The sequence below is a fragment of the Streptomyces puniciscabiei genome (assembly GCF_006715785.1).
Classification (GTDB): domain Bacteria; phylum Actinomycetota; class Actinomycetes; order Streptomycetales; family Streptomycetaceae; genus Streptomyces; species Streptomyces puniciscabiei.
On the sequence record NZ_VFNX01000001.1, the window covers coordinates 1,250,172 to 1,365,183 of the forward strand.

The 115,012-nt window shown below is 70.6% G+C and carries 99 protein-coding genes and 2 pseudogenes (2 of these 101 only partly in view); 26 read left to right on the forward strand and 75 right to left on the reverse strand.

All coding sequences use genetic code 11. The features are described from left to right. The 8 genes from FB563_RS05530 to FB563_RS05565 form a co-directional block, all read right to left on the reverse strand. A protein-coding gene (locus tag FB563_RS05530; RefSeq protein WP_055709269.1) for a proline--tRNA ligase crosses the window boundary here: on the reverse strand, positions 1 to 1,401 show its 5' portion. It extends 303 nt beyond the left edge of the window; the window shows 1,401 of its 1,704 coding nt (coding positions 1-1,401); it begins with the start codon at positions 1,399 to 1,401; its stop codon lies off the left edge, out of view. Positions 1,402 to 1,476: 75 nt separating this feature from the next. Beyond that, positions 1,477 to 2,007 (reverse strand): GNAT family N-acetyltransferase, encoded by a 531-nt coding sequence (locus FB563_RS45165; protein ID WP_055709270.1) that lies wholly within the window; start codon positions 2,005 to 2,007, stop codon positions 1,477 to 1,479. 21 nt (positions 2,008 to 2,028) lie between these two features. Then, positions 2,029 to 2,877 (reverse strand): GNAT family N-acetyltransferase, encoded by an 849-nt coding sequence (locus FB563_RS05540; RefSeq protein WP_142218512.1) that lies wholly within the window; start codon positions 2,875 to 2,877, stop codon positions 2,029 to 2,031. 959 nt (positions 2,878 to 3,836) lie between these two features. Further along, the gene (locus FB563_RS05545) at positions 3,837 to 4,301 is read right to left on the reverse strand and encodes a barstar family protein (protein WP_055705332.1); all 465 of its coding nucleotides are present in this window, start codon (positions 4,299 to 4,301) and stop codon (positions 3,837 to 3,839) included. Continuing rightward, the gene (locus FB563_RS05550; protein ID WP_234357665.1) at positions 4,298 to 8,638 is read right to left on the reverse strand and encodes a DUF6531 domain-containing protein; all 4,341 of its coding nucleotides are present in this window, start codon (positions 8,636 to 8,638) and stop codon (positions 4,298 to 4,300) included. Before FB563_RS05550 ends, FB563_RS05545 begins: the two co-directional genes overlap by 4 nt. Further along, the gene (locus tag FB563_RS05555) at positions 8,635 to 9,012 is read right to left on the reverse strand and encodes a WXG100 family type VII secretion target (RefSeq protein WP_055705331.1); all 378 of its coding nucleotides are present in this window, start codon (positions 9,010 to 9,012) and stop codon (positions 8,635 to 8,637) included. Before FB563_RS05555 ends, FB563_RS05550 begins: the two co-directional genes overlap by 4 nt. A gap of 103 nt (positions 9,013 to 9,115) precedes the next feature. Beyond that, positions 9,116 to 9,313, reverse strand: a complete 198-nt coding sequence (locus FB563_RS05560) for a DUF397 domain-containing protein (protein WP_142218513.1) — start codon at positions 9,311 to 9,313, stop codon at positions 9,116 to 9,118. Beyond that, the gene (locus tag FB563_RS05565; protein ID WP_055705330.1) at positions 9,310 to 10,164 is read right to left on the reverse strand and encodes a helix-turn-helix domain-containing protein; all 855 of its coding nucleotides are present in this window, start codon (positions 10,162 to 10,164) and stop codon (positions 9,310 to 9,312) included. The genes FB563_RS05560 and FB563_RS05565 overlap by 4 nt, the downstream gene beginning before the upstream one ends. Before the next feature lie 274 nt (positions 10,165 to 10,438). On the opposite strand from FB563_RS05565, the gene FB563_RS45420 reads away from it, so the two are divergent. Then, a complete protein-coding gene (locus FB563_RS45420; protein ID WP_425281740.1) occupies positions 10,439 to 10,822 on the forward strand; it encodes an ATP-binding protein in 384 nt (127 codons plus the stop codon). On the opposite strand, the gene ispG is transcribed toward FB563_RS45420, so the two are convergent. The 4 genes from ispG to dxr all read right to left on the reverse strand — a co-directional run bounded on the left by ispG (position 10,737) and on the right by dxr (position 16,775). Next, positions 10,737 to 11,894, reverse strand: a complete 1,158-nt coding sequence (gene ispG / locus FB563_RS05575) for a flavodoxin-dependent (E)-4-hydroxy-3-methylbut-2-enyl-diphosphate synthase (protein WP_055705329.1) — start codon at positions 11,892 to 11,894, stop codon at positions 10,737 to 10,739. The two genes, FB563_RS45420 and ispG, sit on opposite strands and share 86 nt — an antisense overlap. Before the next feature lie 170 nt (positions 11,895 to 12,064). Continuing rightward, positions 12,065 to 14,080: a recombinase family protein gene (locus FB563_RS05580; protein WP_142218514.1), complete on the reverse strand. Its 2,016-nt coding sequence runs from the start codon at positions 14,078 to 14,080 to the stop codon at positions 12,065 to 12,067. 122 nt (positions 14,081 to 14,202) lie between these two features. Beyond that, a complete protein-coding gene (locus FB563_RS05585; RefSeq protein ID WP_055705327.1) occupies positions 14,203 to 15,507 on the reverse strand; it encodes a M50 family metallopeptidase in 1,305 nt (434 codons plus the stop codon). Then, on the reverse strand, positions 15,504 to 16,775 hold the full coding sequence (gene dxr, locus FB563_RS05590) for a 1-deoxy-D-xylulose-5-phosphate reductoisomerase (protein WP_055705326.1): 1,272 nt from the start codon (positions 16,773 to 16,775) through the stop codon (positions 15,504 to 15,506). The genes FB563_RS05585 and dxr overlap by 4 nt, the downstream gene beginning before the upstream one ends. Positions 16,776 to 16,997: 222 nt before the next feature. Here dxr and FB563_RS05595 point away from each other — a divergent pair, with 222 nt between their 5' ends. Next, on the forward strand, positions 16,998 to 17,462 hold the full coding sequence (locus FB563_RS05595) for a hypothetical protein (protein ID WP_234357663.1): 465 nt from the start codon (positions 16,998 to 17,000) through the stop codon (positions 17,460 to 17,462). Positions 17,463 to 17,496: 34 nt separating this feature from the next. Here the strand turns inward: FB563_RS05595 and FB563_RS05600 are convergent, their stop codons facing one another. After that, positions 17,497 to 19,434, reverse strand: a complete 1,938-nt coding sequence (locus FB563_RS05600) for an acyl-CoA dehydrogenase family protein (RefSeq protein ID WP_055705324.1) — start codon at positions 19,432 to 19,434, stop codon at positions 17,497 to 17,499. A gap of 344 nt (positions 19,435 to 19,778) precedes the next feature. On the opposite strand from FB563_RS05600, the gene FB563_RS05605 reads away from it, so the two are divergent. The 3 genes from FB563_RS05605 to FB563_RS05615 all read left to right on the forward strand — a co-directional run bounded on the left by FB563_RS05605 (position 19,779) and on the right by FB563_RS05615 (position 23,193). Beyond that, positions 19,779 to 20,792, forward strand: a complete 1,014-nt coding sequence (locus FB563_RS05605; protein WP_055705323.1) for a LacI family DNA-binding transcriptional regulator — start codon at positions 19,779 to 19,781, stop codon at positions 20,790 to 20,792. Positions 20,793 to 20,874: 82 nt separating this feature from the next. After that, on the forward strand, positions 20,875 to 22,914 hold the full coding sequence (locus FB563_RS05610; protein WP_055705322.1) for a glycoside hydrolase family 31 protein: 2,040 nt from the start codon (positions 20,875 to 20,877) through the stop codon (positions 22,912 to 22,914). Positions 22,915 to 23,004: 90 nt separating this feature from the next. Next, complete coding sequence (locus FB563_RS05615; RefSeq protein ID WP_055705321.1) at positions 23,005 to 23,193, forward strand: hypothetical protein; 189 nt, start codon at positions 23,005 to 23,007, stop codon at positions 23,191 to 23,193. A gap of 45 nt (positions 23,194 to 23,238) precedes the next feature. Here the strand turns inward: FB563_RS05615 and FB563_RS05620 are convergent, their stop codons facing one another. The 7 genes from FB563_RS05620 to FB563_RS05655 all read right to left on the reverse strand — a co-directional run bounded on the left by FB563_RS05620 (position 23,239) and on the right by FB563_RS05655 (position 33,008). After that, positions 23,239 to 23,880 carry a chorismate mutase gene (locus FB563_RS05620; RefSeq protein ID WP_055705320.1) on the reverse strand — a complete coding sequence of 214 codons (642 nt, stop codon included), beginning with the start codon at positions 23,878 to 23,880 and terminating at the stop codon, positions 23,239 to 23,241. A 29-nt stretch (positions 23,881 to 23,909) separates the two neighbouring features. Continuing rightward, positions 23,910 to 24,623: a glycoside hydrolase family 12 protein gene (locus FB563_RS05625; RefSeq protein ID WP_055705319.1), complete on the reverse strand. Its 714-nt coding sequence runs from the start codon at positions 24,621 to 24,623 to the stop codon at positions 23,910 to 23,912. Positions 24,624 to 24,825: 202 nt separating this feature from the next. Continuing rightward, a complete protein-coding gene (locus tag FB563_RS05635; protein ID WP_055705318.1) occupies positions 24,826 to 26,796 on the reverse strand; it encodes a beta-galactosidase in 1,971 nt (656 codons plus the stop codon). After that, positions 26,793 to 28,967, reverse strand: a complete 2,175-nt coding sequence (locus FB563_RS05640) for a WD40/YVTN/BNR-like repeat-containing protein (protein ID WP_142218515.1) — start codon at positions 28,965 to 28,967, stop codon at positions 26,793 to 26,795. The genes FB563_RS05635 and FB563_RS05640 overlap by 4 nt, the downstream gene beginning before the upstream one ends. A 328-nt stretch (positions 28,968 to 29,295) precedes the next feature. After that, positions 29,296 to 30,240, reverse strand: a complete 945-nt coding sequence (locus FB563_RS05645) for a carbohydrate ABC transporter permease (RefSeq protein WP_055707003.1) — start codon at positions 30,238 to 30,240, stop codon at positions 29,296 to 29,298. Next, positions 30,237 to 31,268 (reverse strand): ABC transporter permease, encoded by a 1,032-nt coding sequence (locus tag FB563_RS05650; protein WP_055707002.1) that lies wholly within the window; start codon positions 31,266 to 31,268, stop codon positions 30,237 to 30,239. The genes FB563_RS05645 and FB563_RS05650 overlap by 4 nt, the downstream gene beginning before the upstream one ends. A gap of 27 nt (positions 31,269 to 31,295) precedes the next feature. Continuing rightward, positions 31,296 to 33,008 carry an extracellular solute-binding protein gene (locus FB563_RS05655; RefSeq protein ID WP_055707001.1) on the reverse strand — a complete coding sequence of 571 codons (1,713 nt, stop codon included), beginning with the start codon at positions 33,006 to 33,008 and terminating at the stop codon, positions 31,296 to 31,298. A 356-nt stretch (positions 33,009 to 33,364) separates the two neighbouring features. Between FB563_RS05655 and FB563_RS05665 the strand changes: the two genes are divergently transcribed. Beyond that, the gene (locus tag FB563_RS05665; protein WP_055707000.1) at positions 33,365 to 36,208 is read left to right on the forward strand and encodes a glycoside hydrolase family 3 protein; all 2,844 of its coding nucleotides are present in this window, start codon (positions 33,365 to 33,367) and stop codon (positions 36,206 to 36,208) included. A gap of 134 nt (positions 36,209 to 36,342) precedes the next feature. Here the strand turns inward: FB563_RS05665 and FB563_RS05670 are convergent, their stop codons facing one another. The 4 genes from FB563_RS05670 to FB563_RS05685 form a co-directional block, all read right to left on the reverse strand. Beyond that, positions 36,343 to 37,704, reverse strand: coding sequence for a S53 family peptidase (locus tag FB563_RS05670; protein WP_055706999.1), 1,362 nt, complete (start codon positions 37,702 to 37,704; stop codon positions 36,343 to 36,345). A gap of 224 nt (positions 37,705 to 37,928) precedes the next feature. Beyond that, positions 37,929 to 39,374: an aldehyde dehydrogenase family protein gene (locus tag FB563_RS05675; protein WP_055706998.1), complete on the reverse strand. Its 1,446-nt coding sequence runs from the start codon at positions 39,372 to 39,374 to the stop codon at positions 37,929 to 37,931. A gap of 165 nt (positions 39,375 to 39,539) precedes the next feature. Then, positions 39,540 to 41,195, reverse strand: coding sequence for a PucR family transcriptional regulator (locus FB563_RS05680; protein ID WP_142218516.1), 1,656 nt, complete (start codon positions 41,193 to 41,195; stop codon positions 39,540 to 39,542). A gap of 129 nt (positions 41,196 to 41,324) precedes the next feature. Then, entirely contained in the window at positions 41,325 to 43,451 is a 2,127-nt protein-coding gene (locus tag FB563_RS05685) for a type IV secretory system conjugative DNA transfer family protein (RefSeq protein WP_055707103.1), read from the reverse strand. Between the two features lie 300 nt (positions 43,452 to 43,751). Here FB563_RS05685 and gabT point away from each other — a divergent pair, with 300 nt between their 5' ends. The 3 genes and pseudogenes from gabT (at position 43,752) to FB563_RS05700 (ending at position 46,240) form a co-directional block, all read left to right on the forward strand. Next, positions 43,752 to 45,086, forward strand: coding sequence for a 4-aminobutyrate--2-oxoglutarate transaminase (gabT, locus tag FB563_RS05690; RefSeq protein ID WP_055707104.1), 1,335 nt, complete (start codon positions 43,752 to 43,754; stop codon positions 45,084 to 45,086). A gap of 112 nt (positions 45,087 to 45,198) precedes the next feature. Further along, positions 45,199 to 45,430 (forward strand): annotated as a pseudogene (locus FB563_RS43915) (phosphatase PAP2 family protein); the annotation flags it as partial. A gap of 120 nt (positions 45,431 to 45,550) precedes the next feature. After that, positions 45,551 to 46,240 (forward strand): phosphatase PAP2 family protein, encoded by a 690-nt coding sequence (locus tag FB563_RS05700; protein ID WP_199832864.1) that lies wholly within the window; start codon positions 45,551 to 45,553, stop codon positions 46,238 to 46,240. A 40-nt stretch (positions 46,241 to 46,280) separates the two neighbouring features. On the opposite strand, the gene FB563_RS05705 is transcribed toward FB563_RS05700, so the two are convergent. The 8 genes from FB563_RS05705 to FB563_RS05740 form a co-directional block, all read right to left on the reverse strand. Beyond that, positions 46,281 to 46,739 (reverse strand): hypothetical protein, encoded by a 459-nt coding sequence (locus FB563_RS05705; protein WP_055707105.1) that lies wholly within the window; start codon positions 46,737 to 46,739, stop codon positions 46,281 to 46,283. 135 nt (positions 46,740 to 46,874) lie between these two features. Further along, a complete protein-coding gene (locus FB563_RS42775; protein WP_159045541.1) occupies positions 46,875 to 47,159 on the reverse strand; it encodes a hypothetical protein in 285 nt (94 codons plus the stop codon). Positions 47,160 to 47,362: 203 nt separating this feature from the next. Continuing rightward, positions 47,363 to 48,793, reverse strand: a complete 1,431-nt coding sequence (locus FB563_RS05715; protein WP_142218517.1) for an NAD(P)/FAD-dependent oxidoreductase — start codon at positions 48,791 to 48,793, stop codon at positions 47,363 to 47,365. 36 nt (positions 48,794 to 48,829) lie between these two features. Then, positions 48,830 to 49,630, reverse strand: coding sequence for an ABC transporter permease (locus tag FB563_RS05720; protein ID WP_055709932.1), 801 nt, complete (start codon positions 49,628 to 49,630; stop codon positions 48,830 to 48,832). Then, positions 49,631 to 50,566: an ABC transporter permease gene (locus FB563_RS05725; protein WP_055709933.1), complete on the reverse strand. Its 936-nt coding sequence runs from the start codon at positions 50,564 to 50,566 to the stop codon at positions 49,631 to 49,633. After that, positions 50,566 to 51,726 (reverse strand): ABC transporter ATP-binding protein, encoded by a 1,161-nt coding sequence (locus FB563_RS05730; protein WP_055709934.1) that lies wholly within the window; start codon positions 51,724 to 51,726, stop codon positions 50,566 to 50,568. The genes FB563_RS05725 and FB563_RS05730 overlap by 1 nt, the downstream gene beginning before the upstream one ends. Further along, complete coding sequence (locus tag FB563_RS05735; RefSeq protein WP_055709935.1) at positions 51,723 to 52,970, reverse strand: ABC transporter substrate-binding protein; 1,248 nt, start codon at positions 52,968 to 52,970, stop codon at positions 51,723 to 51,725. The genes FB563_RS05730 and FB563_RS05735 overlap by 4 nt, the downstream gene beginning before the upstream one ends. A 96-nt stretch (positions 52,971 to 53,066) precedes the next feature. After that, entirely contained in the window at positions 53,067 to 54,602 is a 1,536-nt protein-coding gene (locus FB563_RS05740; protein WP_055709936.1) for a gamma-aminobutyraldehyde dehydrogenase, read from the reverse strand. 208 nt (positions 54,603 to 54,810) lie between these two features. On the opposite strand from FB563_RS05740, the gene FB563_RS05745 reads away from it, so the two are divergent. Next, a complete protein-coding gene (locus FB563_RS05745) occupies positions 54,811 to 55,374 on the forward strand; it encodes an NADAR family protein (RefSeq protein ID WP_055709937.1) in 564 nt (187 codons plus the stop codon). Between the two features lie 103 nt (positions 55,375 to 55,477). Here the strand turns inward: FB563_RS05745 and FB563_RS05750 are convergent, their stop codons facing one another. Together FB563_RS05750 and FB563_RS05755 are read right to left on the reverse strand one after the other, a co-directional pair. Then, positions 55,478 to 55,930, reverse strand: coding sequence for a DUF4190 domain-containing protein (locus FB563_RS05750; RefSeq protein ID WP_055709938.1), 453 nt, complete (start codon positions 55,928 to 55,930; stop codon positions 55,478 to 55,480). A gap of 107 nt (positions 55,931 to 56,037) precedes the next feature. Continuing rightward, positions 56,038 to 56,760: a DUF4190 domain-containing protein gene (locus tag FB563_RS05755; protein WP_055709944.1), complete on the reverse strand. Its 723-nt coding sequence runs from the start codon at positions 56,758 to 56,760 to the stop codon at positions 56,038 to 56,040. Positions 56,761 to 56,940: 180 nt separating this feature from the next. Between FB563_RS05755 and FB563_RS05760 the strand changes: the two are divergent. Both FB563_RS05760 and FB563_RS05765 read left to right on the forward strand, forming a co-directional pair. Next, positions 56,941 to 58,066: pseudogene (locus FB563_RS05760) on the forward strand (adenosine deaminase). A gap of 36 nt (positions 58,067 to 58,102) precedes the next feature. Continuing rightward, entirely contained in the window at positions 58,103 to 58,804 is a 702-nt protein-coding gene (locus FB563_RS05765; RefSeq protein ID WP_055709940.1) for a glycerophosphodiester phosphodiesterase, read from the forward strand. Between the two features lie 9 nt (positions 58,805 to 58,813). Here FB563_RS05765 and FB563_RS45425 read toward each other — a convergent pair whose 3' ends face one another. The 3 genes from FB563_RS45425 to FB563_RS05780 all read right to left on the reverse strand — a co-directional run bounded on the left by FB563_RS45425 (position 58,814) and on the right by FB563_RS05780 (position 65,724). Further along, on the reverse strand, positions 58,814 to 59,050 hold the full coding sequence (locus FB563_RS45425; RefSeq protein WP_055709941.1) for a hypothetical protein: 237 nt from the start codon (positions 59,048 to 59,050) through the stop codon (positions 58,814 to 58,816). Between the two features lie 286 nt (positions 59,051 to 59,336). After that, positions 59,337 to 59,834 carry a hypothetical protein gene (locus FB563_RS05775; protein WP_055709942.1) on the reverse strand — a complete coding sequence of 166 codons (498 nt, stop codon included), beginning with the start codon at positions 59,832 to 59,834 and terminating at the stop codon, positions 59,337 to 59,339. Positions 59,835 to 59,895: 61 nt separating this feature from the next. Continuing rightward, complete coding sequence (locus FB563_RS05780) at positions 59,896 to 65,724, reverse strand: WD40 domain-containing protein (protein WP_055709943.1); 5,829 nt, start codon at positions 65,722 to 65,724, stop codon at positions 59,896 to 59,898. Positions 65,725 to 65,825: 101 nt separating this feature from the next. Between FB563_RS05780 and FB563_RS05785 the strand changes: the two genes are divergently transcribed. Then, positions 65,826 to 67,109 (forward strand): ArsB/NhaD family transporter, encoded by a 1,284-nt coding sequence (locus tag FB563_RS05785; RefSeq protein ID WP_244329008.1) that lies wholly within the window; start codon positions 65,826 to 65,828, stop codon positions 67,107 to 67,109. On the opposite strand, the gene FB563_RS05790 is transcribed toward FB563_RS05785, so the two are convergent. The 6 genes from FB563_RS05790 to FB563_RS05815 form a co-directional block, all read right to left on the reverse strand. Continuing rightward, the gene (locus tag FB563_RS05790; RefSeq protein ID WP_142218519.1) at positions 67,106 to 67,441 is read right to left on the reverse strand and encodes a DUF397 domain-containing protein; all 336 of its coding nucleotides are present in this window, start codon (positions 67,439 to 67,441) and stop codon (positions 67,106 to 67,108) included. The two genes, FB563_RS05785 and FB563_RS05790, sit on opposite strands and share 4 nt — an antisense overlap. After that, positions 67,413 to 68,252, reverse strand: coding sequence for a helix-turn-helix domain-containing protein (locus tag FB563_RS05795; RefSeq protein ID WP_055705728.1), 840 nt, complete (start codon positions 68,250 to 68,252; stop codon positions 67,413 to 67,415). The genes FB563_RS05790 and FB563_RS05795 overlap by 29 nt, the downstream gene beginning before the upstream one ends. A 149-nt stretch (positions 68,253 to 68,401) precedes the next feature. Next, positions 68,402 to 69,376, reverse strand: coding sequence for an inositol monophosphatase family protein (locus tag FB563_RS05800; RefSeq protein WP_063797065.1), 975 nt, complete (start codon positions 69,374 to 69,376; stop codon positions 68,402 to 68,404). Next, a complete protein-coding gene (locus tag FB563_RS05805) occupies positions 69,360 to 70,016 on the reverse strand; it encodes a hypothetical protein (protein ID WP_055705729.1) in 657 nt (218 codons plus the stop codon). The genes FB563_RS05800 and FB563_RS05805 overlap by 17 nt, the downstream gene beginning before the upstream one ends. 43 nt (positions 70,017 to 70,059) lie before the next feature. Next, on the reverse strand, positions 70,060 to 71,016 hold the full coding sequence (locus FB563_RS05810; RefSeq protein WP_234357706.1) for a hypothetical protein: 957 nt from the start codon (positions 71,014 to 71,016) through the stop codon (positions 70,060 to 70,062). Between the two features lie 101 nt (positions 71,017 to 71,117). Next, positions 71,118 to 71,564 (reverse strand): hypothetical protein, encoded by a 447-nt coding sequence (locus FB563_RS05815; RefSeq protein ID WP_055705743.1) that lies wholly within the window; start codon positions 71,562 to 71,564, stop codon positions 71,118 to 71,120. A gap of 149 nt (positions 71,565 to 71,713) precedes the next feature. Here FB563_RS05815 and FB563_RS05820 point away from each other — a divergent pair, with 149 nt between their 5' ends. The 3 genes from FB563_RS05820 to FB563_RS05830 all read left to right on the forward strand — a co-directional run bounded on the left by FB563_RS05820 (position 71,714) and on the right by FB563_RS05830 (position 74,965). Next, complete coding sequence (locus tag FB563_RS05820; protein ID WP_055705730.1) at positions 71,714 to 72,757, forward strand: effector-associated domain 2-containing protein; 1,044 nt, start codon at positions 71,714 to 71,716, stop codon at positions 72,755 to 72,757. A gap of 147 nt (positions 72,758 to 72,904) precedes the next feature. Beyond that, complete coding sequence (gene fxsA / locus FB563_RS45430) at positions 72,905 to 73,057, forward strand: FxSxx-COOH cyclophane-containing RiPP peptide (RefSeq protein ID WP_411573179.1); 153 nt, start codon at positions 72,905 to 72,907, stop codon at positions 73,055 to 73,057. A 39-nt stretch (positions 73,058 to 73,096) separates the two neighbouring features. Beyond that, on the forward strand, positions 73,097 to 74,965 hold the full coding sequence (locus FB563_RS05830; protein WP_159045496.1) for an HEXXH motif domain-containing protein: 1,869 nt from the start codon (positions 73,097 to 73,099) through the stop codon (positions 74,963 to 74,965). A gap of 47 nt (positions 74,966 to 75,012) precedes the next feature. On the opposite strand, the gene fxsT is transcribed toward FB563_RS05830, so the two are convergent. From fxsT to FB563_RS05865, 5 genes are all read right to left on the reverse strand, one after another. Further along, positions 75,013 to 78,924: an FxSxx-COOH system tetratricopeptide repeat protein gene (gene fxsT, locus FB563_RS42780; protein WP_159045497.1), complete on the reverse strand. Its 3,912-nt coding sequence runs from the start codon at positions 78,922 to 78,924 to the stop codon at positions 75,013 to 75,015. Between the two features lie 184 nt (positions 78,925 to 79,108). After that, complete coding sequence (locus tag FB563_RS05850; protein ID WP_142218521.1) at positions 79,109 to 80,617, reverse strand: VMAP-C domain-containing protein; 1,509 nt, start codon at positions 80,615 to 80,617, stop codon at positions 79,109 to 79,111. Positions 80,618 to 80,696: 79 nt separating this feature from the next. Beyond that, positions 80,697 to 81,005: a trypco2 family protein gene (locus FB563_RS05855; protein ID WP_055705734.1), complete on the reverse strand. Its 309-nt coding sequence runs from the start codon at positions 81,003 to 81,005 to the stop codon at positions 80,697 to 80,699. Positions 81,006 to 81,075: 70 nt separating this feature from the next. Then, on the reverse strand, positions 81,076 to 82,269 hold the full coding sequence (locus tag FB563_RS05860; RefSeq protein WP_055705744.1) for an extracellular solute-binding protein: 1,194 nt from the start codon (positions 82,267 to 82,269) through the stop codon (positions 81,076 to 81,078). A gap of 92 nt (positions 82,270 to 82,361) precedes the next feature. Continuing rightward, positions 82,362 to 82,589, reverse strand: coding sequence for an MmyB family transcriptional regulator (locus FB563_RS05865; RefSeq protein WP_142218522.1), 228 nt, complete (start codon positions 82,587 to 82,589; stop codon positions 82,362 to 82,364). Between the two features lie 420 nt (positions 82,590 to 83,009). On the opposite strand from FB563_RS05865, the gene FB563_RS05870 reads away from it, so the two are divergent. After that, positions 83,010 to 83,204 carry an aldo-keto reductase family protein gene (locus tag FB563_RS05870; protein WP_055705737.1) on the forward strand — a complete coding sequence of 65 codons (195 nt, stop codon included), beginning with the start codon at positions 83,010 to 83,012 and terminating at the stop codon, positions 83,202 to 83,204. A gap of 64 nt (positions 83,205 to 83,268) precedes the next feature. Here FB563_RS05870 and FB563_RS05875 read toward each other — a convergent pair whose 3' ends face one another. Continuing rightward, entirely contained in the window at positions 83,269 to 84,708 is a 1,440-nt protein-coding gene (locus FB563_RS05875; protein ID WP_055705738.1) for a gamma-aminobutyraldehyde dehydrogenase, read from the reverse strand. Positions 84,709 to 84,877: 169 nt separating this feature from the next. On the opposite strand from FB563_RS05875, the gene FB563_RS05880 reads away from it, so the two are divergent. The 6 genes from FB563_RS05880 to FB563_RS05905 all read left to right on the forward strand — a co-directional run bounded on the left by FB563_RS05880 (position 84,878) and on the right by FB563_RS05905 (position 90,730). Next, positions 84,878 to 85,399 carry an Lrp/AsnC family transcriptional regulator gene (locus tag FB563_RS05880; RefSeq protein ID WP_055705739.1) on the forward strand — a complete coding sequence of 174 codons (522 nt, stop codon included), beginning with the start codon at positions 84,878 to 84,880 and terminating at the stop codon, positions 85,397 to 85,399. Beyond that, the gene (locus FB563_RS05885) at positions 85,384 to 86,766 is read left to right on the forward strand and encodes an aspartate aminotransferase family protein (RefSeq protein ID WP_079048722.1); all 1,383 of its coding nucleotides are present in this window, start codon (positions 85,384 to 85,386) and stop codon (positions 86,764 to 86,766) included. Before FB563_RS05880 ends, FB563_RS05885 begins: the two co-directional genes overlap by 16 nt. Before the next feature lie 216 nt (positions 86,767 to 86,982). Next, the gene (locus tag FB563_RS05890; protein ID WP_055705741.1) at positions 86,983 to 87,723 is read left to right on the forward strand and encodes an ABC transporter ATP-binding protein; all 741 of its coding nucleotides are present in this window, start codon (positions 86,983 to 86,985) and stop codon (positions 87,721 to 87,723) included. Continuing rightward, on the forward strand, positions 87,705 to 89,327 hold the full coding sequence (locus tag FB563_RS05895; RefSeq protein WP_142218523.1) for a hypothetical protein: 1,623 nt from the start codon (positions 87,705 to 87,707) through the stop codon (positions 89,325 to 89,327). Before FB563_RS05890 ends, FB563_RS05895 begins: the two co-directional genes overlap by 19 nt. A 103-nt stretch (positions 89,328 to 89,430) precedes the next feature. Beyond that, positions 89,431 to 89,838: a VOC family protein gene (locus tag FB563_RS05900; protein WP_055710513.1), complete on the forward strand. Its 408-nt coding sequence runs from the start codon at positions 89,431 to 89,433 to the stop codon at positions 89,836 to 89,838. Positions 89,839 to 90,073: 235 nt separating this feature from the next. Continuing rightward, a complete protein-coding gene (locus tag FB563_RS05905; protein ID WP_142218524.1) occupies positions 90,074 to 90,730 on the forward strand; it encodes an LAETG motif-containing sortase-dependent surface protein in 657 nt (218 codons plus the stop codon). Positions 90,731 to 90,817: 87 nt separating this feature from the next. On the opposite strand, the gene FB563_RS05910 is transcribed toward FB563_RS05905, so the two are convergent. The 5 genes from FB563_RS05910 to rlmN form a co-directional block, all read right to left on the reverse strand. Further along, positions 90,818 to 91,612 carry a maleylpyruvate isomerase family mycothiol-dependent enzyme gene (locus FB563_RS05910; protein WP_055706837.1) on the reverse strand — a complete coding sequence of 265 codons (795 nt, stop codon included), beginning with the start codon at positions 91,610 to 91,612 and terminating at the stop codon, positions 90,818 to 90,820. Positions 91,613 to 91,636: 24 nt separating this feature from the next. Beyond that, positions 91,637 to 92,656 (reverse strand): ABC transporter ATP-binding protein, encoded by a 1,020-nt coding sequence (locus FB563_RS05915; protein WP_055706838.1) that lies wholly within the window; start codon positions 92,654 to 92,656, stop codon positions 91,637 to 91,639. Between the two features lie 49 nt (positions 92,657 to 92,705). Continuing rightward, the gene (locus tag FB563_RS05920; RefSeq protein WP_055706851.1) at positions 92,706 to 94,307 is read right to left on the reverse strand and encodes an ABC transporter permease; all 1,602 of its coding nucleotides are present in this window, start codon (positions 94,305 to 94,307) and stop codon (positions 92,706 to 92,708) included. A gap of 47 nt (positions 94,308 to 94,354) precedes the next feature. Further along, positions 94,355 to 95,431, reverse strand: a complete 1,077-nt coding sequence (locus FB563_RS05925; protein WP_055706839.1) for a thiamine ABC transporter substrate-binding protein — start codon at positions 95,429 to 95,431, stop codon at positions 94,355 to 94,357. 215 nt (positions 95,432 to 95,646) lie between these two features. Further along, on the reverse strand, positions 95,647 to 96,753 hold the full coding sequence (rlmN, locus tag FB563_RS05930; RefSeq protein WP_055706840.1) for a dual-specificity RNA methyltransferase RlmN: 1,107 nt from the start codon (positions 96,751 to 96,753) through the stop codon (positions 95,647 to 95,649). A 207-nt stretch (positions 96,754 to 96,960) separates the two neighbouring features. Here rlmN and FB563_RS42785 point away from each other — a divergent pair, with 207 nt between their 5' ends. Beyond that, complete coding sequence (locus tag FB563_RS42785) at positions 96,961 to 97,134, forward strand: hypothetical protein (protein ID WP_167528466.1); 174 nt, start codon at positions 96,961 to 96,963, stop codon at positions 97,132 to 97,134. 30 nt (positions 97,135 to 97,164) lie between these two features. On the opposite strand, the gene FB563_RS42790 is transcribed toward FB563_RS42785, so the two are convergent. The 3 genes from FB563_RS42790 to FB563_RS05940 form a co-directional block, all read right to left on the reverse strand. Then, complete coding sequence (locus FB563_RS42790; protein WP_167528467.1) at positions 97,165 to 97,335, reverse strand: hypothetical protein; 171 nt, start codon at positions 97,333 to 97,335, stop codon at positions 97,165 to 97,167. A 28-nt stretch (positions 97,336 to 97,363) separates the two neighbouring features. Beyond that, entirely contained in the window at positions 97,364 to 97,714 is a 351-nt protein-coding gene (locus FB563_RS05935; RefSeq protein WP_055706841.1) for a PRC-barrel domain-containing protein, read from the reverse strand. Between the two features lie 307 nt (positions 97,715 to 98,021). Further along, the gene (locus FB563_RS05940) at positions 98,022 to 98,228 is read right to left on the reverse strand and encodes a hypothetical protein (RefSeq protein ID WP_055706842.1); all 207 of its coding nucleotides are present in this window, start codon (positions 98,226 to 98,228) and stop codon (positions 98,022 to 98,024) included. Between the two features lie 272 nt (positions 98,229 to 98,500). On the opposite strand from FB563_RS05940, the gene FB563_RS05945 reads away from it, so the two are divergent. Continuing rightward, entirely contained in the window at positions 98,501 to 99,151 is a 651-nt protein-coding gene (locus FB563_RS05945; protein WP_055706843.1) for a YceI family protein, read from the forward strand. A gap of 13 nt (positions 99,152 to 99,164) precedes the next feature. Here FB563_RS05945 and FB563_RS05950 read toward each other — a convergent pair whose 3' ends face one another. The 6 genes from FB563_RS05950 to rpsB all read right to left on the reverse strand — a co-directional run bounded on the left by FB563_RS05950 (position 99,165) and on the right by rpsB (position 104,537). Further along, positions 99,165 to 99,611 carry an SRPBCC family protein gene (locus FB563_RS05950; RefSeq protein WP_055706844.1) on the reverse strand — a complete coding sequence of 149 codons (447 nt, stop codon included), beginning with the start codon at positions 99,609 to 99,611 and terminating at the stop codon, positions 99,165 to 99,167. A 185-nt stretch (positions 99,612 to 99,796) separates the two neighbouring features. Further along, on the reverse strand, positions 99,797 to 100,960 hold the full coding sequence (locus FB563_RS05955; RefSeq protein WP_079048823.1) for a phosphatidate cytidylyltransferase: 1,164 nt from the start codon (positions 100,958 to 100,960) through the stop codon (positions 99,797 to 99,799). After that, positions 100,960 to 101,517, reverse strand: coding sequence for a ribosome recycling factor (gene frr / locus FB563_RS05960; RefSeq protein ID WP_055706853.1), 558 nt, complete (start codon positions 101,515 to 101,517; stop codon positions 100,960 to 100,962). The genes FB563_RS05955 and frr overlap by 1 nt, the downstream gene beginning before the upstream one ends. Positions 101,518 to 101,692: 175 nt before the next feature. Then, a complete protein-coding gene (gene pyrH / locus FB563_RS05965; RefSeq protein WP_055706845.1) occupies positions 101,693 to 102,451 on the reverse strand; it encodes a UMP kinase in 759 nt (252 codons plus the stop codon). 204 nt (positions 102,452 to 102,655) lie between these two features. Next, positions 102,656 to 103,492, reverse strand: coding sequence for a translation elongation factor Ts (gene tsf / locus FB563_RS05970; protein WP_055706846.1), 837 nt, complete (start codon positions 103,490 to 103,492; stop codon positions 102,656 to 102,658). A 175-nt stretch (positions 103,493 to 103,667) separates the two neighbouring features. Then, positions 103,668 to 104,537, reverse strand: coding sequence for a 30S ribosomal protein S2 (rpsB, locus tag FB563_RS05975; protein ID WP_055706847.1), 870 nt, complete (start codon positions 104,535 to 104,537; stop codon positions 103,668 to 103,670). 273 nt (positions 104,538 to 104,810) lie between these two features. On the opposite strand from rpsB, the gene FB563_RS05980 reads away from it, so the two are divergent. Beyond that, positions 104,811 to 105,398 (forward strand): M23 family metallopeptidase, encoded by a 588-nt coding sequence (locus FB563_RS05980; protein ID WP_055706848.1) that lies wholly within the window; start codon positions 104,811 to 104,813, stop codon positions 105,396 to 105,398. 91 nt (positions 105,399 to 105,489) lie between these two features. On the opposite strand, the gene FB563_RS05985 is transcribed toward FB563_RS05980, so the two are convergent. The 12 genes from FB563_RS05985 to rplS form a co-directional block, all read right to left on the reverse strand. Then, positions 105,490 to 106,047 carry a TetR/AcrR family transcriptional regulator gene (locus FB563_RS05985; RefSeq protein ID WP_055706849.1) on the reverse strand — a complete coding sequence of 186 codons (558 nt, stop codon included), beginning with the start codon at positions 106,045 to 106,047 and terminating at the stop codon, positions 105,490 to 105,492. A gap of 127 nt (positions 106,048 to 106,174) precedes the next feature. Beyond that, positions 106,175 to 107,017 (reverse strand): RNA polymerase sigma factor WhiG, encoded by an 843-nt coding sequence (gene whiG, locus FB563_RS05990; protein ID WP_055706850.1) that lies wholly within the window; start codon positions 107,015 to 107,017, stop codon positions 106,175 to 106,177. A gap of 321 nt (positions 107,018 to 107,338) precedes the next feature. Continuing rightward, positions 107,339 to 108,499, reverse strand: a complete 1,161-nt coding sequence (gene dprA / locus FB563_RS05995) for a DNA-processing protein DprA (RefSeq protein ID WP_142218525.1) — start codon at positions 108,497 to 108,499, stop codon at positions 107,339 to 107,341. Continuing rightward, positions 108,496 to 110,121, reverse strand: a complete 1,626-nt coding sequence (locus tag FB563_RS06000) for a YifB family Mg chelatase-like AAA ATPase (protein WP_055704364.1) — start codon at positions 110,119 to 110,121, stop codon at positions 108,496 to 108,498. Before FB563_RS06000 ends, dprA begins: the two co-directional genes overlap by 4 nt. Next, positions 110,122 to 110,517, reverse strand: coding sequence for a YraN family protein (locus FB563_RS06005; RefSeq protein ID WP_107100519.1), 396 nt, complete (start codon positions 110,515 to 110,517; stop codon positions 110,122 to 110,124). It abuts the gene before it with no gap. Between the two features lie 58 nt (positions 110,518 to 110,575). Next, the gene (locus tag FB563_RS06010; RefSeq protein WP_003965949.1) at positions 110,576 to 110,884 is read right to left on the reverse strand and encodes a DUF2469 domain-containing protein; all 309 of its coding nucleotides are present in this window, start codon (positions 110,882 to 110,884) and stop codon (positions 110,576 to 110,578) included. A 56-nt stretch (positions 110,885 to 110,940) separates the two neighbouring features. After that, entirely contained in the window at positions 110,941 to 111,465 is a 525-nt protein-coding gene (locus FB563_RS06015) for an NUDIX hydrolase (protein ID WP_055704369.1), read from the reverse strand. Continuing rightward, positions 111,455 to 112,189 carry a signal peptidase I gene (lepB, locus tag FB563_RS06020; protein WP_055704362.1) on the reverse strand — a complete coding sequence of 245 codons (735 nt, stop codon included), beginning with the start codon at positions 112,187 to 112,189 and terminating at the stop codon, positions 111,455 to 111,457. The genes FB563_RS06015 and lepB (FB563_RS06020) overlap by 11 nt, the downstream gene beginning before the upstream one ends. A 106-nt stretch (positions 112,190 to 112,295) precedes the next feature. Continuing rightward, on the reverse strand, positions 112,296 to 113,276 hold the full coding sequence (gene lepB / locus FB563_RS06025; RefSeq protein WP_199832722.1) for a signal peptidase I: 981 nt from the start codon (positions 113,274 to 113,276) through the stop codon (positions 112,296 to 112,298). Continuing rightward, complete coding sequence (gene lepB / locus FB563_RS06030; protein WP_055704361.1) at positions 113,164 to 114,255, reverse strand: signal peptidase I; 1,092 nt, start codon at positions 114,253 to 114,255, stop codon at positions 113,164 to 113,166. The genes lepB (FB563_RS06025) and lepB (FB563_RS06030) overlap by 113 nt, the downstream gene beginning before the upstream one ends. After that, positions 114,248 to 114,943 carry a signal peptidase I gene (gene lepB / locus FB563_RS06035; protein ID WP_055704360.1) on the reverse strand — a complete coding sequence of 232 codons (696 nt, stop codon included), beginning with the start codon at positions 114,941 to 114,943 and terminating at the stop codon, positions 114,248 to 114,250. The genes lepB (FB563_RS06030) and lepB (FB563_RS06035) overlap by 8 nt, the downstream gene beginning before the upstream one ends. Before the next feature lie 63 nt (positions 114,944 to 115,006). Then, positions 115,007 to 115,012 carry the 3' portion of a 50S ribosomal protein L19 gene (gene rplS, locus FB563_RS06040; RefSeq protein WP_055704359.1) on the reverse strand. It continues 345 nt past the right edge of the window, so 6 of the gene's 351 nt are visible here — the last part of the coding sequence; the start codon falls outside the window, past its right edge; the stop codon is at positions 115,007 to 115,009.

Here is a 115,012-nt window from a genome sequence, read left to right on the forward strand (position 1 = left end):
CAGGCCCTTGTCGTCGGCGCTCTGCTCGGCGATGGCCGCGACCGCGCGGGAGACGCCGATGCCGTAGGAGCCCATGGTGACGCGGACCGGCTTGCCGTTCTGGCCGAGGACGTCGAGCTTGAGGGCGTCGGTGTACTTCCGGCCGAGCTGGAAGATGTGCCCGATCTCGATGGCGCGGTCCAGCTTCAGGCCGGTGCCGCACTTCGGGCAGGGGTCGCCCTCCTGGACCACGACCACGTCCACGTACTCGTCGACCTCGAAGTCACGGCCGGCGACGACGTTCCTGGCGTGGGTGTGCTCCTTGTTGGCGCCGGTGATCCAGGAGGTGCCGGGGGCCACGCGCGGGTCGGCGATGTACTTGACCTTCTCACCGAGGCCCTGCGGGCCGACGTAGCCGCGGACCAGGTCGGGACGGCCGGCGAAGTCCGCCTCGGTGACCATCTCGACCACGGCCGGGGCGAAGTGCGCCTCGACCTTGCCCAGGTCGACCTCGCGGTCGCCGGGGACGCCGACGGCGACGATCTCGCCGTCCACCTTCACCAGCAGGTTCTTCAGCGTGGCGGAGGCCGGGACGCCGAGGGAGGCGGCCAGGGTCTCGATGGTCGGGGTGTCGGGGGTCGGGATCTCCTCCAGGGCGGGGAGGGCCGAGCCGTCCACCGGCTGGAGCGCGTACGTGATCGCCTCGGTGTTGGCGGCGAAGTCGCAGTTCGGGCAGTCCGCGAAGGTGTCCTCGCCGGCCTCGGCCGGGGCCAGGAACTCCTCCGACTTCGAGCCGCCCATCGCGCCGGCGGTGGCCGCGCAGATGCGGTAGTCGAGGCCGAGGCGCTCGAAGATGCGCTGGTAGGCCTCGCGGTGCAGGGCGTAGGACTGGGCGAGGCCGTCGTCCGCCAGATCGAAGGAGTAGGAGTCCTTCATCTGGAACTCACGGCCGCGCAGGATGCCGGCCCGGGGCCGGGCCTCGTCACGGAACTTGGTCTGGATCTGGTAGAGGATCACCGGCAGGTCCTTGTAGGACGTGCACTGGTCCTTGACCAGGAGGGTGAAGATCTCCTCGTGGGTGGGGCCGAGGAGGTAGTCGCCGCCCTTGCGGTCCTTGAGCCGGAACAGCTCCTGGCCGTACTCGTCCCAGCGGCCGGTCGCCTCGTACGGCTCCCGGGGCAGGAGGGCGGGGAGCAGCACCTCCTGGGCGCCGATGGCGTCCATCTCCTCGCGCACGATCCGCTCCACGTTGGAGAGGACCTTCTTGCCGAGGGGCAGCCAGCTCCAGATGCCGGCGGCGGTGCGGCGGACGTAGCCGGCGCGGACGAGGAGCTTGTGGCTGAGGACCTCGGCATCCGCCGGGTCGTCGCGCAGCGTCTTCGCCATCAACTGGGACATGCGCTGGACCGGTGCGTTCGCCATGGCTCTCGTACTCCTGCCGGGTATTAGGTGATGGCATAGGAGGTTAGCCGGGCCGCCTGTGCGGGCGGAAATCGGTTAGCGCCTGCGGAGGGGAAGCGGGGCGCCCATCACGGCGTACGGCCGCGGCGCGCTCGGGAAGTGGACCTGGCGGGCGAGGTCGACGTACCCGAGGGAGAAGTACAGGCCCCGGGCGGGGCTGTCGGTGTCGATCGCGGAGAGGATCGAGCGGGGTTCGGTGGCGGAGTCCGTGATGGTGGTGATCAGGCGGCGGCCGATGCCCCGGTTCTGGTGGTCGGGGTGGACGTGCAGCTCCGTGATCACGAAGGAGTCGTCCAGCCAGAAGTCGTTGCCGGCCGCGCGCAGGTACGGCTCCACGACGGTGGACCACCAGTGGGTGCGGGAGTTCGGCATGCCATAGACGAAGCCGACGAGGTGCCCGCCGACGCTCGCGCCGAGGGCCCGCGCGCCCGGGAACTGCATGTGGCGCTGGACGATCTGCCGGCGTACGGCGACCTCGTCGGGGCCCAGCCCGAAGGCTACGGCCTGGACGGCCAGGGCCTCGTCGACGCGGGCAGCGAGGTCCAGGGAGCCGATCACGAGGTCCATGCCCGGGAGCGTACAGCGGGTTCAGAACAGGACGCTCATGAAAGCGCCCACCTCCTGGAAGCCCACCCTGCGGTAGGTCCGCCGCGCCGCCGTGTTGAAGTCGTTGACGTACAGGCTGACGACCGGGGCCACGTCGGCGAGGGCGTAGCGCAGGACCGCCGCCATGCCGGGGGCCGCCAGGCCCCTCCCCCGGTACTCGGGGGCCACCCAGACGCCCTGGATCTGGCAGGCCTGGCTGGTCGCCGCGCCGATCTCCGCCTTGAAGACGACCCTGCCGTGCTCGTCGAGGCGGGCGAAGGAGCGGCCGGAGCCGACGAGTTCGGCGACCCGGGCCTGGTACAGCAGCCCGCCGTCACCCGCCAGCGGCGATACACCCACCTCCTCGGTGAACATCGACACGCAGGCCGGCATGATCGTCTCCATCTCGTCCTTGCGGACGCGGCGGACGTACGGGTCCGGGGCGATGTCGGCGGGCATCCGGTCGGTGACCATCAGGGGCTGGTGGGGGCGGACCTCGCGGGCGGGGCCCCAGTGGGGTTCCAGCAGGCGCCACAGCGCGGCGGTGGATCCGGCGGGGCCGACGATGGAGGAGCAGCGCCGGCCGGCCCTTCTCGCCCGGTCCGCGAAGGCGCGGACGGCGCGCGGGGTGGCGCAGACCGGGACCAGGTTGGCGCCCGCGTAGCACAGGGACGTGAGCATGCCGTCCTCGTACCAGCCCCACATCTCGCCGCCGAGCCGCCAGGGGTCGAGGCCGGCGACCTGGACCCGGGAGGTCACGAAGGCGTTCGCGACCGGCTCGCGGTCGAGGACGGCGAGCGCGGCGTCAAGGTCGCTCGGTTCGAGCACCCGTGAGGTGGTCTGGGTCAACACGTGCGGGGCCTCACCCTGGGGTTCTGCTGGTCCCGGAACTTTACCCCGAGCTTTTGCGGAGCGCTTCTGGGTGAGAACGGCCCAGCAGGACGACGTCCAGGGAGGTGGGCTTCTGCTGCCCCGGCGGCTTCCGTCCGGCACGCGACGGCGCCGTCCAGGGCGCGCAGCCGCGAGTCAAGAACTCTTCACCTCTTCCGCAGGCAGTGCGACGGTCGGAACAACGGCGTTGCCCCAGAAAACAACCAAGAGGGATGTCGGTGACGTGGTGCGCGTCGCGTTCTCCAGAGGTGAACTCCTGGTCCAGGAAGGCGGCCGCCGCCCAGTCGATGCCCTCCCAGGCAGAGTGAGGAAACCTGTTCAGGCCGCACGCCTCGAATGTATCGTTTTCCCCTTCTCAAGGATCAGTACATTCTTCCGAATCAGCGGGCGTGCGCATCAGACGGGCGGGCCTGGGTGTGTAGGCGAGCGGATCCCCTGTGGCACCGGTAAAACCGACTTTCTCTGCAGGCAGGCTTACTGCGCGTTGGACGGGCGTCGTCGCTGATGTCGGCACCGCAGAAATATCGAGCTCCGGGCGAGCCGGCATACAGTGTGTCGAGGTCGGCCAGGCCCTCGTCCCTCCTGCCGGCAGGACCAACTTGCCCCGGTGCGTAGGCAACCATGATGAAGTCATGGCGACCAAGTGGAGTATCGGAGAATCTGTCGACCCACTTCGGCCGAGAATCGCCGTCACCGAAGGGAATGGGGAGGTTCGGGAGTTTACCCCAATCCAGTCTGCTGATTCCCCAGGGGAAAGTGTGCAAGTAGTATCGAATAGTTGGGGTGCACCTGTTTCTCCTAGGTGCGTGGAAGGTGTGCCAGTACGACCCTGCATTCCCGTTATGCGACCTGCCTGTGGACCGATCTCCTGCACGAACGGGATCGCATCGCCCACGATGAAGCGGCGGAGCAGGAGGCATCTACGGGCGCAGAAGTTCGGCGCGCAGCGTTTCGTGAATGTCGGACGGGCACAGCAGTACGACGTCGAAGCTGGATTTTTCCTGTCCCGGGAGTTCCGGTTTTCCCGCCCAGAACGTCACGGAGTCATTCAGTGCACGCCATAGGATTTCGCGTTCTTCAGGTTCTTCGGAGAGTACCGCTTCGGCGTCGTCGATGACCAGGAGGAAGTGCGTGGCAGCAAGCCAGTGAAGATCTTGCAAGCAGTCCCGCAACGCGTTCCAGTTCCAGCCGAAATAGCTCGGGAGCCGCAGCGCTTCGTAGAACTGGGTGAACACTCCGTCGGCATCGCGCATCTCCTGGCCCTGCATTCGGGCGGAGTAGATCAGGCCGGTGGGCGGAAGGGCCCGGCTCGCAGGAATCAAGGAGTCGGTCGACGTGACGCGAACTTCGGCTTCCTCCCGCGTCCACCAGAATCTTTCATTCATCGGCCGGTCTCCATGACGATGTAGGTCTGATAATGGGTCGGAGTGTAGTAGGCGGAGCCGTCGGAACCTGTAACGATTCTCTCGCCACCCCAGTTCGGATTGTCGATTGACTGCACGGTTCCCCATTCCGTGTATTTGATCGGTTTCCCCTGACTGTCGAACTCGGGGAGTTTGTAGCCGCCATTCTTTCCACTGTTCTCGAACGGCTTCGGAAGGGACGGCCCCATGCGCTGAGGGCCGGCGCCCTGCGCTTCGACACCGTACTCGCGTATGTCACGCAGAACTGCCTTCGACTCCTCCGGCACGTCGGCGGGGATCCACCCGGTGAGCTTTGACGTGTCGCCCAGGGTCTGGCCCACCTGGTAGTTCGGGGAGAGCCCCAGCGGGTCGCTCCAGGTATGCGGGTGAGGGACGTACGTATGGGGGTTGGGAGCAGGTGCCAGGCCGAGCGGGTCCGGGGTGACGTACCGGGCGACCTCGGGATCGTAGTGACGGAAGTAGTTGTAGTGGAGGCCGGTCTCGGGGTCGTAGTACTGCCCGGGGAAGCGGAGCGGCGTGTAGCCAGTGGCATCGGTGTTCCAGGCCGTGGTGCCCCAGAGTGTCCTGCGGGTGCGCCAGGCGACGTGCCCCTGTTCGTCGACGAGCTCGCTGGGGGTACCCACGAGATCGGTGACGATGGCGAAGAAGCGGGAGTCGATCTCCTGCTGCGGGGCGTCTATGGAGGTGATGCGCTCGGTCTGGGCAACGGGATGGAGACCCTGGTGGTCCCAGGTAAGGGTGACCTGGTGCGTCAAGTCGTGGCTGCGTGTGGTCTGTTCACACAGTGTGGTGCCGTCCCACGTGAAATCGGTGCGTTCCAGCACCGTCCGCCCGTCGTCGGCGTAGCGGAGTTTGGCCGTGCGGCGGCCGAGAGGGTCGTAGGTGTAGCGCCAGCAGGTTCCGTCAGGGGTGATGACGGAGACGAGACGGTCTTCGGCGTCCCATTCGTAACGCCATGTGTCGGGCTTGCGGGACAGCCGGGTCTTCTGGCGCAGGATGACGCGACCGAGGGCGTCGTGCTCGTAGCGGACGTTGCCCGCACGGGTGATGCGGGTGCCCGTGTAGCCGCGCTCACCGGTCGCCTCATGACCCGGGTGGCTGATCGGCCAGAGGGCGAGGGCTTGGTTGCCCGCTGAGTCGTAGGCGTACGTCTCGGTCCACGTCCCGGCCCGCACGGCAGTGACCCGGCCGATCGCGTCCAGTTCGAAGCGGTGGGTGCCGCCCAGTTGGTCCTCGATGGCGGTGACATTGCCGTCCGCGCGATAGGTGTATGCCCGGTGCTGGATCGTGCGGCCGACCGCATCGGTCACGGACTGCGTGGCGAGGCGGCCCCCGGAATCGAAGGTGTTGAGCAGACTGATCCGTTGGCCGATGTGGCGAGCCAGTTCGCGACCGGCCGCGTCGTGGACGAGGTGGATGGTTCGGCCGGAGGTGACCAGGTCGGTGCGGCGGCCCGCCGCGTCGTAGGACCAGCTGGTGCTGACGCCGGTCGGAGTGATGCGCCCGGTGCGACGCCGCAACGCGTCGTAGGTGTACCGCAGCTCCCGGTTGCACACGGTTTCCGAGCGGATCCGGCCGTACTGGTCGCGCAGGATCGTCAGCTCGGCGCCGTCGGGACCGGTGGCGCGCGCGAGTTCGTCGGTCAGGTCGTAAGCGAAGGTCGTGACTTGGCCGTCGGCGTCCTTGCGGATGATCTGGCCGAGCTCGTTGCGGTCGAACGTCACCGTCTGCCCGAGCGTGTTCGTGCGGGAGGTGAGCCGTCCGGCGGCATCATACGAGTAGGTGAGGGTGCGCTGGTCGAAGTCGGTCTCGGCCATGAGACGGCTGGCCGCGTCATAGGTGTAACTCCAGGTCAGGCCCTGTGGGTCGGTGACCTTGGTGAGGCGCAGCTCGGTGTCATGATCGAAGGTGTAGCGGGCGCCATCGGGGGTGGTGCGGGCGGTGAGCAGGTCGAAGTGGGTGTACTCGAAGCGGGTGACGCCACCGACAGCGTCGGTGTGGCTGGTGCAGTTGCCCTCGCCGTCGTAAGTCCACGACTCGGTACTGCCGTCAGGGGCGACATGCCGGGCCAGATTGCCTTCGACGGTCCATTCCAGGCGCGTGGTCGCCCCGGTCGGATCGGTGATGGTCACGGGACGACCGAAGGCGTCCCGGACGTAGGTGGTCGTCGCGCCGAGCGGATCGGTGATCTCGACGGGCAGACCGGCTGGGTTACAGTGGACGGTTGTGACGTCGCCGGCCGGATCCGTGACCGCCGTGAGGCGGCCCGCGTCGTCATAGGCGAAAGTCGTGGTCCGGCCATCGGGACGGACAATGGCCGTACGATTGCCGTGCTCGTCGTACTCCTGGCGGTGGGTGGCGCCGTCCGTGCCGGTCACCTTCACGACAAGGCCGTGATCGTCATAGGCGGCCCGAGCCTCGCGGCCGTCCGGGCGGACGACGGAGATCAGATTGCCTTCGGTGTCATAGCGGTAGGTGGTCGTGTGACCGAGCGCATCGACACGGGCGAGCAAACGGCCACGCCGGTCACGCTCGAAACGGGTTACCGCGCCCAACGGGTCGGTCTCGGCAACGACGTGGCCGTACTCGTCGATGTGGTAGCGGCGGGTGTGGCCTTCGCCGGTCACCGTGGTGGTGATGCGGTGGCCGGTCGTCGAGTCGGTGTCGTCGTACGACAGGCGCAGAGCCATGTGCCCGTGTGAGCCACTCTCTGCTGTGCAGCGGTCCTGGTCGTCGTACTCGTAGGCGTAGGAGCGGTCGTTGGAGTCGGTCCAGGAGGTGACCCGGCCACGCTCGTCGTAGCCGAAACGGAGGGAGAGACCGCTGGAGTTGACGACCTCGGTGAGGTGGCCTGCGGTGTCGTAGCGGTACCGCTTGATCTCCTGGTCACGGCCGCCCGGGGCAGCGCCCACCAGGTGGAGAGCGGTGACCCGGCCGTCGGCCGTGGTGACCTTGAGTCGGTAGCCGCCGGAGGAGGCGATCGCGAGTGGTGCGCCTTCAGCGTCGTACTCGAAGGTGAGCCAGTTGCCGTTGCGGTCGTCGATTTGCTCGATCGCCGCCCGGCCCGCTTCCCTGTCGGCGAAGTGCCAGGTGCGGCCGGTGTCCGGGGCAGTGATCGTGTAGCCCTCGTCCGTGCGGGCCAGGGGCCAGCGGAAGCTGCCGTGAGTGGGCAGGGTGGGGACGCCCGGTTGCGGGTGGGGATAAGTGAGGAGGAGGCCGTCCTCGGTGACGAAGATGACGCCCTCGGCATCGATTGCCAGGTGCTGATCGACAGTGGAGGACCAGGAGGGGCCGAACCAACGGCCCAAGCGGTAGCCGGACTCCACACGGCGGGTGAAGACCAGGGGCAGCGCGCCGGGCAGAGTGATGTCAGTCTGTGGCAGATACATCTTGCCGGTGACCAGGTCGATCGGGTCGCTGGGGTCCGTCTCGACCTTTCGCGGCGCTGGTTCGGCCGCGCCGTCGGGGTCCTTGCTAGCGGCCTCGCGGGCGGTACTGCGGGCATCCCCAGCCGCCACGTCACCCAGCCCGTCGAGTTCGCTGGGCAGCGCCCGGGCGCCGGGGATGGAGATGCCGTCGAAGAGGGCGCCGAAGCCGCCCGCCTCGCCGGCCACCTTGGCCATGGCTCCGGCCCCGCCGAACATGCCGCCGAACACCATCCCGGACGTCGCCGCGTCGCTGGCCTCGTCCAGGCTGAAGCCCTTGCTCTCGCCGGTGGCGATGGCGACCGGCTGGCTGACCGCCAGGTCCACGGTCACCGACTCCACGCCGCCGATCGCGGCCGTGGCCAGCGTGGTACCCGCGATCGTGGCGATCTCGGTGGAGACCTCGATGCCCAGCGTCCCGGCCAGTTCCACGATGCCCGCCGTGGCCGCGGCCGCCGCGCCCTCGGAGATACCGGCCGTGAAGATGGCCAGCGCGGTGCCCGCGACGATCGTTGCGCCGACGATCTCCAGCTCGTGTTCCAGGCGCTTGACCGCCTTGTGCACGATGTCGGCGTACTTGTCCAGCGCCTTGGCCATGTCCCGGGCGGCGTCGGCCATGTCCTTCAGCCAGCCGTGCCCGTCGTAGTAATAACGGCGCCAGTACGGGTCGTCGAAGGCCGAGATCGCCTCGCCCTTGTTGTCCTCGATGATGTGCCGCGCCGTCTTGTTCGCCGCGGACAGCACGTCCTCGATGTCGTCGGCGAAGGTCCGCCAGGCCTTGGCGGCATCCCGCAGACCGTCCTCGTCGGCCGCCGGCCACCACATGCCGGTCATGTCCTTGACGATCTGCTTCGCCTTGTCGGCCGCGCTCACTTGGACTGGCCCCCGCCCTGGCCGTGGCCCTGCACATGGATCCGGCTGAACATCGAGCGGACGAGCTGCTCGTTGTCGATGTGGCCGTCCGCCATGTCGCTCATCGCCTCATGGATGCTGGCCAGGCCCTGGGCGAGGATGTCCGCCGCATGCTCGATCTTCGTGACGTTCGGGCCGTAGGACTTGTGGAACTCCTTGCCCTGCTTGTCGTCACCCCACGGCGAACCGGCCGCCGCGAGCGCCGTCTTGAGCTTGTTCAGCGCCTTGGTGAGATCCTGGCTGTACGTCTGGAAATGCGGAGCCGTCTGCTTCAGATCGGCGATCTTGATGTCGAGTATCTTGCCGTCGCCGCCGCTGCCGCCCTGGTCACCCATGGTGCCGCGTCCCTCCCCGTCAGCCTGTACATCAGCCCGAAAGCCCTATGTATCAAGACGAGTTCGCAATCGGGAGCGGCACCAAGGGGCAGTAAAGATCCGTTCAGGATTGCATAAGCCCGAGGAACGCCTGCCAGGCCGCGGGGGGCAGGGCGAGGGTGGGGGCCGTGGCGGGGTTCTGCTTGGAGTCCCGTACGTGGATGGTGGTGGGGCTGGTGGCGACTTCCACGCACTCGCCGCCATCGCCACTGCTGTAGCTGCTCTTGAACCACACCAGTTCGGACGTCTCTTCGGCGTTCATGCCGCTCCCAACAACTTCTCTACGAAGGCCAGCGATTCTCGCGGCGTCAGAGCCTGGGCCCGCAGGAGGCTGTACTGCTCCTCCACTTCCCTGACCGTCGAGCGGTCAGCGAAGAGGCGACTGGCCTTGTACGCCGGTACGTAGGCGATCCTGCGTCCTTTCGTCGTCTCGATCAAGGTGAACGGACCGTTGAGGGAGGCGTGCTCCTCGCGATCGTCCGGCATCACCTGGATCTCCACGTTACGCCGCTGGCCGACAAGCAGGATGTGCTCCAACTGGCCACGCCACACAGCCAATCCACCCAGTCGCCTGCGCACGACAGCCTCCTCCATCACGAAGGTCACCGTGGGTGCCGGTTTCTGGGCGAAGATCTCCTGCCGGGCCAGCCGCGCCGCCACCCGCTGCTCGATCGTCTCCTCGTCCAGGGGCGGCCGCCACATGGTGAACACCGCACGCGCGTAATCCTCCGTCTGCAGCAGACCGGGAACGCCTTGCACGGCGAAGAAGTGCAACGCGACAGCCTTCTTCTCCAGCGCCGCCGCATCCTGGAAGAACGCCGGATACTGCGCCCTCTCCATCTCCTCGATGAAATCGACCAGCACCCCCTGCGCGCCCAGCACCTCGTCGGCCCGCATGATGAACCGCGCCGGTGGAATGCGCCTGCCCTGCTCGAACGACGCGATGGTCGCCGCCGAGTAGCCGGTACGGGAACCGAGGTCGGCGCGTTCCATGCCGGCTTGTGTCCGCAGCCGCTTCAACAGCCGCCCGAAGAGGAGCGGGACCACCGAATCCGCCCCGGAATCCCCCTCCGTCTCCGGTGCTTCAGGTTCTGCCTGTACTTCCTCGCTCACGTACACCCCCAATACCCTCGCGCCGCCGTCAGTCACGGGGCGCACGCCGACAGCGGCACCCCACCCTCGTACAACGCGAGTTGGTCAAGGTGCAGCCGCTGTTCAACGTTACTGAGCGTGCGAAAGTGTAAGCAGCATGAAGTCGGAAATCTCCACCCGCGAATTCGCCATGCGCTTCACCTCCACCCCACGCGGCGCCCGCCTCGCCCGGCGGCTCGTCTCGCTGGACGAGTGGGGGCACCCCTACGCCGGCCCCGCCAACGAAGCCGTCACAATGATCGCCGCCGAACTCGTCGCGAACGCCGTCCGGCACGGTCACGTACCCGGACGGGACTTCCATCTCCGGCTCACCGAGTCGGCCGGCACCCTGCGTCTGGAGGTCTCCGACACCCGTACCGAGCGGCTGCCCGAGCTGCGGGTCCCGGCCGGCGAGTCCGGGCGGGCTGCTGCTGGTCGGGGCGCTCGCCGACAAGTGGGGCGTCATGCCGTGACAGCCCGGCAAGTGCGTCTGGGCGGAGGTACGTCTGAGCCCCGCCACCCAGCGGTGACGGGGCTCACGAAAGCCGAAAAGATCAGCCGGCCACCGACACCGACGGCTCGCCCGACTCCACGCCCTCGTCCTGCATCTTCTCGGCCAGCTTCATGGCCTCCTCGATGAGGGTCTCCACGATCTTGGACTCGGGGACGGTCTTGATGACCTCGCCCTTGACGAAGATCTGGCCCTTGCCGTTGCCGGAGGCGACGCCGAGGTCGGCCTCGCGGGCCTCGCCGGGGCCGTTCACCACGCAGCCCATGACGGCCACGCGCAGCGGGACCTCCATGCCGGTCAGACCGGCCGTGACCTCCTCCGCGAGCTTGTAGACGTCGACCTGGGCGCGGCCGCAGGACGGGCAGGAGACGATCTCCAGGCCACGCTGGCGCAGGCCCAGCGACTGCAGGATCTGGAGGCCGACCTTGACCTCTTCGACGGGCGGGGCCGACAGGGAGACGCGGATCGTGTCGCCGATGCCCTGGGAGAGCAGCGCGCCGAACGCCACCGCCGACTTGATCGTGCCCTGGAAGGCCGGGCCGGCCTCCGTCACGCCGAGGTGCAGCGGGTAGTCACACTGGGCCGCGAGCTGCTTGTACGCCTCGATCATGACGACCGGGTCGTTGTGCTTGACGGAGATCTTGATGTCCCGGAAGTCGTGCTCCTCGAAGAGGGACGCCTCCCACAGGGCCGACTCCACCAGGGCCTCGGGGGTCGCCTTGCCGTACTTCTGCAGGAGGCGCCTGTCCAGGGAGCCGGCGTTGACGCCGATGCGGATCGGGGTGCCGTGGTCCTTGGCGGCCTTGGCGATCTCCTTGACTTTGTCGTCGAACTGCTTGATGTTGCCGGGGTTGACGCGGACCGCGGCACAGCCGGCCTCGATGGCGGCGAAGACGTACTTGGGCTGGAAGTGGATGTCCGCGATCACCGGGATCTGGGACTTCTTCGCGATGGTCGCCAGGGCGTCGGCGTCGTCCTGCGTGGGGCAGGCCACACGGACGATCTGGCAGCCGGACGCCGTCAGCTCGGCGATCTGCTGGAGGGTGGCGCCCACGTCGGACGTACGGGTCGTCGTCATCGACTGGACCGAGACGGGCGCGTCTCCGCCGACCGCCACGCTTCCGACCTGGATCTGCCGGCTCTTCCGGCGCTCGGCGAGCTTGGTCGGAACGGACGGCATGCCGAGAGAAATCGCAGTCATCTGCTGTGCAACCCCAAGTCGTGGATCAAGGTCCGGTCCCGTCGTCGGGCGGGCTCCAGGCTTCGAGATTACGGCACGGCCCTTGGCGCGAGCACATCCCACCCGCCAAACCCACTCGATGGAAGGCGGCCCGGAGCCCAGGGTTCCGGGCCGCCGAGAACGTCGTACGGCTACGAGATGTTCACCGGGTTAACCACGGCCGGACCGTCTTGCGCACTCGGGGGATCTTCAACGTCGAGCGCCGTACGGATGGCCAGTTCCGGCCCTGCCGCGTAGCTCAAGACCGGTGTGCCCACCCCCTCCTCATCGAGGAGCTTCACGATCTCCCGCCACACGCCGTCCGCCAACCATGTGCGCTGCCTCCAGCGGACCTTTTCTGGGACACCGAACCGGTCTGGAAGGTCGCGCCAAAGGATGCCGGTACGCAGGCGGTGCAGCATCCCCGTGAGGGCTGCTCGCAGATCCAGAGCTGAGCGAAAGTGGTGCGCCCCGTACCTGGAACGGAGCAAATCCTCGATCCGGACCCACTGGCTGCCTGTGGGATCGGGAGGAACAGGCGTCCCTGTGCGCTCATGCCACTGAATAGTCAAGCACTTCCTCCCCTCCCGATACCGGAACTCCGGGTCCACGATGTCCACGCGTACACCGACCAACTCGATCAGCCGGCGCTGCTCGGAGGGCGAGAGCGACCGAATGTCCGGAGCGGCTGCCTCCAGGACAGCCCTGCGCCGGGCGTCCCCGTCGCGCAGGTTCTCCAGCTCGCTCAGCCAGTCCCGCGCGTGGGCCAGGATCCGTTCCAAGACCCTCTGCTCCGCTTCGAGCTGGCGCATCGCAGCCACGATGACACGGTTGTGCTGTGCCTGGTGCCTAAGATCACCAAGCTCCTCGGCGCACTGCGCGACGATTCGCTCCAGCGAGGCCACCCGTTCAAGATGCCGCATCAGCTGCGCCTGCGCCCGCGAAGAAGCCGATAACGTCGGCCTGCTCTGCACCGGCATCGAAGCGAGCAAGTCATTGACGTGTCGTGCCACCTGTTCCTCCACGCGATCAGCGGGAAGAAAGACGCAGCTGCAGGGGTCAGCTGCGTTCCATCCTGAGCAGCGATATGTACGGATCTCGTCCTTACTACGGAAACACCCGACGTAGGGACGCCCGCACTGACCACGGATTCGCCCGGTGAGCGCGTAGGCCTGGATGGGGTTCCGGCGCTGACGGGTCAGCGCAGCCAATGCCTCCTTAAAGGCGCGGACCCGGTGTGCCGGGAGAATCGGAGGGAGCGGGATCACCACGGTCTCACCGTGCAAGGGACGTCCGTCACCGCCGAGCCTGGTGCAGTGGCCGCCCCATTGCCGATCAGAACGGCGAAAGACCGCCTCTCCGGCAAATGCCGCGCCCTGCAATCGTCGGTAAAGGTTCACCGCTGTCCAGCGCTTACCGTTCCGGGTGGGAATTCCGCGGCTGTTCAGTTCCTCCGCGAGTCCCGAGAGGGTGCGTCCGCCCTCGATCACGAGGTCAGCCAGAAGCCTCACCACCTCCGCCTCGCCCGGATCCACTTCGAGAGTCGAGCCGAAGGCGCCCTTCCCGCTGATCATGTAGCCGAAGGGAGGCGGACCGCCTGGCCATCCGCCATCGACCGCCTTCAATTGCCGACCGGACTGTGTACGGCTGACGATTCGCCGGTAGTCGGCCTCCACCTCCCGTGCAAGTCGGTCTACCGTGAGCCACCATTCGAGACCGGGTTCACCCAGGGGCTCGGCACAGCACTCAACCCGCGCTCCGGCATCCTCGATCTGCCAGATGCAACGCCAGATGGCCGCCTCCGTTCGCCCCAGACGGTCGAGGCGATGCACGAGGACAACATCCACCTGCCCCGTGGAGATGTCACCAAGGAGTGCCTTCAGACCAGGACGCGAGTCCGTCGAGCCCGACTCACCCATGTCCTCACGAGCCCCCACCAGACGCCATGACGACCGCTCTCCCGCGAACGCACGAATGGCCTGCGCCTGGGCCGGAATTCCGTACTTCCCCTTCTGTTCCGCAGTGGAGACCCGCATGTATGCGGCGACAGCAACGATCTCCGTGTCCTTGGCCTTGTCATCTGCGCGCGGCGCAGTAACTTGCTGCATGTCAGTCCCTTCCAGACTGGCCAGACCCCAGGGTGTTGGCGCACCGCTGGGGTCACCCATGAACAGCAAGAACGTACGAAGTCCGCTTCCGCATCGTACGAAAAAGTCGCGCCCTTCACCCGTGTGAGTTACACGAGTGAAGGGCGCACCCTGTGAACATCGTGACAGAAATCGACCGGCTCCTAGCTGATCCGGACTGGGTTAACGACATCCGCGATCAGGACGAGAACGGTAAAACAGACAAAGATCCCCGCCACCACATACGCCACCGGCATCAGCTTCGCCACGTCGAACGGACCCGGGTCCGGCCGGCGCAGCACGCGCGCGACGTTCCTGCGGAGGGACTCCCACAGGGCGCCCGCGATGTGGCCGCCGTCGAGCGGGAGGAGCGGGAGCATGTTGAACAGGAACAGGGAGAGGTTGAAGCCGGCGAGGAGCATCACGAACATCGCCACCTGCTGGGAGGCGGGGATGTCGAGGGTGGCGATGTCGCCGGTGATGCGGGCCGCGCCGACGATGCCCACCGGGGAGTCCGGCTGGCGCGGGGCGTTGCCGAAGGCCGCGTCCCACAGGGCCGGGATCTTGGCGGGCAGTGCGGCGAGGGAGTCGACGGCGTCGCCGACCCGGTCGGTCATCCAGGTCACGGACTGGCCGAAGTCCTGGTGGACGACGCCGGTGGCGGCGCTGAAGCCGAGGAAGCCGGCCTTGACGTACTTGCCCTGGACGTACTGGCCGCTGGAGTCCTTCTTGGCGACCTGGTTGGTGGCGATGGTGGCGTGCAGGGTGACCTGCTTGCCGTCGCGCTGGACGACGATGGGGACGGTCTTGCCGGCGCTGTCCCGGATCAGGTCCGACAGGGTGTTCCAGTCCTTGGTCGGTCGGCCGTCGAAGGAGACGATCTTGTCGCGCTTCTTCATGCCGGCGGCCTCGGCCGGGGACGCCGGGTCGGACTTCTTGCAGCTGTCGCGGTGCTCGCTCTCCGCGATGACGCAGGGCGAGACCGAGGCGACCGTGGTCGTCTGCTGCTGGATGCCGAAGCCCATCAGGACCGTGAAGAACAGGGCGATCGCGAGGATCAGGTTCATGAACGGGCCCGCGAACATGACGATGACGCGTTTCCACGGCTTGCGCGTGTAGAACATGCGCGTCTCGTCGCCTGGCCGGAGCTCCTCGAAGGCCGCCGAGCGGGCGTCCTCGATCATGCCGCGCCACGGGGAGGTGGAGCGGGCGGAGACGCGGCCCCGGTCGTCGGGCGGGAACATGCCGATCATGCGGATGTAGCCGCCGAGCGGGACGGCCTTGATGCCGTACTCGGTCTCGCCCTTCTTCCGCGACCAGACGGTCGGGCCGAAGCCGACCATGTACTGGGGCACGCGGATGCCGAAGAGCTTGGCCGTGGACAGATGCCCCAGTTCGTGCCACGCGATGGAGACGAGCAGGCCGACCGCGAAGACCAGTATGCCGAGGATGAACATCAAGGTCGTCATGCACGCGCCTCCGCGGTCGCCTTCGTGCCGGTGAGTTCACGGGCCCGGGCACGGGCCCAGGTCTCCGCTTCGAGGACGTCCGACACGGTGAGTGAAGTTCCCGTGACCGGGGTGCCGTGCTCCTCGACCACCCGGGTGACGGTCTCCATGATGCCGTTGAAGGGCAGAGCGCCGCTGCGGAAGGCCTCGACGCACTCCTCGTTGGCCGCATTGAACACCGCCGGGGCCGTGCCCGCGAGCTGCCCCACGTGCCGGGCGAGGTTCACCGAGGGGAAGGCCTCGTTGTCCAGCGGGAAGAACTCCCAGGTGGAGGCCTTGCTCCAGTCGAAGGCGGGCGCGGCGTCGGGGACGCGTTCGGGCCAGCCCAGACCGATGGCGATGGGCCCGCGCATGTCGGGGGGCGTCGCCTGGGCGATCGTGGATCCGTCGGTGAACTCGACCATCGAGTGGACATACGACTGGGGATGCACGACCACCTCAATGCGGTCGAAGGGAATGTCGTAGAGCAGGTGTGCCTCGATGACCTCCAGACCCTTGTTGACGAGGGTCGCGGAGTTGATCGTGATCACCGGTCCCATGGCCCAGGTGGGGTGGGCGAGGGCGTCCTCGACGGTGACGTGCGCCAGCTCCTGCTTGGTACGGCCGCGGAAGGGGCCGCCGGAGGCCGTCACCACGAGCTTGCGGACGTCGGCCCGCGTTCCTGCCGCCAGGGCCTGGAAGAGGGCGGCGTGCTCGGAGTCGACCGGGATGATCTGCCCCGGTTTGGCGAGCGCCTTGACCAGCGGGCCGCCGACGATCAGGGACTCCTTGTTGGCGAGTGCGAGGGTGCGGCCGGCCTCCAGGGCGGCGAGGGTGGGCGCGAGGCCGATGGAGCCGGTGATGCCGTTCAGCACGGTGTGACAGCCGGAGGCGGCGACCTGGGTGGCCGCGTCCGGTCCGGCGAGGATCTCGGGCAGCGGCTCGCCGGGGCCGTACTCGGCGGCGAGCGCCTCGCGCAGGGCCGGTACGGCGTCCTCGCGGGCGACCGCGACGGTCCGCACCCGCAGCCGGTGCGCCTGCTCGGCGAGGAGGGCGATGCGGCCGCCGTTCGCGGACAGGGCGGTGACCCGGAACCGGTCGGGGTGGCGCAGCACGAGGTCGATGGCCTGGGTGCCGATGGATCCGGTGGAGCCGAGGATCACCACGTCCTTGGGGCTGTCGCCCGCGAGGGGGTCGTAGACGAGGTGCGGATCGGCGAGGGGTGCCGGATGGGCGTGGCTGTCGGTCATCCCCCCATTGTTGCCGCATGCGGTGGCCGTCCGGACAGGGCGTCCCCCGGGCGGGTGCCTCGGAGGGTTTCGTCGCCGATGAGCGGATTTCCCGTTGTGAAGGCGTAATGAAGATCATACTTCTGAAATCGCACGCAACCGGCCCGTCGTTGATGGCATCCTTCCCGTGGCGCCCCTTGATGGGGGCGCATTCACAGGGGGAGGAACATCACCTTGAACCGCATGCGTACGACCGCGGCTGCGCTGGCCACCGCCGGTGTCCTGGCAGCCACTCAGCTCGCTTTCGCCGGGGGCGCGGCCGCCGCCACCCGGGCTCCGCAGAGCACCGGCTGCCCGATCGACATCGTGTACCCGAGCCGCTTCTACATCGACTCGCACGGCTGGGTCACGAACGGGGGCCTGTACTTCGGCATCAAGAGCAAGACGGCCACGAGCTTCAAGAAGGTCACGTTCAGCGTCACGAACGTCAAGAACCTCCGCTTCGGCAAGGCCAAGCCCACCGGCGGCAGGATCACCCACAACTCGTCCACCTCGGTGTCCGTCTACACGGGCACGTTCAAGGGCAAGGCGAGCCTGGGCATGAGGATCCCCACGCACCTGCTCAACACCCGCAGCTACCAGCTGAAGTTCACCCTGCACGGCTCGGGCTGGACCTGCGCCGTGAACCAGGGCACCTGGGGCAACTGACCCCAGGCGCCCGGTCGGCCGGCGGGAGGGCGGCTCAGTCCCCGAAGGGGCGGCGCTCGCTCTCCCGCGCGGAGGGTCCGGGGGTCGCGTCGGCGATCCACGGACCGTCCCCGGACGGGTCGACGACGCCTTCCTCCAGCCAGGTGTAGGCACCGCCCAGCACGCCCTTGACCACCGTGCGGTCGACAGCGTCGGTGTTGGTCCACAGCCGGTCGAAGAGCTCCTCGACGCGGATGCGGGCCTGCCGGCAGAAGGCGTCGGCCAGCTGGTAGGCCTCGCGGCCGTGTTCGTCCCGGCTGCGCAGCAGCTCGGCCCGGACGCAGGCCGCGCTCATCGCGAACAGCTCGGCGCCGATGTCCACGATCCGCCCGAGGAAGCCCTGCTTGGTCTCCATCCGGCCCTGCCAGCGGGACATGGCGTAGAAGGTGGAGCGGGCCAGTTTGCGGGCGGCGCGCTCGACGTAGCGCAGATGCCCGGACAGGTCGACCTCGTGCTTGAACTCACTGTAGGCCATGGGCAGTTGACCGGGCCCGGCGACCAGTTTCGGCAGCCACTTGGCGTAGAACACGCCCGCGTTCGCGCCCGCCTTCGCCTTGTCGGACAGGGATTTGTCGGGGTCGATGAGGTCACCGGCGACCGACAGGTGGGCATCGACGGCCTCGCGGGCGATCAGCAGGTGCATGATCTCCGTCGAGCCCTCGAAGATGCGGTTGATGCGCAGGTCGCGCAGGATCTGCTCGGCCGGGACCGCCCGCTCGCCGCGCGCCCTCAGGGACTCGGCGGTCTCGTAGCCGCGGCCGCCCCGGATCTGGACCAGTTCGTCGGCCATCCTCCAGGCCGTCTCGGAGCCGTAGAGCTTGGCGAGGGCGGCCTCGATGCGGATGTCGTTGCGGTCCTCGTCGGCCATCTGGGAGGACAGGTCGAGGACGGCCTCCAGGGCGAAGGTGGTGGCCGCGATGTAGCTGATCTTGGATCCGACGGCCTCGTGCAGCGCCACCGGCTTGCCCCACTGCTCGCGCTCCGCCGACCACTCGCGGGCGATCTTCAGGCACCACTTCCCGGCTCCCGCGCACATCGCGGGCAGCGACAGCCGGCCGGTGTTCAGAGTGGTCAGGGCGATCTTCAGGCCCGCGCCCTCGGGGCCGATCCGGTTGGCGGCCGTGACCCGCACCTGATGGAAGCGGGTGACGCCGTTCTCGATGCCGCGCAGCCCCATGAAGGCGTTGCGGTTCTCGACGGTGATGCCCTCGCTGGTCGCCTCGACCACGAACGCGGTGATGCCGCCCTTGTGCCCCTCGGACTTCGGCACCCGCGCCATGACCACGAGCAGGTCGGCGACCACCCCGTTGGTGGTCCACAGTTTCACCCCGTCGAGGACGTAGTCGTCCCCGTCCGGTACGGCCGTGGTGGCGAGGCGCGCCGGGTCGGAGCCGACGTCCGGCTCGGTGAGCAGGAAGGCGGAGATGTCGGTGCGGGCGCAGCGGGGCAGGAAGGTGTCCTTCTGCTCCTGGGTGCCGAAGAGCTTCAGCGGCTGGGGTACGCCGATCGACTGGTGGGCGGAGAGCAGCGCGCCGACGGCGGGGCTCGCGGAGCCGACCAGTGCGAGGGCCTTGTTGTAGTAGAGCTGGGTGAGGCCGAGACCGCCGTACTTGGGGTCGATCTTCATGCCGAGGGCGCCGAGCTCCTTCAGCCCGGTCACGACCTCGTCGGGGATGCGGGCCTCGCGCTCGATGCGGGCGGAGTCGATCGTGGACTCGCAGAACGCGCGCAGCTTGGCGAGGAACTCCTCGCCGCGCTGGACGCTGTCGGGGTCCGGGAGCGGGTGGGGGTGGATGAGGTCGAGCCGGAAGCGCCCGAGGAACAGTTCCTTGGCGAAGCTTGGCTTGTGCCAGTCCTGCTGCCGGGCGGCCTCCGCCACCTGGCGTGCCTCGCGTTCGGTGACGGTGGTGCGTGACTGAGTGGGGGCGGACATGAGGCTCACCTCGCCGCGAAGAGGGATGATTGCGGGCCGTTCGCTACCGACCAGTGCTACTGGATCGTTGGTACCCGAAACGGGCCGACCCCACCACCCCTCGCGCGTCCGAACGGCCGAAAGGACTGCCGAAGCCCGGCGGGGCGGTGTGTACTGCTGCTCGGTGGCGCGTTCGGGATATCGGCCATGAACGGACTTCGCGGGGACCGCGGGAAAATCTGTCGAAGCGCTTCGACACCCTATGGACACCCCGGCCCCGCTGAAGCTAGTGTCGCTCTCACCCCTCACTCGCCCCCGTCAGCAGCGCGCGCCAGTCGAAGCGCTTCACAAAGCTTGGAGCACGGATGGTCACCCTCGCCGAGGTCGCCCAGCACGCCGGAGTCTCGGCGAGCACGGTGAGCTATGTCCTCAGCGGCAAGCGGTCCATCTCCGCGACCACCCGGCAGCGGGTCGAGCAGAGCATCCGGGAACTCGGCTACCACCCCAACGCCGGCGCCCGTGCCCTGGCCGGCAAGCGGTCGAACATCATCGCGCTGATGATCCCGCTGCGCACCGACATGTACGTGCCGGTGATGATGGAGATCGCCATCGCGGTGGCCACCACCGCCCGCACCCATGGCTACGACGTCCTGCTGCTCACCGGAGAGGAGGGACCCGACGCCGTGCGCCGGGTGACCGGCAGCGGTCTCGCCGACGCGATGATCCTGATGGACGTCGAGCTGGAGGACGAGCGGCTGCCGCTGCTCAGGCGGACCGACCAGCCCTCGGTACTCATCGGGCTGCCCGCCGACACGGACGGCCTGACCTGCGTCGACCTGGACTGGGCGGCGACCGGCGCGCTGTGCGTGGAGCACCTGGCGGGGCTCGGTCACCGTGACATCGCTGTCATCGGCGAGGCCCCGGCCGTCTACGAGCGGCACACCGGCTTCGCCGAGCGCACCCTCGACGGGCTGCGTACCCGGGCGCGCGAGACGGGCGTACGGGTGCTGCACCGCCCGTGCGACGGCGGCTACGACGCGATGGCCCTGACCCTGGCCCGGATCCTCGACGAGCGCCCGGCGACGACCGGATTCGTGGTGCAGAACGAGTCGGCGGTGGAGCCGCTGCTCGCGCTGCTGCGCCAGCAGGGCCGGGCCGTGCCGGAGGACGTGTCCGTCGTCGCGATCTGCCCCGACCAGGTCGCCGTGCAGGCCTCGGTGCGGCTGACCTCGGTCGCCGTCCCGGCGCAGGAGATGGGCCGGTACGCGGTCCAGCATCTGGTGGCCAAGCTGGACGGTCGGGACGGCGACGAACTCGTGCTGATCGCGCCCGAGCTGACGGTACGCGCGAGTTCGGGACCGGCACCGGCCGCGTCCTGACGTACCTTCCCGTGCCCCGGCGCGACCGGGGCATGCCTCTGCCTGCCTTGTCCGAAGTCCCGCCCTCCTTCAGGAGCACGCAGTGAATCAGCCTGCCGTCACGCAGCCCAAGGTCTCGCTCGCCCAGTCCTCCCCCACCGCCGGCACCTTCCACGAGCGGGACGCGGCGCTGGAGTGGAGCGGCCGCCAGGAGACGGTGCGGATCGAGCCGTGGGGTCCGGACGCGGTCCGGGTGCGCGCCCGGCTCGGCGGCCCGGTGCTTCAGGGGCTTCCGGGCGCCCTCCTCGACACCCCGCCCGCCGAGGACGCCCGGGTCGAGATCGGTGACGGCGAGGCGCGGCTGACGGTCGGCGCGCTGACCGTCGAGGTGAGCGCCGAGGGCCTCGTCCGCTTCCTGCGCACCGAGGACCGTACGGAACTGCTCGCCGAGGAGCGGGCGCACTTCTGGTGGCCCGGGTCGCGGCTCTACACGGCGGTCGGAGGCGGCCACCACCGGCTGGAGCAGCGGTTCGCCGCCTACGAGGGCGAGAAGCTGTACGGCCTCGGGCAGCACCAGCACGGGCGGCTCGACCAGAAGGGCCTGGTGCTGGACCTGGTGCAGCGCAACACAGAGGTGAGCGTCCCGGTGCTGGTGTCCAGCCGCGGGTACACCCTGCTGTGGAACAACCCGGCGATCGGCCGGGTGGAGCTGGCGGGCAACGGCACCCGCTGGGTCGCGGACTCCGCCCGGCAGATCGACTACTGGATCACGGCGGGCACCCCGGCCGACGGGCAGCGTGCCTACAGCGCGGTGACCGGACGTGCGCCGATGCTGCCGGAGTGGGCGGCCGGCTTCTGGCAGTGCAAGCTGCGCTACCGCACCCAGGACGAACTCCTCGGCGTCGCCCGGGAGTACAAGCGCCGGGGCCTGCCCCTGTCGGCGATCGTGTGCGACTTCTTCCACTGGACCCACCTCGGCGAGTGGCGGTTCGACCCGAAGGAGTGGCCGGACCCGGCGGCGATGGTCCGCGAGCTTCAGGAGCTGGGCGTCAAGCTGGTGGTGTCCGTGTGGCCCTCGGTGTCGCCGCTGAGCGAGAACCACCAGCTCATGGAGCAGCGCGGCTATTTCATCGGCACCCAGTACGGCCCGATGGCGCACGCGGACTGGCCCGACAAGGGGGTCGACTCCACCGTCCAGGTGGCGTTCTACGACGCCACGAACCCCGAGGCGCGGGCGTTCGTATGGTCGAAGGTCCGCGACAACTACCTTGTCCCGTACGGCATCACGGCCTTCTGGCTGGACGCCTGCGAGCCGGAACTGAAGCCGGGATTCCCGGAGAACCTGCGCTACTGGGCGGGCCCGGGCCTGGAGGTCGGCAACCTCTACCCGCGTGAGCACGCCCGCACCTTCCACGAGGGCCTGCGCGCCCGGGGTGAGGAGGTCATCACCCTCAACCGCTCGGCGTGGGCGGGCAGTCAGCGCTACGGCGCGGCCCTGTGGTCCGGTGACATCGGCACCGACTTCGCCACCCTGCGCCGCCAGCTCGCGGCCGGCCTCAACACCGCGCTGTCCGGCATCCCCTGGTGGAACACCGACATCGGCGGCTTCCACGGCGGCGACCCGGACGACCCGGCGTACCGCGAGGTGATGGTCCGCTGGTTCCAGTTCGGCGCGCTGTCCCCGCTGATGCGGCTGCACGGCTTCCGCGACCCGGGCATGCCGCTCGGCCCGGAGATGACGGGCGGCCCGAACGAGGTGTGGTCGTACGGCGAGGAGGCCGGCGCGATCCTGGAGAAGTACCTGCGCCTGCGCGAGCGTCTGCGGCCGTACGTCCTGACCGTCATGCGGGAGGCCCACGAGGAGGGGCTGCCGGTGATGCGCCCGCTGTTCCTGGAGTTCCCCGACGACCAGGCGGCCTGGGCGGTGGACGACGCCTACCTCTTCGGCCGGGACCTCCTGGTCGCCCCGGTGCTGACGGCCGGCGCGACGGCCCGGACGGCCTACCTCCCGGCGGGCGCCCGCTGGACGGACGCCTGGACGGGTGAGTCGTACGAGGGCGGTGCGGCCGTGACGGTGGACGCGCCGCTGGACCGGATCCCGTTGTTCCTGCGGGACGGCGCGCGGTTGCCGGTGGCGCAGTGACGGCGGCGAGGGGCCGGTGCCGCGACGGGACCGGCCCCTCGCGGCTCAGCTCCCGCAGACCGACCGCAACGACCGGGCCAGCGCCTTGGTGTGCAGGTGATCGAGGCCCTTGTCGCGGTGGACCTGGACGGCCGAAAGGACGAGCTCCGGCAGACAGACGGGTGCCTCGCGCTCCGCGGCCGTGCCGGCGATCGCCTGGACGAGGGCCGTTTGGACGCGCCGCTGGACCGGATCCCGTTGTTCCTGCGGGACGGCGCGCGGTTGCCGGTGGCGCAGTGACGGCGGCGAGGGGCCGGTGCCGCGACGGGACCGGCCCCTCGCGGCTCAGCTCCCGCAGACCGACCGCAACGACCGGGCCAGCGCCTTGGTGTGCAGGTGATCGAGGCCCTTGTCGCGGTGGACCTGCACGGCCGAAAGGACGAGCTCCGGCAGACAGACGGGTGCCTCGCGCTCCGCGGCCGTGCCGGCGATCGCCTGGACGAGGGCCGTGTTGATGCGGTTGATCTCCTTGCGGATCACACTCAGGTCGGGCCTGGTGGTGGGCGCCTGCTCCGGGTGATCGGTCCACCGCTGGAACAGGGCGCGCTGCACGAGTTTGTTCGCTTCGATCTGGTCGCGGAAGATCGCCCGGACCTCGTCGGGGTCGGCACCGAGCTGTACGGCCTGCGCGGCCACGGAGTCGAGGACCTGCTGCTCACGGGCGGGGTCGTCGATGGGGCTGTCGGTGCCCCACTTCGCGGCGGCGACCAGGTCGGCGGTGGCGAGCCGCTCGGCGGAGAGTTCGACGACCGGGTGCAGGGCGGTGGGGTCGGGGGCCGAAGACCTGGCAACGGCTGACGCCTGCGACCGTGCGGGCGCCGTGCCGGATGCCGGAACCGCGACCGCGGTGCCCGTCGCGGTGAGCACGACGGCCGCGGTCGCGGTGACGGTGGCCAGGATGCGGCTCAGGGGCCTGATTGTTGGCATGTCCCCTATGAAACCGCATGGCCGACCGGTCAACTGCTGCTGACACTCTCGCTGTTGACGGTGAAGTTCAGCCCGCCGGAGGACGAGGTGATCTCGAAGCCGAACTGGAGATCACCGATGGTCACGTCGCCGAACCAGCCCTTGGCGTCCTTGATCCACTTCAGGATCGGCAGGATGTTCACCGTGCCGGAGCCGGAGTTGGAGCTGCGGACGAAGGAGAAGACGTCGTTGGAGCCGTTGTTGCCCTTGTAGACGGTCCAGGTGGAGCCGCCGAGGGTGACGCTGCCCTGGGAGGTGCCGAGCGGACCGACGGCGCCGGTCTTGTTGACCCAGAGCATGATCTCGTACTTGTAGCCCGTGTCCCAGATGTCGTACGCCGTCTCGTAGGCGCCGGACGACGGGACGGTGACGTTGTAGCTGCTGGAGAGCGAGCCCATGGAGGTGATCGACTTGTTGATCACCTTCTTGGCGTTGGGGTAGGACTTGATGCCGCCGGTGTTCGGATGGTTCGCCCAGACGCCCCAGTTGGTGCCGGAGTTGGCCCAGATGCACTGGCTGCCGGCGCCGGAGCCCCAGACGTCGTTGTACAGGGTGTAGCCGTTCAGTGTGGTGCTGGCCCACTGGTCGCAGGAGCTCCAGACGGCGGCGGAAGCGGGGGCCGAGGCGAGGCCGACGGTGGCGCCGAGCGCGAGGGCGGGGGCGATCAGGGCTTCCGCGACCTTGCGACGCGTGCTTGTTGCCATGGTGTCCCTTCCATGGGTGGGGGGAATTGCCGGTGTTTCCCGGTCACCGCGCCCCCAGGGTGAGGACGCGGTCCTCTCCGGCGACGAGGTGGAGCGGTTCGCTGCCGGAGGAAGTCCGCAGCTCGACCGTTCCCGGCCAGGAAGGCGTCCTCCCAGCGGGCCGCCGGGGCCGGCTCCCAGGTGCCGTGGACCGGTCCGCCGCTCATGGCAGCAGCACCGCCACGCCGTACCGGGCCAGGGTGACCGAGCCGGTCACGGTCCCGCCGCCGAGCAGGTCGTGATGGCTGCCCGGGACCTCGACGGTGACCGGCTCGCGCCCGTGGTTCAGCAGGAACAGCAGCTCGCCCCGGCGCACCGCCTCGACACCGTCGGGCAGCCCCTCCAGCACCGGGCGTACCCCGGCCCCGGCGGCGACGGTGGCGAGCAGCGCGCGCAGCGCCTCCGGTTCCGGCAGCGTGGAGACGTACCAGGCGCGGCCCCGGCGCAGCACGGCGGGCAGCCCGTCCAGCTCGCCGCCCTGGTACGGCACGATCTCCGCGGCCCCAGGCTCCGGCTCGATCTCCTCCGACCACAGCGTCCCGCGGAACCCCTCGCACTCCACGGTCTCCCCCGCCTGAAGCGGCCACCACTCGTGCAGCACGCGGATGCCGAACAGCTCGCGCAGCCGGGCGTCCATGCCGCCGGGCCGGATCCGGTCGTCCTCGTCGGCGATGCCGGTGAGAAAACCGCAGACCAGGGTGCCGCCGCCGCGTACATGGGCGAGGAGGTTGTCGAGGGCGGTGTCGGTGAGGAGGTAGAGCTGGGGTACGACGACGAGCCGGTAGCCGGACAGGTCGTGCTCAGGGTGGGCGAAGTCGCAGGTCAGGTGGGCTTCCCAGAGCGCCCGGTGCCAGGCGGTGAGCACCTGGGGCAGGTCCACCTCCGTGGACAGCCGCCCCTCGTGCTCGCCGGCCCACCAGGAGTGCCAGTCGTGCAGGATCGCGACGTCGGAGTCGATCCGGCTCCCTGCCACCTGGGCGCCGAGCGCGGCGAGTTCGGCGCCGAGCCGCCGCACCTCCTGATAGGTGCGGCCCTCCTCCCCCGCGTGACTGACCATCCCCGAGTGGAACTTCTCGGCGCCCTGCCGGGACTGGCGCCACTGGAAGTAGCAGACGGCGTCGGCGCCGCGGGCGACGGCCTGGAGGGACCAGAGCCGGTTGAGACCGCGTGGCTTGGGATGGTTCACCCCGCGCCAGTTGACCGGTCCGGCCGCCTGTTCCATGAGCATCCACGGGCCGCGCGCCTGCGAGCGGGTCAGGTCCTGCACCAGGGCCCCGTGCTGCGCGCCCAGCGGATCACGCGGGTCGGGATACAGATCGACGGAGACGGCGTCCTCCTCCCCCGCCCAGCGCCAGCCGTCCTGGCATACCCACAGCGGCATGAAGTTGCTGGTCACCGGGATGTGCGGGGTGTACCGGCGGACGATGTCGCGTTCGGCGGTGAAGCACTCCAGGAGCATGTCGGAGGTGAAACGCCGGAAGTCCAGCACCTGGGCGGGGTTCTTCAGATAGTGGGCGTGCCGGGCGGGCTGGATGCCGTCCCAGGTGTCGTACGCCTGGCTCCAGAAGGCGGTGCCCCAGGCGGAGTTGAGGGCGTCAAGGGTGCCGTACTTCTCGCGCAGCCAGCGGCGGAAGGCGGCGGCCGCCTCGTCGCCGTGGTCGACGGTGCAGTACTCGTTGTTGATGTGCCACATCCTCAGGGCCGGGTGGCTGCCGTAGCGGGCGGCCAGGTCCTCGGTGATGGCGGCGGCGTAGCGCCGGTAGGTGGCGCTGGAGTGCGAGAAGTGCTGCCGGCCGCCCCACCACTCGGTCCGTCCGTCGGCGTCGCGGGGCAGCGTGTCCGGGTGCAGCCGGCCCATCCACGGCGGCGGGGAGGCGGTCGGGGTGGCGAGGACGACCCCGATGCCGCCCGCGTCCATGAGGTCCATCAGCCGGTCGAGCCAACCGAACTCCCGTGCTCCCGGCTCGGGTTCGAGCTTCGCCCAGGAGAAGACGCCGACCGTGACGGAGTTGACCGACGCCTGCTTCATCAGCCGTACGTCGTCCTGCCAGGTCTCCTCGGGCCACTGCTCGGGGTTGTAGTCACCGCCGAACAGGATGCGGCCCCGGCCGGCGTCGGCGAGGGTCGGTGTCATACGGGCTCCCCGTACTGGATGCCGCGCCCGTTGGTGGCGAGGTACACGCGGCCGTGCACACGCGGATCGCCGATGATGGCCTGGCCGGTCCAGCCCCATTGGTGCGCGTCGTCGTTGATCCGGATCCAGGTCTTCGCCCGGTCGTCGGAGCGGTACACGGCGGTGACCGTGTCCGTGACGCCGACGAGGTAGATCGCCGGGTAGTCGGCGCCGGGCGCGGCCTTGCCGAACCCGAGGGTGTGCGCGGCCCGGACGCCGGCGACCTTGGCGAAGGTGGCGCCTGCGTCGGTGGACCGGTACAGCCCGTTCCCCTTGGTGCTCAGCCACAGGTCGCCACGGCGCCGAGGTGCGGCGACGAGCTGGAACTGGCTGTCGCCGGACGGCAGTCCGCCGGCGCGGGCGGCGAAGGTGCGGCCGCCGTCGGTGCCGGCGTACAGGGTGCCGGTGGTCGTGTCGTAGGCGTAGAACGTGCCGGGCTCGACCGGGTCGGCGACCGGGGTGGCGCCCTTGGGGAAGGTGGCCACCTCGGCCCAGGTCGCCCCGCCGTCCGCCGAGCGGTGGGCGGGGTAGGTGGTGCCGTCCCAGTGCACGAAGGTCCACAGCAGGACGGAGCCGTCGGCACTGACGGCGATGGGCCCCGGGGCGTCCTTGGCGAGAGCGGGCTGACTCGGGAAGGGCGCCCAGCTGCGTCCGCCGTCGGCCGAGAAGGCCCCGTTGCCGTGATCGCCCCATCCGGTGCGCACGACGTACGACGGCTTCGCCGCCGCCTGGGCGAGTCCGGTGGCCGTGCCGAAGACGGGGTCGGTGGCCATGCCGCGCGCCGGGGACGCGGTGAGCCGGTCGTGGTACAGCACGCCGATGTCACCGTTCGCGCTGATCAGATGGGCCTCTCCGGTGGGCGGCGAGATGAGCTGCCGCACCGAGGTCTCCTCCAGTCCCCGGACCCGGGGTGCCCAGTTCCGCAGATCGCGGGTGCCGTAGAGGGTGGCTCCGGTGCCGTAGAGCACGTGCTCGGGGTCGTACGGGTCGACGGCGACGGCCTGGATCCACCAGCCGAACTTGGGCTGGTCCGCTCCCCACGTCAGGTAGGGCGTCTCGGAGACGTCGAGTACGGCGGTGTCCTTCAGGGAGATCCAGCTGCGGCCGCCGTCGGTGGTGCGGTACAGGGTGTCCACGGCGGACCAGCGGTTGTTGGTGGAGACGACGACGGTGCCGGGACGGCGGGCCGCCACCGCGAGGCCTCCGTATCCGAAGGTGTCGGTGCCTTGGGGGACGGCCGGCGTGACGTCGGTCCAGGCGCCGGCGGCGAGGTCCAGCTTGTGCACGCTGCCGTCGGTCTGGCCGTTCGGACCCGGGGTGTTCGCGTACGTCAGATACAGCTCGCGGGTGTGACGGTCGTACGCGGCGCGGATCGGGACCTTGGCGGCGGTGCCGGTGGGCTGTCCCGGTACGGGCTCCCAGGTGGTGCCGTCGGTGGTGCGGTAGAGGTTGGGTGCGGCCCCGTCGGCGTCTCCCCAGCCGGCGTAGAGGGCGCGGCCCGCGGCGACGAGGAGGGTGACGCCCTGGCCGGCGGGGGTGGGGGCGGGCGGAAACCCGGTGTCCTGAGCCCAAGTGGCTCCCCCGTCAGTCGACTTGAGGAGTCCGTCGTGGCGGGTGCCGAGCCAGAGGGTGTCGCTGTCGCGGGGGTCGACAAGGAGGCGTTCACCCGTGCCGCGGCCGTCCTCGTTGGCGCCGAGCTTCACGGAGAGATCGGTGCGCTGCCAGGTGGTGCCCCGGTCCTCGGAGCGCAGGACCGCTCCGTTGCCGGCCCAGGACTGGGCGTACGTGCCGAGGGCCAGGTACAGCCGGCCGGGGTGCGCCGGGTCGACGGCCAGCGCCTCCACACCGAGGAGGTTCCAGTCGTCCCAGCCGAGGTGGTCGGTGAGGGGGATCCAGCGGGCGGTGTCCGCGTCCCAGCGGTAGGCGCCGCCGATGTCCGTGCGGGCGTAGGCGAGGGCGGGGGCGGTGGGGTGGAACAGGATGCCGGTGATGAAGCCGGTGCCGCCGATGACCGCGTTGCGCCAACGGTATCTCTGCGCGGCTCGGGCGGCGTATGCCCTGGTGGGGAGGCTCAGCAGTGCGGCGGTTGCTGCGGTGGCGGTCAGGACGGTTCTGCGGGTTGGTCTGGGCATGAGGTACCTCGGTGGTCGTGGGTCTGGTGGCTGGACCGGCGCTGATGCGGGCCGGGGGTGGGGCTCGCTCGCCCGCGCTGGCGGGGTGCCTCCCCCGCTCTCGGCTTCGCTCGAGCGGGGGGACCCCCACCGCCCACCCGTGCCGCCTGGGGGTCCCCCCAGGCCCTTAAGGCACTGGGGGAGGCACGACTGCCCGCAGCTAGGCGGGTCGGCGCCTCGAAGGCCGACGGCAGTGAGACTCCCTAGGGGCGCGGGGAAGTGCGCGATCAGCCCCCACTCAGCCGCAGTCGCCCGCGAGCCGGCACAACCCCTCCGAGCAGGCGCCCGGTCACCCCTTGACCGCCCCCGTCAGCATCCCCTTCTTGAAGTGCTTCTGGACGAACGGCGACAGCACGGCCACCGGCAGCAGGGCCATCACCATGACCGCCATCTGCACGGCCAGCCCGGACAACTGCCCGGTCCTGATCGCCTGTCCCAGCCCCACCGGCGCCTGCTGCTTCTGCACCAGTTGGATCATGACGTTCTGCAACGGCATCTTGTTCTGGTCGTTCAGGTACAGAGACGCGTTGAACCACGCGCTCCAGTACCCGACGGCGTAGAAGAGGGTGATCACCGCGAGGACCGCCCGGGACAGCGGCATCACGATCTGCCACAGAATCCGGACATCCCCGGCGCCGTCGATCCGCGCGCTGTCGATGAGCTCCTGGGAGATGCCCAGGAAGAAGCCCCGCAGCACCAGGATGTTGAACACGCTGATCGCGCTCGGCAGGATCAGCGCGAGATAGGTGTCCGTCAGTCCGAGAGACTGCACCAGCAGATAGGTCGGGATGAGCCCGGCGCTGAAGAACATGGTGGCCAGCAGGGTCATCAGGATCCACCGGTGCCCCAGTGAGCCGCTCCGGGAGAGGCCGTAGGCGCAGAGCACGGACACCGTCATCGAGAACAGCGTGCCGACCACGGTGATGCCGATGCTGATGATCGCGGCCCGGGTGACCTGGCCCCCGCTGAGCAGTTCCTCGTAGGCGACGAAGGTGATGCCTTTCGGCACCATCACCAGCCCGCCTGCCTCGTTGATGGTCCTGCGCGAGGACAGGCTGGTGACCACGACGATCCAGAGCGGGAACAGGACCCCCAGGCAGGCGAGGGTCAGCACGAGCCCCTTGCCCGCCAGTCCGGCCTTGCTCGGCTCCTCCTCCCACACCGGGCGGGGCGGCGCGGCCCACCGGGACGGCGTCCGCTTTCCCACGGGCGGCTGGTCGATGACGGCGGTCACTTCTTGTACACCCCCTGCTCGCCCATGAGATGGGCCACCTTGTTCGCGGCGAGCACCAGTGCGATGCTGACGACGCCCTTGACGAGGCCGGCGGCGGCCGCGTAGCTGAAGTCCTGGTTGCGGACGCCGTTCCACCACACGAAGGTGTCGAGGACCTCTCCCGCTCCGGGTCCGACGGCATCCCGCTGGAGCAGGATCTGTTCGAAGCCGACGGTCAGCGCGTCGCCTACGCGCAGCACCAGCAGCAGTGCGATCACCGGCCGCAGCGCCGGCAGGGTGACGTGCCACATGCGCCGCCGGCGCCCGGCGCCGTCCATCGCGGCGGCCTCGTACAGATCCGGCGGAACGGAGGCCAGCGCGGCGAGGAAGACGATGATCCCCCAGCCCGCGTCCTTCCACACGCTCTGCGCGGTGACGAGGAACTTGAAGGTCGACGGGTCGGTCATGATGTTCAGTCCGTCGAAGCCGTGTTGCCGCAGCAGCTGCGACAACAGGCCCGCTCCGCCGAAGAGTTGCTGGAAGACGGCGATGACCAGCACCCAGGAGAAGAAGTGCGGAAGATAGAGGACCGCCTGGGAGAACGCCCGGATCCGGGGCCTGACCACGCTGTTGATGAGCAGGGCGAGCAGGATCGGGATCGGGAAGTAGAGCACGAGCTGGATGAAGAACAGCACCAGTGTGTTCTCGACCGCGTTCCAGAAGGCCGGGTCCTGGAAGATCTGCTGGAAGTTCTCCAGGCCCACCCAGGGGCTGTGCAGGATCGAGACGATGCCGTTGTCGCTGATGTAGGGGTCGTAGTCCTGGAAGGCGACCACATTGCCGAGGATCGGCACGTAGTTGAAGACCAGGACCAGGACGAGCGCCGGTACCGTCATCAGGATCAGGACGCGGTCGCGTCGGAACCTCAGCCGGAAGCTCAGCCTGTCCGACGCCTTCTTCTCCCGGGAACCGGTGGCGCCCCCGGATGTCACCGGGGTCTTCGCCGGCGTGCTGGCCTCGGCGTTCCGAGGCACCGTGCTGTGGGACACGGCGGATCTCCTTGCCTCGGTGAGGGGTCAGCTCGCCGCCGGACCGTTGTCGTCGAGGAGCTTCTTGTACCAGTCGCGCAGCTTGTCGCCGCCCCTGCTCTTCCAGTCGGAGATGAACTGCTGCATGTCGCTGATCTTCTTGTGACCGCGGACGATGTCGTCCTCCAACTGCTCCATGTCGTCGGTGAGGTTGGTCCACCGGCTGGGCTCGACGACCTGCAGGCCCCAGAAGGAGGACTTCTTGGTGAAGGCGCCCATCCGCTGCTGCCACCCGACCATGCCCTTGGTGTAGTCGGGGAGGTCGGGGTGGGCGATGGTCGCGGCGGGGCTCGCGACCATGACGTACGCGTTGGCCACCTCGTTGTTGCCCTTGTCCGTCTTGACGGGCACGCCGTTCCTGAGCGTGTAGTGGGTGCCTTCGACGCCGTAGTTGGTCATCATCCACTCCTTGGTGCCGTACGGCGCCGCGGTGACGTTGGCGACGGCCAGCACGTCGCGGACGACGGACTCGGAGGCCTTCTTGTTGACGAAGGCGAAGATGGAGGCCGGGTTCGCGGCCCACAGGACGGGGTTGCCGCCGTCGTGTCCCCACAGGTCCATGCCCCAGACCTTGAAGCCGGGGTTCTGGGCGGCCTGGACGGCCTGCTGCCCGTACCAGTTGGAGATGTCGTTGTTCCAGATCAGGAACTCGCCCGCGGCGAACTTGGCGCTGGGGTCGGTGGCCTGGCTCTTGCCCAGCCTGGCGTCGGGGTGGACGTATCCGGCGGCGAACAGCTTCCGCGTCCACTCCAGCGCCTCGAGGTACTCCGGGGTCTCCATGCGGTGGGTCATCCGGCCGTCGACCATGGTCCAGCTGAGCGACTTCTCACCACCGCTGATCACGCCGAAGGTGTTGAAAGCGGTCCACTTCATGTCACCGCAGGCCCACCGCTTGGCCTTGGCGTTGGTGATCTCCTTGGCCAGGGCCATGAACTCGTCGGCGGACTTCGGGACTTCGTAGCCCTGTTTGTCGAAGATGTCCTGGCGGTACAGGGGCACGATGTTCTGGACGTACGAGGCGGGCATCGGCAGGCCCATCAGCCTGCCGCCGAAGATGGACCGCTGCCAGGCGTCGGACGGGATCGCCGCGAGGTTCGGGTACTCCTTGACCTTGTCGCCGGACAGGTAGGGACCGAGGTCGGCGAACTTGCCGATGATGGCGCTGGGTATCCTGGCGGTCATGTTCCAGCCCGGGATGACCACCACGTCCGGGATGTCGCTGGAGGCGAGGACCGCGCCCAGCTTCTGGTCGTACGTGTTTCCGTCCTGGTTCTGCCACTGGACGTCGACGCCGATCATCGCGTTCGCCGCCGTGTAGTAGGCGCAGTTCTGCTTCGGCGGCGAGCCCCAGAACGGCGACATGATGGTGACCTTGCCGCCCTTGCCGAGCCTCTTCGGGACCGAGGTCTTGAGGGTGGCGACGTCGAGCTTGCCGGTGAAGCCCATCGAGGAGCCGTTCCTGGACGGGATGTCCGGCGTCACCACATTGCCGGCCACGTAGGCCGGCAGGATCTTCTTCGCGCTCTTGCCCGCGGTGGTGCCTCCGTGCGAGCCGCCGTCCGAACCCCCGCAGGCGGTGAGCAGCGGCATCCCCCCGGCGACCGCCGCGGCGGCGACCGCGGTGGAGGCGAGGAAGCTCCTCCGGCTGGGGGAGCTTCTCCTGCTGGGCGCGGAGGATGCGGAGGCGGCGTTCGGCGTCATTGCGTCAACCCTTCATGGCGCACCAGGACACCCGGCGGTGGCCGTCGGCTGCGGTGTCTCGAGTGGATCTGGCTGAGCGGAAGCGCGCTTCGGCGAAGGCGGAAGTCGGGCCCAGCGTGCGTCGAAGCGCTTCGATGTTGCTGCGAGGTTAAGTGAACGCCTGGGGGCGCACAAGGGTCGCTCCCAAGATTCCCCGAATGCGCAACGCAACCCGCCGGTGGTCTACGCCCCCTTGGCAAGTCGGCGAGAACTACGCCTTCTTCACGTCCAGCACCTTGACACCGAACGCACGTCCCCCTGAGCATCGAAGCGCTTCGAAAGCCCTCTCGTCGCTCCCTCCGCAAGGGGAACCACTCGTGACCGTTGACTCGCCGCGCACGCCACCCTTCCGCGATCCTCGACTGCCGTTCCCGAAGCGCGTCGACGACCTGCTGGCGCGGCTCACCCTTGACGAGAGGATCACCTTCCTGCACCAGTTCACGCCCGCCGTGGAACGCCTGGGCATCGCCGCCTTCCGCACCGGCCAGGAGACGCTGCACGGCGTCGCCTGGATGGGTCCGGCGACGGTGTTCCCGCAGGCCGTGGGCCTCGGCGCGACCTGGAACCCGGCGCTGGTGCGGCGGGTCGGCGAGGCGGTGTCCAAGGAGGTGCGCGCGATGCGGGCCCGGGACGACCGGGTCGGCCTCAACGTCTGGTCGCCGACGGTCAACCTGCTCCGGCATCCGCTGTGGGGCCGTAACGAGGAGGGCTACTCGGAGGACCCGAAGCTGACCTCGGCGATCGCCACGGCGTACACGCACGGCCTGCGCGGCGACCATCCGGTGTACTGGCGCACCGCCCCCGTGCTGAAGCACTGGCTGGCCCACAACAACGAGACGGACCGGGCCACCTGCTCCGTCTCCGTCCGCCCGCGCGTGCTGCACGAGTACGACCTGCGCGCCTTCAAGGAGACCGTCGAGGCCGGTGCCGTGGCCGGGGTGATGCCGGCCTACAACCTGGTCAACGGCCGCCCCAACCACCTCTCCCCCTATCTGCGCTCCGAGCTGCGCACCTGGACCGAGGACGACCTGCTGGTCTGCTCGGACGCGGGCGCGCCCTCCAATCTGGTCGACGCCGAGCACTACTTCGGCACCCACGAGGAGGCCACCGCCGCCGCCCTGCTGGCCGGCGTGGACAGCTTCACCGACCACGGGACGGACAGCTCGCGGATCACCGGCCGGGTCAGGAAGGCCTACGAGGAGGGGCTGTTGACGGAGGCGGACATCGACACCGCGGTACGCCGTCAGCTCTCCGTCCGGTTCCGGCTCGGCGAGTTCGACCCGCACTACGACCCGCACGCCGGCACCGGCAAGTTCGACACCCCGGCACACCGGGCGCTCGCCCGGGAGGCGGCCGAGCAGGCGATCGTCCTGCTGAAGAACGACGACGGCCTGCTCCCGCTCGCACCTGACACCCGTATCGCGGTGGTCGGCCTGCTCGCCGACGAGTGCAAGCTCGACTGGTACAGCGGCAGCCTGCTGCACCGCTCCACGCCCCTGGAGGGCCTGTACGAGCGGTTCGGCGCGGACCGGGTGGAGTTCGCCGAGGGCGTGGACCGCGTCCGGCTGCGCACCGCCACCGGCGCCTTCCTGCAGGTGCCGGACACGGACGCCCCGGACGAGGCGCGCGGCGCCGGAGGCGCCCTGGACCCGGCCCTGCTGGGTGGCCGCACCGATCTGCCGCCGCTCACCGCGGACCCCGTCGGCACCGAGTTCGCGCTGGTGGACTGGGGCGAGGGCGTGCTCACACTGCGCGCCCCGGACGGCCGGTACCTGTCGGTCGCCGAGGACGGCCGGGTGCGCGCCGCCGCGGACCAGCCCGGCGGCTGGGTGGTCCAGGAGACCTTCCGCCTCGAACCGCACCGGGGCGGTCACCTCCTCACGCATCTGGGCACGGGCCGTCATGTCCGGGTCGCCGCCGACGGCGTGAAGGTTGCCGAGGCGGAGGAATCCGGGGACGTGTTCGAGGTGATCACGGTCGAACGGGGCGAGGAGGCCGTGACCCGGGTGGCCGAGCGGGCGGACGTCGTCGTCGTGGTCGCGGGCAACGACCCGCACATCGCCGGACGGGAGACCGAGGACCGTACGACGCTTCGGCTGCCCGCCCACCAGCAGCGGCTGCTGCGCGCGGCCCGGGCCGCGAATCCGCGCACCGTGCTGGTCCTGACCTCGGCCTATCCGTACGCGCTGGACGTGGTCCGGCTGCCGGCGGTGCTGTGGACCGCGCACGGCGGCCAGGCTGCGGGCACGGCCCTGGCCCGCACCCTCGCCGGCGACGTCTCCCCGGCCGGCCGCCTCCCCCAGACCTGGTACGCCTCCGACGCCGACCTGCCCGATCTGCTGGACTACGACATCATCGGCAGCCGGCAGACGTACCTCTACTTCGAGGGCACCCCGCTCTTCCCCTTCGGCCACGGCCTGTCGTACGCGTCCTTCGCGTACGCCGACCCGGCGGCCCGCGTCGAGGGCGGCACGGTGCGCGTCTCGTGCGCGGTGACGAACACCGGGGACCGGGCGGCGGACGAGGTGGTGCAGCTCTACGGCCGGGCCGCCGACCCCTCGGTGGCCCGCCCGCGCCGCCAGCTCCTGGCCCACCGCCGGCTCACCCTGGCCCCCGGCGGGACGGCGCCCGTCTCCTTCGAAGTCCCGCTGACGGACCTGGAGTTCTGGGACGTGGCCCTGGATCGCCCGCGACTGGAGGACGGACCGTACGAGCTGTTGCTCGGCGCGTCCAGCGAGGACATCCGCCTGCGCACGACCGTGCACCTCGACGGCACGCCCCCGGCCCCGCGCCAGGTCGTCCGACGGGGCCTGCCGGCGGCCGACTTCGACGAGCAGTCCGGCGTCGCGATCGTGGACCGGACGAGGACGGCGGGTGACGCGGTGACACCGGCACACGACGGCCCCGCCGAACTGGTCTACCGCGCCTGCGACTTCGGCCCGGGCGTGAGCGAGGTGACGGCGCAGGTGGCGGGCGAGGGCGTACTGGAGGTGTCCCTGGACGACGGCCCGGTGCTGGCCACGCTGACCCCGGCCGCCCCCACCACCGACGTCTACGCCTACACCACCCTGTCCGCCGGCATCACTGCCGCCGGCGTGCACGACGTCCGCCTCCGACTGCGCGGCCCGCTGCGGCTCGCGCACGTCGGCTTCTCCGGTTGAGGGTCCGGAGAGGACCGACGACGTGTTGGGGCCCGGCACCGGAAGGCAGCGGTGCCGGGCCCCTTCTGCATGGCGGGCAACGCCACGCCCAGCCTACATGGAAATGGTTCCCATTAGTGGTTCTTGGGTTCCCGTCAGTGGTTCTTGGCGAGGGCCGCCACGAGACGCACGGCGTCCAGGGTGCCCACACCGGTGGCCATGTCGTAGCCGTTGACGGCCTTGTAGCCCTTGACGCCCTGGTAGCTGTTGTCCGTGCCGTCGTTGACGTCGACGATGCCCGGGTTCTTCTGCTTCAGCAGGGTGTAGAGGGCCGGGTTGATGTCGCCCAGACGGCGGCCGGCCGCCTGGTCGGCGAGGGCGACGATGCCCGAGAACAGCGGGCTGGCCTCGCTGGTGCCGCCGGAGACGTCCCAGCCGGTGGCGGTCGGGTCGTAGCTGGAGTACACCCAGGCACCGCCGTTGACCGCGGCGGCCATCGAGATGTCCGGGGTGCCGCGGCGGGTGCCGACCACGTTCTTGACGCCGTCCTGGAAGGACGGACGGGTGAAGACGTGGGACTGGCCGCCGCCACCCGCGCCGTAGTCGTTGTAGACGCTGTCCGGCTTGATCCGCTCGCCCTTGTCGTTCAGGTGGAGCTGGGTGCCGCCGATGGAGGTGACCAACGGGTCGGAGGACGGCCAGGAGTTGACGCGCTTGTTGTAGTACGTCTTGCCGTCCAGCTTCATGTCGGTGGCGCCGCCGTCACCGGAGGAGGCGAGGACCGTCACGTGCTTGCGCTGCGCGGCCTCGAAGGCGTACCGCAGCTTCTTGATGCTGGAGAAGTCGCCCTTGTCGAAGCCCGGGAAGGTGTTCTCGGTGGCGCCGAAGCTCTGGCTGACGACGTCGCCGACACCCTGGTCGATCAGGTGCTTCTCGGCGGACATCATCTCCGGCAGACCGGTGGTGCCCTCGGTCTCGGAGACCGCCGTCTCCACCAGGACGATCTTGGCGCCGGGCGCGACGGCGTGGGCCATCTCGACGTCCAGCGTGGTCTCGCCGGCCCAGCCGGTCATGTCGGAGTTCTTCGGGTCGAACTTGGGGACGTGACCCCACTTGACGACCTTGACCTTGGTGCTGGGCAGGCCGAACTGCTTGCTGTAGACGTCCAGATCGTGCTGGACGGTCGGGGACCCGAAGGAGTCGACGATGACGATCGTACGGCCCTTGCCCGTGATGCCCTTCTTGTAGAGCGGGTTCAGGTTGTACGCGGTGCGGTACTGCAGCGGGTTGTAGCAGTTGATGTGCCACTTGGCCTGGCACTGGGCGATGGGGAGGGGGCTGGCCACGCCGTGGACCAGGGTGTGCCCCGCGATGGCCGGCTGCGCGAAGGTGTGCGGTACGCCGGCGGGCGCGGCGGTGGTGGCGCCGGCCGAGGAGATGGTCGCCAGTCCTGCGGCGACGAGTGCGGCGGTGGCGGCGGAGGCCGCGAGGCCGCGCCCGGTACGGGCTATGCGCATGTGTTCCCCTGAGAGGTCCTGAGACGTCCTGGACAGGACGAACCCGAGCAGGACGAAGTGGTCAGGCGCATCTCATCGGGTGAGTCATGGACAGAACAAGACCAAGGGCATGACTCTTGAACCGCCGATGCCGAATCCTTTACCAAGACGCAGGAAACGACAGCGGCCGGTGCCCCCGCACAGTGGGCACCGGCCGCCGCCGTTCCTGACCTGTCCGTGGCAGGTCAGAGCGCGAGACCGGTCAGGACCAGCACGCGCTCGTAGGTGTAGTCCTCCATCGCGAACCGCACGCCTTCGCGGCCCACACCGGACTGCTTGGCGCCGCCGTACGGCATCTGGTCGGCGCGGTAGGACGGAACGTCACCGATCACCACGCCGCCGACCTCGAGGGCACGGTGGGCACGGAAGGCGACCTGCAGGTCGTGGGTGAACACGCCCGCCTGGAGGCCGTACTTGGAGGCGTTGACCGCGGCGAAGGCCTCCACCTCGCCGTCCACCTTCTGCACGGTGAGGACCGGCCCGAAGACCTCCTCGCAGGCGAGGGTGACGTCCGCCGGTACGTCGGTGAGGACGGTCGGCGCGTAGGAGGCACCGTCGCGGTCGCCTCCGGTGAGCAGGTTGGCGCCGGCCTCGACCGCCTCCTTCACCCAGGACTCCACGCGCTTGGCGGCGTCCTCGCTGACCAGCGGGCCGACATCCGTCCCGGCGTCGGACGGGTCGCCGGTGACCTGGGCCTCGACGGCGGCGACGATGCGCGGCAGCAGGCGGTCGTAGACGGACGCGTCGGCGATCACGCGCTGCACGGAGATGCAGGACTGGCCGCCCTGGTAGTTGGAGAAGGTCGCGATGCGGTTCGCGGCCCAGTCCAGGTCGGTGTCGCTCGCGTAGTCGGCGAGGACGACGGCCGCGCCGTTGCCGCCCAGCTCCAGCGTGCAGTGCTTGCGCGGCACCGAGTCCATGATCGCGTAACCGACCTTGTCGGAACCGGTGAAGGAGATCACCGGCAGACGCTCGTCCTGGACGAGGGCGGGCATGCGGTCGTTGGGGACCGGCAGGACCGACCAGGAACCGGCCGGCAGGTCGGTCTCGGCCAGCAGCTCGCCGAGGATCAGGCCGGAGAGCGGGGTGGCCGGGGCGGGCTTGAGGATGATGGGCGCGCCGACGGCGATCGCCGGGGCGATCTTGTGGGCGCACAGGTTCAGCGGGAAGTTGAACGGCGCGATGCCGAGCACGACACCCTTGGGGAAGCGGCGGGTCAGCGCCAGCCGGCCCTGGCCGCCGGCGTCGGTGTCGAGGCGCTGGGCCTCGCCGCCGTTGAACCGCCGGGCCTCCTCGGCGGCGAAGCGGAACACGGAGACGGCACGGCCGACCTCGCCCCGGGCCCACTTGATGGGCTTGCCGTTCTCGGCGGAGATCAGCTGGGCGATCTCCTCGGTCCGCTCGGCCAGCCGCTTGCTGACGTGGTCGAGGGCGGCGGCGCGCACGTGGGCCGGGGTGGCGGCGAACTCGTCCCGCACGGCGTACGCGGCGGCCACGGCCTCCTCGACCTGGGCCTCGGTCGGCACGCCGACCTTGCCGACGAGCCGGCCGTCCCACGGGGAGGTGACGTCGAAGGTGTCCTCGCCGGTGACCTGGCGGCCGGCGAGCCAGAAGGCGTGGGTGGAAGTCATAGGAGTCCCGGCCCTTCCGCGTTGGGGGTGTGCTTGGCTTGCGTGGTCAACGGTAGGGCGGGGGTGAGCGGGGGTCGCTTGTCCGAGTCGTAGCAGTAGCCGGACCGGGCACTACTGTTTGGACTAGTCGGTGCCGGACGGTTCGGCCTGCCCGGACTGCCGGGCCTATTCGGCGCTGGTCGCCTTCAGGGCCAGCCACAGCTCCATCCGGACGTCGGGATCGTCCAGGGACCGCCCCAGGATCTCCTCGACCCGCCGCATCCGGTACCGCAGCGTGTGCCGGTGCACCCCCAGGTCCGCCGCGGCCGCGTCCCACTGCCCGTGCCGCGACAGCCACGCCCGCAGCGAGGCGACCAGGTCCCCCCGCCCTGTCGCGTCGTGCTCGTGCAGCGCCCGCAGCAACCCGTCGGCGAACGCCTTCACCGCGTCGTCGGCGAGCAACGGCAGCACGGACCCGGCGGCCAGCTGCTCGTGCTCCACCAGCACCCGCCCGCGCCGCCGCGCCACCGACAGCGCCTGCTCGGCCTGCTTGTAGGCCGCCGCCGCGGCGATCGGCCCGGCCGGCGCGGACAACCCGACGACCAGCTCGTCCTCGTCGCCCCCGGCCTGCTCGGGCACCGCCCGCGCCGCCTCCAGCGCCGCCGCGTGACTCGTGCAGGCGGCCACCGCGGCGCCCCCGTCGGCGGCCAGCACCACCAGCCGCTCCCTCTCGGGCACGACGAGTACGGCCTCCCCGGAGCGCGCGGCGGCGGACTCCACGCCCTCCGCCAGCCCGCCGAGCGGATCACCGCCCGGGTCACCGGTGGCAGGCACGCCGCCGGCCCCCGCCGTCCGCGCGTGACCATGGGCGTCGGCGTGCGCCCGGGCGGCGGACCCCGGCACCGGCTCGGCGACGATCATCCGGAACGGCGCGTCGAGCAGCCCGCCGTACAGGTCCCCGGCGACGGCCCGGGCGTGGTCGGGCTCCCCGGCGAGGAGCATGCGCAGCACCGCCGCGCCGACGCGCTGCTCGGCCGCGTGCAGGGAGCGGGAGCGTTCGGTGGTGAGGGTGAGCAGGGCGATGGCGGAGTGCACGGCGTACCGCTCTGCGGTGCCGAGGGCGGCGGCGGTGCCGACGGCGAGCGCCGCGCGCGGCCGCCGGCCCGTGCCCAGGGAGTGCAGCTCCACCCGGTCCTCGTGTTCCGGCCCGCCGACCACGGAGGAGGCGGGCGCGGGCCGCTCCCGCAACCGCTCCACCTCGGCGGTCAGCCGGGCGGCACGCCGTCCGGCCCACTCGGGTGCGGCGGCGACGACGGAGCCGGAGGCGTCGTACAGCGCGGCCCACCCGTCGACCTGCCCGGCGAGCGCGCCGAGCAGCCCCTCGGGCCCGGAGTTCAGCGCCTGCTTGGTCAGCTCGCGCTGCGCGGCGAACCCGGCGGTGACGGCCCGGTACTGATCGGCGGCGATGGCGGCCGAGACGGCCTTGCTGATGGCGAGGAAGGGGGTGCGGCGGGGCACCTCCAGCAACGGCAGCCCCTCCAGCCGGCAGGCGTCGACGAGGGCCGCCGGGATCTCCTCGTAATTGACCCCCACGGCGAACCCGAGCCCCACGACACCCGCCCCGACCAGCCGCTTCACATACCGCCGCATGGCCTCGGGATCCTCCGCGTCCAGCTTCAGCGCGGTGATCAGCAGCAGCTCACCGCCCTCCATGTACGGCACGGGGTCGGCCAGCTCACTGACGTGCGCCCAGCGCACGGGCACGTCGAGACGGTCCTCGCCCGCGCGCACGGTCAGCTTCAGCGCGGAGTGGTGGACGAGCGAGGCGAGGGTGGGGGGCATGGGGCCTTCACGGTGAGGAGGTGATCTCCTGCATCACGGCGATGGTCGGCGATCACGGCGATCTCTTGGCCGAACCGTATGAACGACCTACCCCGATTCTGCCTCACCGTACGATCCCTCGCCGCCCCGTCACCCCCTCAGATCCACCAGCAACGGCGGCGCGTGCTCCCCCTCGACACTCGTCAACGACAACACGGCATGCCCCGCCGGCACCCCATGAGCCAACTCGGACGCAGACCACCGCTCACGCTCCACCTGACGGACGGTGACGGCGCGAGCGGTGGGCGCCTGTCCTGTGATGACCCGGCGCAGGATGTGCACGGCTTTGCCGGCCGGGGTCTCGGCGATGATCTGCCGATCGGTCACGTCCCGGGTCTCGGTCCACTCCTTGCCCCACACCTCGGCGAAGTCCTGCCCGTCCCAGGGGGTGACCCCGGACAGTGCCATCCGGCAGCCGGTGGCGCCGAGCAGCGGACTGCGCAGCGGCCGGGGTACGTCGTCCAGGGTGCGCAGGGCGAGCACCGCGCCGGCACCCGCCGAGCGGAGCCGCTGGATGCCACGGACCGCCTCCGGGGTGACGGCCCCGGAGGCGTCGTCGAGGATCAGGCAGGCGAAGAGCGACCGGTCCTCCCGCACGGTCACGGCTGCCGTGAACTGAGCGAGCACCAGGCGGGCCAGGATCCGGGAGGCGTCGGCGTGCCCGCGCTGGGGCAGGTCGACGCGAACGCGTACCGGGTGGTCGAGGGCCTTGAGCGAGAACGGCCGGGTCTGTCCGGAGGTGTCGAAGAAGGTGGTGAAGGCGGGCCGGTCGAGCAGAGCGATCCGGTCGGCGAGGACGGTGCCGACATCGCCCGGGTGGGCCATCTGCCGTTCGCGGGCGTCGAGTTCCCGCAGGAATCCTTCCTGTCCGGTGTCCGTCAGCGCTTTGCGCAGCGCGGCGAGCGGGCCGGGAGCGCCGTCGAGGAGCCGGCGCAGCTCGGGCACGGACGGAAAGCGGCCGTGGACGGCACGGAAGGGGCCGAGCAACTGGGCGAGCACCGTGGTGGAGCGGCGGCTGTCGCTGCCCGGCTGCGGGTCGGCGAGATCGCCCACGAGGGCCTCGGCGAGTATGGCAGCGGCCTCGTCGGGGTCGGTGGTGCCGCCGTAGAGGTCGAGGTCGTAGACGGACTCCGGGTCACCGATGCGTACGACGACGTCGTAGGCCTCGGCCGGGCCGAGGCCGGCGCCCGCCGCGCCGACTACCACGACGGAGGCGCGCCCGGCGAGGGCGTGCAGGCACAGGGACTCGGCGAGCGGCCGTACCACCGCGCCGGTCTTCCCGGAGCCGGACGGTCCGACGACGAGCAGCGAGGTACCGAGCAGGCCGGGGTCGAGGCCGAGACCCGCGCCACGGTAGTGGTAGGGGTTGCGGGGGTCGTCGACGGTGGTGCCGAGCCGGACCTGGCCGGTGAGCAGGTCGTGGCGAGCGTGCCGCACGGGCAGGTCTCGTTCCCCTGAGGGGTGCAGGCAGGCGGCGGAGCCGTCCTTGAGCACGGCGCCGGTGAAGGTGGCCAGGGTGTGCCGCCCCGACCGCACCCCCTGCCAGGCCCGGCTGATCCGCGCGTGATCGACATCTTTCATGAGGCCGGCCTTGGCCTCGGCGGCGAGCCGGTCGGCAGCCTCGTGGGCACCGGCACGGCGCAGGTGGGGCCATTCGGCCGGGTCCTGCTCGGGGGCGGGCGGTCGCTCGGCCACCGGCATGGCCGGACGCCAGGCCGGCGGGCCGTAGCGGCGCCACACCTCACCCCAACGGCCGAGACGGCCGACGATCAGCAGAATGCCCAGGGCGATGACGGTGTAGTAGCCGTACCAGAGGAAGGCCTGCGACACATGGCTGTCGCTGCTGCGCCAGGAGTCGGGGACGAGCAGTTCCAGCGGCAGCACCCACCAGCTGCCGAGGTAGCCGTTCCACAGCAGGGACCAGACCAGCCAGCCGACCAGGAAGGCGATGAGGGCGCCGCTGATCAGCTGCCGGGCCGGGATCTGCTCCGGCTCCCGTTCGGGCCGGGGCCGGTGCCCGAGGCGCCACACGCCGGGCGCCGCCTCCGGGCGGGGGGTCCGCAGCCAGGTCAGGAACGCGGAGCCGTCCGGTTTTGGGGGAAAGCTGGGCGGTACCACCGGCATCGGCGGCACCGTGCCCGCCTCCGTCGGTGGTGCCGGGCGGGGTACAGGATGCGCATGCGTGCCGCGTGTGTCCCGCGTGCTGTCGCTGTCCATCGCCCTTGCCCCCTGACCAGCCGTTCCGTCCACCATCAGCGAGCAATCTAACGCCCCGGCAAGGGGAGTTCACCGCTTACGCGGCCGAGAGCGCCCGCCGACCGGGCGTACTCCGGCCACCCGACTATGTCCACCACGGACAATCAGGGTGACCGACAGCGCCCACATGGAGCATGCCCACCCCCCACCCCCGGCCCTAGCCTGCGAAGAAAGATAGGTAAGCGGCCGAAAACTCACCGCCCGGAATCGTCCGGGACGCCGGATCGGACCGTTCGGTACGCAAGATCATCAGGAGCCCCCATGACCGCACTTCCGCAGGAGCGTCGCGTCGTCACCGCCATCCCCGGCCCGAAGTCGCAGGAGCTGCAGGCCCGCCGTACCGCTGCGGTCGCGCAGGGCGTGGGCTCCGTGCTGCCGGTCTTCACCACGCGCGCCGGTGGCGGGATCATCGAGGACGTCGACGGCAACCGGCTCATCGACTTCGGGTCCGGTATCGCCGTGACCAGCGTCGGCGCCTCCGCCGAGGCCGTCGTGCGGCGTGCCTCCGCCCAGCTCGCCGACTTCACCCACACCTGTTTCATGGTCACCCCGTACGAGGGGTACGTGGAGGTCGCGGAGGCGCTCGCCGAGCTCACGCCCGGTGACCACGCCAAGAAGTCCGCGCTGTTCAACTCCGGCGCCGAGGCCGTCGAGAACGCCGTCAAGATCGCCCGTGCCTACACCAAGCGGCAGGCCGTGGTGGTGTTCGACCACGGGTACCACGGACGGACCAACCTGACCATGGCGCTGACGGCGAAGAACATGCCGTACAAGCACGGGTTCGGGCCGTTCGCGCCCGAGGTGTACCGGGTGCCGGTGGCGTACGGCTACCGGTGGCCGACCGGGGCGGAGAACGCCGGTCCGGAGGCCGCCGCGCAGGCCATCGACCAGATCACCAAGCAGGTCGGCCCGGACAACGTGGCCGCGATCATCATCGAGCCGGTGCTCGGCGAGGGTGGCTTCATCGAGCCGGCCAAGGGATTCCTGCCGGCGATCCGGAAGTTCGCCGCCGACAACGGGATCGTCTTCGTCGCCGATGAGATCCAGTCCGGCTTCTGCCGTACCGGGCAGTGGTTCGCGTGCGAGGACGAGGGGATCGTTCCCGACCTGATCACGACCGCCAAGGGCATCGCCGGCGGCCTTCCGCTCGCCGCCGTCACCGGCCGCGCCGAGATCATGGACGCCGCGCACGCCGGTGGGCTGGGCGGTACGTACGGCGGTAACCCGGTCGCCTGTGCGGGCGCGCTCGGCGCCATCGAGACCATGAAGGAGCTCGACCTCAACGGCAAGGCCAAGCGCATCGAGGAGATCATGAAGGGTCGCCTCACCGCCATGGCCGAGAAGTTCGACGTCATCGGTGACGTGCGTGGGCGCGGCGCGATGATCGCCATCGAGCTGGTCAAGGACCGCACCACCAAGGAGCCGAACCCGGAGGCCACCGCCGCCCTCGCCAAGGCCTGCCACGCCGAGGGCCTGCTGGTCCTGACCTGCGGCACCTACGGCAACGTGCTGCGCTTCCTGCCGCCGCTGGTGATCGGCGAGGACCTGCTGGGCGAGGGCCTGGACATCATCGAGCAGGCGTTCGCGCGCATCTGAGCATCACTCCGGCGGTGCCTGCGGCAGGCCGTGTGAAGAAGGTGTGCGGGGTGGATGGCGGGAGCCGATTCCGTCTGCCCAAGCGGCCCGGCCTGCCGTAGGTTCTACCCAGATGAGAGATACACCCCGCCCACAGGGGACTGTGGGCGATTTCAGGCCGAGGCCTCCCCAGCTTCGACCTGGTCGTGCCCTCGCGCACACAACCGGCGCCTGACGGCTCCGGGATCTCCTCACCGATCGGACGGTCGCCGCCCCAAACCCCCCGGGGCGCGCGACGTTCCGATCCGGACGGCCGCCTCGGAACTACCCCCCCTGTTCCGGGGCGGCCGACCTCCTTCCTCTTGCTTCCCCCGCTTGCCCCCCCGCGCGTCGCCCGGTCATCCCGTACGACCATCGGTCGTCCGGTACGGCCGTGTGACGCATTCCGGCTTTCCGGGCCGGGCGGACCTGCGAAGCTGGACAGCGTGTCAACCCGTCGTTCCCTGCTCCTCGGCGTCCCGGCCGCCCTCTTCGCCCTGATCACCTGGCAGGTCGTCGCCCACGGACCGCTGCTGCGCCTGGACTCCCGCCTCAGCCGGGCCCTGGTCCACCCGGACGGGTTCGGCCAGTTCCTCTCCGACCTCGGCGACGTCCAGGTCGCCGTCCCGGTCCTCGCCGCGGCCATGGTCCTCGCCCTCCGGCGGGGCCGCGCCGCCGGCGCGCACCGGTGGTGGCTGCCACCCGCCGCGGCGGCCGTCCTGATGGCGCTGGTCCCGGCGATCGTCGTACCGCTCAAGGACTGGACCGCGCGGCCGGCGACCCCCGTGGAGCCCCCGGGCGTCGGCTACTTCCCCTCCGGGCACACGGCCACGGCGGCCGTCGCCTACGGCTCCGCGACCCTGCTGCTGCTCTCCTGGCTGCGCTCCACGGCGGCCCGCCGGAGCCTGGTCGCCGGCTGCGCCGCCGTGGTCCTCGGGGTGTCGTACGGCCTGGTGCGCCACGGCTATCACTGGCCGCTGGACGTGGTGGCCAGCTGGTGCCTGGGCACCGTGCTGCTGACCGCCCTGTCCCTGGTGCCGGGGGTCGGCCGGAGCACGCGTCGAGGCTCTCGCGGAACTCCCCTTCCGGACGGGGACGAGGTGGACGATCGCGGGGGCGTGGCATCGGCTTCTTGAGGTCGGGGAGTCGCTCATCGGGTTCCGGACGCCGATCGGGCTAGCCGCCACCGTCTCCTCCCCGGGCCAGTCGCGCCGCCGCCTCGTGCATCGCCAGCTCCAGCAGCGCGGGGTCGGTCAGGGTGCCGGAGCCGTCCGGCGACACCAGCCAGCGCACGCCCCGGGTCGCCCGGCCCGGATGCGGTACGACGATCCAGGTGCCGGTTCCGGCGGTGCGGACGCCGGTGCCGACCCAGCGGGCCGCGGTGCCCGGCGGCACGAAGAACCCGACCCGGTCGTCGCCGAAGTCGGCGAGCACGGGGCCGGGCTGGTCGAGCACCCGGATGAGCACGTCCACGGTCGGGTAGCCGAGGTCGCCCGGCAGGATCAGTACGTCCCAGGCGCGGCCTGCGGGCAGCAGCGCGACCCCGAGCGGGTGGCGCTCCCATTCCCAGCGGCAGGCTTCGGGGTCCGGTGCGACGGATGCCAGCCATTCGACGGCCGTCTTCGCCCCAGTCATCGCAAGGCCTCCCTCTCTCACCCGACCGTCCGGCGCGGTCGCGTCAGGTGGAGAGAGGGAGGCCTCCGGGGGGCATTACGCGGGTTCCCTGCCCCCTTTTAGGTGACCTAGGTCACGAGTGCGGGCCGCCGGATCCTAGTAGTAGTACCAATACCAGTACCCGTCGTCGTCACAGTGGTGGTGATGGTGGTCCCAGTCGTCGTGGTCGTGGTGGTAGTAGTCCCCGTCGTGGTGGTCGTGCTGGGGGGCCATGGTCACCACGGATGTCTGGGGCATCGGAGCCGCCGAGGCGGCCGCCGCCGGCAGCATGACGCCTCCGGCGACGACGGCCGAGGCCGCCGCCGTCGCCAGGCCCAGACCCAGGCGGCGCTTGGGGCGGGTGTCGTCGTGCTTGCGGGTGAAGCGGTCGATGAGAGTCATGGTCTTCTCCTGCTGATCCGGTGTGGAAGTCGGTGCCTCCGGTGAGGCCCGTGCTTCCAGTACGCCGGAACGCGGGAGCGGGGTCATGCTCCGGAAACTCGTGGCTTGACGCCGCCATGAGGGCCGGGTAAAAACCCGCCCCACGCCACGGCCGCCGCACCGCAGTCGGCGCACCGCAGTCGGCGCACCTCAGCCGGCGCACCTCAGCTGTCGAAGCCCAGCCCCAGCCGGTCCATCGTCCGCAGCCACAGGTTGCGGCGGCCGCCGTGCGCGTCCGCGCGGGCCAGGGACCACTTGGTGAGTGCGATCCCGGTCCAGGCGAACGGCTCGGGCGGGAACGGCAGCGGCTTCTTGCGGACCATCTCCAGCTCCGTCCGCTCGGTCCGCTCCCCGTCCAGCAGGTCGAGCATCACGTCCGCGCCGAAGCGGGTCGCGCCGACGCCGAGGCCGGTGTACCCGGCCGCGTACGCCACCTTCCCCCGGTGCGCCGTGCCGAAGAACGCCGAGAAGCGCGAGCAGGTGTCGATCGCACCGCCCCAGGCGTGGGTGAAGCGGACGCCCTCCAGCTGCGGGAAGCAGGTGAAGAAGTGCCCGGCGAGCTTGGCGTACGTCTCCGGCCGGTCGTCGTACTCGGCGCGCACCCGGCCGCCGTAGTGGTGGATCGCGTCGTAGCCGCCCCACAGGATGCGGTTGTCGGCGGAGAGGCGGAAGTAGTGGAACTGGTTGGCCGAGTCGCCGAGGCCCTGACGGTTCTTCCAGCCGATGGACGCCAGCTGCTCGTCGCTCAACGGCTCGGTCATCAGCGCGTAGTCGTAGACCGGGACGGTGTAGGAACGCACCCGGCGCAGCAGGTTGGGGAAGATGTTCGTGGCGAGGGCGACCCTGCGGGCACGGACCGAGCCGTACGGGGTGCGTACGGCCATCCCGGCGCCGTACTGCTTCAGCGTCAGCGCGGGTGTGTGCTCGTACACCCGCACCCCGAGTTCGAGACACGCCCTCTTCAGGCCCCAGGCCAGCTTCGCCGGGTGCAGCATGGCCACGCCCCGGCGGTCCCACAGGCCGGCCTCGAAGGTGGGTGAGTTCACCTGCTCGCGCACGGCGTCGGCGTCCAGGAACTCGATGCCGTCCGCGAGGCCCTTCCGTTCCAACTCCTGGTGCCAGTCACGCAGTTCCCAGGCCTGGTAGGGCTCGGTGGCGACGTCGATCTCGCCGGTGCGCTCGAAGTCGCAGTCGATGCCGTGCCGGGCGACGGCGGCCTCGATCTCGTCGAGGTTGCGCCGGCCCAGCTCCTCCAGCGTGTGGATCTCGTCCGGCCAGCGGGTGAGGCCGTTGGGCAGGCCGTGGGTGAGGGAGGCGGCGCAGAAGCCGCCGTTGCGGCCCGAGGCGGCCCAGCCCGCCTCGCGGCCTTCCAGCAGGACCACGTCCCGCTGCGGATCGCGCTCTTTCGCGTTGAGCGCGGTCCACAGGCCGCTGTAGCCGCCGCCGACGACCAGCAGGTCGCAGGTCTCGGCGGAGGTGAGGGCGGGCTCGGGGTGGGGCTTGCCGGGGTCCTCCAGCCAGTACGGGACCGGCTGGGCTTCGGAGAGAGAAGCGATCCAGTTGTCTTTGCCACGGCTCATGGCGCTCGGGGCCATGATTTCAACTCCCTACAGAGGACTTTCCTGAAAGGCCTATGCCTTCTGGTTGTTACGGCGATTGGTGACGAGCATCGAGAACAGCGTGATCAGAACGGCGACGAGGAACATGGCCGTGCCGATCACATTGATCTGGACCGGTGTGCCGCGCTGCGCCGAACCCCACACGAACATCGGGAAGGTGACGGTCGAGCCGGCGTTGAAGTTCGTGATGATGAAGTCGTCGAAGGAGAGCGCGAACGACAGCAGCGCGCCCGCGGCGATGCCCGGTGCCGCGATCGGCAGGGTGACCCGCAGGAAGGTCTGCACGGGGCCGGCGTACAGGTCCCGGGCGGCCTCCTCCAGGCGCGGGTCCATCGACATCACGCGCGCCTTGACCGCGGTGACGACGAAGCTGAGGCAGAACATGATGTGGGCGATGAGGATCGTCCAGAAGCCGAGCTGCGCGCCCATGTTGAGGAACAGGGTGAGCAGGGAGGCGGCCATGACGACCTCGGGCATCGCCATCGGCAGGAAGATCAGCGAGTTGACGGCGCCGCGGGCGCGGAAGCGGTAGCGGACCAGCGCGAAGGCGATCATCGTGCCGAGGAGGGTGGCGCCGATCGTCGCCCACACGGCTATCTGGAGGCTGATGGACAGCGAGCCGCACATGTCGGCGACGCCGCACGGCTGCTTCCAGGCGTCCAGGGAGAACTGCTGCCACTCGTAGTTGAAGCGGCCCTTCGGCTTGTTGAAGGAGAACACCGTCACGATGACGTTGGGCAGCAGCAGGTAGGCGAGCGTCAGGATGCCCGCCATGACGACCAGATGGCGCTTGAGCCAGTTGACGAAGGGCATTTAGACCAGGTCCTCCGTCCCGGACCGGCGGATGTAGATCGTGACCATGGCCAGGATGGCGGCCATGAGGATGAAGGAGAGGGCCGCTGCGGTCGGGTAGTCCAGGATCCGCAGGAACTGCGTCTGGATGACGTTGCCGATCATGCGGGTGTCGGTGGAGCCGAGCAGTTCGGAGTTGACGTAGTCGCCGGCCGCCGGGATGAAGGTCAGCAGTGTGCCGGAGACCACGCCCGGCATCGACAGCGGGAAGGTGACCTTGCGGAAGGTGGTCCAGGGCCTGGCGTACAGGTCGCCGGCCGCCTCGTGCAGCCGGGGGTCGATCCGCTCCAGCGAGGTGTACAGCGGAAGGATCATGAACGGCAGGAAGTTGTACGTCAGTCCGCACACCACCGCGAGCGGGGTGGCCAGCACGCGGTCGCCGGCCGTCCAGCCGAGCCAGTTGGTGAGGTCCAGGATGTGCAGCGAGTTCAGTACGTGCACCACCGGGCCGTTGTCGGCGAGGATCGTCTTCCAGGCCAGGGTGCGGATCAGGAAGCTGGTGAAGAACGGCGCGATCACCAGAATCATGATCAGGTTCCGCCAGCGGCCCGCGCGGAAGGCGATCAGATAGGCCAGCGGGTAACCGAGCAGCAGGCACAGGACCGTGGCCCCGGCCGCGTAGAGGACGGACCGCAGGAACTGCGGCCAGTACTCGCTGAACGCGTCCCAGTAGGTGGCGAAGTGCCAGGTGACCTTGTAGCCCTCCTCCAGGGAGCCCTGCTGCACGGAGGTGGAGGCCTGGTAGATCATCGGCAGCGCGAAGAAGACGACCAGCCACAGGATGCCGGGCAGCAGCAGCCAGTACGGCGTGAACCGGCCGCGTTTGCGCGGGGGCTTCTTCTCCGGTGCGGTGGGCGCGAGGGGCGGGGGCGCCTCGGCTTCGGTGAGCGTCGTCATCAGGCGGCCGCCTCTTCTTCGAGACCCGCGTCGATGTCCTGGGCCGCGTCCAGACCGAAGGTGTGCGCCGGGCTCCAGTGCAGGACGACGTCGGCGCCGGGCACGAGCCGCCCGTCGCGCTCGACGTTCTGGACGTACACCGAGAGTTCGTCGCAGACGGGGCTGTCGATCACGTACTGGGTGGAGACCCCGATGAAGCTGGCGTCGGCGATCCTGCCGGTGAGCCGGTTGCGGCCCTCGGGAATGTCCCCCGCGTCGTCGGCGTGCGTGAGGGATATCTTCTCCGGCCGGATACCGACGAGCACCTTGCCGCCGGCCGTCGCCGGGGCCGAACATCGCGCCTCGGGCAGCACCAGCTTGCCGCCGCCCGCCTTGAGCACGATGTCGTCGCCGCTCTTGGTGTCGACCTCGGCCTCGATGAGGTTGGAGGTGCCGAGGAAGTTCGCGACGAAGGTGGTGTTCGGGTTCTCGTACAGGTCGGTCGGCGAGCCGAGCTGCTCGACGCGGCCCGCGTTCATCACGGCGACCGTGTCGGCCATGGTCATGGCCTCCTCCTGGTCGTGCGTGACATGGATGAAGGTGATGCCGACCTCGGTCTGGATGCGCTTGAGCTCCAGCTGCATCTGGCGGCGCAGCTTGAGGTCGAGGGCGCCGAGCGGCTCGTCCAGCAGGAGCACCTTGGGGTGGTTGATGAGCGCGCGGGCGACGGCGACGCGCTGCTGCTGGCCGCCGGAGAGCTGGTGCGGCTTCTTGCGGGCCTGCTCACCCAGCTGGACCAGCTCCAGCATGTCCTCGACCTGCTTCTTCACGCTCTTTATGCCGCGCCGGCGCAGGCCGAAGGCGACGTTCTCGAAGATGTCGAGGTGCGGGAAGAGGGCGTAGGACTGGAAGACGGTGTTCACCGGGCGCTTGTACGGCGGCAGGTGGGTGACGTCCTGGTCGCCGAGGCGCACGGTGCCGGAGGAGGGTTCCTCCAGCCCGGCGATCATGCGCAGCGTGGTGGTCTTGCCACAGCCGGAGGCGCCGAGCAGGGCGAAGAAGGAGCCCTGCGGCACGGTCAGGTCCAGCGGCTGCACGGCCGTGAAGCCGTTGTCGTAGGTCTTGCTGATACCGGAGAGGCGGACGTCGCCGCTGTTGTCTGGTGTCGTCATCGTCGTCACGCCCCTGTGAGCTTCGAGAACTTCTGCTGGTAGGCCGTCTCTTCCTTCTGCGTCAGCGCGCGGAAGGCATGGGACTTCGCCTGCATGGCCTTGTCGGGGAGGATCAGCGGGTTGCTCGCCGCCGACTTGTCGATCTTCGCAAGGTAGGGCTGCACTCCCGCGACGGGGCTCACGTAGTTGACGTAGGCGGCGAGCTCGGCGGCCGGCTCGGGCTCGTAGAAGAAGTCGATGAGCCGCTCGGCGTTCGTCTTGTGGCGCGCCTTGTTGGGGATCAGCATGTTGTCGGTCGACGTCATGTAGCCGCTGTCGGGGATGACGTAGCCGACGTCCGGGTTGTCCGCCTGGAGCTGCACGATGTCGCCGCCCCACGCCACGCACGCCGCGAAGTCGCCCTTGGTGAGGTCCGACGTGTAGTCGTTGCCGGTGAAGCGGCGGATCTGGCCCTTGTCGACGGCCTTCTGCAGGCGGGCGATCACCTTGTCGTAGTCGTCACCGGTGAACTTCGCCGGGTCGATGCCCATGTCGAGCATCGTCATGCCGATGCTGTCCCGCATCTCGGTCAGGAAGCCGACGCGGCCCTTGAGCCGGGGGTTGTCCAGCAGGTCGGAGATCGACTTCACCTCGATGCCGTCGAGCGCCTTCTTGTTGTAGGCGATGACGGTCGAGATGCCCTGCCAGGGGTACGAGTACGCCCGGCCCGGGTCCCAGTCGGGGGCGCGGAACTGGTCCGACAGGTTGGCGAAGGCGTGCGGCAGGTTGGCCGGGTCCAGTTTCTGGACGTACCCGAGGCGGATCATGCGGGCGGCCAGCCAGTCGGTGAGCACGACGAGGTCGCGGCCGGTGTCCTGGCCCGCGGCGAGCTGCGGCTGGATCTTGCCGAAGAACTCGTCGTTGTCGTTGACGTCCTCGGTGTACTTGACCTGGATGCCGGTCCGCCTGGCGAACGCGTCGAGCGTGGGATGGCGTTTCGTCTTGTCGTCCACGTCGATGTACTCGGGCCAGTTGGAGAAGTTGACGATCTTCTCCTTGGCCGAGTGGTCGTCCGCGGACACGCCCCCTTGCGTCTTGTTGGCCGCGGGGATCCCGCAGGCGCTCAGCGCCCCGAGTCCGCCGACCGCGAGCGCGCCGCCCGCGGAGGCGCGCAGCAACGACCTGCGGGTCATCGCGGCCCTGCCGCCTCGCAGACTGCGCCGTATGGCGGCGGCTTCGACCGGGGTGAGGCGGTCGGGCTCGTACTGCTCCATGCGCGTGGTGCCCTTTCGGGAGGAATGGCTGGTCGGCCTGGTCGAGGGCCGGAACGTCACACCCGGCGGCGGCCGGCTCCTGCTGGTCTCCGGCTGCTACCGGTCCCCGAAGATCGTGCGGTGCCAGTCCTTGCGGGCGACCGCCGTGTTGTCGAACATTACGTGCTTGACCTGCGTGTACTCCTCGAAGGAGTACGCCGACATGTCCTTGCCGAAGCCGGACGCCTTGTATCCGCCGTGCGGCATCTCGCTGATGATCGGGATGTGGTCGTTGATCCACACGCAGCCCGCCTTGATCTCGCGGGTGGCGCGGTTCGCGCGGTAGACACTGCGGCTCCACGCGGAGGCGGCGAGGCCGTACGGGGTGTCGTTGGCCAGCCGGATGCCCTCGTCATCGCCGTCGAACGGGAGGACGACCAGGACCGGGCCGAAGATCTCGGACTGGACGATCTCGCTGTCCTGGGCGGCGTCGGCGATCAGGGTCGGCCGGTAGTAGGCGCCCTTCTCCAGGTCGCCCTTCGGTGCCTCGCCGCCGGTCACCACGCGCGCGTAGGCACGCGCACGGTCCACGAAGGCCGCGACCCGGTCCCGCTGGACGTGCGAGATGAGCGGGCCGAGGTCGGTGCCGGGGGCGAAGGGATCACCGAGCCGCACGGTCTCCATCAAGGCGGCCGTCTGCTCCACGAAGGCCTCGTACAGCGGCCGCTGCACGTACGCGCGCGTGGCGGCCGTGCAGTCCTGGCCGGTGTTGATGAGCGCACCGGCGACGGCCCCGTGGACGGCGGCCTCCAGGTCGGCGTCGTCGAAGACGACGAACGGCGCCTTGCCGCCGAGCTCCAGGTGCAGCCGCTTGACCGTGGCGGTGGCGACCTCCGCGACGCGCTTGCCGACGGCGGTGGACCCGGTGAAGGAGGTCATGGCGACGTCGGGGTGGCCGACGAGGTGCTCCCCCGCCTCCTTCCCGGTCCCGGTGACGATGTTGATCACACCGTCCGGGATGCCGGCGTCCGTGGCGGCCTGCGCGAAGAGCAGCGAGGTGAGTGGGGTCAGCTCGGCGGGCTTCAGCACGATGGTGTTGCCGGCGGCGATCGCCGGGAGGATCTTCCAGGCGGCCATCTGGAGCGGGTAGTTCCAGGGCGCGATCGACCCGACGACACCGATCGGCTCGCGCCGGACGTACGACGTGTGGTCCCCGGAGTACTCACCGGCGGACTGCCCCTGCAGGTGCCGGGCGGCGCCCGCGAAGAAGGCGGTGTTGTCGACGGTCCCCGGCACGTCGAACTCGCGGGTCAGCTTCAGCGGCTTGCCGCACTGCAGGGACTCGGCGCGGGCGAAGTCCTCGGCGCGGTCGGCGAGCACGGCGGCGAACCGGTGCAGGGCGTCGGAGCGCTCGCCCGGGGTGGCCGAGGCCCAGCCCGGGAAGGCCTCGCGCGCGCCGGCGACGGCCGCGTCGACGTCGTCCGTGCCGGCCAGCTCGTAGGTGTACACCTCCTCGCCGGTGGCGGGGTCGACCACGGCGTGGGTACGGCCCGAGGTGCCCTTCGCCGGCCGGCCCGCGATGAACTGCGCGCCGTCCGCGAATCGCTCCTCGGCGGGAAATCGTTCCGGGGTGGCGGTGCCCGGGTTGTGCATGTCGCTCTCCTCCGCCGTTCGCCCCGTCCCGGGGGTGGGTGGCGTAGCTCCAGCTCGATTTGAGTGCCGATCCTGACAGAGCTATAGGACTCCAACAAGTGATTCCGTTGTTGCCTTTTGGTTACGCGACGGAATCTGTCGACCAGGTGTCGAGTGGGAGCTGAAAAGGGCGGACGGAGTGTCAGTGGTGCGTGCCAGACTCGCGTGCATGGGGAAGATCGACGGGGTGGAAGCCCTGATCAGGGAGGTCCGGGCCGGATCCCGGATCAAGTACCTCCACTTCTGGGGGCACCGGCCGAGGCCGGACGGCAGGATCGGCGCGAGCTGCCTGAGCCAGTGGTGGCCCTCGCCGTTCACGGTCGACGGGGTGGAGTACGCGACGGCCGAGCACTGGATGATGGCGGGCAAGGCGCGGCTGTTCGGGGATGCCGAGGCGGAGCGCCGGGTCCTGGCCGCGGGGCATCCTTCTCAGGCCAAGAAAGCGGGGCGGCTGGTCCGGGGTTTCGACGAGGCGATATGGGAGCGGGAGCGGTTCCGGATCGTGGTCGAGGGCAGCGTGCACAAGTTCGCGGCCGACGACGCGCTCCGGCAGTTCCTGCTCGGCACCGGTGAGCGGGTGCTGGTGGAGGCGAGCCCCGTGGACCGTGTGTGGGGGATCGGGCTCGCCGCGGACGACGACGCGGCTTCGGATCCCGAGCGGTGGAGGGGGCCGAACCTGCTGGGCTTCGCCCTGATGGAGGCGCGGGAGCGGCTGGCGGGGGCGGGGGCCTGAGCCGGCCGAAGCCACCGAACCGGGTCCGGCCGGGCCGGGCCCGAACGTGGAGGGCCGGCCCGATGCCCGGCCCTCCCCTGTCGCCCGTGGTCCGCCGGGACGGTCAGAACGTGCTGCCGGCGCTGAACACGCTGGCGAACACCAGGAAGACCAGCACCGGCAGGAGCACCGTGGCGATGATGCCGCAGACGAGACCGGCGGTCGCCGCGCCCTTGTTGGTGGCCTCACCCCGGTTGGCCTTGCCCCGGCCGATGGCACCGAAGATGATCGCCAGGATGCCCAGGATCATCCCGAGGATCTCCATGGCGATGGTGAGGCTGCAGACCACTCCGATGATGCCCAGCACCAGTCCCGTGGTGCCCATGCCGTTGCTCGGCTGCATCGGCATCGCGTAGCCGGGGGCCTGCGGATATCCCATGGGCGGCGCGGCCGGGTAGCCCGGAGCCGACTGGGGGTGGCCGTAGCCGGGCGCGGGCTGCTGGGGGTATCCGTATCCCGGTGCGGGCTGCTGGTCCGGCTGACCGAAACCACCGGGTTCGGGGTTGAAGTTGGACATGAAGTGGCTTTCCCCTCCGTTGACGATCAAGGCATCGTAATGGGCGCGCGGCGGGGAGGGAGCCGGTTCCGGCCGACGGGCGGCCGGAAGGGCGGGGCCCGGTGTGCTCAGCGGTCGGCGGCCACCGTCACCGAGATGCGCGGGGCGGAGTCGTCGTAGGGATCGGGGCTCGTGCTGTGGTCGTGGATGGCGGCGGTGATCCCGATCGCGAGCAGGACGACCACGACCAGGCCGATCACGATGCCGATGATGCCCATGAGCAGGCCCGCCTGGGCCTGGCCGTGGTTGGTGGCCTCGCCGCGGTCGGCCCGCCGGCGGCCCTTGATGCCGAAGATCACCGCGAGGGTGCCCAGCACCACCGAGACGACGCCGTACAGGCAGAACAGGCACAGGGAGAGGATGCCGAGCACCATCGCCGCGGTGCCCATGCCGTTCTGCGGGGCCATGGGCATGCCGGGCCAGCCGTAGCCCACCGGGTAGCCGGGGTAGCCGTAGCCGCCGGCGGCGGGCGGGGCGGGTATGCCGGGGCCGAAGGGCGCGATCGGCGGCGGCGGTACGGCCTCCCCGCCGGCCGGGGCCGGACCGGGCACACCGAATCCGGCAGCGGCGGGCGACGCGGGCGCAGTGGGCCCGGCGGGATACGCGGGCGGGGCGAAGCCTCCGGTGTCCAGGGAGGTCATGGTGGCCTGGTCGTGCACCGACGGCGGCCGCACGGGCGGCTGGTCCTGCGGCTCGGCCGGCTGCTTCTCCAGCGAAAGGCGCTGCTCGGGCGGCGCCCACGGGTTGTAGTCGCCGTCCGAGGCTCCACTCGGCTGCGCTCCGTCGCTCACGGGCACGTCCCCCCAACTCGTTCGTCCCGCCATGCTAAGGCCTCACCTCGGCACCCCTGCGGGCCGGTCCGGTCCCGCCCGGGATCCCCGGGACCGGGACGGCGGCCGGACCTCGGGGAGCGGCCCGGCAGAGCGCACCCGGTCCCCGCCTACGATGGCGTCCGTACCACCGATCAGCCGATCATCCGCGCCGCGCCCGTACCGGGCCGTCGGTGCCCTGCCCGGGGAGGTTCCCTTGACCGACAGCAGCTCCGTGCCCGCGACCGGTACCGCCGACCGCGATCTGCGGACCTTCATCGCCGGACTGCCCAAGGCCGAACTGCACGTCCACCACGTCGGCTCCGCCTCCCCGCGCATCGTCTCGGAACTGGCCGCCCGCCACCCCGACTCCAAGGTCCCCAGCGACCCGGAGGCCCTGGCGGACTTCTTCACCTTCACCGACTTCGCGCACTTCATCGACGTGTACCTGTCGGTCGTGGACCTGATCCGCACGCCCGAGGACATCCGGCTGCTCACCTACGAGGTGGCGCGCGACCTGGCCCGGCAGCAGGTGCGCTACGCCGAGCTGACCGTCACCCCCTTCTCCTCCACCCGGCGCGGCATCGACGAGCTGGGCTTCATGGCGGCGATCGAGGACGCGCGCAAGGCGGCCGAGGCCGAGTTCGGCACCGTGCTGCGCTGGTGCTTCGACATCCCCGGCGAGGCGGGGCTGGAGTCCGCGGAGGAGACGGCACGGCTGGCCACCGACGACCGGATCCGGCCGGAGGGGCTGGTGTCGTTCGGGCTCGGCGGGCCCGAGATCGGCGTGCCCCGGCCGCAGTTCAAGCCGTACTTCGACCGGGCCATCGCCGCCGGTCTGCACTCGGTCCCGCACGCCGGCGAGACGACCGGCCCGCAGACGGTGTGGGACGCGCTGACCGAGCTGCGCGCCGACCGCATCGGGCACGGCACCAGCTCCGCGCAGGATCCGAAGCTGCTCGCCCACCTCGCCGAGCGGCGCATCCCGCTGGAGGTCTGCCCGACCTCCAACATCGCCACCCGCGCGGTCCGCACCCTGGACGAACACCCGATCAAGGAGTTCGTGCGGGCCGGGGTGCTGGTGACGATCAACTCCGACGACCCGCCGATGTTCGGCACCGACCTCAACAACGAGTACGCGGTGGCCGCCCGGCTGCTCGACCTGGACGAGCGGGGCCTCGCCGAGCTCGCGAAGAACGCCGTGGAGGCGTCGTTCCTGGACGCCGTCGGCAAGGCCCGGATCGCGGCGGAGATCGACACGTACACCAGCACCTGGCTCGCCTCCTGACACAGCCCACGAGGGGGCACCCCCACAATGGGGGGCATGCAGACCGTGACCGCCGTGGCCCACCGCGGCGACCCCTACCGGGTCCGTGAGAACACCATCGACTCGCTGCGTTCCGCGCTCGGCCGGGGCGCGGACGCGGTCGAGATCGACGTACGGCTCACCCGTGACGGCGTTCCCGTGCTGCTGCACGACGACACGCTGCAGCGGCTGTGGGAGGTCGGCCGGCCGCTCGGCGCGCTGTCCGCCGAGGAGGTGCGCGGGCTCACGGCGGGCGGGGTGCCGACGCTGGCGGAGACGCTGGCCGCGACCGGTGACTGCCGGGTGATGGTGGATCTGTGCGGACGGGTCGAGCGGCGGATGGTGGACCGGGTGATGGACGTGGTCCGGCAGAGCGGGGCCGGCGAGCGCGTCTACTACTGCGCGGGCCCGGAGGCGATGCTCGCCGTGCGCGCCGCCGACCCGGCCGCCGAGATCGCGCTGACCTGGACGAGCCTCGCCCCGCCCCGGCAGGCGCTGCTGGACGTGGTCCGCCCGCGCTGGCTCAACTACCGCTTCTCCCTGGTGAGCCGGGAGCTCGCGGCCCGTGTCCACCGCGACGGCTACCTGCTGTCCGTCTGGACCCCGGACACCCGCCGCTCGATGAGCCGCCTGCTGGACCTGGGCGCCGACTCGATCACCACGAACCGGGTCGACGTCCTGCACGCCCTGCGCGAGGGCACCGGCCTCGGCAGCTGTTAGGCCCTGTCGTCACGGGAGTTCGGCGGCGTTGGCGAGCTGGTAGCCGTGGAGCCCGGTGGCGAGGAAGCGGTCGGCGTTGCCGGTGACCGTGGTGAGGGTGGCCGACCAGGCGTCGAGGATGGCGACCGCGGTGTCGCCGTTGGCCTTGGTGCCGCCGATCCGCCGGCGCAGGGCGTTCTGGTGGGCGGCATGGATGTCGTTGTAGAGCGTGGGGCAGTTCTGCCCGGAACCCGTTCCGCGGTACACGGTGGCCTGCGGGCGGGCCTGCCAGGTGCTCTGGGAGTGCGGGTGGGCGGTGAGCCGCCGCCGCCGGCCGGCCAGGGGTCCCGGCCGGCGGTGACGCGCACCTTGGCGCGGTGCAGGTCGCCGGCGTTGTGGAGCAGACCCGCGTGGGCGAACGCCCGCCGGCGCGGTCTGGGCCGCGTCGGCCCCGGCGCCGAAACCGCGGCGATCCCACCGCCGAGGGCTCCGGCCGCCGAGGGTGAACAGGCCCCGGCGGGGGCCGGAGCGGGGGCCGGAGCGACAACAGTTATCAGGCGGGCAGCGCTTCCAGGCGCTTGATCTTCTTCCGCACGACATACAGCGGGATCACGCCGAAGACCCCGAACGACATGTCGACCAGGCTCCACCAGAAGGGGATCCCGCGGATCGGCCCGCAGACCAGGGCGAGCGGGATGATCCCGGCGCAGGCGATCATCCCGAACTCGACGACCCAGATGTTGCGCACCGGGTCGCGGTAGGGGCCGTAGAAGGCGACCGCGATGACGAGGTGGGCGAAGGCGAGCCAGTCGGTGCCGTAGAGGACGAAGGGGTACTTGGCGTCCACGGAGTCGAGGCCGTCGCGAACCCTTGCGATCCAGGCCATGAGCCCCGGCAGGTACTCCCGCACCGACAGCGCCCGCAACGCGCTCTCGGTCCAGCGCAGTTCGTGCACCAGGGGGAAGGCGGTGGCGCCGCTGAGGACCAGGCACACCACGAAGAGGGCCAGCCAGACGCGAATGCCCTTGAGCAGGGCGGCTCTGTCGCTCATGGCATGAGCGTACGCCTCCTTTTGAACACGTTCAAAAGCACCCCCGCCGCCTTTCCCGACGTCACTCCAGCGCTTCCTCCAACGGCACCTGCCACATCCCCGGAAGATGCCCGTCCAGCTCCCCCGGTTCGAAGCGGCACATGCCGACCGCGTGCCAGAACTCGCCGGTGACGTCCCCCTCGTACTTGTATCCGCCCGACGCGGACAGCGCCGCCCAGCCGCCGGGCATGCCGACCAGGGTGGCCCGCAGGGCGGCCGGGCCGTCGGCGGGCACGTTCCACAGCCGTACCGTGCCGTCCTCGCCACCGCTGGCCAGCACGGAGCCGTCGGGGCTGAAGGCGACGGCCAGGATCCGGCCGGTGTGGCCCGTCAGCACGGCCGCCTCCTCACCGGTGTCCGGGTTCCACAGGCGGACGGTGCGGTCGTCGCCCGCCGTGGCCAGCAGGGGGCGCCGGGGGTGGACGGCCGCCGTCCAGAGCTTGCCGGTGTGGCCGGTCAGCCGGTGGGCGATCTCGCCGTCCTTCCAGATCACCGCCGTGCCGTCCCAGGAGGCGCCCGCCAGCCACGAGCCGTCGGGGGCGAACGCCACGGCGTACACCCGGTCGGTGTGGCCGTCGAGGACAGAGGTGATCCGGCGTTCCGTCACGTCCCAGATCCGCACCTTGCGGTCGTCGCACCCGGTGGCCAGGACCGCGCCGTCGGACCGGAAGGCGATCGCCCGGACCCGCCCGAAGTGCTCGGTGATGGTGGCGACGTGCGCCCCGGTGGCCCGGTACCACAGCCGTACCGTGTCGTCGTCGTTGGCGGTGGCGAGGAGTTCGCCGTCGGCGCTGAACGCCTCGGCCCACACGTGGTCGGTCTCCACGTCGAGTTCGCGCTGGTACTCCCCCGTGGCCGCGTTCCACAGGTAGAGGTCGCCGTCGCTGCTCGCGGTGGCCAGCAGCGGTCCGGCGGGGCCGAACGCCGCCGACACCAGGCGGTCGCTCTGCCCGGTCAGTTCGCGCAGCCGCCGCCCGGAGGCGGCGTGCCACACCCGGACGACACCGTCGTTGCCGCCGGCCGCCAGCATCGAGCCGTCGGCGCTGAAGGACAGCGTGCCGACGCGCCGCCCGTGGCCGCGCAGAATGCGCCGGCCCTGTCCGGTGGCCGGCTCCCACAGCCGTACGACGCCGTCGTTGCCGCCGGTCACCAGCAGCGCGCCGGGGCCCTGGGCGGGCGTGTCGCCGTGCGGGCGGAACTTGCACACCCACACCGAGCCGCGGTGCTCGGCGGGCTGGCGGTGCAGCGGCGCCGCGACCGGGTCGGCCTCCGGGTCGATCCGCCACAGCCGGACCACTCCGGCGCTGTCCCCGGCGGCGAGCAGGGTCCCGTCGGGGTCGAACAGCACCTGGTACACGGCCCCGCGGCAGCCGCCGAGCAGCCCGGCCGAGCGGCGGTCGGCCAGGTCCCACAGCCGTACCTCCCCTTCGGTGTCCCCGCTGACCAGCAGGGCGCCGCCGGGGTGGAAGTCCAGGGTGTAGACGCGGCCGGAGTGCCCGGTGAACTCGTGGCGCGCGGCTCCGGTCGCCGGGTCCCACACCCGGACCGTGGCGCCCTGCCCGTCGTCGCCCTGGTCGGCGGTGGCCAGCACGGTGCCGTCCGGGCTGAACCGCGCCCGGTACACCGCGCCGCGATGGCCGGGCAGTTCGCCGGTCTGCCGCCCGGTGTCCAGGTCCCACAGCCGTACGGCGCCGGCGGCGTCCCCGGTGACCAGGGCGGTGTCGCCGGGTGCGAACGCCACGGTGTAGACGGGCGCGGAGTGACCGGGCAGCCGGTGCAGCGGGGTGCCCGAGGCGGTGTCCCAGACGGTGACCAGACCGTCGGCGTCGCCGGTGGCCAGCAGGGTGCCCTCGGCGTCGAGGACGAGCGGCCAGACGCCGGTCTCATGGATCTCCAGGCGGTGCAGGCAGCGGCCGGAGACCGGGTCCCACAGCCGTACGGTGCCGTCGGAGCTGCCGGTGGCCAGGACACGGCCGCGGAACTTGACGGCGTAGACCCGGCCGGTGTGGCCCTGCAGGGTGCGCAGGGGGATGCCGGTGGCGGCCTCGCACACCAGGATGCCGCCGTCCTCGCTGCCGACGGCTAGCAGTTCGCCGTCGGGGCTGTAGGAGATGGGTTCGGGCAGCCGGCTGGTGCGCATGTCGTAGCCGTACGGCACACCGACCGCGGAGGGCCGGAAGCCGGAGTCGACGGCCATGCCGGGCGCGATCGCGGCGGTGGCCAGCTCGGGACTGCGGTCCAGGGAGCCCAGCGTCGCCGAGATCAGCGCCGCCCGCCGCCACCGGCCGCCCGCCACCCGGGCGCCGGTCAGGTCGGTGCCGATCAGCCGGGCCCGCCTCAGGTCGGCACCGCGCAGGTCCGCGCCGGTCAGATCGGCGCCGTCGAGCCGGGCGCCGACCAGGCGGGCGCCGCGCAGGACGGCTCCGGAGAGGTTGGCGCCGACCAGCCGGGCGTCGGTGAGGTCGGCGCGGGTGAGGTCCACGCCCGAGAAGTCGCGGTGGGACAGGTCCTCCCCGGCCAGGGCGGCGCCGCGCAGATCGGTGTGGGCGGGCACCCGGAGCCGGCCGAGGATCCGCACGGCGTTGCCGCGGGCCGCGTCCGAGGAGGCGTCCTGGGAGGTGCCGGACAGCTCCCGCTCGGCCCACGCCTGGCAGATCCGGTGGTCGGCGAGGTCGCACAGGAACTCCACGGCCAGCCGGCTGAGCTGTCGCCGGCCCAGCAGGCCGCTGTCGCCGCCGGTGATCCTGCGGGCGCACTCCCGGGCGACCAGCCACTCCACCACCGAGCCGTGGATGAACCGGAACACGCCGTCGTCGCTGCGCACCAGCAGACTGCCGGACCCGATGGCGTGGGCGGTCTGCGGCACCGACAGCCGGGCGTCCGCGAGCCCGCTCAGGGTCTCGGCGACGTCGGTGAGCTCGTCCAGCCGCAGCGAGTCCTGCCCGCTCTCCCACAGCCGCAGCGCGAGCGCGGTGACCGCGTCCCACAACTGCTCCAGGGACAGCCCGGGCGCCCGGCCGGGGCTGCCGCTGCCGCGCTGGACCTCGAAGTTCAGCCAGGCGGTGAGGACCTCCTCGTACAGTCCGGCTGGGCTGAGGGCGCGCCCGGCGCCGGCGACCGCGCGCAGCCGGTCGTCGTCGAGGTCGGCGACGAAGCCGAGCAGCCGGGGGTTGCGGCACAGGGCGAGCAGGTCGGGGATGGCGTCCAGCAGCCGGATCCGGCGGTCGGCGGCGCGTTCGTCGCCGTCGTAGCGGTTCACCAGATAGGCGCGGATCTGCTGCGGGCTGAACTCCCGTACGGCCAGCACCCGGCGGTGCGGGAGCAGGCCGACGCGTTCGCCGAGCGCGGTGAGCACCTGGCCCTGGGAGCGGAAGTGCTGGGTACGGCTGGACACCACGATCTTGGCGCTGTCCACGGCGGAGTCCAGCAGCACCTGCAGCCGCTCGGCGGCACGGTCGTACGTCACCTGGTTCACGAGCTCGTCGAAGCCGTCGAAGAGCAGCACGATCCGGCCCTGCTGGAGCATGTACCTGAAGGCCCGCAGGTCGATGTTGTCGACGCCGTGGGCGGCGAGGTGCGCGGCGACGAGCCCCTCGAACGAATAGGCCCGGTCGAGGGCGTGCAGCTCGATCAACAGCGGGACGAGATGCGGCAGTTCACCCGGGATCCGGCGGGCCAGCTCGCGCAGCGCGAAGGTCTTGCCGTGCCCGAAGTCGCCGAGCAGCAGCAGGAAGCGCCCCTGGTCGGAGTCGAGCAGCCGCAGCATCTCGTCCACCAGCCCGTCGCGGTCCTCGGCGTCGAGGCGCTCCACCTCCCGGTACCGCTGCGGCAGGTACATGCCCGGGGGATAGCGGGGGTCGGTGCGCAGCCGCTCGCTCTGCCCGGCGACATACCCGCGCAGGTCCAGCAGCCCCTGGAACTCGGTGAAGCTGCGCACCCGCACCCCCCGGCGACGGGCGGCGTCGCGCAGCTCGCGGGCGGGCGGCGGCCCGTCGTGGACGAGTTCGGCCTCCGCCTCGGCGTCGGCGGCGTGCACGAGGGCCACGAACCGGTCGACGTCCTGCGCGGTCGGCGTACCGATGTGCACCGCCACCCGCTGCTGCCGCACGAAGCCCGACTGGCTCCAGGTGACGAGCAGTTGCGGCACCGGCCCGTCCACCGGGCGGATCTGGGCGCCCTCGTGCCGGGTGCGGCAGACCTCCGCGACCCGGGCGAGCAGGATCTCGGCGGGGGTCTGCACGGCGCGCGGCTCGGGCTCGTGGGCGGGCGCGGCAGTGCCCTCGTGGTCACCGGCGGGCGCGGCCTCGGGCCCGAAGGCCCGCTCGGCCCGCCGCCACTGGACGGCGCGCCGCCGGGGCTCCCCCGGCCCCTGCCAGACGGCCACGCCCTCCCGGCCGACCCGCACCAGCTGGTGCCCGCCGGGCCGCCCGGCGCCGATCACCGGCACCTCACCGGCCGCGGTGGCCAGGGCGGGCAGCGCGCCGGGCTCGGCCGGACCGTGCAGCAGCAGGTGCAGCCGGGGCGCGGTCAGCCGGCTCAGCACATCGGTGTCCCGCAGCGGCCCGGCCCCGTCCAGTGCCGCCGTACCGGCGCGACGGACACCGGGGGCGGCGACACGGGTGGCACCCGGCGCATGCCGCACCACCCCGATCCGCAGCCACCCCTCCGTCTCGTGCGGCCGCAGCGCCTGCGCGAACCAGGCGGCCTGCTCGCGCCCGACCAGCCCGTACTGGTCGTCGCGCCGGTGGCTGTACGCCATGGAGGAGTTGAGCCCCGCGACCACGGTGTGCAGCTCGGGCACGGGGAAGAGCGTCCACGGCTGATCGCTGTCGAAGACGACGTCGAGCCCCTGGTACAGCTCCTGGAACAGCCGGGCGAAGTGCCGCCACTTGGGCCAGTACGGCGGCCGGGGCGGCATCTCGTCGGCCTCGCAGGTGCTGAAGTAGGCCTGGCAGGCCGCCAGGTTGACGTCCTGACCACCCGGGACCAGGGCGACCCGGTGCGGTTCGAGCCCGAGCAGGGCCCGCAGCCCGGTGAGGAACGCGAGGGCCTGCTCGAACTCGCGCCGGCTGCCCGAAGCGGTGAGATCCCCGGTGACGACCAGCAGATCGGGCGAGGGCGCCCCGGAGTCCGCCAGCTCCACCAGATCACCCCAGATCGCCGCCTGTAACTCGGCGGGGTCCTGCCCCCGGCCGAAGGCGGGCCCGGCCAGCTGGAGCACGGTGACCGCGTCCCGCTCCCGGACCGCCCCGGACACGCGCGGGTACGACGGCGGCGCGGCGGGTCTGCGACGCCCCGCCCACCCGGGCCCGCCGAGCGGCCGCCCGGGGCTCGGCACCGCCGGGGCGGCGGGCACGGGACCGCCGTTCGCACCACCCGGGTAACCGGGCGGCAGGCTGGGCCGGGCCCGCCCGTCGAGGGCCTGCCGGACCCGGGCGAGCAGCAGCTCCCGGGCCGCCGCCGGATCGGCGACCGGCACCAGGTCCACGTACGTGATGGTGGCGAGCAGCCCCTCCACCGGGATGTCCTCGACCCGTACGGTGATCAGCCGCCGCTCCGGCGCGTCCGGATCGGCCCGCAGGGCGGCCTGCCACTCCATCCGCCCGTACCGGGACCGCTCGTAGTTCCTGGACAGCACGGCGATGACGGCGGCGGACTCGCTCACGCCCCGGTCCATGAAGTCCACGAAGTTGGTGCCCGGCACGAAGTCCCAGGCCTGCAGCACCGTCCGGTACCCGGCCTCCTCCAGGGTCCAGGCGATCCAGGACGCCCAGCGCTCGTCGGCCGGTGAGTAGCTGATGAAGAAGTCCAATGGCCCGGTGTCCCCCGGGTTGTTCTGTCGAGCCACCATGTACTGATGATGCCGTGAAAAGAGAGGCTGATACCGGTCGTTTCCAGGCGTTCGACGGCGCCCTGGTCACAGCGACGCACAAACGTGCGACCCTTCCCATCGTGCGTGCCTTATTGCTGCGTCTGCATGTCCTCGACCGGGTGGCGATCGGTCTGCTGGCGACCGGACTGCTGTGCGTGGCCACGGGACTGCTGCCGACCGGTTCCGCGTCCGACGCGATGACCCGCATCGCCCCGCTGCTGGCCTTCCTGGGCACGGTGATCGTGCTGGCCGAACTGACCAGCCGGGCCGGGGTGTTCGACGTGGTGGCGGCGCGGGTGGCGAGGGCGGGGAAGGGCAGCTATCCGCTGTTGTTCCTGCTGTGCGTGCTGTTCGCGTCGGTCACCACGGTCGCCCTCAACCTGGACACGACGGCCGTCCTGCTGACTCCGGTGATGCTGGCGCTCGCCTCCCGGGTGGGTATCGCGCCGGTGCCGCTGGCCATGACGACGGTCTGGCTGGCCAACACCGCGAGCCTGCTCCTGCCGGTGTCCAACCTGACGAACCTGCTGGCCGCCAACCGGGTCGCGCTGTCCCCGCTGGGCCTGGCGGGGCGCATGTGGGCACCGCAACTCGCCGCGCTGGTCGTGACGATGGCTTGTTTGTGGCTGTTCTTCTGGCGCCGGGGGCGGCGTGGGGGGCCTGTTGTCGACGATTACGGCCTGATGGCGGCCGTACCGGTGTCGGGGCCGGGTGCCGCGCGTGCGGCGGACGTGCGGGTGGACGCCGCCGACCGTTATGTGCCGCCCGCCGTGCACCGCCCCGCCGACCGGGTGCTGTTCCGGGCCTGCGCGCTCGCCTGCGCCGGCTTTCTGCTGGCCATCCTGGTGGCCGACGTCCCGCTGTGGATGGCCTCCGCAACGGCCGCGCTCGTCGCCGTGACGGCGTTCGGAGTGCGGCAGCGGTCCGCGCTCCGGCTGTCGCTCGTCCCCTGGCGGCTGCTGGTCATGGTGCCGGGCATGTTCCTGGTGGTCGAGACCTTCGACGCACACGGGCTGCACCATCTGCTCGCCTCGGCGGTCGGTACCGACGGCGGCACCCGCGGCCTGTTCCGCGCCGCGGCGGTGGGCGGCGGCCTGTCCAACGCCCTCAACAACCTGCCGGTCTATCTGGCCGGGGAGGCGGCGGTGCCGGTGGGCAACCACGACCAGCTGCTGGCCCTGCTGGTCGGCACCAACGCCGGTCCGGTGATCACCCCTTGGGCGTCCCTGGCGACGCTGCTGTGGTACGAGCGCTGCCATGCGTACGGCGTCCGGGTGCCGGTTGGCCGGTTGATGGGGACGGGGGCGGTGCTGGCCGCGTGCGCGGTGGTCGCGGCGGTGGCCGCCCTGGCTGTGACGCGTTAGGCGTTCGTCTTCACGGCACCGACGAACGCCGACCAGGCGGGTGCCGAGAAGACGACGGCGGGGCCGGTGGGGCGCTTGCTGTCGCGGACGGGGACGTGGGTGGGGGCGGCGGTGTCGTTGACTTCGAGGCAGTCACCGCTGCTCGCTCCGCTGTGGGTCGACTTGCGCCAGGCGGTGGCTTCGAGGCAGTCGCCGCCGCTTTCACCGCTGTAGCTCGACTTGCGCCAGACGGTGACTTCCAGGCAGTTGCTGCTACCCCCGTCGCTGTACGACGACTTGTGCCAGCCGGACAGCACCGAGGCGTCAGGAATGGAGTGCTCGCTGCGCTTCATGTTCGTAATCCTCCGCGACGGACCTGAGCAGATCCAGGGACTTTCGGTGCGACAGGGCATCGCCCAGCGCCTGATCGTAGATCTCCTGACACTCGCGCACCATGGACGGCAGTTCGATGATCCGCCCGCTCTTCACGCCTTCCGCATAGGCGATGGGCGGGAGGTCTTCGAACCACATAAGGGAGAGAAAGCCCGCCTGCAGGGCATGGGCGCCCAGGGAGTACGGGAGGACATGGACGCGAATTCGGCGGCTCGCGCCCAACTCCGCGATGTGACGAAGCTGCTCGCACATCACGAGCGGTCCCCCGACCACACGGCGTAGCACCGCTTCGTCGAGGAGGCAGCAAACCTCGGGCGAGTGGAAACTGTCCAGGATGCGGGCCCGTTCCAGCCGAGTGGCCACCAACTCCTCGAGCTCCTCGTCGCTCCTGCGCGGATAGCCGAAGCCCAGTACCTCGGATGCATACTCCCTGGTCTGCAGGAGTCCCGGCACCACCGCAGGCGCGTATTCCCGGATCTCTCTCGCCCGGCCCTCGTACTCCAGCGCCTCCTCGAAATACTCGGCCACCTTCCTGCCGTCCAGCACCGGCAGGAACCGCTCGAAGAACCCGCCAGTGTTCAGCACCTTGTCCAGCCGCCGCGCGTCCTCCACATCCGGCCTCCGCCTGCCCGCCTCGATGTGGGCGATGTGCGTGCGGGACATCGCGACAAGTTGGCCCAGCTCCTCCTGGGTGAGCCCGGCCGCCTCCCTCCGTCGCCTGAGTTCCTCCCCGTACCGCACCCGCGAGATGGGATTGTCCTCGATGGCCACCTTTCCACTCCCCCTCGTGCTGACTGCGTCGTCACGCTCGGTCATCTACCGAAGGTACTCGCGCCCGCAGCACGCTGTGCATGAATCAGCACGGATAGTGAAAGGCGCTGGAATGCAGGAGCAGGACGACGGCTACGTCGGGGTGTTTCTCACGCTGAGGGTCTCCCGGGACGGTGGCCGGACGTGGGGGCCGAGGGTGACGTACCGGCCGCCGAAGAACGCCGCGCCGCTGGACCTGTCGGGGCGGTTTCCGCCGTGTGAGTGCCCTCGGTGCCGGGAGAGAAAGGGCTGACGAGGTCCAGCAGGTGGGGCAGGAGTTCGGGGCGCCCGGCGACGAAGGAGCGCCCGGTGTCGGGGCCGCCGTACCCGCCGCCGAACTCCGCGCCGTCGAGGTGCCGCAGGGCGATGCCGGCCTCGCGGGCGAGCAGCGCACCGGCGGGCAGGTCGATCGCCTCCGCGCGGTAGCCCACGAAGCCGTCGATGTCCCCCCGGGCCAGCATCGCCCAGGCCACCAGGGGCGCCCAGAGCTGCAGGAGGCGCCGGGAGCGGAGTTCGAGGGAGTGCCGGAGGGAGCAGGCGAAGGGGTCGTCGCGGGGGACGGCGTGGCCCTGGGTCCAGGCCAGCAGGGGTCCGGCGGCGGACAGCGGGCGGCCGTATGCGGGAGCGGCGAGCCGCCCGGCGGGACCGTGTGCCCCGCCGCCCCGCAGGGCGGACCAGGTACGGCCGGTCATCGGATCGTGGACGACCCCGACCACGGGGGTGTCGTCGACGCACAGGGCGATGCCGACGACGTACACGGCCAGCCCGATCACCACGTTGTTGCTGCCGTCGAGCGGGTCCACCAGCCAGGTGCGGCCCCCGCCGTCCCCCGCCAGTTCACCGGACTCCTCCGCGAGGATGCGGTCGTGCGGGAAGTGCTCGCGGATCCGGCCGACCACCAGGCGCTCGGCGGCGAGGTCCAAGTCGGTGACCACGTCGCCGAGTCGGCCCTTGGCCCGGGCGGCGAACCCGTCGGGGAAGCGGGACCGCAGCAGTGCCCCGGCCTCCTCGGCGGCGCCCACGGCCGTACGGTGCTCGGCGTCGTAACCGGCCGGTGCGGACCAGGGGTCAGGGTTCGGGCTCATGGATCCTCCTGAGGGCGGCCCGAGCGATCCGGGCGGTCTGGGTCGCGTCACAGGTCCGGCGGACCATGCGGTGCCCGGCGGCGGACGGCGGGCCCAGGGAGAGGTCCACCCGGCCGGGCAGGGTCCGCCCCAGGACCAGCGTGGCGGTGGGGCGGCCGTCCGGCACCACACTGGTGTGGAATTCGCCCGCCGGGAGGGCGTAGCTCTGGCCCCGCGCACTGGTCTGCCCCGCACCGGGGCGGCAGCGCACCAGCCGCTCGGTGGGCCTCAGTTCGTCCACGCCCGAGGGGTCGCTGAGCACTTCGAAGACCCGGTGTGTGGGCTCACCGGTGTCGTCGTCGACGTGGACCCGCCGGTTGTCGAGCCGTCCGTACAGCACGGTGCTGGTCAAGTCCCAGCTGTGGCAGTGCACTTGGGGCACCGAGCGGTCGGGCTGTGCCTCCGGGGTGCCGAAGACGTGGACGCAGACGCCGTCATGGCCGTCGCGCAGGATGGGCAGGCAGACGAATCCGAGTGGGTGGCGCACCGCGCGCAGGGCGCGGCGGCCGGAGGCGATCAGGTCGAGCTCCGATACGGCGTGTCGTGTCAGCTCGGCGGTGGCGTGCCGCCGGGCGGCCCGTTCCAGGGCCGGGTAGTCCATGTTCCTCCCCCTTGCTCCCCCTTGGCCGGAACACGGCGCTCGCTCATCTGCGGTACGGGTTCTCCGCGCGCAGCGCCTTGTCGATGATGTCGCCGACGTCACGGTCGGTGAAGCTCGGCGGAAGTGGCAGGCCGAGCCGGTCGAGCAGGCGTCTGACCTCGTCGACGGTCGGTTCGTCGGCGAGCGGGACGGCCTCGCGCAGATCGAGCTTGACCGCCTGCTCGCGGCTCTGGTGCAGCTCGGTGACGTAGTAGTCGTAGAGCGGCCGGTCGCGCTCCACGTAGAGGCTGACCCGGCTGGGGTCGTCCTGGGTGATGATCAGGCAGCTGTCCGAGAGGTCGAACCGCAGCGCCGGTGCGACGGAGGACAGATGGACGTCGATCTCCAGGGTGTCCAGCCGCTGCCGGTGCCAGCCGGCGGCGACGACGGTGGCGTACGCCTCCTTGCGGGTGCGCTCCACGGTCCACTCGGCGTCGCCGGGGCCGGGGCCGAAGGTGCTGCGGAACCGCGCGTAGGCGGCGCACACCTGCTCGTCGGCGGGGTTGATGATGTCGATCTTCATGGTGAGCGAGCGCCGTTGCCGCTGCGCCTCCAGCACGCACTGGGGCAGCGTGACGGCCCGTAGATAGGTGCCGGTGCCGCCCTTGAACACCCAGCGACTGGTGGTGTGCCGGGCCCGCTCGTGCGCGAGCGCGACCTCGGCGCCGGAGAGCGTGCGGACCATCGCCAGGTCCTCGATGGCCCTGCTCGTCCCGGCGGACGCGGCGCGGAGGTCGGCCATCCGGCGGCGGCGCTCGGTGAGCCCTCCGTACACCAGTGCCGCGAGCACGAGCAGGGTGGCGCCGGAGACGACGTTGTCGTCCATGTTCTGGTTGAGCACGTCCATCAGCCCGACGACCAGGGCGACGACGATGGCGACGATCCCGTCCGCGTTCCGGACCGCCCAGGCGATCCCCTCCTCCAGCCGGCGCCCGGTCCCCTGTGGTGCGCTGTTCGTCACGTCCACCCTCCCCCGACGGTGGCTTCCATCGTAGGAGCAAGGGGAGTTGGTCAGCCATGCGTCAATCGGCCGTGCACGGCACGGATCCCGACGCACCCCGCTCACGGAAGGTCGTGGCGCCCCAGCCAGGCCGGCTTGACCGGTACGCCGTCCGCGTACCGCTCGATCTGGTCGCCCTGTCCGCCCTGTTCCTGCGGTCCTTCCGGCTCCTCCGACCCGTGCGGTGCCGCCTCGGTCCCGGTCGGTGTGTCCACGGGTTGCGGGGCGACGGGCGCGGCGGAGTCCTCCAGCAGCTCCGCCACCGTGAATCGGGTGGCGAACGACTGCCACGCCCCGTCCACGACGACCAGGAATCCGTCGCTCACCCGAAGGAGCCGCCGGCGCCGGGGACTTCTGGGATGCTCGGGCGCATGGCTCCGAGCGCGCCGCTCGAGCTCCGCGAGCGCGGCGGCCCGGGACCCGGAGACATGCGCCACCACATGGGCCTCCACGTGCTTGCGCTCACTGGCCCCCACGGTCGTCTCGACGACCAACGCCCATATCGTCATGCTCTCCGCCCCGTTCACTCGTGTTCCTGGCCCGGCCAAGGATGACCGATGCGCCTCCGTCAACTGGCCAGCGGGTCCTGGTATTTGTGCGGCCAGTGGGGTATGTCCCTCGTGTGAGTGAACGGGGACAGGGGAATCCAGGGCTGGAGATGGCCCGGGTCGCAGAGGTGATCGTGGTTCACGGCACAGGTTCACGGGGCCGCCGGGGGTCCGGTTACCGCGTGGGCGAGCGGTACGTCCTGACCGCCGCTCACCTGGTCGAGCCGCCCTTGACCACGGTGGTGGTCCGCTTCCAGGCCGACCGGCCCGACGAGTGGCACGCCGAGGCCGGCGTCGTCCTGCGCTCCGGCCCCGCCGATCTCGCCCTGCTGGAAATGGCCCAGCGCCCGTCCACGGCCCCACCCGTCCAGCACACGCCCAGCTACGCCGTTCTCCCGGAAACCGACGTCACCCTGCCCGTCACCGCCGTCGGCTTCCCCCGCTTCAAACTGCGCGAGGACGTCGGCCCGGGTCCCCTCGCGGAGGGCGAGGTCAGCCGGTACCGCGACTCCTGTCACGTCGACGGCACGGTGTCCGTCCTCTCCAACCGGCGGGAGGGCACCCTGGAGGTGGCCGTCCGGCCTCCGGCCGACGTGGCAGGCCCGGAGCACTCGCCCTGGGAGGGCATGTCCGGCGCGGCCCTCTGGTCGGGCGGCGCCGTCGTCGGCCTGATCACCGCTCACCACCGCTCGGACGGCCTCGGCCGGCTCGCTGCGGTGCGGGTGCGGCGCTGGTACGACGTGCTGACCCCGGCCGAGCTCGAACTGCTCCAGGCCTGCGCGGGCCTCCCGGCCCGTCTCGGCCCGCTCTTTCTCGACGGCACGTCATCGCGGCCCCCGAGCCTCGGCTCACTGCCGCACACCCTGACCATGCGCGAACTCAAGGACTTGGTGGACGCGTTGACGGCCCTGCCGACGCTGCGGCGGCCGAACGGACTCGACACCGTCCTGGAAGGCATCGACCCCCGGGTGTCCGCCCACCGGCCCCGCGACGACCGGCTGCGCCACGAGGTGTACGGCGTTGTGCGCACGTGCCTGCGCTATCCCGGCACCCTCGATAGTTTCATGGAAGTGCTGCGGGACTGGGAGGAGGACTCGGAAGAACTACGCGAAGTCGACCGCGCGGCGGCCGAACTGGTCATGCGGCACAGCTGACTTGTATGACAACTGGCCGGTACGCAGGGTTTCGGCCCCCCGTTGCCTGGGCCATCATTAGGAAGAAACGACGGCGCGGACGATCATGCAGGGGGAGGGGACTTGGCAGCCGTGGAGCGTGCGACGCCGGCCTTCGAATCCGGACTCATGGACCTCTCAGGAGTGTCACTTCAGGCACTGCGTTCTCTGGACGGCCCCGCCTTGTCCGAGTCACTCGAACGGTTGCTGGAGGATGTCGACGACCCCCACGCCCTTACGGTGGCCGGCCACAACCCGCCCCACGGAGTCGATGAGAAGTAGGGCAGCCACCGTGGTGCGGCGAGAATGCCGGTGCGCTCGGTGAGCGGCGCACCCGACGATCGATCCGCTTTTCACAGTATCTCGGCCGCCGGCCTCCACGGGCTTCTGCAGGGGGGCGGCGACGGTGCTGTCATCGAGGAGCTGCTCGGCGCCGAGCGCAGTCGCCGGCTGTTGCTGCTGCGGGCCCTGTACGACCGGAGCGTCCGCGTCGCCTCCGGTTCCGGCGATTTCCCCGTGTCGCTCCACGAAGCCTGGGACTCGCTGGAGCGGGCTCAGGCCAAGGCACCCGGAGTGGTCGAACAGGTCCTGTCGGCGCCGGGGACCGGAACGTGGGTGTCCACCGCTTTGCGCCGCCTGCGGGGCACGCTGCACAGCGACGTCCCCCTCTGGGCAACGCTGGGACACCTGTCCTCTCTCGCCGCCGCAGCAGCCGCCTCGGCCCGCATCGAGTTCACGCTCGAGGTTCCGGTGTGCGAGGGTACGGTGGCCCTTCCCGGCCTGGGGTGCGCGGTTCTTCCGTTACAGGAGGAGTGGACGACCGCGTGCGTCACCGGCAACCGGTGGGGCGTACGGATCAGCTGTGACGGCGACGAGGTCGTCGCCGGACCCGACTGGGAGCTGCAGGCGCCGGGCTGGCGGCCCACGCGCCGGTTGAGGGTGGGACAGGGCGCCGCTGCCGGGTCCGTGATCCTCGAGGAGCACGACCCCTATCGCACCTTCTTCGGACCCACCGCCCCCCACATCCTCTCGGAGCCCGAGGCACGATCCTGGCAGTCCTCCCTGGCCGAGGCGTGGACCATACTGCTGCGCGACGCACCGGCGGACGCGGACGCGATGCGGCGAGGCCTGATGTCCATCACTCCCTTACCCAGAGGAGAAAGGTTTCGGCCTTTCAGCAGCTCCTCCGCGGAGGCCTTTGGCGGCATCAACGCGTCGCTTCCCGAAGAGAGTTCCGAGCTGGCCGCGACCCTGGTGCATGAGTTCCAGCACGTGAAACTGGGCGCGCTCACGCACCTGTCGCCGCTGGTGCGAAGGGCTGAGAAGACACATGAGCGGGCGGAGTTGTTCCATGCGCCGTGGCGGGACGACCCACGGCCACTTGAGGGAGTTTTACAAGGGATCTATGCCTTTTTCGGGGTGGCCCGGTTCTGGCGCGCCAACCGCCGTGCCGTGGACACGGCGCATGCGCCGCTGGCGCACTTCGAGTTCGCTCTCTGGCGAGACGCGGTGTGGTCGACGCTGGGCAGCGTCAGGGACCATGAACGGCTGACGCCTCTGGGACGCCGGCTTCTGCAAGCGCTGGTGCAGAGGTGTGCCGGATGGCTCGGCGACGACGTCCCCGACGCGCAGTTACGACTGGCCCGTGAAGCGGCGGCCAGTCACCGTGCGCGGTGGCGCGAGCATCACGTACGGCCCTCGCCGGACCTGGTGGACGAGGCAGTGCGTGCGTGGCTGCGAGGAGACAGGTGTCCCCCGCTGGCCGACACCGCGTCGTCGTTGGTGCCGGACAGCGATGCCCGCTTCCTCGACACGGCCGCGGTACTGGTCAGACATCGTCTCACCGACCCGGACGGCTCCTGGCGGGACCCCGTCGCCATGGGTGACCGGGTGCCTGGAGCCGGGTTGGTCGATGTCCTCCTGGCCTGTGAGAAACGGTCCACCGCCCAGCGGGAGTTAACCGAGCACCTGCTGCACGGCGATGCTGCGGTGGGCTCGTGGGCGGCGCTGGGCCGGGCCCTGGCGGACAGTCCCGGCCACCGGCCTGCGAGCCGGTTTCTGCTGCGGTCACCTGAGTGGGCCCGCGCCGTACGGGACGCCCTGCAGCAGGAGCACGGTCGGCGGCCCGATCCGCTGGCCCTGGCCGCATGGCTGAGTGTCGCCACGAGACGGCCGGGGCCGTTCGACTGAGGGGCTGACCGAGCGTGACGTGCGGCCGCTTCGGCCTCTGTCTGCAATTACAGCGGCATGGGGTCGATGTCGCAGTTCAGGCGTGTGCCGTTCAGGAAGGCCACCGTCGCCGGGTGGGGCGTGGGCTCCTTCGTGTCGGCATCCGGGGTGTCCAGTACGCGACGCATGCGTTCCTCGGTGTCGCCTCGGAGCTCCGCGGCCTCGCTCTCGAGCCCCATGGACATGAGATCGAACGAGAGGTTCCCCGCGCAGGCCAGGGTGGTCGGGTGGTCGGGACCGAAGGTCTGCCGGCACCGCGCCAGCGTGTCACGCCCTCGGGCCGTCGCCGCCTCGTACTCGCCGAGCGCCGCCAGGTCACTGGCCAGGTTCACCGCGGTCACCAGGGTGAAGGGGTGGTCGGCTCCGAGCCCCTCGGACAGTGCGACGAGCGCCGCGTCGTCCAGCCGACGGGCCTCCTCCGGCTTGCCCAGTAGCCGTTCGGACACCGCGAGACCGACGTCGGCGGACAGGACGTACGGGTGCTGTGCGTGGAAGACCTTGCGATAGCCGGCGCAGGCCTGGGCCCCCCGGGCGCGTGCCGCCTCCAGGTCGCCGTTCTGCCGCAGGGCGATGGCGAGGGGCAGGGCCGTGGCCAGCGACTGGGGGTGGGTGTCGCCGTAACGCCGGGTGAAGGCTTCGTGAGCCTTGATGGCCAGTTCCAGGGCACGGGCGTGCAGGCCGGCCTTTCGGCACGCGATGCCCAGTTCGCGTCCGGTGCTGATGGTGGCGGGATTGTTGTCCCCGAAGACGTCCTGAAAGGCGTCGAACGCGGCTTCCTGGAGCCGGAGCGCACCGACGTAGTCCCCGGACTCGCGCTCGTCGATGGCGATCGAGTTCTCCGTGATGAGACTGCGCTGGTCGTCGCGTCCGAACAGGCGCAGCTTCAGGTGCCAGGTCTTCCGGTCGAGTTCCAGGGCTTCGCGGATCTCGCCGGTGAGGCGGAGACTGACGCCCAGGTTGTGGGCCATTCTCAGGCTTGCCGGGTCGTCCTCGCCGAAGGCCCTGCGCGCCCGTTCGTAGACGACCCTGTCCAGTTCGGCCCCGTCGAGGAAGCGGCCTTGGACGCGACGTACGGCGGCTTCCGTCTGGATGATGTCCAGAGACTCCTCACTGTCCGGTGAGGAGACGCGCTCGAAGGCGGCCCTGACGCGCTCCACCAGAGCGGAGGCGTCGCTGTACCGACCGGTATTCAAATAGACGTATACCAGCCACTGGCCCATGAGGAGCGTCTGCACGTCCTCTTCGCCGAAGGTGTCCAGCCAGGCGTTCCAGGCGTTCTCCGAGAAGTCCAGGCAGACGTTGTGGTCTCCCCAGTACCACAGGTACTTGGCGACGTTCATCACCAGCTGTCGCACCCAGGGCTGGTCGGAGGTGATGGCATCGGAGGCGATGACGTGCGTATACAGCTCCGCATAGCGAGGCCAGCTCTCCGGACTTGTGGGTGTCCGGGGGTCGGCGGACGCCATCAGGGCGTGGGCGCCTTCGCGCATGCGGCTCTGCTCCTCTGGGCTCATACGGTTGATCAGCACGTGCTGGACCAGCCGGTGCATCTCGATGGAGTTCGTGCGGTGATCAATTCGGGCGAGGGAATAGCGGTTTATCTCCCGTATCGCACGCGCGAGCTTCATCGGGTCGTTCAGAGCCGCATCCAGCTCGGGAAATCCGGTGTTGTATCCCGGGCCGGAGAGGATTTGCCTGGAGATCGGGTCGGGGGCGAAGTACGAGCACAGCTGCAGCAGCCGCAGGGCTCCCGGGCTGCGTGTCTCCAGATGGTCGAGGGAGACGTTCCAGGCGGCGGCCACCGGCAGTTGGTAGTCCGGCGGCGGCGCCGTCTCCAGGAGTTCGTTCTGCTTGCTCTCGAAGAGGCGGAGGTATTCGGACGCGGGCATGCCCGTCTCCGCGCGCCAGGCGGCCGCCTGTACCAGAGCGAGGGGCAGGTCGCCCAGCGCCTCGGCCAGTGCCTCGGCCTCCTCGTCCGCGAGCTCGGGCCCCGATCCGCGCAGGAGTTCCTTGCTCTCCTCGCGGGTGAACACATCCACTTCGAGGGAGCCGCCCACGAGCCCCCAGCGGCGGTTGCGGGACGTGACCAGGATCGTGCCGGTGCCGCCGGTCGGGAAGTACGGGCGTACCTGCTCGGGGCTGTCCGCGTTGTCGAAGATCAGCAGCCACCTGGAGTACGGGCGCCCCTCGCGCAGTGCCTCCCGGACCGCCGGGCCGGCGATGTTGGCCTCGGACGTGGTCACCAGCCCCAGTCGCTTGGCCAGCTCCACCAGCGACTGGCCGATCTGGCCCGGTCGCTCCGAGGGGATCCACCACACGATGTCGTACTGCGACTGGTGCCGGTAGGCGTACTCGATCGCCAGCTGTGTCTTGCCGACGCCGCCCATGCCGTGGATCGCCTCGGGCAGAACCGTCGTCGTGCCCTCGCGCAGCCGCTGTTCGAGCAGGTCGAGGAGTTCCGTGCGGCCGGTGAAGTTCTGGTTTCGCGGCGGCAAGTTCCCCCAGACGCGTGGCTGTACGGTGCGCTCTCCTTCCACGGTGCGCTGGGGCGTGGTGGACATCGGCGGGGCTCCTTCGGTGGCTCCTGAAGCGGCGGACGGGGCTATGGCGGCTCCGGCAGGCGGGACCTTGGCAAGCGAGACTGCATACCGCTGATCGTGCCATTTCAGCGCATGTCGCAACAATCGGGCGCGCTGAAGGTGTGACCCGGACAAGGCATCCAGAGCAGTCAGTTCGATGCGGAGAAACGGTGCGCTCTTCTGTGTCACCCGCGGCTGCGACGCCTTGCCCAGCGGTTCCGTGGGCGGCGGCAGGAGCGACGCGGCGGACGGATCCGAGGCCAGCACCTCACGGACCTCGCGCAACGTGCGGAGGGTGGCACTGCGGCGGCCCAGGGCCAGCAGTTGCTCGCGGGTGTCGGGGAGGAAGTCGTAGACCACGGCCCCGGGGGCGTCGAGGTGTACGCCGGTCGGCTGGACCAGGCCGCTCATGAAGAACTCGGACGCGTGAACCGGCCCGGCGCCCGGAGTCGACCGGATCAGCCTGCGGACGACCGGCAGAGTGAGTGGTGCCGCGGCCAGACGGGTGCCCAGCCGGAAGGCCGTGGGGGACGCCGCCGCGCGAAAATCGAAAACACGGTCGACAGCCGAGGGTGGCCCGGCGGAATCGTCGAACTCCGTCGCCCAGGGAAAGCTCCGGGCGGCGTCCGGCCGCCCCTTCCACGCGTTGGCCGGCGTCGCGGGCAGGTCCAGCGCGCGCGGCTGCGGCCCGCCCAGCACGGCGGACAGGGCGCGCGCGCCGTGGTGCCTGAGGGAGAGGACGGGTACCGCGACCGCGGGGGATGCGCCGTCCGGGTCCGTGCCCGGCTGCGCCGGGTCGGCCGGCCCGTGTCCCGGCGCGGCGGGGACCTCTCGTTCGTACCAGTCCCAGCGGGCGTTGGCGGCCCAGGGGCCGAGTGCCCTGATCCGCGCGTGCAGCACGTCGAGGCCGGTACGGAACCACAGGTGGGGCGGCAATGGATTGATCAGGGCGACGGGCCGGGACTGCCCCCAGCGCCGCAGCAGGGGCTGCACCGCACCCAGATGCCAGCCTGCCGCCAGCCCGTCCGTGACCACGAGGATCATGCGGCGCGTTCCGTCCGACGCCGCGTCCGCTTCGAGGTCGGTATCGGTACGCACGCCGGCCGGCAGCATCTCGTCCGTGCCGAGCAGGGCCACATCGTGCACCGCGGCGAAGCTCCGGGCCAGCGCGCGGGAGAGGCCGTCGATCGACTCGTCCCACACACGCATGGTCACGTGGGCGTCGGTGACGAGGAAGACTTCCCGGGGTAATGCCTCGTCCTCGAAACGCCAGTCGCCCCACAACTGCGTCAGGTCGGCTCCGGACCCTGACCGGTCACGCCGAGCGTTGTCACTGGCCATGGTCACTCTCAAGGCGTCGCTGCGGTCGCGGAGTTGAGGACGGAAGGCCTGCGGTTGCGGTCGTGCGCCCCCCGTAGCGGGGCCAGCCTACCGATACTCCGGGCGGGTTGTGGCCGTGCTCTTCGGACGATGCACTCGACATCACAGAGGCCCTCCCTCCTGTCCCCCGTCCATGGTCAACGTCTCACGCACTGTGCGGTTCGCCGCCCGCTCCCGAGGGGCCGGGTATGCGTTCCGGGTCGTCCAGGAGCAGGGCCAGGTGCCGGCCCACGTGTCTGTGCCATTCGTCCGGTCCCAGCGCCAGGGCCTCGTTGCGCCATCGGCGGGTGCGCTCCAGGACTCCGGCCAGGCCGCGTTCCTGGACTATGTCCGCGGCCGCCTCCCGGAACGCGGGGCCATGGCCGCCCCGGTCCCAGAGGATGGCCGGGATTCCGGCGCGCAGGGCGGCGACGAATTCCTGGCGGGCAGCGGGGGAGTCGGTGCCGGGAGGTGCGCTCAGCACGAGGCACACGATCTGCTGGTCGTCCTTGAGTTCGCGCTCGAGATGGAAGGCCGGCTGGTCCGGCTCGCTCCAGTGCGAGCGGCTGTCCGCAGGCCGTTCCTTGAAGTGCCGCCAGCGGTTGTTCCACGGCCGGTGCCAGGCCGCCTTGCGCAGGCGTTCGAAGCTGCGCACGACAACGGTGTAGTCCATAACCAAAGGTGTGGGTATGTCCGCGTCGGTCTCCTTGTGCCACCATTCCACGGGCTCTCCCAAGAGTGCCCACGGAAGAATGAATTCGATCACGACGGGCTGCCGCAGATCCCACCACCGTTCCTCCGCCTGTTCGATGAGGCGGTCGACGGCGGCCGGAAGCTGGTCCCGGTGCAGCTTGAGGGTCTCACCGGGTACGGGGTGCCAGCCCTCGGAGTCGGACTGGCGCCAGTGGGCCACCCAGAAGCTGTCGGGGTCCACACCGTCCGGTTCGAACTGGATCAGCAGGTAGGCCGGATGTAACGAGGCCTCCGTCGGGGAGACGAACTCACCCTGCTGCCAGGTCGTCATCTCCTCGGTCACTCCGCGCAGTTGGGCCTGCTTGCGGTTCCAGCGACGCAGCTCCTCCGCCTCGTCGGTGCGGCCCTCCTTCACCAGGTACTCGGAGACGAGCGACAAGAAGGCCATGGACGGGGGCAGTTCGTCCGCCGCCGTGTTGTTCCCGGCCAGGTGCAGGAAGACCTCCCAGCCGGTGTCGCACCATTCCTCCAGTTCCTGGGTGCGTGCATGGCTGGCCCTGCGGGCGAGCGCCGTGAGGAGCGACGTGGAACGGATCTCGCCGAGAACAGGGCGCAGGGGGCGCAGATCCGTGTCCTTGAAGAAGGAGGTGGCCTCCCATTCGTCCACCAGACGCCACAGGGCGAGCACGTTCACGGACCCCTGTTCCGCGTAGCCGAGGCAGCGGGCCAGGGTCTGGAGTCCCTCGTCCGTCTCCGCACACGCCTTGACCACCCGCCGTGCCCACAGCCCGAGCGGTTGGTCCTGCCGCGGATCCACGGACAGGCGCAGCTCCGAGCGGAGGTCTTCCACGAGCATCTCCGCGCCGGTCTGCCGCCGGACCGTCTCCGTCGCCGCGAGCACGCCGGCCATCTCGGCCATGAGTTCGTTGCGAACGCGTGCGGCGCTGCGCCCCTCCACCTCGTGACCCCCTCCGGCCGTCATCGAGTTCGTCCGCAGTCCGGTCCGGACAGCGTACGACTAGCCTTCCCGCTGCGTCAGCGGCGTGAACAAGGCGGAATCCTCAACGCTCCCCGTGCGTCTCGTCACCTGAGATCAGAACCCGGTGGCGCGTGCCGTCGGGAGCCAGGAGGGTGGGCTGGAGCGTGAGAGTGACGCGATGGGTCCGCGAGTCGGCGACGGACGCCTCGCCGCTTGCCTCGACGACCCAGAATTTCACCTTGCCGCCGACACCACCGGTGCGGTCGACCGTGACGGTCGCCTCGATCTCCACCTCACCGAGGTCGAAGCGCAGGGGACTGGATCCGGTCTCGGCCATCGCGTGGCTGAGCTGTTCCCTCAACTCACGGACCATTTCGGCGAGTTCGATCAAGATTCCTCCCCCGGAAGCATCGCAGCGGTGTGATGGTACCGAGGAACGGGGGTGCGCCGGGCCCATGTGTCTAAAGCCCCACGATCCTGTTCCACCGCTTGGCGAACTCCACCCGCTCCATGGAGGTGATGTCCCGGGCGATCGCCAAACGTCTGCGCATGCCGGCGTCGGGGAAGATGAGCGGGTTGTCGGCGAGGGAGGCGGTGTCCTTGTCCTGGGAGGAGGCAAGGACGTCCTGGGCGGCCGGGACCGGGCAGACGTAGTTGACCCAGGCGGCGAGTTCCGCGGCGGTCTCGGGGGCGTAGTAGTAGTCGATCAGCCGCTCGGCGTTGGCCTTGTGGCGGGCCCGGTTGGGGATCATCAGGGAGTCCGACCACAGCTCGGCGCCCTCCTCGGGCACGACGAAGCGGATGCCGGGGTTGTCGGCCTGCAGCTGGATGACGTCGCCGGAGTAGGCCTGGCAGGCCAGGACGTCCCCGCTGACCAGGTCCTTGGTGTAGTCGTTGCCGGTGAAGCGGCGGATCTGCCCGCGGTGGATCTGCCGCTCCACCTCGTCGCAGACGTGGTGGAAGTCGTCGGCGGTCCACCTGGTGATGTCCACGCCGTTGCCCTGCATCAGCAGGGCGAAGGACTCGTCAAGGCCGGACAGGAGCGTCACGCGGCCCTTGAGGTCGCTCGCCCAGAGATCCTTGACGTTCCGGATCTCGCGGCCCAGCTTCCTGCGGTTGTAGGCGATGCCGGTGATGCCCGACTGCCACGGCACCGTGAACCGGCGGCCCTTGTCGAAGGCGGGCGTACGCAGCAGCGGGTCGAGGTACTTCGCGACGTTCGGCTGGTGGGCGCGGTCCATCTCCTGGACCCAGCCGAGCCGGACGAACCGGGCGCACATCCAGTCGCTGATGACGATCAGGTCGCGGCCGGTGGACTGATGGTTCATCAGGGCCGGGCTGATCTTGCCGAAGAACTCGTCGTTGTCGTTGATCTCCTCGACGTAGTCCACGGAGATACCCGTGCGCTTCTCGAAGGCGTCCACGGTGGGCCGCCTGTTGGGGTTCTTGTCATCAGTGTCGATGTACAGCGGCCAGTTCGCCCAGGTCAGCTTCATGTCGGCCGCCGACTCGTCGGCGACGCCCCGGTCGCCGGGCGCGACATAGGCGGCGGGCACCCCGCAGCCGGCCAGGGCACCGAGCGCGGCGGTGCCGCCGAGTGCGCGCAGGAGGGAGCGGCGGGACATCGGTGACGTACGGGAAGAAGTCTGGGGCACCACGGAAGGATGCCGCCGCGGAGCTCCGAGGGGCAATCGACGCTGCGTCGAGCATGCCCCCGCCTGCCCGACACCCTGTCGATCAGTGCCGGTCACGCACCGGCCGGCCTCCAGCTGCCGATCAGTTCCAGGGCCTGGGCCGCCTCCCACTCCAGGGCGGGGAGACAGCTGACCAGCACCTGGCGGGGATCGTTGGTGGCGAGCACCTCGAAGTCCAGGGTGAGCGGCCCGACCAGCGGGTGGCGCAGGGTGTAGCGGCCGGGTCCCTTGTCCGCCACGTCCTGGCGGGCCCACAGCACCGCGAACTCCTCGCTCCTCATGGCGAGGTGCCGATGAGGGAGACAGGAGGCGAGCCCCGGATCGTCGGGATACCGGCGCCCGCCCCGACCGCGCCCTGCCCGATCCGGCACCGGCCGCCGAGACGGTACGGCCGTCCCTGCCCCGGCTGATCGACGCCCAGCCCGGCCCGGTGTACGTCTGCGGCCCCCTCCTCAACCGCTCCGCCGAGCCGGAGATCGACTGGGCCGCCGACCACGGCACCGGCGTGCTCCCCTACCAGCCGCTCCACTCGGGCCTGCTCAGCGGCACCTTCACCCGGGAGCGGCTCGACTCCCCCGACCCCGCCGACCGGCGCCGCACCCACCCGGACTTCACGACGAACCTGGACGCGAGCCTCCGTACGGTGGACCGGCTCCGCACCGTGGACCGGCTCCTGACGGTCGCCCAGGCGCACACGTACCGTGGACCGGCTCCTGACGGTCGCCCAGGCGCACGGCACGACGGTGGGAGCGGTGGCGCTCGCCCGGGTGCCGGCCCGCAGGGGCGTCACGGGGGCGATCGCGGGAGCGCGCAGGCCGGAGCAGACGGCGGACTGGGAGCGGGCGGCGGCACTCCGACCGACCGAGGAGCAGCTGGAGTTCGTGGCCGGGGAATGACACGGCGCGGCCCCCGGACGGGGAGGTGACCCGTCCGGGGGCCGCTCGCTGCCGCTCGGGGTGCTTACTCGCCGAGCGAGGTCATCACGTGCTTGATCCGCGTGTAGTCCTCGAACCCGTACGCCGACAGGTCCTTGCCGTAGCCGGACTTCTTGAAGCCGCCGTGCGGCATCTCCGCGACCAGCGGGATGTGGGTGTTGATCCACACGCAGCCGAAGTCGAGCTTCTTGGACATGCGCATCGCGCGGGCGTGGTCCTTGGTCCACACGGAGGAGGCGAGGGCGTACTCCACGCCGTTGGCCCACTCGACGGCCTGGTTCTCGTCGGAGAAGGACTGGACGGTGATGACCGGGCCGAAGACCTCCTTCTGGATGATCTCGTCGTCCTGCTTGACGCCGGAGACGACGGTCGGCGCGAAGAAGTAGCCCTTGTCGCCGACGCGCTTGCCGCCGGCCTCCACGCGCGCGTGGGCGGGCAGCCGCTCGATGAAGCCCTCGACCTGCTTGAGCTGGTTGGGGTTGTTGAGCGGGCCGAAGAGCACGTCCTCGTCGTCCGGCTGTCCGGTCTTGGTGTCCTCGGCGGCCTTCGCGAGGGCGGCCACGAACTCGTCGTGGATGGCCTCGTGGACGAGGACGCGGCAGGCGGCCGTACAGTCCTGGCCGGCGTTGAAGAAGCCCGCCACGGAGATGTCCTCGACGGCCTTGGCGATGTCGGTGTCCTCGAAGACGACGACCGGGGCCTTGCCGCCGAGCTCCAGGTGGACCCGCTTGAGGTCCTTGGACGCGGACTCGGCCACCGACATGCCGGCCCGGACCGAGCCGGTGATGGAGGCCATCGCCGGGATGTCGTGCTCGACCATCAGCCGGCCGGTCTCGCGGTCGCCGCAGACGACGTTGAAGACACCCTTGGGCAGGATCGCGCCGATGATGTCCGCGATCAGGACGGTCGACGCCGGGGTCGTGTCCGACGGCTTCAGCACCACCGTGTTGCCCGCCGCGATCGCCGGGGCGAACTTCCACACGGCCATCATCATCGGGTAGTTCCACGGCGCGACCTGCGCGCAGACGCCGACCGGCTCACGGCGGATGATCGAGGTCATCCCCTCCATGTACTCGCCGGCCGAGCGGCCCTCCAGCATCCGCGCCGCGCCCGCGAAGAAGCGGATCTGGTCGACCATCGGCGGGATCTCCTCGGAGCGGGTGAGCCCGGTCGGCTTGCCCGTGTTCTCCACCTCGGCCGCGATCAGTTCCTCGGCACGCTCCTCGAACGCGTCGGCGATCTTGAGGAGGGCCTTCTGCCGCTCGGCGGGGGTGGTGTCGCGCCAGGCCGGGAAGGCGCGGGCGGCGGCCTCCATGGCGGCGTCCACGTCCGCCTTGCCGGACAGCGGCGCGGTCGCGTACGCCTCGCCCGTCGCGGGGTTGACCACCTCGGTGGTCCGTCCGTCGGCGGCGTCCCGGAACTCACCGTCGATGTAGTTGCGCAGACGACGCAGCTCGGTGCTCACTGCCGGCCTCCTGATCTGGTTCAACTGTCCACTCACTGAGACACCCACACTAGTCGCCGAGCCGACGTTTTCAACACCCCCACCGCCACCAGTTCTGCGAAATCCGCAAGCTTCGGTCTCACAAACAACGAATTTCATCGATCGGGGCTTGCGAAACTGTCGAGACCTCGTGCACAGTGAGGTCGTGGCCAGTCGAAGCGCAGACCAGAGGGACTCCACCCGCGAGTCCAGGAACGGCGGCACCCCCCAGCTGGATGCCGTCTCCCTCGCCATCATCCAGCAGCTCCAGGAGGACGGCCGCCGGCCGTACGCCGCGATCGGCAAGGCCGTCGGCCTGTCCGAGGCGGCCGTGCGCCAGCGCGTCCAGAAGCTGCTGGACCAGGGCGTGATGCAGATCGTCGCCGTCACGGACCCGCTCACCGTGGGCTTCCGCCGGCAGGCGATGGTCGGGATCAACGTCGAGGGCGATGTCGAGAAGATCGCGGACGCGCTGACTGACATGTCGGAAGTCGAGTACGTGGTGATGACCGCGGGCTCGTTCGACATCCTCGCCGAGATCGTCTGCGAGGACGACGACCACCTGCTGGACGTCATCAACAAACGCATCCGGGCGCTTCCCGGCGTGCGCTCCACCGAGAGCTTCGTCTACCTGAAGCTGAAGAAGCAGACCTATATGTGGGGAACCCGATAACCGTGACCCAGAAGGACCTCAGCCGCACCGCGTACGACCACCTGTGGATGCACTTCACCCGCATGTCCTCGTACGAGAACTCCCCCGTCCCGACCATCGTCCGGGGTGAGGGCACCTACATCTACGACGACAAGGGCAAGCGCTACCTGGACGGTCTCGCCGGTCTGTTCGTGGTCCAGGCCGGTCACGGCCGCACGGAGCTCGCCGAGACCGCCTTCAAGCAGGCCCAGGAGCTGGCCTTCTTCCCGGTGTGGTCCTACGCCCACCCGAAGGCCGTCGAGCTGGCCGAGCGCCTCGCCGACTACGCCCCGGGCGACCTGAACAAGGTCTTCTTCACCACCGGTGGCGGCGAGGCCGTCGAGACCGCCTGGAAGCTCGCCAAGCAGTACTTCAAGCTGCAGGGCAAGCCGACCAAGTACAAGGTCATCTCGCGTGCGGTCGCCTACCACGGCACCCCGCAGGGCGCCCTGTCCATCACCGGCCTGCCCGGTCTGAAGGCGCCCTTCGAGCCGCTGGTCCCCGGCGCCCACAAGGTCCCGAACACCAACATCTACCGCGCCCCGATCTTCGGCGACGACCCGGAGGCCTTCGGCCGCTGGGCCGCCGACCAGATCGAGCAGCAGATCCTCTTCGAGGGCCCGGACACCGTCGCCGCGGTCTTCCTGGAGCCCGTGCAGAACGCCGGCGGCTGCTTCCCGCCCCCGCCCGGCTACTTCCAGCGCGTGCGCGAGATCTGCGACAAGTACGACGTGCTGCTCGTGTCGGACGAGGTCATCTGCGCCTTCGGCCGCCTAGGCACGATGTTCGCCTGCGACAAGTTCGGCTACGTCCCGGACATGATCACCTGCGCCAAGGGCATGACCTCGGGCTACTCCCCGATCGGCGCCTGCATCATCTCCGACAAGCTCGCCGAGCCGTTCTACAAGGGCGACAACACCTTCCTGCACGGCTACACCTTCGGCGGCCACCCGGTGTCCGCCGCGGTGGGTCTCGCCAACCTCGACCTGTTCGAGCGCGAGGGCCTGAACCAGCACGTGCTGGACAACGAGGGCGCCTTCCTGCAGACCCTGCAGAAGCTGCACGACCTGCCGATCGTCGGCGACGTCCGCGGCAACGGCTTCTTCTACGGCATCGAGCTGGTGAAGGACAAGAACACCAAGGAGTCCTTCAACGAGGAGGAGACCGAGCGCGTCCTGTACGGCTTCCTCTCCAAGGCGCTGTTCGACAACGGCCTGTACTGCCGTGCCGACGACCGCGGCGACCCGGTCGTCCAGCTCGCCCCGCCGCTGATCTCCAACCAGGAGACCTTCGACGAGATCGAGCAGATCCTGCGCGCCACCCTCACGGAGGCGTGGACCAAGCTCTGAGCCCTCCGGAGCTCCGACCATCCGACTGGATGACCGACACCGGCCCCGGTGCCGCCCGTTCGAGTGAGAACGGCGGCCCGGGGCCGTGTGCTGTCCGGCCTCCCGATCACGGCTGCCTAGCGTTCCCTGCGTTCCAGTGACCGATCGTCCCAGCCTTCGTTCCCCCGGACGAGGGATGAGGCACGGGAAAACGGATCAGAACCGAGGTGTACGCCCATGGAGGCCCCGCCGGACAACGACGTGCTCTGGGCACGCTCCCTGCACTTCAGGCACCCCGACGGCTCCCCCGGGCTCGCGGGGGTCTCGATCGGTGTGCGCGAGGGCGAGATCGTCGCCGTCACCGGACCGCGCGGCAGCGGCAAGACGACCCTGCTGCGCTGTCTGTCCGGCCTGGTACCGGTGCGCAGCGGCGAGGTGTGGTTCAACAGCTCGCCCCTGCACACCCTGGGCCCGATGCGCCGCGAGCGAGTGCGCCGGGACCGCTTCGGCTGGATCGACCCGGAGCCGGTGCTGGTCCCCGAGCTGAACGCCTGGGAGAACGCCGCGCTCCCCCTGATGCTGCGCGGCACCGGCCGCCGCAGGGCCAAGGTCGCCGCGCTGGAGTGGCTGGAACGGCTCGACGTCGGCGACCGGGCCCGCAACCGGCCGCACGAACTGAGGCAGGCCGAGCGCCAGCGCGTCGCCATCGCCCGGGCGCTGGCCCACGCGCCCGCGGTCCTCTTCGCCGACGAGCCCACGGCTCCGCTGCACCACGCCGACCGCACCCATGTGCTGCGCACCCTCACCTCGGCCGCCCGCTCGCACGGCATCACCGTGGTCCTCGCCACGCACGACCCCGACACCGCCGCCCTCGCCGACCGCACCGTGGCCCTGCTGGACGGCCGGCGCGTCAGCACCGTGCACCTGCCGGACGCCCCCGAGACGGAAGGCCGCGCCGCGTGGTCGCTCTCCGTCTGACCTGGGCGGCCCGGCCCGCCGTCCAGCTGCGCCGCCTGCTGGTGGCCGCGGCCTCGGCGGGCACCGGCTTCCTGCTGCTGTCCTGCTTCGGCTACGCCCTGAACCACCCCGAGGCCGCGGACGCCGCCGCGCTGCGGCTGGCCTGGTGCGCGGTGCCGCTCGCCGCCACCACGTACTTCGCGCTCGCCGTCGCGCGCACCGACCCGGGCACCCGGCCGCGTACGGGCCTGTCCGCCGTGGGTCTCGGTCCGGCGCGCCTGATGGCGTTCTCCGCGCTGACCACGGCCCTGTCCTGCGCCCTGGGCTCGCTGCTGGCCCTGCTGGTCTTCCTCCAGCTGCGCGGTGACCTCGCGGGCCTGCCCTACAGCGGCGCGGCGGCGGACGTCCTGGCCTCCGGCGAACACCTCCCCCTCCCGGCGACCCTGACCCTGCTGGCCGTGGTCCCGGCCCTCGCCTCGGCCACGGTGGCCCTGGCCCTGCGCCCCAAGGACCCCCGCCCCGCCACTCCGCTCCTGCGCAGGTACGGCCGCTTCGGGGCGTACGGCTACGCGGTGGCCCGGGAGACGTTCGGGACGTACGGCCGGTTCGGGGCACGGTCACGGGCGGGGGCCGGTGCTCCTCGCGGCAAGCACGGGCAGGGGGACGAGCCGGCACAGGGCGACGAGCACGGGCAGGCGGACGCCGGCGAGCAGCCCGGCCCTCACCCGGCGGCCGCACGCGAGGACGGCGAGCACCCCGGACATCACCCGGCGGCCGCGGACGCCCACGGCGAACAGCCCCGGCATCAGCCCGCAGTCGCAGAGGCCCACGGCGAACAGCCCGGCCGTCACCCCGTAGGCGCACCCGACGACGGCGCGCAACTCCCTCCGCATCCCGCGGGCAGTCGTGCCGCCGCGGCGATGGGGGTGCCCCCGCGCGAGCGCAACCGGGCGCGGGGGAGGGTGGGCGCGGACGGTAGCCCGCCGGCACCGGGCGGCGAAACCGGCCCCGAGCCCCCGGCGCCGGACGCGGACTGGACCGACGGCACCGCCCACGCCCCCGGAACGGCCCCCGCCGGCCTCCCCTGGGGTATCGCCCTGCTGGCCACCGGCCTCGCGGTCCAGGCCTACGCAGGCCACGCGAACGCCGCCGTACTCCTCGGCTGGCTCCTCACCGCGACCGGCCTGGTGCTGGCCGCCCCCGGCCTGACCCACCTGTGCGGCCTGCTTCTGCAGGTCACCCGCCCCGGTGCCCTGCGCCTGCTGGCCGGCCGGGTCCTCATGGCGGAGGCCACCCGCATCGGCCGCCCCCTGGGCGTCGTCTGCGCGGTCGCGTCCGCCGGTTACGCCATGACCACGCTGTACAGGAGCTCGGCACCGGCGTTCGGCCCCCTGACCACCCTCGGCGGGTTGCTCGTCACCGGCTGCACGGTCGCCACGCTCCTGACCGCGGCCGTGGAGAGCCGCCAGTGCCGCGCCGACACGACCGCCGCGCTGCTCCGGCTCGGCGCCCCGGCGTCGATGCTGCGCGCGGCCGCGGCCCTGCGCGCGGCGGCCCTGCTGACGCTGTTCGGCCCGCTCACCCTCGTCGTCGCCGCCCTGGCGGCCCTCCCCGCGGGGCGCTGAAAAAAAAGATCCCCGGCGGCCGATGAGTTCTCCCGGGACCCCCGGTCTACCCACCGAACACGCCGAACCCGGCACGACGGACCACCATGGGAGAGAACCCGTCATGTACCAGCAGATGATCTTCGTGAACCTGCCCGTGAACGACCTCGACGCCTCCAAGAAGTTCTTCACCGAGCTCGGCTACACGATCAACCCGCAGTTCAGCGACGAGAAGGCCGCCTCCGTGGTGATCAGCGACACCATCGTCGCGATGCTGCTCACCAAGCCGTTCTACGCCACGTTCACCAAGAAGGAGATCGCCGACGCCACGAAGACGAGTGAGGTGCTGGTCGCGCTGAGCGCCGAGAGCCGCGAGAAGGTGGACGAACTGGTGGACAAGGCCCTCGCGTCGGGCGCCACCCCGAGCGGCGAGACCCAGGACCACGGCTTCATGTACGGCCGCGCCTTCGACGACCTCGACGGCCACACCTGGGAGGTCATCTGGATGGACCCGGCCGCGGTCCAGGGCTGACCCCGCACCACCCAAAACGGCGCCAAACGTCACGGTGATTAATAAGAAGGCAAAGCCAACGGCCGTTGGCGGCATATGCGTTGACACTCTTACAGAGCGCTTATAAACCTGTGAGCCTCGTGGGGGTGGTGGGGCACTCACCTCATCCGGTGCCTCAAACACCCCCGAACCCCCCGCAGTTGCACTCTGTAAAGGACAAACGTTGTCCATAACTCACCGTGGCGCACGCCGTTCCGTGCGCGTTCTGGGTGTTGCCTCCGCCTCGGCCGCGGTCGTGCTGGGTCTGTCCAGCTCCGCGTTCGCGTGCAACATCAGCGAATTCAAGGCCGAAGCCAAGTGTGACGGCTCCAAGGGCGTCATCGTCGTCACCGACACCGACGGCTCCGGTACCCCTGCCACCATCACCGTGTTCCGCACGAACAACGGTGGGGTCGAGAAGCAGATCGGCCGGCAGGAGGTCAAGGGCTCCGCCCAGGGCACCTCGGTCACCTTCTCGGAGAAGTGGAAGCCGAACGCGACGTACCGCGTCCACGTCACGGCCAGCCCCTACGTCGACGAGGACATCGCGGGCGGCCTGACGACCCCGTCGGCCGCCTGCGAGACCGACACCCCGACCCCGGCCCCGTCGGCCCCCAAGCCGACGGCGACGCCGTCGAAGTCCGCCCCGGCCGAGTCGGCGACCCCGACCCCGTCGGCCTCCGCGTCCAGCTCCGCCCCGGCGGCCACGTCGAGCAACGCGCCGTCCCCGGCGGCGGGTGACTCCAACCTCGCCGAGACCGGTGCCAGCTCCAACACCGGCCTGATCGCCGGCATCGCGGGCGCGCTGGTCGTCGTCGGCGGCGGCGCGGTCTACTTCGGCATGCGCCGTCGTGGCGCCCGCGGCAACGGCTGACGCCTCGCCCCTCCTCACCAGTACGCCACCGCGGCCCGTCCCCCTATCCCCAGGGGACGGGCCGCGGTCGTGCACGGCGGCCGGGAATCAGAAGCCGGTCCGCTCCAGCCAGAACTCCAGCAACTCCCGCTCGCCCAGCACGTCGAGCCCCGGCGTGTCCAGCGGCAGCCGCCGGTAGAAGGCCAGCAGCACCGAGGTGAGCGGGCCGCGCAGGGCGACCGTGGCCTTCTCGTGGCCGCGCCGCCAGGTGACTCCGTCCTCGCCCAGCTCGATCAGCCACTCGGCGTTCAGGGACGGGTCGGCGTCGGTGGCGTGCAGATGGATGCTGCGGCCCGGCCCGCGCAGCTCCTTCGCCTCCCCCTTCACCCCGCTGCGCTGCGCCCACTCCACGATTTCCAGCCACTCGTCCAGTGTGTCGGCGGCGATCTCGGGGGCGACCTCGTAGGGCGCGCCGACGGTGCGCGCGGCGTCCGCGCGGTGGATGGTGATCTCGTGGGTCATCCGGCGGGTCCAGAACCCGCTCGTGGCCGCGCCGGTCCAGGACCACACCTTGGCCTCGGGACCGGCCTCGCGCAGCGCCCCGACGACCAGCTCGCCGGTCTCCGCGAGCCATGCGTCGAGGGCCGGCGCGTCCCCCTCGGCCTCCGGCCCGTCACCGAGCGGCACCTGCTCGCGCGGCACCATGTCCTGGGCCCGGAGCCGGACCTGCGTGGCCACCCAGCGCAGGGCGCCGCCCGTGTGCCGTACGAGCCGTTCCAGGGTCCACTCGGGGCAGGTCGGCACGGTGGCCGACAGATCGGCGCCGGAGGTCACCAGGGACCGGAACCGGCCCAGCTGGTGGGCGATTTCGTCACAGTAGCGATCATGCGCGAGGAGCGTCATGGGCTCACCCTAAGGGGCCGGTGATCAGTCGAGTACGACGATTTCGGCCGCGTCGAACTCCACGCCGACCCCGTCCCCGGCCTCGGGTGCCTCCCGCAGCGCGCAGGCCGCCTCCAGGCGCGGCCCGTCGGCGGGCTGGAGGTGGACGGCCACATGGGTGCCCTTGAAGGTGCGGGCGGTCACCGTGCACGGCAGGCCGGTGTCGGCCGCCACGAGCCGCACCCCGGCGGGCCGGACCAGGAGGGTGCGCGCGCCCTGCGGGGAGCCGTCGGGGACCGGCAGCTTGCCCCAGGGGCTGTCGGCGGCCGTCCCCGCGACGGTCGCGGGGACCACGTTGTCGAAGCCGAGGAAGCGTGCCACGAACGCGTCGGCGGGCCGCTGCCACACCTGAAGCGGCGTACCGGACTGTGCGATCCGCCCGTCCCGCATCACCACCACCCGGTCGGCCAGCGCGAACGCCTCGCCCTGGTCGTGGGTGACGGCGAGCACGGTCGTACCCAACCGGCCGAAGAGCTCCCGCAGCTCGACCACCAGGCGTTCCCGCAGGGAGCGGTCGAGCTGGCCGAGCGGTTCGTCGAGCATGAGCAGCCGGGGCCGGGGCGCCAGCGCCCGGGCGAGGGCCACGCGCTGCTGCTCGCCGCCGGACAGGGAGGCCACGGCCCGCCGGCCGGCCCCGGGGAGCCCGACGAGGTCCAGCAACTGCCCCACCTCTGTGTCCCGTTCGCCCTTGGCGACGCCGTGCATGCGCAGTCCGAACGCCACGTTCGCGCCGACGTCCCGCTGCGGGAAGAGCTGGTGGTCCTGGAACATCAGGCCGACGCCCCGCCGGTGCGCGGGCACCCCCGACTGGTCGCGGCCGTCGAGCAACACCCGTCCGTCCGACAGGGGTTGAAGCCCGGCGACGGCCCGCAGCAGGGTCGACTTCCCGCTGCCGCTGGGGCCCAGCACACACACCACCTCGTGCTCGGCGACGTCCAGATCGACCGCGTCGAGCGCGGCCCGCCCGCCGAAGCGCACGGTCGCGGCATCCAGGCTCAGCAGCATCGGGCACCCATCCGTCCGGTCAGCAGCATCAGAACTCCACCGTCGGCATCTAGAACTCCCCCGTGCGGTCGGTGCGCAGTCGCTCCAGGAGCAGCAGGGCGGCGGCGCACACCACCATCAGGATGGTCGAAAGGGCCATCGCCTGGCCGTAGTTGAGGTCTCCGGGGCGGCTGAGCAGCCGGGCCACGGCGACCGGGAGCGTCGGGTTGTCGGGCCGGGCGATGAACACCGTCGCCCCGAACTCGCCGAGCGAGACGGCGAACGCGAACCCGGCCGCGACCAGCAGCGCCCGCCGCACCAACGGCAGATCCACCTCCCGCCACACCCGCCAGGGCGAGGCCCCGAGCACCGCGGCGGCCTCCCGCAGCCGTCCGTCCACCGCGCGCAGCACCGGCAGCATGGTCCGTACGACGAAGGGGGCGCCGACCAGCGCCTGGGCGAGCGGGACGAGGATCCAGGACTGCCTGAGGTCCAGCGGCGGCTTGTCGAGGGCGATCAGGAAGCCGAAGCCGACGGTCACCGCGGATACGCCGAGCGGCAGCATCAGCAGCGCGTCGAAGCCCCGGACCAGCCGTCCGGCGTCCCGGCGGGCCAGCGCGGCGGCGGCGAGACCTCCGATCACGACGGCGATGGCGGTGGCGGCGACGGCGTACTGCAGCGAGGTCCACACCGCGTGCACGGGCGCCACCAGGAACGTACCGCCGTCGGCGTTCGTGAGCGCCCGGTAGTAGCCGAATCCGGGCGCGTCCAGGGAGCGCTGGACGAGGACGGCGAGCGGCAGCACGAGGAGCAGCGCGATGGTGGCGAGGACACCGGCGAGCAGGGCCCACTGCCCGGCGCCGCGCGGGCGGCGGGCGGTCACCGCGGGGTCGACCAGCCGCAGCGCGCTCTCCCGGCGCCGTACCGTCCACGCGTGCACGGCGAGGATCGCGCCGACGGCGGCGAACTGGACGAGGGTGAGGACGGCGGCCGTGGAGAGGTCGAAGACCTCGGAGGTCTGCCGGTAGATCTCCACTTCCAGGGTGGAGAAGGTGGGGCCGCCGAGGATCTGCACGACGCCGAAGGAGGTGAAGGTGAACAGGAACACCATCAGCGCGGCGGCGGCCACGGCGGGCGCGAGGGCGGGCAGCGTCACCTTCCGCCAGGCCCGCCACGGTGACGCGCCGAGCATCCGGGCCGCCTCCTCCTGGCGGGGGTCGAGCTGGGACCACAGCCCGCCGACGGTCCGTACGACGACCGCGTAGTTGAAGAAGACATGGGCCAGCAGGATGGCCCACACCGTGGTGTCCAGCCGTACGCCCCACAGCTCGTCCAGCAGCCCGCCGTGCCCGACGAGGGCGAGGAACGCGCTGCCGGCGACGACGGTCGGCAGCACGAACGGGACGGTGACGACGGCCCGCAGCACCTGCTTGCCCGGGAAGTCGAGGCGGGCGAAGACATGGGCGGCGGGCAGCGCGAGCAGCAGGGTGAGCGCGGTGGAGGCGAGCGCCTGCCAGGTGGTGAACCACAGCACGTGCCGGATGTCCGGCTGCGCGACGACGTCCGCGATCCGCCCCAGCCGCCAGGCGCCGTCCACCTTCAGCCCGCGCGTGACGATCGCGGCCACGGGCCAGGCGAAGAACAGCGCGAAGAACGCGACGGGCAGGGCCAGCAGCCCGAGCCGCGCCGCGCTCCCGCGCCAGTCCCTCGTGCGGGGGACTACTTCAGTACGAGCGAGGTCCACGACTTGACCCACTGGTCACGGTTGGCGGCGATCCTGCCGGGGGCCATGGTCTCGGGGTGCTCGGCGGCCTTGCCGTACTGGGTGAACTCGGCGGGGACCTTCGCGCCCTGCAGCACCGGGTAGACGAACATGTTCAGCGGCATGTCCTCCTGGAACTCCTTGGAGACCAGGAAGTCGATGAACGCCTTGGCGCCCTTGGGGTTCCTGGCGTTGCTGAGCAGCCCGGCGAACTCGATCTGCCGGAAGCAGGTGCCGTACGACACCCCGGTCGGGGCCGTGCTGGGCCGCTTCTTGGCGTAGATGACCTCGGCGGGCGGGGAGGAGGCGTACGACACCACCAGCGGCCGGTCACCGCCGGCCTTCCTGCCCTCCGACGAACCCGAGAACTCCTGGTAGTAGGCCTGGTCCCAGCCGTCGACGACCTTGACGCCGTTGGCCTTGAGCTTCTTCCAGTAGCCCTGCCACCCGTTGTCCCCGAACTGGGCCGCGCTGCCGAGCAGGAAGCCGAGCCCGGGCGAGGAGGTGGCGGCGTTCTCGGTGACGAGGAGGTTCTTGTACTCGGGCTTGGCGAGGTCCGCGAAGGACTGCGGCGGGGTGAGGTGGTGGTCGGCGAAGTACTTCTTGTCGTAGTTGACGCAGATGTCGCCGTAGTCGACGGGCGTGACCCGGTGCTTGGCCTGGTCGAGCTGGTACTGGGCGCCGGTCTTGTCGAGGCCCTTGGCCGTGTACGGCTGGAAGAGGCCGTTGTCGAGGGCGCGGGAGAGCAGGGTGTTGTCGACGCCGAAGAAGACGTCGCCCTGCGGGTTGTCCTTGGTCAGGATGGCCTTGTTGACGGCCTGCCCGGCGTCGCCGTCCTGGAGGTTGCGGACCTTGTACCCGGTCTTCTTCTCGAAGTCCTTGAGCACGCTCTTGGACACGGCCCACGAGTTGTGGCTGACGAGCGTCACGGTCCTGGAGTCCGAGGACGGCTTGGTGCCGCCGCCGGAACCGCACGCGGACAGCGCGATCAGGCCGAGCCCGACCGCCACGGCCACGAACGTCTTGTTCTGCACTGGATGTCCTCCTGGGGTTGGCCAGGAAGAGACGCGGCCCTGCCCGGGCTCCGCTGGGGAGACCCGGGCAGGGCGCAACAGCTTGAGTGATGACCGAACTCCCTACCCAGAATGACCTGGGCGAGGTTCAGAGGGTCTGCGGCCCTGTCCGCCGCACTCTCAGCGCTGTGGCGCTCCCCTGTCGGAATATGAAGATGTGATGGACGGTGGTCAGATTACCGCTCGGTGGCCGCCAGCTGACCACAGGCCCCGTCGATCTCCTGGCCACGGGTGTCCCGGATGGTGACCGGCACACCATGGGCGGCGATGGCCTCCACGAACGCCTTCTCGTCCTCGGGCCGCGAGGCGGTCCACTTCGAGCCCGGCGTCGGGTTCAGCGGAATGAGATTGACGTGCACGGGCTTGCCCCTGAGCAGCCTCCCGAGGCGATCCCCCCGCCACGCCTGGTCGTTGATGTCCCGGATGAGCGCGTACTCGATGGACAGCCGGCGCCCGCTCTTCTCGACGTACTCGAACCCGGCGTCCAGCACCTCGCGCACCTTCCAGCGCGTGTTCACGGGCACGAGGGTGTCGCGCAGTTCGTCGTCGGGGGCGTGCAGGGAGATCGCGAGCCGGCACTTGAAGCCCTCGTCGGCGAACCGGTGGATGGCCGGCACGAGCCCCACGGTGGACACGGTGATCCCGCGCTGGGACAGCCCGAGCCCATCGGGAGCCGGGTCGGTGAGCGCCCGGATGGCGTTGACCACCCGCTTGTAGTTGGCGAGCGGCTCGCCCATGCCCATGAAGACGATGTTGGAGAGCCGGGCAGGGCCTCCGGGGACTTCCCCGTCCCTCAGCGCCCGCATTCCGTCCACGATCTGGTGGACGATCTCGGCGGTGGACAGATTCCGGTCCAGCCCCGCCTGCCCGGTCGCGCAGAACGGGCAGTTCATCCCGCACCCCGCCTGCGAGCTGATGCACATGGTGACCCGGTCCGGGTACCGCATGAGCACGGACTCGACAAGGGTCCCGTCGAACAGCCGCCACAGCGTCTTGCGGGTGGTCCCCTCGTCGGTCGACAGATGCCGGACGACGGTCATCAGCTCCGGGAACAGCGCTTCCTGCAGCTTGCCGCGCGATCCGGCGGGGATGTCGGTCCACTGCTCCGGGTCGTGCGCGTACCGCGCGAAGTAGTGCTGCGAGAGCTGCTTGGCACGGAACGGCTTCTCGCCGATCTCGGCCACCGCGTCCTTGCGTTCGGCGGGCGTGAGATCGGCAAGGTGCCGCGGCGGCTTCTTGGCTCCGCGGGGGGCGACGAAAGTGAGTTCTCCGGGCTTAGGCATGGCGTTACCAGTGTCGCAGATCCACATGGGTGGCCTGCGGCCGTCGCACCTTACGACTGTCGTCAGTAGTCGCTACCAGTCGTGACTGAGTGGCTTCGGACGGCCCAGCGACGGCCCGGCCGAGGGAGCTCAACACGACCCACAAGGTGGCTTCGCCTCGTGCCTCAAGGGGCACACGGCCAGTGAGATCCCACGGGAGGTACCGAGATGAGCGCCGGAGAACGGGCCAAGGCAAAGGCCGAACAGATCGTCGGAATGACCGTGCGGAAGGCGGCCCACGCGGTGCACAAAGAGACCCTCGCGGCGAAAGGCGCCGCTCTCGAATCACGGGGCAAGATGCGGGCCGCGAAAGAACAGACCAAGGGTTCCTTCAAGCGCTGAGTGCGCTGCCGCAGGCCAACAGCGGTGGCATCACCGGACGAAGTGCCGATGAGAGCGCCGGGACCAGCGCACACCGAACAGGACGAGGTCTGCCACGAAGACCACGATGCCGATGATCAGGAGGTACGACAGCCCCGCCGCCACCGTGCCGATGATTCCCAGGACGATGGCCGCGAGGATCAGGAACAGGAAAAGCGCCATGGTCAGCACATCCTCAAGCCTCGGCCGGTCAGCGGCGTGCGAGGCGGCGCCCCTTACCGCGCTCGTAAGGCCTCTCGTAGTGTTTGAAGACCTCTTCTTCCCGCTCGACCGGCAGGACGTCATCCATGCCTATGGACGGTGCCTTCCTCACCAGCCCTCTCCCGTGCGCCACCCTTACGTAGCCGGGGCCCAGCGTTGCTTCGTCGAGGGGCACGAAGACCAGTCGGTGCCGAGTCGGCAGGCCGGTACGGACGGTGGCCATGGTCGGCGCGTCGGTGGTGGTGTCCACGTAGACCGCTTCCAGCGCTCCGATCTTGTGCCCCTTGGGATCGATCACGTCCCGGTTGCGCCACTCGCGGATATCGGCTGAATGGATCATGCCCTGCTCCTTGCGGCCCGCGCCTCCCGCAGGCACTGCATCCGATTGGAGGGGTGACTACGCGAGGTTTACACCTTTTCATCGTACTCTGACCGCTGGCGCATGGTGTCGAAAATGCCTGATCACAGGCCGTCGCCGGCCACGGCGGTCGTCAGCGGTCGTCCCGCGCTGCCGTCAGATCATGAGGACGGGGTGGGGCGCCAGCAACAGGCTCGGCAGCCTGGCGCTGATCCCCCCAGGTCCAGCCGACGCCCCGCCACACGAGAAGGACTCGGCGAACGGGACCGAGCCCTCCTCGATGCGCCACTCAGATGCAGGGGACGTTGGCATAGCCCGGGTAGTAATAGCGCCCGGCCGGACCAGCGCTGTGGACGCACTGGCCGAAGCCGGGGCTCTGGGGCTTCGGACTCTCGGTGGCGGCGGTCGCGGTCGGAGCGATCAGGACGATCGCCCCGAGGACCATTGCCGCCACCGCCGATTTCTTGCCCGGGATGTGCCTCCGGAACGTCTTCATGCCGCCCTCCTTCGGGCCGAGACGGGAGCGCCGCACGGTTCACAGGGCGACGGGTCGGCGCTCGTATTCCGCATATCGTCATATGCCGCAGACATGACGTCAACACCCTAATTTGGGGCATTAACGCCGAAAATCGGCCGGACCGGGTGGCCACGATGTGCTCATGTGAGGGCCCGGATACGGGCGGTGAGCTGTGAAGTTCTCCTGACGAACGGTCGGGTTTCCTGATCGGGCCTTGTCCCGCCCCTTGGCCTGACGTAACCACATGAGGTATGAACCTTTTCGGCCGCAACTCCTTCCAGCGGCGCGCCCAGCCGACCGCCGCTCCCGTGGCGATCGCCGCACCGCGAGCCAGCGCCACCGCCGTTCTGCCCGATCCCGAGCTGGCGGGTCTCACCGGCGAGTGGCTGATCGATCCGGCACACAGCAGGATCGGGTTCTCCGTGCGGCACGCGATGGTGACGACGGTGCGCGGCGCGTTCACGCAGTACGAGAGCCGGCTCTACTTCGACGGCCGCGACCCCGCTCGCTCCCGGGCCGACATCGTGCTGTACACCGCGAGCGTGGACACCGGTGTCGAACAGCGCGACGCGCATGTGATCGGCCGGCAGTTCCTGGACTCCGGCAGCTATCCGCGGATGACCTTCACGAGCACCGCCGTACAGCTCGCGGGCCAGGACCTCTACCGTATGACCGGCGATCTCACGATCAAGGACACCACCCGCCCCGTCGACCTGGAGCTCACCTACATCGGTCATGTCATCGACGCGTTCGGTGACGAGCGGGTCGGCTTCGACGGCACCACCACCATCAACCGCTCCGACTGGGGGCTGACCTACGACGCCCGGCTGGCCCAGGGCGGGTCCATGGTGAGCGAGAAGGTCCGCCTCCAGTTCGACATCGCGGCGATCCGGGCCACGTGAAGGGCCCTTCCCGCTAGCCGGCGGTGCGCTCGAGGCACTCCTTGAGCAGCCGCTCGTTCTCCGGCAGCTCCTTGCGGACCTGGGGCCGTACGACGAGAGGGACCAGCACCCTGCCGAGACCGTGGCCCTCGAAGTCCAGGTCCATCGTCACGCGCGTACGGCCGTCCGGGAGCGGGGTGACCTCGCCGTGCACCCGGCCCCGGACCGGGCCGTCCGTGCCCCGCATGCTCCATGCGCGCGGCGGCTCGAACTCGGTGACCCGCATGGTCAGCGGGACGTCGCGGCGGCCGACGTGCCGGGTGATCCGGATCCGGGATCCGAGCCCGAAGGGGCTGTCGTCGAGCTGCTCGACCGACACCGCGCTCTTCTGCCACTCCGGCAGGTGGGACGGGTCACTGAGATACGCCCAGACCTCGCCGGGAGACCGGTCGACGTCGATCTCTTCATGGAAGGCGGCCATAACACCCTCCTTCTCCGAATAGAGGGCTCACCACCAGAATCGTCCCACCCCGGACCCCGCACGACCACACGCCGACGGGCCCTCCCCCTGCCCGGGCGAGGACCCACAAGCCGCACGACACACCGCTCACGCCACCGAGACGGCTGAGCCCGCCCTCCATCAGGCACGAGACCCACAAGCCGCACTCACGCCGAGCCGACGAACACCACCATCAGCAGCCACACCACCGGCGCCGTCGGGAGGAGGGAGTCCAGGCGGTCCATGATGCCTCCGTGGCCGGGGAGCAAGGTGCCCATGTCCTTGATGCCCAGGTCGCGCTTGATCATGGATTCGCCGAGGTCGCCCAGCGTGGCGCTGGCCGCGACCGCGAGGCCCAGCAGCAGGCCCTGCCACCAGATGCCGTCGTCGATCAGGAACTGCATGCACAGCGCGCCGGCGGCCATCGCGAACAGCACCGCGCCCAGCAGGCCCTCGCGGGTCTTGCCGGGGCTGATGCGCGGGGCCAGCTTGTGCCTGCCGAAACGCCAGCCGACCGCGTACGCGCCGGTGTCGCTGACCACCGTCAGGAGGAGGAAGGTGAGCACCCGCCAGGGGCCGTCCTCGGCCGTCAGCATCATCGCCACGAACGTGGCCAGGAAGGGTACGTAGAAGGCCGCGAAGACGCCTGCCGTGACGTCCTTGAGATAGCCCTCCGGCGACTCCGTCATGCGCCAGACCAAGGCGGCGAGGGCCGTCAACGCCATGGCCACCCATGCGCCCTCGGCGCCGCTGACGTACCCGGCGACCACCATCGCCGCACCGCCGACCGCGAGCGGCACCAGCGGCGCCTTGATCTCCTTGCGCTCCCGCAGCCTGCTGGTCAGCTCCCACAGGCCGACGACGACGGCGACCGCGATCACGCCGACGAAGACGGCCTTCTCGATGAACAGGGAGGCGATGATCACCACACCGAGCCCGACCCCGACGCCTATGGCCGCGCTCAGGTCACGGCCCGCGCTCTTCTTCTGCGGCGCTGGGGCCGGCTGGTGGGCGTCGGGCATGGGCTCCGGATTCTGGTTCTCGGCCTGGAGGGCGCGGGCCTGCTGGGGCTCGGGGCGGAACTCGTCCTGGAATTCCTGGAACAAGGGGCCGCCCCGCCGGGCGGCCCCTAGGTCGCCACCCCGCTCCGCGCCGTACACGGCTTCGTCGGGCACGACGGGCATGGGGCGAGTCTGCTGCGCCTCTGGCGCATCGTACGCGGGACCCGCCGGGACGGCCCCCGGGACAGGCTGGGCAGGCCCGCCCCCGGCGGGCCCCCAGTACCCGGCCTGGCCCGCCGCTGGCGGCGCCCCCCAGGAAGAGTCGCTCATCAGACTTCGAGCAGCTCCGCTTCCTTGTGCTTCAGGAGCTCGTCCACCTGCGCGACGTACTTGTGCGTGGTGTCGTCGAGCTCCTTCTCCGCGCGGCGGCCCTCGTCCTCGCCGACCTCGCCGTCCTTGACGAGCTTGTCGAGGGCTTCCTTGGCCTTGCGGCGCACGGAGCGGATGGACACGCGCGCGTCCTCGGCCTTGCCCTTGGCGACCTTGATGTAGTCGCGGCGGCGCTCCTCGGTCAGTTCGGGGAACACCACCCGGATGATGTTGCCGTCGTTGCTGGGGTTGACGCCCAGGTCGGAGTCGCGGATCGCCTGCTCGATGTTGCGCAGCGCGCTCTTGTCGAACGGGGTGACGACCGCCATGCGCGGCTCCGGCACGGAGAACGAGGCCAGCTGGTTGATCGGCGTCGGGGCACCGTAGTAGTCGGCCACGATCTTGTTGAACATCGCCGGGTGCGCACGGCCGGTGCGGATCGCGGCGAAGTCCTCCTTGGCGACCACGACGGCCTTCTCCATCTTCTCCTCGGCCTCGAGGAGGGTCTCTTCGATCACCACTTGCTCCTGCGTGTCTTGAGTAAGGCCCGGCTGCGGTTCCTGAAGCGGTCGGCGGCCGGCTGCGTCGCGTCTTCTTCCTGCACGGTTCCCGACCGGCAGGACATTGTCCATCCCCCGGCCAGGGTCCGGCCCCCTTACGGGGCCGCGCGCCACCGGCCGGGTTGATGCCGGGTCAGTCCCGGCTGCCGTGGTCACCCACCAGCGTGCCGATCTTCTCACCCTTGACGGCCCGGGCGATATTGCCCTCCGCGAGAAGCTCGAAGACGAGGATCGGAAGCTTGTTGTCGCGGCACAGCGTGATGGCCGTGGCGTCGGCGACCTTGAGGTCGCGGGTGATGACCTCGCCGTAGCCGAGAGCGTCGAACTTGACGGCGTCCGGGTTGGCCTTGGGGTCGGAGTCGTAGACCCCGTCCACGCCGTTCTTGCCCATGAGCAGCGCCTCGGCGTCGATCTCCAGGGCGCGCTGGGCGGCGGTGGTGTCGGTGGAGAAGTACGGCATGCCCATACCGGCGCCGAAGATGACCACACGGCCCTTCTCCAGGTGGCGCACGGCGCGCAGCGGAATGTACGGCTCCGCGACCTGGCCCATGGTGATGGCGGTCTGCACCCGGCTGTCGATGCCCTCCTTCTCCAGGAAGTCCTGGAGGGCGAGGCAGTTCATGACGGTGCCGAGCATGCCCATGTAGTCGGAGCGGGCGCGGTCCATGCCGCGCTGCTGGAGTTCGGCACCGCGGAAGAAGTTGCCGCCGCCGATGACGACCGCGATCTGCGCGCCGTCCCGTACCACGGCCGCGATCTCACGGGCGATCTTGTGCACCACGTCCGGGTCCACGCCCAGGCCCCCGCCACCGGAGAAGGCCTCTCCGGACAGCTTCAGCAGAAACCGGCCGCGTACTTTGCCGTCGTCGCTCTTCTGGGCCTTGGTGGTCATGGGAGATCCCGCCTCTTTCACGTGTTGCACATACGAAGAAGGCCATTGCCGGTGGGGTCGCTTTTCGCTCCCATGCGCGGCAATGGCCTCCTCGTCAGATCTGCTGCCGTCCGCCCCACCCCTGGGTGTGGCGGTGTGCGCGGACGACTGCTGTCGACCCTACCGAGAATTCCCCGCGGGTCGCGCGTCGATCGCGGAACGGGCTCAGATGCCGACCTTGATGCGCGAGAAGCGCTTCAGGGTGACACCAGCCTCGTCCAGCACCTTCTGGACCGACTTCTTGTTGTCGAGCGCGTACGGCTGGCCGAGCAGCGTGGCGTCCTTGAAGAAGCCGTTGAGACGACCCTCGACGATCTTGGCGATCGCGGCCTCGGGCTTGCCCTCGGCGCGGGTGGTCTCCTCGGCGATGCGACGCTCGGACTCGACGACGTCGGCCGGGACGTCCTCCTTGGAGAGGTACTTCGGCGCGAAGGCGGCGATGTGCTGGGCGACGCCCTTGGCGACCTCGGCGTTCGGCTTGTCGAGCTCGACCAGGACACCGATCTGCGGGGGCAGGTCGGGCATGGTGCGGTGCATGTAGGCGAGCACGAAGCCGTCGGAGAACTGCGCGAAGCGGTCCAGGACGATCTTCTCGCCGAGGTTGGCGTTGGCCTCGTCCACGAACGCCTGGACGGTCTTGCCGGGCTCGATCTCGGAGGCGAGCAGGGCCTCGAGGTCGGCCGGGGACGTCGCGGCGACGTGCTCGGCGATCTTGTTGGCGACGGCCTGGAACTTCTCGCCCTTGGCGACGAAGTCCGTCTCGCACTTCAGCTCGACCAGGACGCCGGAGGAGTTGTCGTCGGCGATGATGGAGACCACGGCGCCGTTCTCGGCGGAGCGGCCCTCGCGCTTGGCGACGCCCTTCTGGCCCTTGATGCGCAGCGCCTCGACGGCCTTCTCGACGTTGCCCTCGGCCTCGTCCAGCGCCTTCTTGCAGTCCATCATGCCGGCGCCGGTGAGCTCACGGAGCTTCTTGACGTCGGCGGCGGTGTAGTTCGCCATGAGTCTGTGAGTCTTTCTCGAAGTCTTGGGTGATCGGAGATCGGTACGGTCTGCGGTCCACATGTGAGCGCGGACCGCTGACTGCGCGCCGACCTACGGGTGAACAGCGGGAGCGGACTTCACCGCGCCGGAGGCGCTGCTGGATGCAGTGCCGCCCCCGCCGTCAACGCGTGCGTCAGGCCTGCTCGCCCTCGGCGGCCTTCTCCTCGGCCGGAGCGGCCTCGGCGGCCGGAGCAGCCTCGGTGGCCTCGGCGGCCGGAGCCTCTTCCTTCTTCTCACCCTCGAGCAGGTCGCGCTCCCACTCGGCGAGCGGCTCGCCCGCGGCCTTCTCGCCCTTCTCGCCGGTGGCGACGCCGGAGCGGGCGATGAGGCCCTCGGCGACGGCGTCGGCGATCACACGGGTGAGCAGGGTGACGGAGCGGATCGCGTCGTCGTTGCCCGGGATCTTGTAGTCGACCTCGTCGGGGTCGCAGTTGGTGTCGAGGATCGCGACGACCGGAATGTTCAGCTTCCGGGCCTCACCGACGGCGATGTGCTCCTTCTTGGTGTCCACGATCCAGACGGCGCTGGGCACCTTCTGCATCTCGCGGATACCGCCGAGGGTCTTCTCCAGCTTGGCCTTCTCGCGCGAGAGCACGAGAAGCTCCTTCTTGGTCAGACCGGACGCGGCGACGTCCTCGAAGTCGATCTGCTCGAGCTCCTTCAGGCGCTGCAGACGCTTGTAGACGGTCGAGAAGTTGGTGAGCATGCCGCCCAGCCAGCGCTGGTTGACGTAGGGCATGCCGACGCGGGTGGCCTGCTCGGCGATGGCCTCCTGCGCCTGCTTCTTGGTGCCGACGAACATGACCGTGCCGCCGTGGGCGACGGTCTCCTTGACGAACTCGTAGGCGCGGTCGATGTACGACAGCGACTGGAGCAGGTCGATGATGTAGATGCCGTTGCGCTCGGTGAAGATGAAGCGCTTCATCTTCGGGTTCCAGCGACGGGTCTGGTGACCGAAGTGGACGCCGCTCTCCAGCAGCTCCCGCATCGTGACGACGGCCATGGCCGTATCTCCTTGAGTTTCTCGGTTGTGCCGCGGATGCCGGACGGCTCCCGCGCCTGACGCCCGCGACGCGCCTTGCCACAAGGGACCGAGAGGCGCTGACACCGACCGCTTGACGGCCTGGTGTCGGGGCGTGCGAAGTCGACCCGGTGACCCGGATCGCCAGAAGAAGTGTACGGGACCGCCGGGGCACCGGGTGACGCCGCTGTCCACAACCGGTGGGTTGTGCACAGCCTCCGGCGGTGATCGGCGGGGGTGCGGGACGGTGGTCGTATGCGAGCACCCCTGCGATATGTCCTGCTGTCGACGGTTCTGTTCCTCGGCCTGGCCCTGGCCGCACTGCTCCCCTGCCGGTCCTGGGCGGACGCCCCGTCTCCGGCTCCCGCGCCGCCCCCTCCGGCCCCGGTCCCGGCCATCGCGCGCACCTGGCCGGTGGGCGTCCGTCCCCTGGTGTTACGCGGCTGGGAGCCACCGGCCACGGTGTACGGCCCCGGTCACCGGGGCGTGGACCTGGCAGCACCGGCCGGTTCCGGGGTACGGGCGGTCGCCCCGGGCCGGGTGTCCTTCGCGGGCCGGGTGGCGGGGCGCGGGGTCGTCTCGGTCGACCTCACGGGAACGGATCTTCGTACGACGTACGAGCCGGTGACCGCGTTGGTCCACAAGGGGGACGAGGTGGCCGCGGGAGAGGCGGTGGGCACGGTGGAACCGGCGCCCGCCTCCCACTGCCCCACGACATGCGTCCACTGGGGTTTGCTCCGGGGCAGGACCTACCTCGACCCCTTGTCCCTGCTGCCGCCCTGGCTCCTGCACAGGGGGCCACCGCGGCTACTGCCGGTGCTGGGGGTACCGCTGCCGTCGTAGCCGGGCAGCCGGGCCGCTGGGCGGCACGGGTGGGCGCAGCGGCACCCTTCCGGCGCCGGCAGGCGACCCACCCGCCCAGCGGCAGCGGGCGTCAGCCCTTCACACCCCGCAGCGCCATGGCCACCGCCGCGTCCGTCACGACCGCGGGGTCCTCCGCCGCACCGAGCTCGATACGGCGGACCGCCGCATCCACGACCCCCTGCAGCAACATCGCCGCCAGCCGAGGCTGCGCATGCCCCATCTCCCCGAGCGCCTCCGCGATCATCGCGACGAGTCCGCCGTGCGCCGCCCGGATCTTCTCCCGCGCCCCGGCGTCCAGTTCACTCGCGGAGATGGCGACGACCGCGCGATGCCGCCGGTCGCCGACCAGCGCCAGCTGCTGCCGCACATACGCCTCGACCTTGCCCTCGGCGGTCCCGGCCCGCTCCATCGCGGCCGCCACCTCCGCCGCCCACAGCGGGAAGTCGACCTCGCACAGCTCCTCGACCACCGCGGCCCGCGACCGGAAGTACTCGTACACGGACGACCGCGCCAGCCCGGTCCGCTCGGCCAGCGCGGGAAACGTCAGCGCTTCCGTCCCGCCCTCGGACAGCAACGACCGAGCCGCGTCCAGCAGGGCGGCTCGCTGCATCGACCGGTGCTCGGCCACGGAGGCCGCTCGAATCCTTGGCACGTCAACCACTTTACGGACGCCCCCACCCGAAGGGGAGCCGCTTGCCCCCATGGCGCCGGCCGCACCACCCGAACCACCGATCCGGGTGCCCGGACCCGGGCGGTCACCGTCCGAAGCTCGCCAGCTTGGCCCGCAGCTGCAGCACCGACTTGGTGTGGATCTGGCTGACCCGGCTCTCGGTGACGCCGAGGACGTTGCCGATCTCGGCGAGGGTGAGCCCCTCGTAGTAGTACAGGGTGACCACGGTCTTCTCCCGCTCGGGCAGCGTGTTGATCGCCCGCGCCAGGAAGCGGCGCAGCTCCCGGTCCTCGGCGATCTCCACGGGGTTGTCCGCGGCGGTGTCCTCCAGCGTGTCCATGAGGCTGAGCCGGTCCCCGCCCTCGCTGCCGACGTGCAGCAGCTCCTCCAGGGCGACCACGTTGGCCAGCGACAACTGGCTGAACACGGCGTGCAGTTCGTCGACCTCCATGCCCAGTTCGGCGGCAACCTCGCCCTCGCTCGGGGTGCGCCGCAGCCGCGCCTCCAGGGTGGCGTACGCCCGCTCCACGTTGCGCGCCTTCTGCCGCACGGACCGCGGGATCCAGTCCAGCGCCCGCAGCTCGTCGATCATCGCGCCCCGGATCCGGGTGATCGCGTACGTCTCGAACTTGATCTCCCGGTCGATGTCGAACTTCTCGATCGCGTCGATCAGCCCGAAGACGCCGGAGGAGACGAAGTCGGCCTGCTCGACGTTGGGCGGCAGGCCGACGCTCACCCGGCCGGCCACGTATTTCACGAGCGGCGAGTAGTGCAGGATCAGCTGCTCCCGCAGCCGGTCGTCCCCCGTCGCCTTGTACGACCGCCACAGCTCGTCGAGCGTCGAGGGAGCCGGCGGCCGCTCGCTGCCACCGTCGCGGGCGGCTGGGGGGATCGCCGCCCGGTCGGACCCGGAGGTGTGCTGGGGCATTCGTCGCCTTGTGCCGTTCTGCCGTGAAGTGCTGTGAATCGCTGCGAAGTGATGGGTGGTGGGGTCGGTGGGGCGATGTGGGCTGCCTGGGTGAGCTGTCGGTCTGGTGTCGAGTTGGCGCGTTCTGTGTGGGCGCCTTCGTGAGCGTAGCGTGACTGAGGTGTCGCGGTGTGCGAACAGAGAGGCTCCACCCGTGCGCGGGGCGCTTCCACCGGCCTCGCGCGCGGGTTTCGCAGCTCGCTCTGCGTGACCGGCCCGAGCGTCAACTCCTGGAAACCTCAAGGGCGTCGGAGGTTCCCCCGGACGGCCGAACACGCTCGGTCAGCACGGACCGTGACCGCTACGGACCGACATCACCGCCTGGCGTGTCAACTTCCAGCCGTCGCCATGTCGTTCGACGTACCCAAGTGCTCGGAGTTCGTACAGTTTCGCGATCGCCTCGTCCCGGGTGGTCGGCGTGCCGAGCGCGATCTCCTCGACGCCGGCCGCGCGGTGGCCGGGCAGGGCGGCGAGGACGGCACGGGCGGCGGGTTCCAGGAGGTCGCGCGGGAGCACGGGGCCTCGCCGGGCCGGCGCGAGTTCTCCCATGTCACCGACCAGTTCGACGACTTCCGCGGCGTCGGTGACGAGGGTCGCCTCTCCGCGCAGCAGTTCGTGCACGCCGGCGGAGAGGGCGCTGGTGACGGGTCCGGGGACACCCATGGTGAACCGTCCGAGGCGGCCGGCCGCCCGCGCGGTGGCCAGCGAGCCGCTGCGGCAGGCGGCCTCCACGACGACGGTGCCCCTGGTCAGCGCGGCGATGACGCGGTTGCGGAGGATGAACCGGCTGGGCGTCGGATGGTCGCCCGGGGGCAACTCGCCCACCACCAGTCCCTGTTCCGCGATCCGCTCGATCAGGGCGGCGTGGCCGCGCGGGTACGGCCGGTCGACACCGCAGGCCAGGACGGCGACGGTGGCTCCGCGTGCGGCCAGGGCGCCTCGGTGGGCGGCGCCGTCGATGCCGTACGCGCCGCCCGAGACCACCACCCAGCCCCGCTCGGCGAGGCCTCCGGCGAGGGTGGCGGCGACGTGGGTGCCGTACTCGGTGCAGGCCCGGGCGCCCACCACGGCCACCGACCGCAGCGCCCACATGCGCAGGCTGGGCCGCCCCCGCACCCACAGTCCGATCGGCCGGGCATCCCCCAGGTCGTCGAGCTGTCCGGGCCACTCGGCGTCCCCGGGAACCACGAACCGCGCACCGGCCTGCCCGGCCACGGCGAGATCCCGCTCCGGCGCGACCCGCCGAGCCCGGGCGGCCAGCCCGCCCCACCGCACCTCACTCACCCCCGGCAGGCCCGGCGCCCCCTCCTTCAGCCTCCGCACCACCTCCCCCACCCCGAACTCCCGAACCCACCGCCCGCCGACCTCGTCCCCCGGCTCGATCACCCGAGCGAGAAAGACCCGCCCGAGCAGCTCTTCTCCGGGGTCCTCGACCGGGGTCATGCCGGCGCCCCGATGGCCATCGGCACCCCTCGTGGTACTCCGGTGCGCAATTGCAGGGCCAGGGCGACGTCGGTGGCGTCCGGGCGGTCGTGTCCGACGAGGTCGGCGACCGTCCAGGCGACGCGCAGGACCCGGTCGATGCCCCGGGCCGTGAGCACACCCCGCTCGAGGTTGCGCTCGGCCTCGTCCATCGCGCCGGCGACGGGCTGGTAGCGACTGCGCAGTTCCCGGCCGGGGACCTCGCTGTTGGTGCGCCAGGGGGTTCCGGCCAGGCGGGCCGCCGTGCGCGCGCGGGCCTGCCGTACCCGCTCGGCCACGGTAGCCGTGGATTCGCCCCGGGCGCCTGGTTCGGTGAGCTCGGCCCGGGTGACCGGATCCACCTCGACGCGCAGGTCCACCCGGTCCAGCAGCGGACCGGAGAGCCGGGACTGGTAGCGGCGGATCGCCGACGGCGGGCACTCGCACAGGGAGTCGCGTTGCGAGAAGCGTCCACAGGGGCAGGGATTGGCCGCCAGCACCATGAGGAAGCGGGCCGGAAAGCGGACGACACCGGCGCTGCGTGCGATCACGACGTGGCCCGACTCCAGCGGCTGTCGCAGGGCGTCCAGGGTCTGGCTGTGGAACTCGGGCGCCTCGTCCAGGAACAGCACGCCGCGATGGGCGAGGGAGACCGCCCCGGGCCGTGGGACGCCGGGGCCTCCGCCGACGAGCGACTGCATGGTGGCCGAGTGGTGCGGGGCGCAGTAGGGAGCCACGTCGATGAGCGGCTTGCCCGGCGGCAGCAGCCCGGCCACCGAATGCACCGCCGTGACCTCCAGCGACTCCTCCCGGGCGAGCCGGGGAAGGACGGCGGGCAGCCGCTCGGCGAGCATCGTCTTGCCCGCGCCGGGCGGGCCCTCGAGGAACAGGTGGTGTCCACCGGCGGCGGCCACCTCCACGGCCGTACGGGCCGAGGTCTGGCCCACGACGTCCGCCAGGTCGTGATCGTGTCCGTGCTGCGCGGCGCCGACGCTGTGCATGCCGGTGGCCGCGCCCGTGCCCGGCACGCGCAGACCGGCCAGGAGGGGGTCCGGGCGGCCTTGTCCGTCCGGTTCCTCGTCGGGGACGGGCTCGTCGGTGAGGACCGCGATGAGCTGTCGCAGACTGCGGACGCCCAGCACGGAGACGCCCGGGACCAGCGAGGCCTCGGCGGCGGCGCACTCGGGTACGACGACCTGTTCGTAGCCCGCGTCGGCGGCGGCGAGGACGGCCGGGAGAATGCCGCGGACCGGTCGGACCCGGCCGTCCAGGCCCAGCTCCCCGATCATGACGATGTCCGCGAGGACACGCGGATCGATCCGCTCGGCGGCGCCGAGCACGGCGCAGGCGACGGCCAGGTCGAAACCGGAACCGGCTTTGGGCACCGACGCCGGGCTGAGGCCGACGGTGAGCTTCTTCTGCGGCCACTCGCCGCCCGAGTTCACCACCGCCGCCCGGACCCGGTCCCTGCTCTCCGTCAGGCTCTTGTCCGGGAGGCCCACCAGGGTGAAGGCGGCGACGCCGGGTTCCAGGTCGGCCTGGACCTCGACGACGACTCCCTCGACGCCGACCAGGGCGACGGAGCAGGTGCGGGCGAATCCCATTCAGGCCACCCCCCGTGCGTGCTCGACGGACGGGGCTCCGCGGTGGGGCAGCAGGACGCCGATCAGGTCGATGCGGACGCCGCCCGGCGGGGCCCCGCCGTGGGCCTGGATCCAGTGCTCGGCCAGCTCGCGCAGCCTGGCCGCCTTCTCGGGGGTCACCGCGGCCATGGGGTGTTCGTAGTCGCCGCCCGTGCGGGTCTTCACCTCGCAGACGACGAGCGCGTCACCGTCGCGCGCGACGATGTCGATCTCGCCGGAACGGCCGTTGCGCCAGTTGCGCTCCAGGATGGTCATTCCGGCCGCGGCGAGCCGCCGGGCGGCCAGGTCCTCGCCGTACTTGCCGAGTGCACTGCGTGCGTTGCTCATGTCGGCACCACCTCCGGCGCCAACCGTCACGCATCCCGCCCCAAGTTGTTGATCTTGGTGGACAACCCGGCGGTTGTGGAAAACTCCGTCACCCGCCCGGAAGCTCCAGGTCGCTCTTGTTCAGCTCCTCGATGTTCACGTCCTTGAACGTGAGGACCCGCACCTGCTTCACGAAGCGCGCCGGCCGGTACATGTCCCAGACCCAGGCATCCGCCATCGACACCTCGAAAAACACCTCACCCTGCACCGAGTGCACCTGCATCTCGTAGTCGTTCGTGAGGTAGAAACGCCGCTCGGTCTCGATCACGTATTTGAACAGACCGACGACATCTCGGTACTCCCGGTAGAGCTTCAGCTCCATCTCGGTCTCGTACTTCTCGAGGTCCTCGGCGCTCATGGCATGTTCCCCTTCAGCCGTGCGATCCCCCCATTGTGCGCCAGTCCGACGGGCCCTCAGACGATTTCCGCATCGAGGGTCACAGGACTGTCCGGGGGACCTTCGTCGAGCAGCGTGCGCAGCAGCTCGGCGAGTCTGGTCGGATACACCGTCTCATGTGCCCGGGTCAGTTCCTGACACGTCCACCAACGCGCTCCGGCGACACTGCGTCGCTCCAGCTCCGTGAGCCCCTGCGCCGCGGTGGCCGTCTGCGTCGTACGGGCCAGGTAGTACCACTCGTCCTGGTCCCAGCGGCGGCCGGCGAACGGGAAGGAGCAGATACGGCGCCACAGCACCGGGCCGAGCTCGACGTCGGTGATGCCGGTCTCCTCGGCGAGTTCCCTGAGCGCGGCCTCCTCGCGCGTCTCGGCGCCCTCCAGACCGCCGCCGGGGGTGAACCACCAGTCGTCGGCCGGATCGTCCGGCTCATGGCCGTGCAGCAGCAGGATGCGGTCCTCCGGGTCGAGCAGGACCACCCGGGCCACCTTGCGCAGCCCGCCCTCGTACGAGTCCTCGCCGGTCCGCGTGGCCTCAGCGGACACCGGCCGCCTCCGGGCGGGCGGCACGCGCGCGGGAGCGGCTCATGCGCCCCGCGATCGGGCCGTAGGCGCCACCGGCCAGGACGAGGACGGCACCGGCCACGATCAGCAGCTCGATCGTGGACAACGGCCCGGGCCGGGAGAGGCTGCCCAGGGCCTCGAAGCCGGTGGGGCGCTTGAGCGAGCCCTTCCACGGCCAGATGACCGCGTCCACGCGGGCGATCACGGCGTCGCGGGAGACGGTGCCCTTGGCCGCGTCGGTGAGGTGAGCCGTGGAGTCCAGGGACCCCTGGCGCTCGTCACCGAGGAGGAACAGGCGGCCCTGGGGGACGGTCACCGTCGGGAAGTTCTTGACCTCGGCCAGGCTGCCCTCGGGCAGATAGGGCTCGTCGATCTGCTTGCCGTTGACGGTCAGCTTGCCGTTCGTGCAGCAGGAGACGGTGTCGCCGCCGACCGCGACCACGCGCTTGACCACCTTGGCGTTGGTGACCCAGCTCTTGTCCTCGAAGACGACGACGTCCCCGCGCTTGACCTGACCGCCGTCGACCTTCTGCGCCAGCACCCGGTCCCCGGCGTCGATCGTGGGCGTCATGGAGCTGGTGGGCACGGTGTACGGCCGGTAGGTCACCGCCGCCCAGGCGAATCCGCCGAGGAACAGCACCAGTCCCAGTGCCACGGCCACTCCGGACAGGCGCTGTCCGAGCCCTTGCCTGCGCTCACCACTCATGGAAGCGGACCCTACCCGGCGGTACCTGGGCTTGCCCACCCCCGTCGACCTGCTCTCCCTGGGGTTCCGCCCCGGACCCGCCAGGGGGCTCTGCCCGCCCGACGCCTCAGCGGCGCTTCCACTCCACCGCGCGCCGGCGCCGCCACACCGCGAGCGGCAGTACCGCGGCGACGGCCACGCCCTGCGGGGCCACCGTCAGGGCGGCGGACGCCGAGGTCTGCTGGTTGATGCCGGGCTGGTCGAAGGTGTCCGGGATCGGCAGGGTGCCCCAGCGGGTGATCGGCCAGGCCTTGACGATCGCGCGGCCCACGACGTCACTGACCGGGACCATGCCGTGGTGCTTGTCGGACTGGTTGTAGCGCGAGTCGCGGGAGTTCTGGCGGTGGTCGCCCATCACCCAGATGTAGCCCTTGGGGACCGTCACCTTGAACTGGCCGCCCAGCTCGTCGTCGGTGCACGGCGTGTTGCCGGGGTAGACGTACGGCTCGTTCAGGGCGTGGCCGTTGACCAGCAGCGGGCCGCTGCCCTTGCACTGGACCGTGTCGCCGCCCACGCCGATCACGCGCTTGATGAGGTCCTTCTCGTTGGCGGACGGCATGAGACCGATCCAGCTGAGGACCTTCTGCACGGCGTTCGGGCTCGGTGCCGGTTCGCCCGCCAGCCAGTCGTCCGGGTCGTGGAAGACCACGACCTCGCCGCGCTCGGGCTTGGAGCCGAACCACGGGGTGAGCTTGTCGACCAGGACGCGGTCACCCACCTGGAGGGTGTTCTGCATCGAGGCGGACGGGATCGAGAACGCCTGCACCAGGAACGTCTTGATCAGCAGCGCCAGCACCAGCGCGATGACCACGAGGATCGGCAGCTCCTTCCAGAAGGAGCGTGGCTTCTTCGGCCGGTTCGCGGCCTCGCCCGCACCCGCGCCCTCGGTCCTCGGCCGCTGCCTGTCGTCCGGCGTGCCCTCGTCGCCCGCCGCGTCATTCCCGGAGGTCATGGCGCCGTCCGGCACGGGGGCGTTGTCTTCCACGGGGTGCCCGCGGTGCTCCTCGCCGTCGTGCCCCGACCGTGCGCCAACCGCCACATCCCCCACGCCAACTCCTTACTCTGTGCCGCCGCCTGCCCCACATTCGACGCAGGCCCACCACTCCCATAACGAGCGGGAGTTCCGCAGGGGTCGGGAGCTGGGTCGTTCTGTTCGGATTCTCGGGGGCAACCCTATGCGACAGCGGGGGACCGGCGGTCGCACCCGACGCGGAGTCGGCGACGCTTGCGAAGGTTTTAGGTTCCTGCAGGCGTGTCCAGTGGCCGATCGGCCAGCCGATCGCGACGGCTCGGCCGACCACGGATTCCTCGGACACCGTTCCGCCGTACGGGGTGTTCTGGTGGAAACGGGAGTCCGCGGAGTTGCCCCGGTGGTCGCCCATGACCCACAGCCGGCCCTGGGGGACGGTGATGTCGAAGGGCTGGGCGGACGGGGCGTCACCCGGATAGACGTAGTCCCCTTCGGTGAGCGGTACGCCGTTGACGGTGACCCGGCCTTGCTTGTCACAGCACTTGACGTGGTCGCCGCCGACCCCGATGACCCGCTTGATCAGGTCCTTCTCGTTGTCGGAGGGCAGCAGGCCGATGAAGGTGAGGCCTTCCTTGAGCTGTTTGACGACGACCGGGTCGTGCTTCGTGGCCGTCTGCTCGTCGGCCAGCCAGCCGCCCGGGTCGTGGAAGACGACGACGTCCCCGCGCTGCGGCTTGGCGCCGAACCACGGGGTCAGCTTGTCGACCAGGACGCGGTCGCCGATCCGGATCGTCTGCTCCATCGAGCCGGACGGGATCACGAACGCCTGGACGAGGAAGGTCTTCAGGACGAGTGCTATGAGGACGGCCACGCCGACGAGAAGAGGGATCTCCCGAACGGCTGAACGCCTGCGCTTGCGTTTGACCTTGCGCTGGAGTTTCCGCCGCTCCGCGCGCGTGCGGCCGCCGCCGGGCGCGGAGGTGCGGCGCGATCCGGTGGGCAGCAGATTGTCGGCGGGGTTGCTCGGCACCCCGCGCGGTTTGCCGCGGTTACCCATGCGCGCCCCCCGGGGTGGGCACGCGCGCGTAGGCGGAGGGCCGCGTCAGGTGCGTGAAGTGGTCGTACGGCCACAGGATCCAGTCGGCGCGGCCGATGACGTCGCCGACCGGGATCATGCCGCCGCCGGGCGAGCCGAGGTGGTCGCGGGAGTCGCTGGAGTCGCTGCGGTGGTCACCGAGGACGAACAGACGGCCGGCGGGTACGGCGACGTCGAAGGGCACGCTGGAGGGGCTGTCCCCGGGATGGAGGAACGCCGACTCGTCGACGGCGCGGCCGTTCACCTCGATCCTCCCCTGCTTGTCGCAGCAGACCACATGGTCTCCCCCCACACCGACCACGCGCTTGATGTAGTCGGCGTCCCCGAAATACCCCGTGCCGTCGAACACGATCACGTCGCCGCGGCGCGGCTGGGCACCGAAACGGTACGCCAACTTATTTACGAGAACGCGGTCCCCGATCCTCAAGCCCTGTTCCATGGATCCGCTCGGAATCTGGAACGGTTGCACCACGAAAGTGTTGAGGACGAGCAAAAAAGCCAGGCAGAGCATGAGTGTGAGGGTCATCCGGCCGCCCGGCAGCCAGTCGGCGATCCGCGCCACCAACGCGAAACGCGACCGTCCCTCCGGCCCCGGGGAGTCCGGGTGGGAGGAGCGGTCGCGTTCCGTCGGCTGTGCTTCGGTGTCCATCGGAGCCAGATGCTATCCGGCTCCGCTGTGGCCCTCGCGCGGGCCGTGACACCGGGGAAGCGCTCAGCT

Coding starts and splice junctions, on each gene's coding strand:
- dprA (WP_142218525.1), bottom strand. CDS start 108,499: ATGACCCCGGTCGAGGACCCCGGAGAAGAGCTGCTCGGGCGGGTCTTT.
- FB563_RS05585 (WP_055705327.1), bottom strand. CDS start 15,507: ATGACGACCTTGATGTTCATCCTCGGCATACTGGTCTTCGCGGTCGGC.
- dxr (WP_055705326.1), bottom strand. CDS start 16,775: ATGACCGACAGCCACGCCCATCCGGCACCCCTCGCCGATCCGCACCTC.
- gabT (WP_055707104.1), top strand. CDS start 43,752: ATGACCGCACTTCCGCAGGAGCGTCGCGTCGTCACCGCCATCCCCGGC.
- FB563_RS05735 (WP_055709935.1), bottom strand. CDS start 52,970: ATGGAGCAGTACGAGCCCGACCGCCTCACCCCGGTCGAAGCCGCCGCC.
- FB563_RS05625 (WP_055705319.1), bottom strand. CDS start 24,623: ATGGCAACAAGCACGCGTCGCAAGGTCGCGGAAGCCCTGATCGCCCCC.
- FB563_RS42785 (WP_167528466.1), top strand. CDS start 96,961: ATGAGCGCCGGAGAACGGGCCAAGGCAAAGGCCGAACAGATCGTCGGA.
- FB563_RS42790 (WP_167528467.1), bottom strand. CDS start 97,335: ATGGCGCTTTTCCTGTTCCTGATCCTCGCGGCCATCGTCCTGGGAATC.
- FB563_RS05555 (WP_055705331.1), bottom strand. CDS start 9,012: ATGGGTGACCAGGGCGGCAGCGGCGGCGACGGCAAGATACTCGACATC.
- FB563_RS05670 (WP_055706999.1), bottom strand. CDS start 37,704: ATGCGCATAGCCCGTACCGGGCGCGGCCTCGCGGCCTCCGCCGCCACC.
- FB563_RS05715 (WP_142218517.1), bottom strand. CDS start 48,793: ATGGCCCCGAGCGCCATGAGCCGTGGCAAAGACAACTGGATCGCTTCT.
- FB563_RS05720 (WP_055709932.1), bottom strand. CDS start 49,630: ATGCCCTTCGTCAACTGGCTCAAGCGCCATCTGGTCGTCATGGCGGGC.
- FB563_RS05900 (WP_055710513.1), top strand. CDS start 89,431: ATGTACCAGCAGATGATCTTCGTGAACCTGCCCGTGAACGACCTCGAC.
- rlmN (WP_055706840.1), bottom strand. CDS start 96,753: ATGCCTAAGCCCGGAGAACTCACTTTCGTCGCCCCCCGCGGAGCCAAG.
- tsf (WP_055706846.1), bottom strand. CDS start 103,492: ATGGCGAACTACACCGCCGCCGACGTCAAGAAGCTCCGTGAGCTCACC.
- FB563_RS05745 (WP_055709937.1), top strand. CDS start 54,811: ATGGGGAAGATCGACGGGGTGGAAGCCCTGATCAGGGAGGTCCGGGCC.
- fxsT (WP_159045497.1), bottom strand. CDS start 78,924: ATGGCCAGTGACAACGCTCGGCGTGACCGGTCAGGGTCCGGAGCCGAC.
- FB563_RS05560 (WP_142218513.1), bottom strand. CDS start 9,313: ATGAACGCCGAAGAGACGTCCGAACTGGTGTGGTTCAAGAGCAGCTAC.
- FB563_RS05935 (WP_055706841.1), bottom strand. CDS start 97,714: ATGATCCATTCAGCCGATATCCGCGAGTGGCGCAACCGGGACGTGATC.
- FB563_RS05605 (WP_055705323.1), top strand. CDS start 19,779: ATGGTCACCCTCGCCGAGGTCGCCCAGCACGCCGGAGTCTCGGCGAGC.
- FB563_RS45420 (WP_425281740.1), top strand. CDS start 10,439: ATGATCGCCGCCGAACTCGTCGCGAACGCCGTCCGGCACGGTCACGTA.
- FB563_RS05890 (WP_055705741.1), top strand. CDS start 86,983: ATGGAGGCCCCGCCGGACAACGACGTGCTCTGGGCACGCTCCCTGCAC.
- FB563_RS05725 (WP_055709933.1), bottom strand. CDS start 50,566: ATGACGACGCTCACCGAAGCCGAGGCGCCCCCGCCCCTCGCGCCCACC.
- FB563_RS05980 (WP_055706848.1), top strand. CDS start 104,811: ATGCGAGCACCCCTGCGATATGTCCTGCTGTCGACGGTTCTGTTCCTC.
- FB563_RS05620 (WP_055705320.1), bottom strand. CDS start 23,880: ATGCCAACAATCAGGCCCCTGAGCCGCATCCTGGCCACCGTCACCGCG.
- FB563_RS05800 (WP_063797065.1), bottom strand. CDS start 69,376: ATGAGCCCGAACCCTGACCCCTGGTCCGCACCGGCCGGTTACGACGCC.
- FB563_RS05675 (WP_055706998.1), bottom strand. CDS start 39,374: ATGACTTCCACCCACGCCTTCTGGCTCGCCGGCCGCCAGGTCACCGGC.
- lepB (WP_055704362.1), bottom strand. CDS start 112,189: ATGAGTGGTGAGCGCAGGCAAGGGCTCGGACAGCGCCTGTCCGGAGTG.
- FB563_RS05600 (WP_055705324.1), bottom strand. CDS start 19,434: ATGTCCGCCCCCACTCAGTCACGCACCACCGTCACCGAACGCGAGGCA.
- FB563_RS05805 (WP_055705729.1), bottom strand. CDS start 70,016: ATGGACTACCCGGCCCTGGAACGGGCCGCCCGGCGGCACGCCACCGCC.
- FB563_RS05635 (WP_055705318.1), bottom strand. CDS start 26,796: ATGACACCGACCCTCGCCGACGCCGGCCGGGGCCGCATCCTGTTCGGC.
- ispG (WP_055705329.1), bottom strand. CDS start 11,894: ATGACTGCGATTTCTCTCGGCATGCCGTCCGTTCCGACCAAGCTCGCC.
- FB563_RS05865 (WP_142218522.1), bottom strand. CDS start 82,589: ATGAGGAGCGAGGAGTTCGCGGTGCTGTGGGCCCGCCAGGACGTGGCG.
- FB563_RS45165 (WP_055709270.1), bottom strand. CDS start 2,007: ATGGACCTCGTGATCGGCTCCCTGGACCTCGCTGCCCGCGTCGACGAG.
- FB563_RS05940 (WP_055706842.1), bottom strand. CDS start 98,228: ATGAAGACGTTCCGGAGGCACATCCCGGGCAAGAAATCGGCGGTGGCG.
- FB563_RS05595 (WP_234357663.1), top strand. CDS start 16,998: ATGCGTACGACCGCGGCTGCGCTGGCCACCGCCGGTGTCCTGGCAGCC.
- FB563_RS05820 (WP_055705730.1), top strand. CDS start 71,714: ATGGCCCGGGTCGCAGAGGTGATCGTGGTTCACGGCACAGGTTCACGG.
- FB563_RS05780 (WP_055709943.1), bottom strand. CDS start 65,724: ATGGTGGCTCGACAGAACAACCCGGGGGACACCGGGCCATTGGACTTC.
- FB563_RS05685 (WP_055707103.1), bottom strand. CDS start 43,451: ATGGACAGCGACAGCACGCGGGACACACGCGGCACGCATGCGCATCCT.
- FB563_RS05740 (WP_055709936.1), bottom strand. CDS start 54,602: ATGCACAACCCGGGCACCGCCACCCCGGAACGATTTCCCGCCGAGGAG.
- FB563_RS05955 (WP_079048823.1), bottom strand. CDS start 100,960: ATGAGCGACTCTTCCTGGGGGGCGCCGCCAGCGGCGGGCCAGGCCGGG.
- FB563_RS05775 (WP_055709942.1), bottom strand. CDS start 59,834: ATGAGCGACAGAGCCGCCCTGCTCAAGGGCATTCGCGTCTGGCTGGCC.
- FB563_RS05580 (WP_142218514.1), bottom strand. CDS start 14,080: ATGGGTGACCCCAGCGGTGCGCCAACACCCTGGGGTCTGGCCAGTCTG.
- FB563_RS05765 (WP_055709940.1), top strand. CDS start 58,103: ATGCAGACCGTGACCGCCGTGGCCCACCGCGGCGACCCCTACCGGGTC.
- FB563_RS05750 (WP_055709938.1), bottom strand. CDS start 55,930: ATGTCCAACTTCAACCCCGAACCCGGTGGTTTCGGTCAGCCGGACCAG.
- rpsB (WP_055706847.1), bottom strand. CDS start 104,537: ATGGCCGTCGTCACGATGCGGGAGCTGCTGGAGAGCGGCGTCCACTTC.
- lepB (WP_055704361.1), bottom strand. CDS start 114,255: ATGGGTAACCGCGGCAAACCGCGCGGGGTGCCGAGCAACCCCGCCGAC.
- FB563_RS05915 (WP_055706838.1), bottom strand. CDS start 92,656: ATGCTGCTGAGCCTGGATGCCGCGACCGTGCGCTTCGGCGGGCGGGCC.
- FB563_RS06010 (WP_003965949.1), bottom strand. CDS start 110,884: ATGAGCGCCGAGGACCTCGAGAAGTACGAGACCGAGATGGAGCTGAAG.
- FB563_RS05945 (WP_055706843.1), top strand. CDS start 98,501: ATGAACCTTTTCGGCCGCAACTCCTTCCAGCGGCGCGCCCAGCCGACC.
- FB563_RS05545 (WP_055705332.1), bottom strand. CDS start 4,301: ATGAATGAAAGATTCTGGTGGACGCGGGAGGAAGCCGAAGTTCGCGTC.
- FB563_RS06000 (WP_055704364.1), bottom strand. CDS start 110,121: ATGGGATTCGCCCGCACCTGCTCCGTCGCCCTGGTCGGCGTCGAGGGA.
- FB563_RS05910 (WP_055706837.1), bottom strand. CDS start 91,612: ATGACGCTCCTCGCGCATGATCGCTACTGTGACGAAATCGCCCACCAG.
- lepB (WP_055704360.1), bottom strand. CDS start 114,943: ATGGACACCGAAGCACAGCCGACGGAACGCGACCGCTCCTCCCACCCG.
- FB563_RS05705 (WP_055707105.1), bottom strand. CDS start 46,739: ATGACTGGGGCGAAGACGGCCGTCGAATGGCTGGCATCCGTCGCACCG.
- FB563_RS05850 (WP_142218521.1), bottom strand. CDS start 80,617: ATGACGGCCGGAGGGGGTCACGAGGTGGAGGGGCGCAGCGCCGCACGC.
- FB563_RS05790 (WP_142218519.1), bottom strand. CDS start 67,441: ATGAAGCGCAGCGAGCACTCCATTCCTGACGCCTCGGTGCTGTCCGGC.
- FB563_RS05680 (WP_142218516.1), bottom strand. CDS start 41,195: ATGCCCCCCACCCTCGCCTCGCTCGTCCACCACTCCGCGCTGAAGCTG.
- FB563_RS42775 (WP_159045541.1), bottom strand. CDS start 47,159: ATGACTCTCATCGACCGCTTCACCCGCAAGCACGACGACACCCGCCCC.
- FB563_RS05655 (WP_055707001.1), bottom strand. CDS start 33,008: ATGACGCCGAACGCCGCCTCCGCATCCTCCGCGCCCAGCAGGAGAAGC.
- FB563_RS05640 (WP_142218515.1), bottom strand. CDS start 28,967: ATGCCCAGACCAACCCGCAGAACCGTCCTGACCGCCACCGCAGCAACC.
- whiG (WP_055706850.1), bottom strand. CDS start 107,017: ATGCCCCAGCACACCTCCGGGTCCGACCGGGCGGCGATCCCCCCAGCC.
- FB563_RS05950 (WP_055706844.1), bottom strand. CDS start 99,611: ATGGCCGCCTTCCATGAAGAGATCGACGTCGACCGGTCTCCCGGCGAG.
- FB563_RS05815 (WP_055705743.1), bottom strand. CDS start 71,564: ATGACGATATGGGCGTTGGTCGTCGAGACGACCGTGGGGGCCAGTGAG.
- fxsA (WP_411573179.1), top strand. CDS start 72,905: ATGGACCTCTCAGGAGTGTCACTTCAGGCACTGCGTTCTCTGGACGGC.
- pyrH (WP_055706845.1), bottom strand. CDS start 102,451: ATGACCACCAAGGCCCAGAAGAGCGACGACGGCAAAGTACGCGGCCGG.